General features: G+C 62.2%; 98 protein-coding genes, 1 tRNA gene and 1 pseudogene (1 of these 100 running past the window's edge). 55 read left to right on the top strand and 45 right to left on the bottom strand.

Going from position 1 to position 115,343, the window contains the following annotated elements; translation table 11 throughout:
* From ABR989_RS05265 to ABR989_RS05240, 6 genes are all read right to left on the bottom strand, one after another.
* Window positions 1-1,049, bottom strand: partial view of an ABC transporter substrate-binding protein gene (locus tag ABR989_RS05265; RefSeq protein ID WP_428126227.1) — the 5' portion only. The gene continues 679 nt to the left of window position 1, outside the view; only the first 1,049 of its 1,728 coding nucleotides appear in the window; the start codon lies at window positions 1,047-1,049; its stop codon lies beyond the left edge, outside the window.
* Window positions 1,039-1,857: a LolA family protein gene (locus ABR989_RS05260; RefSeq protein WP_428126224.1), complete on the bottom strand. Its 819-nt coding sequence runs from the start codon at window positions 1,855-1,857 to the stop codon at window positions 1,039-1,041. Before ABR989_RS05260 ends, ABR989_RS05265 begins: the two co-directional genes overlap by 11 nt.
* Before the next feature lie 46 nt (window positions 1,858-1,903).
* A complete protein-coding gene (locus tag ABR989_RS05255; RefSeq protein WP_428126223.1) occupies window positions 1,904-3,673 on the bottom strand; it encodes a tetratricopeptide repeat protein in 1,770 nt (589 codons plus the stop codon).
* 322 nt (window positions 3,674-3,995) lie between these two features.
* Window positions 3,996-4,418: a hypothetical protein gene (locus ABR989_RS05250; protein ID WP_428126220.1), complete on the bottom strand. Its 423-nt coding sequence runs from the start codon at window positions 4,416-4,418 to the stop codon at window positions 3,996-3,998.
* Window positions 4,419-4,889: 471 nt separating this feature from the next.
* Window positions 4,890-5,369 (bottom strand): hypothetical protein, encoded by a 480-nt coding sequence (locus tag ABR989_RS05245; protein ID WP_428126217.1) that lies wholly within the window; start codon window positions 5,367-5,369, stop codon window positions 4,890-4,892.
* Between the two features lie 6 nt (window positions 5,370-5,375).
* Window positions 5,376-5,711 (bottom strand): hypothetical protein, encoded by a 336-nt coding sequence (locus ABR989_RS05240; RefSeq protein WP_428126215.1) that lies wholly within the window; start codon window positions 5,709-5,711, stop codon window positions 5,376-5,378.
* Window positions 5,712-5,975: 264 nt separating this feature from the next.
* Here ABR989_RS05240 and ABR989_RS05235 point away from each other — a divergent pair, with 264 nt between their 5' ends.
* Both ABR989_RS05235 and ABR989_RS05230 read left to right on the top strand, forming a co-directional pair.
* A complete protein-coding gene (locus ABR989_RS05235; protein WP_428126213.1) occupies window positions 5,976-6,554 on the top strand; it encodes a hypothetical protein in 579 nt (192 codons plus the stop codon).
* Complete coding sequence (locus ABR989_RS05230) at window positions 6,532-6,726, top strand: hypothetical protein (protein ID WP_428126211.1); 195 nt, start codon at window positions 6,532-6,534, stop codon at window positions 6,724-6,726. The genes ABR989_RS05235 and ABR989_RS05230 overlap by 23 nt, the downstream gene beginning before the upstream one ends.
* Before the next feature lie 311 nt (window positions 6,727-7,037).
* On the opposite strand, the gene ABR989_RS05225 is transcribed toward ABR989_RS05230, so the two are convergent.
* On the bottom strand, window positions 7,038-7,577 hold the full coding sequence (locus ABR989_RS05225) for a hypothetical protein (RefSeq protein ID WP_428126209.1): 540 nt from the start codon (window positions 7,575-7,577) through the stop codon (window positions 7,038-7,040).
* Window positions 7,578-7,977: 400 nt separating this feature from the next.
* Here ABR989_RS05225 and ABR989_RS05220 point away from each other — a divergent pair, with 400 nt between their 5' ends.
* Window positions 7,978-9,381 carry an APC family permease gene (locus ABR989_RS05220; RefSeq protein WP_428126207.1) on the top strand — a complete coding sequence of 468 codons (1,404 nt, stop codon included), beginning with the start codon at window positions 7,978-7,980 and terminating at the stop codon, window positions 9,379-9,381.
* On the opposite strand, the gene ABR989_RS05215 is transcribed toward ABR989_RS05220, so the two are convergent.
* Window positions 9,371-11,176, bottom strand: a complete 1,806-nt coding sequence (locus ABR989_RS05215; protein ID WP_428126205.1) for a glycosyltransferase family 39 protein — start codon at window positions 11,174-11,176, stop codon at window positions 9,371-9,373. The genes ABR989_RS05220 and ABR989_RS05215 overlap by 11 nt on opposite strands.
* Between ABR989_RS05215 and ABR989_RS05210 the strand changes: the two genes are divergently transcribed.
* Both ABR989_RS05210 and ABR989_RS05205 read left to right on the top strand, forming a co-directional pair.
* Window positions 11,140-12,744: a hypothetical protein gene (locus ABR989_RS05210; protein WP_428126203.1), complete on the top strand. Its 1,605-nt coding sequence runs from the start codon at window positions 11,140-11,142 to the stop codon at window positions 12,742-12,744. The two genes, ABR989_RS05215 and ABR989_RS05210, sit on opposite strands and share 37 nt — an antisense overlap.
* A 480-nt stretch (window positions 12,745-13,224) precedes the next feature.
* Window positions 13,225-13,707 (top strand): YybH family protein, encoded by a 483-nt coding sequence (locus tag ABR989_RS05205; RefSeq protein WP_428126202.1) that lies wholly within the window; start codon window positions 13,225-13,227, stop codon window positions 13,705-13,707.
* 25 nt (window positions 13,708-13,732) lie between these two features.
* Here ABR989_RS05205 and ABR989_RS05200 read toward each other — a convergent pair whose 3' ends face one another.
* From ABR989_RS05200 to ABR989_RS05185, 4 genes are all read right to left on the bottom strand, one after another.
* Window positions 13,733-15,265: a YifB family Mg chelatase-like AAA ATPase gene (locus ABR989_RS05200; protein WP_428126201.1), complete on the bottom strand. Its 1,533-nt coding sequence runs from the start codon at window positions 15,263-15,265 to the stop codon at window positions 13,733-13,735.
* Between the two features lie 126 nt (window positions 15,266-15,391).
* Window positions 15,392-16,594, bottom strand: a complete 1,203-nt coding sequence (locus tag ABR989_RS05195; RefSeq protein ID WP_428126198.1) for a CaiB/BaiF CoA transferase family protein — start codon at window positions 16,592-16,594, stop codon at window positions 15,392-15,394.
* 2 nt (window positions 16,595-16,596) lie between these two features.
* The gene (locus ABR989_RS05190; protein ID WP_428126196.1) at window positions 16,597-17,808 is read right to left on the bottom strand and encodes a CaiB/BaiF CoA transferase family protein; all 1,212 of its coding nucleotides are present in this window, start codon (window positions 17,806-17,808) and stop codon (window positions 16,597-16,599) included.
* Entirely contained in the window at window positions 17,805-18,107 is a 303-nt protein-coding gene (locus tag ABR989_RS05185; protein ID WP_428126194.1) for a hypothetical protein, read from the bottom strand. Before ABR989_RS05185 ends, ABR989_RS05190 begins: the two co-directional genes overlap by 4 nt.
* A gap of 216 nt (window positions 18,108-18,323) precedes the next feature.
* Between ABR989_RS05185 and ileS the strand changes: the two genes are divergently transcribed.
* From ileS to ABR989_RS05170, 3 genes are read left to right on the top strand one after another with little or no spacing between them, the layout of a single operon-like run.
* Window positions 18,324-21,212 (top strand): isoleucine--tRNA ligase, encoded by a 2,889-nt coding sequence (gene ileS / locus ABR989_RS05180; protein ID WP_428126192.1) that lies wholly within the window; start codon window positions 18,324-18,326, stop codon window positions 21,210-21,212.
* Window positions 21,213-21,254: 42 nt separating this feature from the next.
* Window positions 21,255-21,803, top strand: a complete 549-nt coding sequence (gene lspA, locus ABR989_RS05175; RefSeq protein ID WP_428126190.1) for a signal peptidase II — start codon at window positions 21,255-21,257, stop codon at window positions 21,801-21,803.
* Window positions 21,804-21,971 carry a phosphotriesterase family protein gene (locus ABR989_RS05170; protein WP_428126411.1) on the top strand — a complete coding sequence of 56 codons (168 nt, stop codon included), beginning with the start codon at window positions 21,804-21,806 and terminating at the stop codon, window positions 21,969-21,971.
* 38 nt (window positions 21,972-22,009) lie between these two features.
* Here ABR989_RS05170 and ABR989_RS05165 read toward each other — a convergent pair whose 3' ends face one another.
* The 4 genes from ABR989_RS05165 to aroC form a co-directional block, all read right to left on the bottom strand.
* Window positions 22,010-22,240 (bottom strand): helix-turn-helix domain-containing protein, encoded by a 231-nt coding sequence (locus ABR989_RS05165; RefSeq protein WP_428126188.1) that lies wholly within the window; start codon window positions 22,238-22,240, stop codon window positions 22,010-22,012.
* A gap of 178 nt (window positions 22,241-22,418) precedes the next feature.
* Window positions 22,419-23,525 carry a 3-dehydroquinate synthase gene (gene aroB / locus ABR989_RS05160; protein WP_428126187.1) on the bottom strand — a complete coding sequence of 369 codons (1,107 nt, stop codon included), beginning with the start codon at window positions 23,523-23,525 and terminating at the stop codon, window positions 22,419-22,421.
* A gap of 2 nt (window positions 23,526-23,527) precedes the next feature.
* The gene (locus tag ABR989_RS05155; protein WP_428126185.1) at window positions 23,528-24,121 is read right to left on the bottom strand and encodes a shikimate kinase; all 594 of its coding nucleotides are present in this window, start codon (window positions 24,119-24,121) and stop codon (window positions 23,528-23,530) included.
* A 57-nt stretch (window positions 24,122-24,178) separates the two neighbouring features.
* The gene (gene aroC, locus ABR989_RS05150; RefSeq protein ID WP_428126183.1) at window positions 24,179-25,345 is read right to left on the bottom strand and encodes a chorismate synthase; all 1,167 of its coding nucleotides are present in this window, start codon (window positions 25,343-25,345) and stop codon (window positions 24,179-24,181) included.
* A gap of 199 nt (window positions 25,346-25,544) precedes the next feature.
* Between aroC and priA the strand changes: the two genes are divergently transcribed.
* From priA to ABR989_RS05105, 9 genes are all read left to right on the top strand, one after another.
* Window positions 25,545-28,025 (top strand): replication restart helicase PriA, encoded by a 2,481-nt coding sequence (gene priA, locus ABR989_RS05145; RefSeq protein WP_428126181.1) that lies wholly within the window; start codon window positions 25,545-25,547, stop codon window positions 28,023-28,025.
* 4 nt (window positions 28,026-28,029) lie between these two features.
* Window positions 28,030-28,974: an alpha/beta fold hydrolase gene (locus tag ABR989_RS05140; RefSeq protein WP_428126179.1), complete on the top strand. Its 945-nt coding sequence runs from the start codon at window positions 28,030-28,032 to the stop codon at window positions 28,972-28,974.
* A gap of 26 nt (window positions 28,975-29,000) precedes the next feature.
* Window positions 29,001-29,543, top strand: a complete 543-nt coding sequence (gene def / locus ABR989_RS05135) for a peptide deformylase (RefSeq protein ID WP_428126177.1) — start codon at window positions 29,001-29,003, stop codon at window positions 29,541-29,543.
* Window position 29,544: 1 nt separating this feature from the next.
* Window positions 29,545-30,498, top strand: coding sequence for a methionyl-tRNA formyltransferase (gene fmt / locus ABR989_RS05130; protein WP_428126409.1), 954 nt, complete (start codon window positions 29,545-29,547; stop codon window positions 30,496-30,498).
* Window positions 30,495-31,883: a 16S rRNA (cytosine(967)-C(5))-methyltransferase RsmB gene (gene rsmB / locus ABR989_RS05125; protein WP_428126176.1), complete on the top strand. Its 1,389-nt coding sequence runs from the start codon at window positions 30,495-30,497 to the stop codon at window positions 31,881-31,883. Before fmt ends, rsmB begins: the two co-directional genes overlap by 4 nt.
* A 78-nt stretch (window positions 31,884-31,961) precedes the next feature.
* On the top strand, window positions 31,962-32,642 hold the full coding sequence (gene rpe, locus ABR989_RS05120; RefSeq protein WP_428126174.1) for a ribulose-phosphate 3-epimerase: 681 nt from the start codon (window positions 31,962-31,964) through the stop codon (window positions 32,640-32,642).
* A 93-nt stretch (window positions 32,643-32,735) separates the two neighbouring features.
* A tRNA-Pro gene (locus tag ABR989_RS05115) sits at window positions 32,736-32,810 on the top strand.
* Window positions 32,811-32,954: 144 nt separating this feature from the next.
* Complete coding sequence (gene plsY / locus ABR989_RS05110) at window positions 32,955-33,563, top strand: glycerol-3-phosphate 1-O-acyltransferase PlsY (RefSeq protein WP_428126171.1); 609 nt, start codon at window positions 32,955-32,957, stop codon at window positions 33,561-33,563.
* Between the two features lie 316 nt (window positions 33,564-33,879).
* A complete protein-coding gene (locus ABR989_RS05105) occupies window positions 33,880-34,218 on the top strand; it encodes a P-II family nitrogen regulator (protein ID WP_324095547.1) in 339 nt (112 codons plus the stop codon).
* A gap of 13 nt (window positions 34,219-34,231) precedes the next feature.
* On the opposite strand, the gene ABR989_RS05100 is transcribed toward ABR989_RS05105, so the two are convergent.
* Window positions 34,232-34,564, bottom strand: a complete 333-nt coding sequence (locus tag ABR989_RS05100; RefSeq protein ID WP_428126168.1) for a hypothetical protein — start codon at window positions 34,562-34,564, stop codon at window positions 34,232-34,234.
* Between the two features lie 461 nt (window positions 34,565-35,025).
* On the opposite strand from ABR989_RS05100, the gene ABR989_RS05095 reads away from it, so the two are divergent.
* From ABR989_RS05095 to ABR989_RS05085, 3 genes are all read left to right on the top strand, one after another.
* Window positions 35,026-36,345: a glycine--tRNA ligase gene (locus tag ABR989_RS05095; RefSeq protein ID WP_428126407.1), complete on the top strand. Its 1,320-nt coding sequence runs from the start codon at window positions 35,026-35,028 to the stop codon at window positions 36,343-36,345.
* Between the two features lie 49 nt (window positions 36,346-36,394).
* Window positions 36,395-39,142 carry a pyruvate, phosphate dikinase gene (gene ppdK / locus ABR989_RS05090; RefSeq protein ID WP_428126167.1) on the top strand — a complete coding sequence of 916 codons (2,748 nt, stop codon included), beginning with the start codon at window positions 36,395-36,397 and terminating at the stop codon, window positions 39,140-39,142.
* A 105-nt stretch (window positions 39,143-39,247) separates the two neighbouring features.
* The gene (locus tag ABR989_RS05085) at window positions 39,248-40,453 is read left to right on the top strand and encodes an alpha/beta fold hydrolase (RefSeq protein ID WP_428126165.1); all 1,206 of its coding nucleotides are present in this window, start codon (window positions 39,248-39,250) and stop codon (window positions 40,451-40,453) included.
* 91 nt (window positions 40,454-40,544) lie between these two features.
* Here the strand turns inward: ABR989_RS05085 and ABR989_RS05080 are convergent, their stop codons facing one another.
* Both ABR989_RS05080 and ABR989_RS05075 read right to left on the bottom strand, forming a co-directional pair.
* The gene (locus tag ABR989_RS05080) at window positions 40,545-41,453 is read right to left on the bottom strand and encodes a S1C family serine protease (protein ID WP_428126163.1); all 909 of its coding nucleotides are present in this window, start codon (window positions 41,451-41,453) and stop codon (window positions 40,545-40,547) included.
* Window positions 41,454-41,580: 127 nt separating this feature from the next.
* Window positions 41,581-41,994, bottom strand: coding sequence for a hypothetical protein (locus tag ABR989_RS05075; RefSeq protein ID WP_428126161.1), 414 nt, complete (start codon window positions 41,992-41,994; stop codon window positions 41,581-41,583).
* Between the two features lie 327 nt (window positions 41,995-42,321).
* Here ABR989_RS05075 and ABR989_RS05070 point away from each other — a divergent pair, with 327 nt between their 5' ends.
* The 10 genes from ABR989_RS05070 to ABR989_RS05025 all read left to right on the top strand — a co-directional run bounded on the left by ABR989_RS05070 (window position 42,322) and on the right by ABR989_RS05025 (window position 53,820).
* A complete protein-coding gene (locus ABR989_RS05070; protein WP_428126158.1) occupies window positions 42,322-43,458 on the top strand; it encodes a LuxE/PaaK family acyltransferase in 1,137 nt (378 codons plus the stop codon).
* Window positions 43,455-44,786 carry an acyl-CoA reductase gene (locus ABR989_RS05065; RefSeq protein WP_428126156.1) on the top strand — a complete coding sequence of 444 codons (1,332 nt, stop codon included), beginning with the start codon at window positions 43,455-43,457 and terminating at the stop codon, window positions 44,784-44,786. The genes ABR989_RS05070 and ABR989_RS05065 overlap by 4 nt, the downstream gene beginning before the upstream one ends.
* Window positions 44,783-45,982 (top strand): aspartate aminotransferase family protein, encoded by a 1,200-nt coding sequence (locus tag ABR989_RS05060; protein ID WP_428126154.1) that lies wholly within the window; start codon window positions 44,783-44,785, stop codon window positions 45,980-45,982. Before ABR989_RS05065 ends, ABR989_RS05060 begins: the two co-directional genes overlap by 4 nt.
* Before the next feature lie 64 nt (window positions 45,983-46,046).
* The gene (locus ABR989_RS05055; RefSeq protein ID WP_428126153.1) at window positions 46,047-47,357 is read left to right on the top strand and encodes a sensor histidine kinase; all 1,311 of its coding nucleotides are present in this window, start codon (window positions 46,047-46,049) and stop codon (window positions 47,355-47,357) included.
* The gene (gene thiL / locus ABR989_RS05050; protein WP_428126151.1) at window positions 47,354-48,358 is read left to right on the top strand and encodes a thiamine-phosphate kinase; all 1,005 of its coding nucleotides are present in this window, start codon (window positions 47,354-47,356) and stop codon (window positions 48,356-48,358) included. The genes ABR989_RS05055 and thiL overlap by 4 nt, the downstream gene beginning before the upstream one ends.
* Before the next feature lie 12 nt (window positions 48,359-48,370).
* A complete protein-coding gene (locus tag ABR989_RS05045; protein ID WP_428126149.1) occupies window positions 48,371-49,582 on the top strand; it encodes a hemolysin family protein in 1,212 nt (403 codons plus the stop codon).
* Window positions 49,579-50,865 (top strand): hemolysin family protein, encoded by a 1,287-nt coding sequence (locus tag ABR989_RS05040; protein WP_428126147.1) that lies wholly within the window; start codon window positions 49,579-49,581, stop codon window positions 50,863-50,865. The genes ABR989_RS05045 and ABR989_RS05040 overlap by 4 nt, the downstream gene beginning before the upstream one ends.
* Window positions 50,862-51,632: a nickel pincer cofactor biosynthesis protein LarB gene (gene larB / locus ABR989_RS05035; RefSeq protein WP_428126146.1), complete on the top strand. Its 771-nt coding sequence runs from the start codon at window positions 50,862-50,864 to the stop codon at window positions 51,630-51,632. Before ABR989_RS05040 ends, larB begins: the two co-directional genes overlap by 4 nt.
* Window positions 51,632-52,954: an ABC1 kinase family protein gene (locus ABR989_RS05030; protein ID WP_428126144.1), complete on the top strand. Its 1,323-nt coding sequence runs from the start codon at window positions 51,632-51,634 to the stop codon at window positions 52,952-52,954. Before larB ends, ABR989_RS05030 begins: the two co-directional genes overlap by 1 nt.
* Window positions 52,951-53,820 (top strand): AlkZ-related protein, encoded by an 870-nt coding sequence (locus ABR989_RS05025; protein WP_428126143.1) that lies wholly within the window; start codon window positions 52,951-52,953, stop codon window positions 53,818-53,820. The genes ABR989_RS05030 and ABR989_RS05025 overlap by 4 nt, the downstream gene beginning before the upstream one ends.
* Window positions 53,821-53,874: 54 nt before the next feature.
* Here ABR989_RS05025 and ABR989_RS05020 read toward each other — a convergent pair whose 3' ends face one another.
* Window positions 53,875-54,621: a ferredoxin--NADP reductase gene (locus ABR989_RS05020; RefSeq protein ID WP_428126142.1), complete on the bottom strand. Its 747-nt coding sequence runs from the start codon at window positions 54,619-54,621 to the stop codon at window positions 53,875-53,877.
* Window positions 54,618-55,055, bottom strand: a complete 438-nt coding sequence (locus ABR989_RS05015; RefSeq protein WP_428126140.1) for a 2Fe-2S iron-sulfur cluster-binding protein — start codon at window positions 55,053-55,055, stop codon at window positions 54,618-54,620. The genes ABR989_RS05020 and ABR989_RS05015 overlap by 4 nt, the downstream gene beginning before the upstream one ends.
* A 77-nt stretch (window positions 55,056-55,132) precedes the next feature.
* Between ABR989_RS05015 and lexA the strand changes: the two genes are divergently transcribed.
* Window positions 55,133-55,741: a transcriptional repressor LexA gene (lexA, locus tag ABR989_RS05010; protein ID WP_428126139.1), complete on the top strand. Its 609-nt coding sequence runs from the start codon at window positions 55,133-55,135 to the stop codon at window positions 55,739-55,741.
* A gap of 146 nt (window positions 55,742-55,887) precedes the next feature.
* Here lexA and ABR989_RS05005 read toward each other — a convergent pair whose 3' ends face one another.
* Complete coding sequence (locus ABR989_RS05005) at window positions 55,888-56,721, bottom strand: sensor histidine kinase (RefSeq protein WP_428126137.1); 834 nt, start codon at window positions 56,719-56,721, stop codon at window positions 55,888-55,890.
* Window positions 56,722-57,015: 294 nt separating this feature from the next.
* Between ABR989_RS05005 and cysK (ABR989_RS05000) the strand changes: the two genes are divergently transcribed.
* The 3 genes from cysK (ABR989_RS05000) (at window position 57,016) to ABR989_RS04990 (ending at window position 60,439) form a co-directional block, all read left to right on the top strand.
* A complete protein-coding gene (cysK, locus tag ABR989_RS05000) occupies window positions 57,016-57,978 on the top strand; it encodes a cysteine synthase A (protein ID WP_428126135.1) in 963 nt (320 codons plus the stop codon).
* Window positions 57,979-57,989: 11 nt separating this feature from the next.
* Window positions 57,990-58,943: a serine O-acetyltransferase EpsC gene (gene epsC / locus ABR989_RS04995; RefSeq protein ID WP_428126134.1), complete on the top strand. Its 954-nt coding sequence runs from the start codon at window positions 57,990-57,992 to the stop codon at window positions 58,941-58,943.
* Window positions 58,944-59,068: 125 nt separating this feature from the next.
* Window positions 59,069-60,439, top strand: coding sequence for a M48 family metallopeptidase (locus ABR989_RS04990; protein WP_428126132.1), 1,371 nt, complete (start codon window positions 59,069-59,071; stop codon window positions 60,437-60,439).
* Window positions 60,440-60,494: 55 nt separating this feature from the next.
* On the opposite strand, the gene metX is transcribed toward ABR989_RS04990, so the two are convergent.
* The 3 genes from metX to cysK (ABR989_RS04975) form a co-directional block, all read right to left on the bottom strand.
* On the bottom strand, window positions 60,495-62,342 hold the full coding sequence (metX, locus tag ABR989_RS04985) for a homoserine O-acetyltransferase MetX (RefSeq protein ID WP_428126131.1): 1,848 nt from the start codon (window positions 62,340-62,342) through the stop codon (window positions 60,495-60,497).
* A gap of 8 nt (window positions 62,343-62,350) precedes the next feature.
* Window positions 62,351-63,658, bottom strand: a complete 1,308-nt coding sequence (locus tag ABR989_RS04980) for an O-acetylhomoserine aminocarboxypropyltransferase/cysteine synthase family protein (protein ID WP_428126130.1) — start codon at window positions 63,656-63,658, stop codon at window positions 62,351-62,353.
* A gap of 104 nt (window positions 63,659-63,762) precedes the next feature.
* Complete coding sequence (gene cysK / locus ABR989_RS04975; protein ID WP_428126129.1) at window positions 63,763-64,740, bottom strand: cysteine synthase A; 978 nt, start codon at window positions 64,738-64,740, stop codon at window positions 63,763-63,765.
* A gap of 265 nt (window positions 64,741-65,005) precedes the next feature.
* Here cysK (ABR989_RS04975) and ABR989_RS04970 point away from each other — a divergent pair, with 265 nt between their 5' ends.
* The 7 genes from ABR989_RS04970 (at window position 65,006) to ABR989_RS04940 (ending at window position 75,622) form a co-directional block, all read left to right on the top strand.
* A complete protein-coding gene (locus tag ABR989_RS04970) occupies window positions 65,006-66,298 on the top strand; it encodes a lipase family alpha/beta hydrolase (protein WP_428126128.1) in 1,293 nt (430 codons plus the stop codon).
* A 263-nt stretch (window positions 66,299-66,561) separates the two neighbouring features.
* The gene (locus ABR989_RS04965; protein WP_428126127.1) at window positions 66,562-68,799 is read left to right on the top strand and encodes an acetate--CoA ligase family protein; all 2,238 of its coding nucleotides are present in this window, start codon (window positions 66,562-66,564) and stop codon (window positions 68,797-68,799) included.
* A 16-nt stretch (window positions 68,800-68,815) separates the two neighbouring features.
* Window positions 68,816-69,757 (top strand): alpha/beta fold hydrolase, encoded by a 942-nt coding sequence (locus ABR989_RS04960; RefSeq protein ID WP_428126126.1) that lies wholly within the window; start codon window positions 68,816-68,818, stop codon window positions 69,755-69,757.
* Window positions 69,754-70,140, top strand: a complete 387-nt coding sequence (locus tag ABR989_RS04955; RefSeq protein WP_428126125.1) for a hypothetical protein — start codon at window positions 69,754-69,756, stop codon at window positions 70,138-70,140. The genes ABR989_RS04960 and ABR989_RS04955 overlap by 4 nt, the downstream gene beginning before the upstream one ends.
* Complete coding sequence (locus tag ABR989_RS04950) at window positions 70,125-70,577, top strand: hypothetical protein (protein WP_428126124.1); 453 nt, start codon at window positions 70,125-70,127, stop codon at window positions 70,575-70,577. The genes ABR989_RS04955 and ABR989_RS04950 overlap by 16 nt, the downstream gene beginning before the upstream one ends.
* A 264-nt stretch (window positions 70,578-70,841) precedes the next feature.
* Complete coding sequence (locus ABR989_RS04945) at window positions 70,842-71,969, top strand: efflux RND transporter periplasmic adaptor subunit (protein ID WP_428126123.1); 1,128 nt, start codon at window positions 70,842-70,844, stop codon at window positions 71,967-71,969.
* Window positions 71,969-75,622 carry an efflux RND transporter permease subunit gene (locus tag ABR989_RS04940; protein WP_428126122.1) on the top strand — a complete coding sequence of 1,218 codons (3,654 nt, stop codon included), beginning with the start codon at window positions 71,969-71,971 and terminating at the stop codon, window positions 75,620-75,622. Before ABR989_RS04945 ends, ABR989_RS04940 begins: the two co-directional genes overlap by 1 nt.
* 50 nt (window positions 75,623-75,672) lie before the next feature.
* Here ABR989_RS04940 and ABR989_RS04935 read toward each other — a convergent pair whose 3' ends face one another.
* Window positions 75,673-78,975 (bottom strand): AAA family ATPase, encoded by a 3,303-nt coding sequence (locus ABR989_RS04935; RefSeq protein WP_428126121.1) that lies wholly within the window; start codon window positions 78,973-78,975, stop codon window positions 75,673-75,675.
* A 432-nt stretch (window positions 78,976-79,407) separates the two neighbouring features.
* On the opposite strand from ABR989_RS04935, the gene ABR989_RS04930 reads away from it, so the two are divergent.
* On the top strand, window positions 79,408-81,393 hold the full coding sequence (locus ABR989_RS04930; RefSeq protein ID WP_428126120.1) for a patatin-like phospholipase family protein: 1,986 nt from the start codon (window positions 79,408-79,410) through the stop codon (window positions 81,391-81,393).
* A 78-nt stretch (window positions 81,394-81,471) separates the two neighbouring features.
* On the opposite strand, the gene ABR989_RS04925 is transcribed toward ABR989_RS04930, so the two are convergent.
* The 3 genes from ABR989_RS04925 to ABR989_RS04915 all read right to left on the bottom strand — a co-directional run bounded on the left by ABR989_RS04925 (window position 81,472) and on the right by ABR989_RS04915 (window position 84,464).
* Window positions 81,472-81,612 (bottom strand): hypothetical protein, encoded by a 141-nt coding sequence (locus ABR989_RS04925; protein ID WP_428126119.1) that lies wholly within the window; start codon window positions 81,610-81,612, stop codon window positions 81,472-81,474.
* 231 nt (window positions 81,613-81,843) lie between these two features.
* Complete coding sequence (locus ABR989_RS04920) at window positions 81,844-83,028, bottom strand: acetyl-CoA acetyltransferase (RefSeq protein ID WP_428126118.1); 1,185 nt, start codon at window positions 83,026-83,028, stop codon at window positions 81,844-81,846.
* Window positions 83,029-83,045: 17 nt separating this feature from the next.
* Window positions 83,046-84,464 carry a 3-oxoacyl-[acyl-carrier-protein] synthase III C-terminal domain-containing protein gene (locus ABR989_RS04915; protein WP_428126117.1) on the bottom strand — a complete coding sequence of 473 codons (1,419 nt, stop codon included), beginning with the start codon at window positions 84,462-84,464 and terminating at the stop codon, window positions 83,046-83,048.
* A gap of 402 nt (window positions 84,465-84,866) precedes the next feature.
* Between ABR989_RS04915 and ABR989_RS04910 the strand changes: the two genes are divergently transcribed.
* Window positions 84,867-85,040 (top strand): hypothetical protein, encoded by a 174-nt coding sequence (locus tag ABR989_RS04910; protein ID WP_428126116.1) that lies wholly within the window; start codon window positions 84,867-84,869, stop codon window positions 85,038-85,040.
* A 377-nt stretch (window positions 85,041-85,417) separates the two neighbouring features.
* On the opposite strand, the gene ABR989_RS04905 is transcribed toward ABR989_RS04910, so the two are convergent.
* Window positions 85,418-86,155 (bottom strand): PaaI family thioesterase, encoded by a 738-nt coding sequence (locus ABR989_RS04905; RefSeq protein ID WP_428126115.1) that lies wholly within the window; start codon window positions 86,153-86,155, stop codon window positions 85,418-85,420.
* Window positions 86,156-86,292: 137 nt separating this feature from the next.
* Here ABR989_RS04905 and ABR989_RS04900 point away from each other — a divergent pair, with 137 nt between their 5' ends.
* The 4 genes from ABR989_RS04900 to ABR989_RS04885 all read left to right on the top strand — a co-directional run bounded on the left by ABR989_RS04900 (window position 86,293) and on the right by ABR989_RS04885 (window position 90,807).
* Entirely contained in the window at window positions 86,293-87,054 is a 762-nt protein-coding gene (locus tag ABR989_RS04900; protein ID WP_428126114.1) for a hypothetical protein, read from the top strand.
* A 108-nt stretch (window positions 87,055-87,162) separates the two neighbouring features.
* Entirely contained in the window at window positions 87,163-88,107 is a 945-nt protein-coding gene (locus ABR989_RS04895) for an alpha/beta hydrolase (RefSeq protein ID WP_428126112.1), read from the top strand.
* 69 nt (window positions 88,108-88,176) lie between these two features.
* Window positions 88,177-88,950 (top strand): 1,4-dihydroxy-2-naphthoyl-CoA synthase, encoded by a 774-nt coding sequence (gene menB, locus ABR989_RS04890; protein WP_428126111.1) that lies wholly within the window; start codon window positions 88,177-88,179, stop codon window positions 88,948-88,950.
* 123 nt (window positions 88,951-89,073) lie between these two features.
* The gene (locus ABR989_RS04885; protein ID WP_428126110.1) at window positions 89,074-90,807 is read left to right on the top strand and encodes an acyl-CoA dehydrogenase family protein; all 1,734 of its coding nucleotides are present in this window, start codon (window positions 89,074-89,076) and stop codon (window positions 90,805-90,807) included.
* 25 nt (window positions 90,808-90,832) lie between these two features.
* Here ABR989_RS04885 and ABR989_RS04880 read toward each other — a convergent pair whose 3' ends face one another.
* Complete coding sequence (locus ABR989_RS04880) at window positions 90,833-91,948, bottom strand: TIGR04053 family radical SAM/SPASM domain-containing protein (RefSeq protein WP_428126108.1); 1,116 nt, start codon at window positions 91,946-91,948, stop codon at window positions 90,833-90,835.
* A gap of 419 nt (window positions 91,949-92,367) precedes the next feature.
* Here ABR989_RS04880 and ABR989_RS04875 point away from each other — a divergent pair, with 419 nt between their 5' ends.
* Both ABR989_RS04875 and ABR989_RS04870 read left to right on the top strand, forming a co-directional pair.
* Window positions 92,368-93,606 carry an MFS transporter gene (locus ABR989_RS04875; protein WP_428126106.1) on the top strand — a complete coding sequence of 413 codons (1,239 nt, stop codon included), beginning with the start codon at window positions 92,368-92,370 and terminating at the stop codon, window positions 93,604-93,606.
* A complete protein-coding gene (locus ABR989_RS04870; RefSeq protein ID WP_428126105.1) occupies window positions 93,561-94,871 on the top strand; it encodes an arsenic transporter in 1,311 nt (436 codons plus the stop codon). Before ABR989_RS04875 ends, ABR989_RS04870 begins: the two co-directional genes overlap by 46 nt.
* A 29-nt stretch (window positions 94,872-94,900) precedes the next feature.
* Here ABR989_RS04870 and ABR989_RS04865 read toward each other — a convergent pair.
* Window positions 94,901-94,996 (bottom strand): annotated as a pseudogene (locus ABR989_RS04865) (ATP-binding protein); the annotation flags it as partial.
* A 464-nt stretch (window positions 94,997-95,460) separates the two neighbouring features.
* Between ABR989_RS04865 and ABR989_RS04860 the strand changes: the two are divergent.
* The 6 genes from ABR989_RS04860 to nrfD (ABR989_RS04835) all read left to right on the top strand — a co-directional run bounded on the left by ABR989_RS04860 (window position 95,461) and on the right by nrfD (ABR989_RS04835) (window position 100,693).
* Window positions 95,461-96,954, top strand: a complete 1,494-nt coding sequence (locus ABR989_RS04860) for a sensor histidine kinase (RefSeq protein WP_428126103.1) — start codon at window positions 95,461-95,463, stop codon at window positions 96,952-96,954.
* Window positions 96,951-98,324, top strand: a complete 1,374-nt coding sequence (locus tag ABR989_RS04855) for a sigma-54-dependent transcriptional regulator (protein ID WP_428126102.1) — start codon at window positions 96,951-96,953, stop codon at window positions 98,322-98,324. Before ABR989_RS04860 ends, ABR989_RS04855 begins: the two co-directional genes overlap by 4 nt.
* 194 nt (window positions 98,325-98,518) lie before the next feature.
* The gene (locus tag ABR989_RS04850; RefSeq protein ID WP_428126100.1) at window positions 98,519-98,902 is read left to right on the top strand and encodes a hypothetical protein; all 384 of its coding nucleotides are present in this window, start codon (window positions 98,519-98,521) and stop codon (window positions 98,900-98,902) included.
* On the top strand, window positions 98,899-99,159 hold the full coding sequence (locus ABR989_RS04845) for a hypothetical protein (RefSeq protein ID WP_428126098.1): 261 nt from the start codon (window positions 98,899-98,901) through the stop codon (window positions 99,157-99,159). Before ABR989_RS04850 ends, ABR989_RS04845 begins: the two co-directional genes overlap by 4 nt.
* Entirely contained in the window at window positions 99,156-99,320 is a 165-nt protein-coding gene (locus ABR989_RS04840) for a hypothetical protein (protein ID WP_428126097.1), read from the top strand. The genes ABR989_RS04845 and ABR989_RS04840 overlap by 4 nt, the downstream gene beginning before the upstream one ends.
* A gap of 11 nt (window positions 99,321-99,331) precedes the next feature.
* Complete coding sequence (gene nrfD / locus ABR989_RS04835) at window positions 99,332-100,693, top strand: NrfD/PsrC family molybdoenzyme membrane anchor subunit (RefSeq protein WP_428126096.1); 1,362 nt, start codon at window positions 99,332-99,334, stop codon at window positions 100,691-100,693.
* A gap of 105 nt (window positions 100,694-100,798) precedes the next feature.
* Here the strand turns inward: nrfD (ABR989_RS04835) and ABR989_RS04830 are convergent, their stop codons facing one another.
* The 13 genes from ABR989_RS04830 to ABR989_RS04770 all read right to left on the bottom strand — a co-directional run.
* Complete coding sequence (locus ABR989_RS04830; protein ID WP_428126095.1) at window positions 100,799-101,200, bottom strand: c-type cytochrome; 402 nt, start codon at window positions 101,198-101,200, stop codon at window positions 100,799-100,801.
* Between the two features lie 86 nt (window positions 101,201-101,286).
* A complete protein-coding gene (gene nrfD / locus ABR989_RS04825) occupies window positions 101,287-102,642 on the bottom strand; it encodes an NrfD/PsrC family molybdoenzyme membrane anchor subunit (protein WP_428126094.1) in 1,356 nt (451 codons plus the stop codon).
* The gene (locus ABR989_RS04820; RefSeq protein WP_428126093.1) at window positions 102,642-103,340 is read right to left on the bottom strand and encodes a 4Fe-4S dicluster domain-containing protein; all 699 of its coding nucleotides are present in this window, start codon (window positions 103,338-103,340) and stop codon (window positions 102,642-102,644) included. Before ABR989_RS04820 ends, nrfD (ABR989_RS04825) begins: the two co-directional genes overlap by 1 nt.
* A gap of 8 nt (window positions 103,341-103,348) precedes the next feature.
* Window positions 103,349-105,670 (bottom strand): molybdopterin-containing oxidoreductase family protein, encoded by a 2,322-nt coding sequence (locus ABR989_RS04815; protein ID WP_428126405.1) that lies wholly within the window; start codon window positions 105,668-105,670, stop codon window positions 103,349-103,351.
* Window positions 105,667-106,212, bottom strand: a complete 546-nt coding sequence (locus ABR989_RS04810; RefSeq protein ID WP_428126092.1) for a cytochrome c3 family protein — start codon at window positions 106,210-106,212, stop codon at window positions 105,667-105,669. The genes ABR989_RS04815 and ABR989_RS04810 overlap by 4 nt, the downstream gene beginning before the upstream one ends.
* Window positions 106,213-106,401: 189 nt before the next feature.
* Window positions 106,402-106,803 carry a c-type cytochrome gene (locus ABR989_RS04805; protein WP_428126091.1) on the bottom strand — a complete coding sequence of 134 codons (402 nt, stop codon included), beginning with the start codon at window positions 106,801-106,803 and terminating at the stop codon, window positions 106,402-106,404.
* A 377-nt stretch (window positions 106,804-107,180) separates the two neighbouring features.
* Window positions 107,181-107,948 carry a slipin family protein gene (locus ABR989_RS04800; protein ID WP_428126090.1) on the bottom strand — a complete coding sequence of 256 codons (768 nt, stop codon included), beginning with the start codon at window positions 107,946-107,948 and terminating at the stop codon, window positions 107,181-107,183.
* A 153-nt stretch (window positions 107,949-108,101) separates the two neighbouring features.
* Complete coding sequence (locus ABR989_RS04795; RefSeq protein WP_428126089.1) at window positions 108,102-108,932, bottom strand: formate dehydrogenase subunit gamma; 831 nt, start codon at window positions 108,930-108,932, stop codon at window positions 108,102-108,104.
* Window positions 108,929-110,140: a cytochrome c3 family protein gene (locus ABR989_RS04790; protein ID WP_428126088.1), complete on the bottom strand. Its 1,212-nt coding sequence runs from the start codon at window positions 110,138-110,140 to the stop codon at window positions 108,929-108,931. Before ABR989_RS04790 ends, ABR989_RS04795 begins: the two co-directional genes overlap by 4 nt.
* A gap of 132 nt (window positions 110,141-110,272) precedes the next feature.
* Window positions 110,273-111,814: a NapC/NirT family cytochrome c gene (locus ABR989_RS04785; protein ID WP_428126086.1), complete on the bottom strand. Its 1,542-nt coding sequence runs from the start codon at window positions 111,812-111,814 to the stop codon at window positions 110,273-110,275.
* A gap of 288 nt (window positions 111,815-112,102) precedes the next feature.
* Window positions 112,103-112,516: a c-type cytochrome gene (locus ABR989_RS04780; protein WP_428126085.1), complete on the bottom strand. Its 414-nt coding sequence runs from the start codon at window positions 112,514-112,516 to the stop codon at window positions 112,103-112,105.
* Window positions 112,517-112,613: 97 nt separating this feature from the next.
* Window positions 112,614-113,027 (bottom strand): c-type cytochrome, encoded by a 414-nt coding sequence (locus ABR989_RS04775; protein WP_428126084.1) that lies wholly within the window; start codon window positions 113,025-113,027, stop codon window positions 112,614-112,616.
* A 118-nt stretch (window positions 113,028-113,145) separates the two neighbouring features.
* The coding region (locus tag ABR989_RS04770) for an MtrB/PioB family outer membrane beta-barrel protein (protein WP_428126083.1) at window positions 113,146-115,343 on the bottom strand (2,198 nt) is incomplete at its 5' end.

Here is a 115,343-nt window from a genome sequence, read left to right as displayed (position 1 = left end):
AGATCGATCATCGATTTCTTGTCCATCATGTGCGCCATCGCTTGCAGGAACTTCAGGTCCGTGAACCAATCGAGCTTCGGATTGGTGACGCCGTTTTTGACGTAATGGCGCGGATTGCGGTTGAAGGTGAAAAACAGCGAGCCCGTGTCGATTCCGATCTGCTGAACCGTGATGCCGAGTTCCTTGTTTTTGACTTTGTCCAAAAGTGGCGAGACCTCCTCGGTGCGCGGGCCGTAGACGTCGATTTGCCCCGACAGGTAGCGTAGATATTCGGCGTTCTGGTCCTGCACGATCGTCACCGTCTGCCCGTGCAGACGCGGCAACTGACCGCCGTGCTCATCTTTCATCCAATAATCGTTGTTGCGATCGTAGCGAACGAGCTGGCTCTGCGCGTAGTGCGTCATGTGATACGGGCCGTTGCCGACGAGCTTGTCCGGGGGCGTGTCGATGCCCCAGGTGTGGTTGAAATTTCCCGCCTTCCACACGGGCTCGAGGATGTGCGCCGGCATCACCGGAATCCCAATTGAATAAAGCAGCGGAGCAAACGGTTTCGGCAGACGCATGACGACCGTGTAGTCGTCGGGCGCCTCCGCGATGATGCGTTGGTGGTCGATAGTGATCGCGGGGCGGATGCTGTTGGGCACCTTGGGATCGTAGATGACGTCGAGCGTGAACAGAACGTCGCGAGCGTTGACCGGCCGGCCGTCAAACCATTTCACGCCGTGACGGAGATGAAACGTAATCGCCTTGCTGTCGGGCGCGATGTCCCATTTCTCGGCCAGGCCCGCCTCCGGCAGGGTAGTGACGGGGTTGAGGCGGGTGAGGCTCTCGAACAAATCGCCGGTGAGCGCACCCGAGGTCGAATCGGTGATCAGAATCGGATTGAAGGTGCGCGGATCGCTGGCCATGGCCGTGTAGAGGATTTGATTTTTCTCGTGATCGTTCACGGGCCGGTTAACCCGGCATCCGGGAAAAATCGCGAGCGACGATACGGCAATCGCGCACGTGATGGCCGGCAAGATTCGCTTGCGCCAGCTTTCAGCTTTCATTTGCAAGCGCGCGGGCATCGTCAAGGCTCAAATTCATAAAAGTGGCTCCTGGAGCCGGTGTCAACACGAACGTCGAATCGGGGATGTCTCCATTGACGATCGGCCGCAGGTAACGAAACGTCACGTGGCTGCCGGCCGCCGGAAAAGTCGCATCGACGACGTACGGAAACATCACTCCGCCGATATCATGATAGTCACTGTAACGCACCTCGTAATTGACGCGGCCGTTGCCCGCCGTCTCCCGCACCATCGCGAGATTGCCGGCCGAAAATCCAAGCTCGCGAGTCCCCGACGCGGCGTTGCGGTACGACGCGACCGTCATCGCGCCGTCGTTCGACACCGAGTCTGCGACCCGATTGAGCGCGAACTCGGGCGGCGCGAGTCCCATCAGCAGACCCACAGCGTCCGCGGGCGCCATCGGGATTCGCACGTACCTGTAGAGCGTGTCGGCGGTCGCATTGCCGCGCATGAAGCGATTCTGACCCGGCTCGAAGATTGCGAGCTCCGAGCCCTGTGCCGCGAGCAGCAATGCCACGCCGAACGGCGACATCGCCTCGACGCGCAAATTGCCGGGCCGCTTGACGACGATTTCCTCTTTGGCCTTCACGTGCTGATCGCCGGCAGTGTATTCCATGACGGCCGGGGTCTGCATAGAGTCGAGCGTTTTGTCACGCTCGGCCAGCGCCGCGATCAATTTCCGGACTTGATATTTGCCGGCGTCGAAGCCCGCTATCGGCTCGGGCGCTGGAATGGGCGGAGGACGAACGATGATGCAGGCGGAAGTTTCGAGCGTCGCCAGCAGCAGCATCGATGCGACCGCCGCGAGCGAAACTGTTTTTCGGCGCCGCGCGCGTTCAGTGGCCCGCGCTGGCGGCATTCTGCAGGACCTGAATTTTATCCTTGAGCCGTGCGACCTGGTCGGTTTCCTGCGCCTTCTTCAGCGCGTCCGAGTACTCGTTGCCCGCTTCCTTGACCTTGCCCAGCTTGCGATACGCGTCGCCAAGATGCTCGGTGATAGTGGGGTCGTTGCCGGTCAGGTTGACCGCGCGCTCCAACTCCTCGGCGGCGCGCTTGTAGTCGCCCTTCTGATAGTAAACCCATCCCAGGCTATCGACGTAAAAGCCGTCTTCGGGCTCGATATCGAGAGCGCGCTTGATTAGCTTTTCGGCCTCGACCAGGTTGGCGCCCTGTTCGGCGTAACTGTAGCCGAGGTAGTTCAGCGCCTGCGCATTGGAGGGATTCAGCTCGATCGCCTTCTTCATCTCGGCCATGGCTTCTGCGCGCTGTTTGTTCTCATCGAGCGCCGCGCCGAGCGTGAAGTGGAGCTTGTCATTTTTGGGATCGGCCGCGACCATCTTGCGCGCGAGATCGATGGCAGCCTGGTAATCCTTCTTTTCCTGATAGACGCCGACCATGAAGCCGGTGATTTCGGGGTCGTGGGGCTTCCTGGCGAGCGCGTCCTTCAGCGCGCCCATCGCGTCGTCGTACTTGTTCTGCTTGTCGTACAGGTAAGCGAGCTGCAGGCGCGACTCGACGTAATGCTCGTTGTCGGCGGGAATCTTGTTGAACTCGCGGATCGCCTTGTCGCTCTCGGAAAGCTCCGTGTACACCGTGCCGAGGTAATAGTGGACGCGGTAGTTGTCCGGCTCGGAGCCGAGCACCAGGTTGAACTCGGTCGCGGCGTCGTCAAAATTGCCCTGCTCGACGTAGAGCAGGCCGATCTTGGTGCGCGTGTCCGCGGGATTGGTTTCGACCTGCTCGGCGCGTTTGAGCTCCTCCAATGCCTGGTCGTATTTTTTCTGACCGACCAGGATTTCCGCCTTGCGCTTTCGAACCAGCTCGTTGTTCGGATTGACTTGCGTGATCTTGTTGTAATAGACGAGCGCGTCCTGCGGGCGCTCCTGGCGCTCGCGCAACAGCGCAAAATCAAGCAGCACCAGCTCCGACTGCGGATTGAGATCGAGCGCCTTTTGATAATATTTTTCGGCGGCCGGGTAGTTCTTCGAGGCCACCATCACCTTGCCGGCGTAGTAGTAGCCAAGGAATGAACTGGGATCGAGCGTGATCAGCTGCTCAAACGTTTTCTCGGCTTCCCCGTAATCGCCCCGCTTGGCGTAGAGGGCGCCGAGATAGAGATAGGCTTCCTGATTTTTCGAATTGAGACGCAATACCTCGCGGTAGTCCTTTTCCGCGGTCGCGTCGTCACCGAGCGCCGAGCTGATGCCTGCGCCGAGCAGACGGGCGTCGGCGGAATCCGGATTGATCGCGAGCGCCTGGTTTACCTGATCGAGCGCCTCCTTGAGGCGCCCGTCGCGGACGTAGAGCGTGGCGAGGCGAACCTTCAGCGCGGCGTTGGTGGGATCGTACCGGACGGCTTCCGCGTAATCCTTGAGCGCCTCTTCCCGGTCGCCTTCATTCATCGCGACCTCGGCCTTCAGGAACGCGCTCATCGCGCGCGCATCGGCGGGGATCTCGACCGCCGGCGCGCCGCCGAAGGGATTATCCCCACCCACGCTGACGGTGCGAACCGGCTCGAACTTCGCACCTGTGATTTGGGCGCAGCCGAGAAACGCAATCGACGCGGCGCCGAGTGCGATGATCGCGCGTGTACTGAAAAACATCATGATCGAAACAGATTTCCGGGAGAGCTTCTCAATTGGGGCTCGCACCACGCTGTATGGATCGTCAACGCGAGGTGTCCCGCGCCTTGACGACCGGCCGCGGACCTTTGCGCATCTTTTACATTAACAGCCCGGTCGCGAGCACGCGAGACCAGTAAAGATCAAACCGCGCGCGAAATCGGGATTTTTGTTGGAAGCGGGATCGATGCTGATCCCTCCTGTTCGGTCGTGATCGGCAGTCGTTTTGGTAGCGATCTTTGGACAAGCCGTAACGCCGCGGCGCGCAAGGGGCGTCGCGCTGCCGCTGTCCGCGTCCCCCAGTTTCTCAACGGCAACGCGCCTCGTACTGAGCGCACGCCTCGGGGTCGGGACCGTCAAAGTCTGGGTTGTAACAAGCGTCGTAAAAGTCGTAGCAATCCGGGCGCGTGGCCACGTTGAAGTCTTCGAGGGTGGGCTCGTGGACCTTGAGCTTCTTACCGCTCAGGACTTTTCGCTCGGCTTGCAGGCGTTCGCCGGATGGCACCCCTTGCTCGACCGATTCGCAGAGTATCCCGGGGCCAATATGAACGATGGTCACGGCGCCGCCGCTTGGTCCGACGAAGTTGGTCTCTACGGCCTTCTTGCCTTTAAGCTCCGGCGGCGGTTTCCAACCTTGACAATCAGGGTAGGTGGTCGCCAGCAGCGGACTCGCGCTGGCGATCGCAATGAGCGCGGCGAACGCTGGCTTCATCACGGTGTTGAGTTTCATATGGACCTTCCCCTGGAGGCCGCACAGGGTCTGTCTTGGCCTTGGCGGACTCAGGGACGTTGCTTGCCCGCTTCGTCGCACTCAATATCAGGCCCAGATCGCCACGCCGCTACGCCAAGGTGAGCGCTCTGATCCGCATGACACCACCAAGTCCCGTGACAGGCTGGACAGGAGCCGGTGAAGTGATAGATACCGGGGCGAACCCGCTGCATCGAGACGCGGAGCGTTCGCCTTCCACAACCGGGACACGTTGCACTGGTAGCCATCGCCAAGAGCCCTTCTAGCCCCGAAACCTAAAACTTGCCAGCTATACAAGCCAGGGCCGCCCGCCCGCGCGAGTCGCCGCACGCCGAGCCCAGTCCGGTTCCCCTGCCTATTACGCACCATCTAGTCGGAGTAAACACTAATTGGATGCGAACGGGCGTCGGCGGGGGATCGAAATCGGGATGCAAGAGGGCGCTGACATGCAATTTAGGCACAGTGCAGGCAATCCAGAATCAGGTCCCACCGGTTGAGATAGTTGGACTGTTCTTCTTCTGATTTTGGTACGATCCAGCTCGCCCATTCTCCCTTGGGCCCGCCCGGGTCGTAGTTTTCCAGCACTTTCGGAGCCGACACGATAAACGCCTCCAAAGGCTTCAAGGGTGGCCTGCCCTTGGGCGGGTCTGTCGAAAGGCGGACGAAGGCGTAGAAGAAGTTTTGCCGCGCGTCAGCTGGTGGAGCGTTTGCGAGGAAGAATCCCGGGCGAGCGTAACTGCTCTTAACCTGTACTACCGCAAAAAACTCGCGTCCATCTGAATTTAGGCAAACAAGGTCAAATCCCTTCGTGTTGCGCGTAGTCGGCAGAACCATTGCGCCACGGCGCGAAAGTTCGCAAGCCACAAAATGGGCTCCGGCCTCGCCGGTCAGGTTGGTTGCTATAGCCGGCTTTCTTCTTTTGGGCCTCTTCATTTAGCTTTAATCCTCAGCATTTTCCCCCTCGGCCTCCAAATCAGCCCAACATTGGTAGGTTTCGTCATCGTTTTCCTTCCAAGTGCCGGAAAGCCTGAATGGTTCAGCCATCAGCCTTATGCTAACTGTGCTCTTAGACAAAGACCCAAGTGCCGGACGCAATCGACCGACAAGAGCGCCCGACCCTCCCTCTTTTATCAGAGTACCGCTCCATATTTGCCCTTCATACTCGACATCGATGCCAGCTTGAGTGTCTCGATCTATGAACAGTACAGGGCCATAGCCATCTGAACGCCCTTCGGCGCGCCAATGCATCGTGCCAATTTTTCTTATTGGTTCCATTTTCTTGGTTTTCCCTAGTTTGATACCCAGCCCACAAGCGCGAGCGCGGCGGCGTGGCGGGGGTTCATTGCGAGAACGATTTAGCAGACAGACGCGCGACCGACAAATGGGCTGAACGGCTGCTGGCCGGACGCCATTATGATCTCCTGCCTGCTTTCCACCGCGCATCGCCTCGGATACGTGCTGCGTGGGTCTTGGCTGCTCCGTGGGCTTCGATCTGATAGACTGTTTCGGAAGAATGGTTTTAGGTTCGGCGCACAGGACATGGACGGCCTGACGAACACTTTTCGGGTAATCAACGGAATGGTCACGGACGGGATCATTCGGAGTTATGCTGTTGCGGGCGCGGTAGCGGCGCTGAATTACATCGAAGTCGCGTCTACCGAGGACTTGGATATACTGGTCTCAATTGACGATTTTCAAGAGGCGCCCAGCGGGGTCGCCACGCTAGAGCCGTTATTCTCTTATTTGCGCATTCGCGGATACGGGGAATTCAAAAAAGAAGGCGTTGTCGTTGAGGGTTGGCCGGTGCAATTTCTTCCGGTCGCGAGCGACCTTGACGCAGAGGGATTGAGCCAGGCGGTGCAGATCGAAGTTGAAGTTGGTGAGGGATCAGCACCGATCAAGATTAGCACGCTCACCCCTGAACACATCGTGGCAACCGCGTTGAGGATCGGGCGCCCAAAAGATCGCGAGAGGATTCTTCGGTTTATTGAAGCAAAAGCGGTAGATTTGAAAGTCTTGCGAGACGTGCTGAATCGTCATAATCTACGAGTAGAGTGGTCTAAGTTTTGTTATCGGATGGACCTGCCAGACTTCGATGAATCGGACGAACAAGAATAAATATCCCGATATTTCTGACATCCTTGCTCGAAAGGCCGAAGGGCGTGTTGAGCTTGCGGCGTTGTCCTTTACTCAAAAAGTTAAAGCACTCGATGAAATGAATGCGCGGCTTGAGCCCATCCGCAGAGCGCGCATCGCGCGCCAGCGCCGCGCGATTTCAGATCAGAACTAAAGCCAACAAGCGAGACTAGGAGAAAGGCGCGCTTGCGTCTTCAAATCAGTGCGCCCCGTTTGTGACACCAATCATAAATGGGGTTCTCGTCGATCAGTGATCTCAAGGCCGTGAGCCCTCTCGCGCTCGATGACGATTTCGCAGTGCAGCCGTTCGCGCACCTGACAGGGAACTGCGCCCGTCCCGTCCCGCGCTAGATAGGCCGCCGACATTTCGCACACGTCGCCCCACGTCGCGTTTTCAGTCGCGATGTCAGGTAGTCGGTTGCCCTGCGGGGGCAGCGCGCCGCGCAGGGAGCCGAGACGGTCCCCTCAGCCCTCGTCATCGATATGTCTGAGTAGCTCGCCGATACGCCCGTTCAAATTGTCGAACGCGCCAAACAACGTCCCCATCAGACGGGTGCTTTCTTGTTCGCTACGGCATATTACCAGCGAGCTGCCGTTTGCCTGTACGTCGCCAACGAAATCTCGAACCGTTTGGTCGCGTACTCGTACCCGCAGTATGGTGACACGCGCGTTAGCCAAGCGATGGGCTTCACTCAACTCGTCTCCAACCAACTGCATCCCCCACTTCCCTGTCTTACGAAAAGCCATCACGTCCTCGTGGTTGATCGCGGCGGTCGCTCTCATCAACTGCATCGTCGCTTCCTGTAGATCGAGTAGCGTCTGGCGTTGAAAGTCGGTGCGACGCTCAAAGAGATGATCCCGCCGACTCTCTTCCCGCACTATTTGTTCGCGCTTGCTAGCACGTCGGGAATCAATCCCATCAGTAACGGATTTTGCGATATAGCCGAGGAGGAGAGTTGCGATTGGTAGAAACCAATTGAGAAATGTCTGTGGTGCTTGCGGCATCAAATCCCCATGTGAGCCCTGTCGAACAGCACGTCGTCGAACCTCCCATATTTGGTTTTGAAAAGGCCTCGACGCTTGGCTGGCAGCGGTGCAGGCAATCCGACTTGCTCAGCGATCCTTTTGATTACCGCGTCGATTTTCATCCGCGCAGGCTATCAAGGCGAGCGCGACTTTCCAAACTCCGTGGCGGCGCGCCGGGCTTGATAACCGCCTGTCTGGGCTCCGCGTTGCGCGCCGGAACGCGTGAGTCAGTCAAAAATTAGACGGCGATCCTAACATCACGCTATCCTGATGATTGACGGAAACACTGGATGCGACTGTGCAAGCCTCATTATGATCTCCTGACTGCTTGCCACCGCGCATCGGCTCGGATAGGGAGGGGGCCGGAGCCGCTCCGCAATTGCCGCACGTCCCGACGGAAAACACGCGTTCCCGAGCGCCCTCGAGCGCCGCCCCGCTGGCGCATCGTTCGCCCCGCAAGCTCGGCCTCATCCCGCTGGTATGCGTGATGTACCTGGTCGTGAGCGGCGGCGCGTACGGTTTGGAGGATGCGGTCCGGTTGGCGGGGCCGCGCCTGACTCTCATGCTGTGTCTGATCGTGCCGCTGACGCTGAGTATCCCGACGGCGCTGATGGCGGCGGAGTTGACGGCGTTGATGCCGGTGGAAGGCGGCTTCTACTTCTGGGTCAAGGAAGCGCTCGGACCGTTCGCCGGCTTCGTCGAGGCATATTTGACAATTCTTTACACCGCCGCGGACATGGCGATTTATCCGGTGCTTTTCGCCGGCTATCTTTCGTTCATCCTCCCGCTCGGCCCGACGGCCCAAATTGCGACCGGCATCGCGCTGGTATGGCTGGCGGGTGGACTTAATTTTCTCGGCGTCAGGCCGGTTGGGATGGCGTCGGTCGTGCTCGCCGCAGTCCTCGTGGCCCCGTTCGCGGCGCTGGTGATGGTTGGCCTCCCGCGCCTGATGCATTTCACGATGCCGACGCCGCCGCTGTTCGGCGCAGATCCGTGGGGTGCGATGGCGGCCGGACTGACGGTGGTCATCTGGAATTTCAGCGGATGGGAGAACCTGAGCGTCGTGTCGGCGGAAATCGAACATCCGCGGCGTAACTATTTGCGCGCCATTCTGATCGCAATGCCGATAATCGTCGCCGGCTACGTGCTTCCGCTCGCGGTGTCCGTCTCGGGCGCCGTCACCGCCGCGGACTGGGGAACCGGCTCGTTCTCGCACGTCGGCTACACGATCGGCGGACCCGCGCTGGGCGGCGCGCTGGCGCTCGGCGGCGCGGTGATGTCGTTCGCGGTGTTCGAGGCCGCGATGCTGTGGGTGTCGCGGATGCCGTTCGTGCTCGCTCGCGAGCGCTACCTGTCGCCGCCGCTGGCCGAGCTCTGGTCCGCGACCGCAACGCCGGGCAAGTCGATTCTGCTCTGCTGCATCGTGTTCACGATCCTCGTGCCGATCGGATTCGTCGCGCTGGTCGTGCTCGACGTATTCTTCTACATGGCGGCGCTTGCGTTGGAACTGCTCGCCCTGGTCCGGCTGCGGAAACGGATGCCGGATCGCACCGGGATGTTCACGATTGGCGGCGGTCGCGTCGGTCTCGCGTTGGTCGCAATTCTTCCAATTCTGACCTGGGCCGCGACTTTCGGGCTGGCCGTCTCGGCGGGAGTAGGCAAGGCCGATTTCATCCTGGCGATCGTGCTCGGTGTATGCGTTTGGCCTGCGTATGCGATTTGCCGGCGGCGCTACGGCGGCCCGCCCGCTATAGATCCTCCGCCCACCAGCATTAATCCGTAGCGGGCCGGTTGCGCGCCGTCAGCCGGTACAGCGCGACTTGCCGGGTCCGCAGTTCAGGCTCGAAGGAGAATTTCGCCTGCAACTGATCGAGTTCAGTCTTGAGCACGTCAACGTAATCATCCGACTCGGGCGCGGCGATCAAAACGAAGACCGGTGTCCTCGCGCCGAGCGCCGACGCGAGCGAGTCCGCCTCGGCGGACATTTGAGAACCGTCGAAAACGACCGGCGGTACCGCGCCGTTCCATCCCGCCGCGCGTTTTTCATAGAGGCGATGCAGATGGTAGTCAGTGAATCGCTCGCCCGGGTCCAGTGAGTTGAGACCGACGAAGCGGCGATCGCCAGCCGCCAGATACAGTTCGAGAAACTGCAACGAGATGTTGCTGACTACGGTCGCATCGCGAGGCAGCGTCAAATCCAACGACGCCAACGCATCAACCATCGCGGAGCCCGCGGGCCGCTCGCTCAAGCGCACGACCGCTTCCGAAGCCAGCGACACGATCAACAGCAGGTCCAGCACGATCACCCCCGCCGCGGCTGCGAACCGACCGGCGCTTCGATTTCGGTTACGGAGCACCTCGCGCATCCATCGATTTGCCGAGGCTGCTCCCGAGCCCGCCGCGATAAACAGTATGAACGCGGCAGGCAGGATGAAGGCCACGTCGGTGAACAGGTAGAAACAGTAGAGCCCGGTCAGTGCGGCAAGGTATCCGCGCCCGAACCACATCAGGCGACGCGCCGTGGGTCTTCCGGGCGTGCGAAAAATCGCGATGAACCCGACAATCGCGAACACCGCCGCCGCGAACGGGTAGAGGAAGTAACGCGCATTGCCGCGATCGCCGAGCATCCCGTCGAGCCCGAGCAGTGTCGTGATGTACACGAGCACGTTGCCGTGCGGATTTCGCGGCATCGTGGGACCGAACAGGTACGCGGCGCTGAAGGTGCGGCCCATCGCGCCATAAACTTCGGGAACCCACCACGCGTAGCCGCTCGCGAATGCGCTCCCGAGATGAACCGCGTTCTGATGCAACTGCCACGCGACGGGAATCGCGAAACCGATTGCTATTGCGATCGCCGCTTTGAGGATGCTCGGGAGATCTCGATTCTCACCTTGACGTTCAAGCGGCACCATCACGACGCACAACGCGAGACCGGCAAGGATGACGGCGTTGGTGGGACGGATGATAGTCGAGAATCCGGCGAGGAATCCGAGCATCAGCCATGCCGACATCCGCATCCAGCTCGGCGATTGGGACGCGTAGTCCGAGGTGGCAACCACCAGCATCAGCGCGGCGCAAATCGTCACGCAGAGCGTGGGCACGTCGCTCATCACAAGCGATGCATACGTGATGAATACGGGCGAAAGCGCGAGCAACAGCGCCGCAATCGCGCCGGCCACGCGCCCGAACAGCACGCGCGTCACGATGAAAATGCCGACGACGGAGAGCATCCCGAGAATCCACGAGGCGACAGGGAGCAGCGAAACGTGTCCGCCAAATAAGCGGTAGAAGAATTCCAGGATCAGCGGGTAGCCGCCGGTATAGCGCGACGGGTAAGTATATCCACCGAAATGCAGCACCGCACCGCGACCATTCGCCAGGTTTGCCGCCGATGCGGCGTACTCGAGCCCATCCGGCCACGGCATCAGTTCGACTCCGCGTTGAAAGCCGGCGGATCTAACCATCACAATCACGAGCAGCTCGATCGCCGCGAGGATTCCCCATTCGAGGATGCTCGGCATCCGGGGAATGCCGGCAGCGGATGCGACGGGTCGTTTCGATGACTTCGCGGGGCTCATCGCGGCGCGTCTCCGCGACCGCCGACGACGCCGGCGCCGCGCGCATCGGCGCATGGCTCATCGTCGCGCTGCTCATCCCGCGCGTCGTGCGGATGCTCTACCCGGAGGTGTGGGTCGAGGACGATTTCTACCTCGAGAGCGCGTGGTTCGTGAGCGTTGGGATGCGCCCGTACCTGGATTTCATTCACCCGCATATGCCGCTGCTCGAATGGATTGCGGGATGCTATCTCAAGTTGTTCGGCGCAAGCCATCTGTCGATCGAAATCCTGAACGAGGCGGCGATTTTCGCCGCCAGCATCCTGACTTACCCGCTCGCCCGCCGCGCCGCGGGCCGCCCGGCGGCAATCCTCGCGTCGATTCTATACGCATACAGCTCGCTCGTCTTTCGCTACCACGTTTACGAGCGCGAGAGTTTCATCGCGCCGCTGATTATCCTGGGGGCGATCGTCACGCTCGACGATACGACGGCGGCGATTGGCCAAGCCGCGATTCTCGCGGCGATTTTCTTCGTCGCGTGCGCGATCAAGTTGACGGCGGTGATTCCGTTTGCCGTGATGCTGGTGTTCATCGCCGTCGCGTACCGCCGAATCGCGGGCGCAGTCGCGTCGGGCGTCATCTTCGCGCTCGCACTCGCCGCGTTCAGCGCCATCCTCTACCGGCTCTACGGCAACGAGTTCATATTCCAGACATTCGTGTTTCACTTTCTGAAGGGGCGCGACACCGCCGGCAGTATCGCGACCTACCCGCGGATGATCCTCGACGTGCTCGCGCCGCTGTTCGTGCTTGGATGCTGGCGAATCTTCGCCGATCGCATTTTCAGCCGCGGCGTGATTCTGGTGCTGGCGATCGTCGCCGCCGAGTACGCCTTTTACGGCGTGCTGAGCCCGACCGCGTGGGGGCACAACTATCTCGAGGCGATCCCGTTCATCGCGATCGTCGCAGGAATCGGCGCGACGGCGCTCGTACGGGCGATTGAGGATCTGATCGCGAGAGAGCAGGCGCAGCATCGATGGAAGCTGCTTGCGGGCGGTGCGGCGCTGATCGCGATTTTTCTGATCTGGATCACGCCGATTGTGAACGAGAACTGGCTGCATGGTGCCGTCTATGGCTTCGGCTTCGTGCCGCGCGCGGAAATCTCGCAGCTTGCCGACGCGTTGCGCGCCGCCAGCAAACCCGGCGACGACGTGATCGCGCCGTCGTTCGTATGCTTCGAGGCCGGACGCCGCGAATTGATCCGCTATCCTGAAACCTACGGCGTGTATCGCGAAGCGAAAGCCGAGTACGATCGCGACGGCTTCTTCGCCGCGCGCCGGCACCTTGGCGCAGCCGATTTTTTCCAGCTGATCTACGATACCCGGCACTTCTGGACCGAACAGATGCGCGACGCGATTGCCAATGGAAAAGTCCCGGCCGTCATCAGCGATTCGCCGGTTCAGTTGCTCCCGCTAGTGTTGGTTCCCGAAGACTTTCTGTCGCGCAACGGCTTCCGCGTGGTCCTGACGACGGCCCATTTCAAGCTCTGGTCGCGAACACCCGCGCCAGCGGCGGTTACCAGCTCGTCAGAATAGACAGGGGGGACGGGGGCGCGAAATCGTCGGCGCACAAGACCGCGCGGGCGGCTTCGATGAGCCGCGGGAAAGAAAATTACCGGAACAGGACTCGCCCGTCAGGTCGGATGCGACGGGCGGCGGTTCGGATTAACCGGCGACGGTGGACAGGTGGCTGGCTACGATCAACGCCAAGGCCGTCAATGCCGATCCCAAGACAACGAATACAGCCATACGCGCTACGCTGCTCATCGCTGACTCCCCTTGCGGAAAGCCGCTTGCAGGCCCGGCTCCCCGCGATTTCAGATATTAAAGATCCCCATGTGATAAATCAGTTAACGCGATGGTGACAAGTCGTCAAGAGGAACTGATGGCATGGCGCGAATTTGCATAAACGTGCGCGAATTTGCGTGCAGCGTGGCGAGCAGCGCGAAAACATAGGCCGGGCTGGACGCTGCGATTGCATGGCGTCTGGCGTTCGTGAGAAGGAGAAGCCGGGTTATGAGAATGAAGCGCGCTCGGGTTGGAGCAATCACAGCAGGTGTTCTCGCGCTGCTGATGTCCGCATCGCATGCATCGGCTGCGGATTCCACGAGCGCGGCGCAGAATCAGATTCGCGCCGAGCTGGAGAAGTGGACGCGAGACTTCGATAGCGGCAATGCATCGGGGGTTTGTTCGCTGTTTGCGCCGGATTTGATTTCAAATTTTCGGGGGGAGCCCGAAGACACCTATAATTCTCTGTGCGCCAACATGCAGATGGCGTTGGCGGACCCGGCCAAGACATATCACTATGACCTGGAAATCAAGGAGATCCTGGTGTCGGGCGATCTCGCCGTTGTAAGGCTCGTTTGGACTCTGAAGGTGAGCCCGAAAAACGGATCCGAGGAGATCAAACGGGAACCCGGCATGGATATATTCCGGCGCCAGCCGGATGGTAGCTGGAAGATAGCGCGTTACATGGCGTACGAGGCACCGTATCCCTAGCCGGCGGCCCGCCTGGTTTTTTGGGCTAGGGGGCGGTGCGGTCGAGCGAGCGGTACTGAATCGCCTCGCTGACATGGTGGGCGGCGATCGAGGCGGCGCCGTCGAGATCGGCGATGGTGCGTGAGACTTTGAGGATTCGCGTGTAGGCTCGCGCGCTCAGGCCGAGGCGGTTGATGGCAAGCTCGAGCAGACGCTCGCCGCCGGACTCGATTTGGCAGTGGAGGCGGAGATCGCTCGCGCGCATCTGCGCGTTGCAGAAAAACGGCATCCCCTTGAAACGAACGAGCTGCGCCTCGCGCGCGCGATTGACGCGCTCGCGAATCGCGATCGACGGCTCACGCGCGACGCGATCGGTCAGGTCCTTGTACTTCACGGCGGGCACTTCGATATGGATGTCGATGCGATCGAGCAGCGGGCCCGAGATGCGCGAGCGATAGCGCTGAATCGCGATCGGCGAGCAGGAGCATTCGTGCTGCGGATCGGTGTAAAAGCCGCACGGGCACGGGTTCATCGCAGCCACCAGCATCACGGAGGCGGGGAAAGTGAGCGTGCCCATCACGCGCGAGATGGTGATGCGCGCATCCTCGAGCGGCTGGCGCAGGACCTCGAGCACGTTCTTGCGGAACTCGGGCAATTCGTCGAGGAACAGGACGCCGTGATGGGCGAGGCTGACCTCGCCGGGGCGTGGAATCGAGCCGCCGCCGACGAGGCCGGCGTCGGAAATGGTGTGGTGGGGAGAGCGGAAGGGGCGCGTGGTGACGAGCGCGCGGCCGTCGAGCAGGCCCATCACGGAGTGCACCTTGGTGGTTTCGATGGCCTCCTCGAAGGTCATCGCGGGCAGAATCGAGGGCAGGCGCTTGGCGAGCATCGTCTTGCCCGAGCCGGGCGGCCCAATCATCAGGACGTTATGACCGCCGGCGGCGGCGACTTCGAGCGCGCGCTTGGCCTGCTCCTGGCCTTTGACCTCGCTGAAATCGACGTCGTAAATATTTGCCGCACCGAACGCGGCGCCGAGATCGACGGGCGCAGATTGGAGCGGACGCAGGCCCTCGAAGAATTCGAAAGCCTCGCGCAGGCTCTCGACGCCGAGCACGGCGGTGCCCTCGCCGACGACGGATGCCTCGGAGGCATTCTCGCGCGGGAGCATCACGCCCGCGAAGCTGGCAGAGCGCGCGAGCAGGGCAGTCGGCAGCGCGCCCCGGATGCCTTTGATGCGGCCGTCGAGCGCGAGTTCGCCCAGCACGAGATAGGCGCGCAGGCGCGCGCGATCTTTCAACACGTTTTGTGCGGCGAGGATTCCAAGCGCGAGTGGAAGATCGAACGCCGAGCCTTCCTTGCGCGTGTCGGCGGGCGCGAGGTTGATGGTCATCTTGCGAGTGGGGAAATCGAAGCCGGAATTTTTGAGCGCGGACTTGACGCGATCGAGCGCCTCCTTGACCGCGCCCTCGGCCAGGCCGACGAGACGATGCGGCGGCATCCCGGCGCCGATGTCGATTTCGACTTCGACCGGGAACGCGTCAACGCCAACCAACGCACTCGATATTACGCTTGCGTGCAAGAATTGCCCCCAACGGCTTCTTACTGTTAACCGCCAGTGTCGCTGACACTAGCGCAATGAGGGGCTGCGAGCGATGCGCGTTACTTGGGGTACATTGTTACCTGCGTAACACGGATTCGCCAGCGGTCAGGGCCAGACGGCGCCGGCGGCGACCAATTCATCGCGCTCGGCGCGGCCGAGGCCGAGCAACTCACCGAGCACGTAGTCGAAATTTTCGCCGACTTCGGGTGCGATCGAGCGAACCCTTCCCGACCCGCCGGAAAGCTTGAACGGGATGCCCGTGACGTTAGTCGTCGTGCCCTTGGCGGTCGAGACGGCGGGCCAGAAGCCGCGCTCTTTGAGTTGAGGATCGCGCGCGCAGAGATCGATGCCGTTTTCGACGACGCCGGCGGCGATGCCGGCGCGTTGGAGGATCGCCATCGCGTCTTCGGCGCTGTGCTCCGCGGCCCATCGTGAAACGTTGGCGTCGAGATCGCCGCTATTGCGCATCCGCAGGTAGAGCGTGCGGAACTTCGGGTCGCTCGCCCACGATGGAGAACCAATCGCGGTGACGAATCGGCGCCACTCGGGGCCCGTACTCACGGCGATCGCGACCCATCGGTCGTCGTCGCCGTCAAGCGGGCGGCATTTGTAAACGCCGTGCGGTGCGGCGGGGCCTTCCTGCGAATTGTAGCCGGGGGCGGGCTGCGTTCGGCCGTTGACGGAGATGTCGAGGAGCGCGGGACCGATCACGCTGGCGACGGCCTCGAACTGCGCGAGATCGACGAACTGGCCGCGGCCGGTGCGGTGGCGATTCCAAATGGCGATGAGCGCCGCGAGTGCGCCCGTGTAACCGCCGCATGTGTCGGCGTAGGAATAGCCGTAGCCGGCGGGCGTGCCGTCGGGTTCGGCCATCAGCATCGTGTAGCCGGTGAGGGCTTGCAGGGTCGGTCCGTAGCTGACGTAGCTGGAGCGCGGGCCGGTGTGTCCCAGGCCGGACATGCTGATGCAGATGATGTCGGGTTTCACGGCGGCGAGACTTTCGTAATCCATCCCCCAACTGCGCATCACGCGGGCGGAAAAATTGTCAATCACGACGTCGCTTTTGGCGGCGAGGCGGCGGGCGAGTTCGACGCCGCGCGGGTGCTGCATGTTGAGCGCGACCGAAAGTTTGCCGCGATTCAGGTCGCATTGGAGGCCGAGCTTGCGGTTGCCGAGCTGGGGCGGTTCCTTGCGCTCGACCTTGACGACCTCCGCGCCGTGGTCGGCGAGGATGCGTGTCGCGACCGGGCCGGCGACGACCCAGGTGAAATCGAGGACGCGGACGCCGTCCAGCGGCATCGCCGGCATGATCAGATCACTCCCTCGGCAAAGAGCGCGGCGAGCGCTTGGGGAGCCATCGAGAGTTCGTCGCGCAAAATTTCGCCGGTATGCTCTCCGATCAGCGGCGGACGGCGCGATACTCGCCACGGCGTGCCATTGAAAAGATACGGCGCACCCGGATAGCGGAACTTGCGGCCGAGCTCAGGATGCTCGACCTCGACGAAGTAGCCGCGCTCGGCGAGCTGGTCGTCGTCGAAGAGCGCCTCGGGCGGGCGGACGGTCGCGTAAGGCTGACGCAGAAGCTGCGCGCGCTCGAGCAGCTCGTCGCGCGGATAATCCTTGACCCAATCGTCGAGAACGTCGAAGAGATGCTCGGCCATGAGATAGCGATACATCACCTGCTGATAGTCGGGCGCGTCGAGATCGGCAGCCTTGCCGTCGGACTTGACCCATTCGATGAGCGAGGTCCAGTCGCCGAGCGTGCAATGCATGATGTAACCGTCGCGGCATTTGCCGACGCGAAAGAAACGGCTCCAATGCAGAGTGCCGCGGCGCGGCTCGGCCTCGCCGCGCTCGAAGAATGCACCGGCGACGTGCTCGACGGCGGCCGCGGTGGCCTCCTGCATGCTGAGGTCGATCCACTGACCTTCAGCGGTGCGATCGCGCGCGAGCAGCGCAAGCATCACGGCGATCGCGCCGTAATACGCCGACGAATGATACGCCTGCAGACCGAGTGGACGAACGGGAGCGTGATTGGGGAAGCCGTTGATGTAGAGCATCCCGCCCAATGCGGTCAGCACGGTGTCGTCGGCGATGAAGTCGCGCCAGGGGCCGGTCTGGCCGAACGGCGCAATCGAGCAGAGGACCAGCGCGGGATTCTCGCGATGGAGCGTATCCCAGCCAAGCCCGAGCCGGTCCAGCGTGCCCGGCGCGTAGCTCTCGACGATGACGTCGGCGGAGCGGGCGAGCTGGAGCAAGATGTCGGCGCCGCGGGAATGGTTGAGATCGAGCGTGAGGGAGCGCTTGTTGAGATTGTAGAACCAGAAGAACAGGCTGCGGTCGAGATGCGGGAGGTCGTCGAGGAAGGGGCCGATGCGGCGCGCGTCGTCGCCGGCGGGAGGTTCGACTTTGATGACGTCGGCGCCCATGTCGGCCAGCAGCCGCGCGCAAAATTGTGCGCGGTGGCCGGTCAGGTCGAGGACCCGCAGGCCCGCGAGCGCGCCGGGGCTGGGCTCGGTCATGATTTTTTCGCCGATTTTCCCGCTTCGGCAGACTTTTGGATTTGCGCGAGCTTTTGCTTGACCTTGGGCGGGGGCAAGTCCTCGATTGCGAATGCGCCGGTGTCGAGCGTCGCGGGAACTTCCATCAGGACTTCGTTCCTGGGGCCGGTGCGTTTGCCGCCGCGCACGCGAATGGTTTCGAAGGTGACGGGATTGACCCATCGCACGCCCATCACGGCGGGTTTCGCCTGGCCGTCCTCTTCGACGGGAACGAGGGTGGTGCCTTCCTTATCGAACAGAGTTACTTTTCTGAGTCCCATAATGTTTTCTATCGATATGTGATTCGATGCTCCACTGGTGCGCGAAAGATGATATGGAGGCTGGCGGCGGGATTCAAACAGGCGAAAGCATCACCGATGCGCGGCGGCGCTCGATACTCGCCAGCGAGCGCGGCGTAAGTTAATCTGATCGGACGCTCAATACTTGACAATTGCGAAGGAGATCGCGCGCGCACGGGCGCGCGGGCAACATGGCGCGTGGCTGAGACCTACTACAAATCGACGCTGAAACTTCCCAAGACCGACTTCCCGATGAAGGCGAATCTGCCCAAGCGGGAGCCGGAAATGCTCAAGCATTGGGACGAGACCGACCTTTACGGGCGCTTGATGGAGGCGCGCAAGGACGCGCAGTTGTGGGTGCTGCACGACGGACCGCCGTACGCCAACGGCCGGGTGCATCTGGGGACCGCGCTCAACAAAATTCTGAAAGACTTCGTGGTGCGATCGCGCTCGATGATGGGATATCGCACACCGTTCGTGCCGGGATGGGACTGTCACGGGATGCCTATAGAGCACAAGGTATCGCGCGAGCTCGGCGACAAGGCGCGGACGATTTCCAAGGTCGAACTGCGCAGGCTGTGCCGCGCCGAAGCGGAGAAATGGATCGACTTGCAGCGCTCGGACTTCCGGCGCCTGGGAGTGATCGGCGATTGGTTCAAGCCGTATCTCACGATGGCGCCGGAGTACGACGCGGCCGAAATCGGCGTGCTGCGCAAGATGGTCGAGCACGGCTACGTGTATCGGGGATTGCGCCCGGTGCACTGGTGCTTCGAATGCCGCACGGCGCTGGCGGAAGCCGAAGTCGAGTACCGCGATCACGTTTCGCCGTCGATCTACGTCGCGTTCGCGTTCAATTCGAATCTCAAGGATGCGGGCGCGCTGGCCGCAGATCGCAGCGACGGCGCCGAGCTTGACGCCGCGCACAAGGCCGGCAAACTGTCGGCCGTAATCTGGACGACGACGCCATGGACGCTGCCGGCGAATCTCGGAATCTCACTGAACGAGACTTTCGACTACGTCGCGTTGAAGGCCGGCGATCATTACTACGTGGCCGCGTCGCGATTGGCGGACAATGTCGAGAAGGAATGCGGACTGGCAGTTGAAAAACGCATCGCGCTCAGCCGCGCGGCGCTCAAGGCGCTGGACGGCCAGGACATCTTTCGACATCCGTTTATCCCGCGCGACGTGAAGCTGATGTACGCCGAGCACGTGACGGCGGACGCCGGCACCGGGTTGGTGCATACCGCGCCGGGACACGGCTACGAGGATTTCGTGGTCGGCAAGAAGTACGGGCTGACGCCGTTCACGCCGGTGGATGGGGGAGGAGTGTTCACGGCGGAGGGCGGACAATGGGCGGGGCAGAACGTCTTCAAGGCGAACAAGTCGATCGTCGAGAGACTGGCCGCGGCCGGCGCGCTGCTGCATGCGCAAAACCTCTCGCACAGCTACCCGCATTGCTGGCGATGCCACAATCCGCTGATCTTTCTGGCGACCGAGCAATGGTTCGTGAGCATCGATCACAACGAACTGCGCGCCAAAGTGATCGACGCGATCGACAAAGTGAAATGGTATCCGGAATGGTCGCGCGATCGGATCCGCAACATGACGGAGACGCGCCCCGACTGGTGCATCTCGCGCCAGCGCGCGTGGGGCGTGCCGATACCGGCGGTCAGATGCGCGAAATGCGATGAGGTCGCGCCACTGCTTGCGACGATGGATCGAGTCGAGGAGATTTTCGCGCGCGAAGGTTCCGACGCATGGTACAGCCGGCCGGCGGCGGACTTCGTCGCACCGGGCCTCAAATGCCAGAGGTGCGGAGGCGCGGATTTTATCAAGCAGGAAGACATCCTCGACGTGTGGTTCGATTCGGGATCCTCGCAAGCCGTGGTGCTGGGCGCGCGCCCGGAACTGACCTGGCCGGCGGACGCGTACCTGGAAGCGGTGGAACAAGCGCGCGGATGGTTCGGCTCGTCGCTGGTTTGCGCGGTGTCGGAGCGCGGCACGGCGCCGTTCAAGAGCGTAATCAGCCATGGACTGACAGTGGACGAGCGGGGCCGCAAGATGTCCAAGTCGCTCGGCAACGCGGAGGACGCCGTCGATGCGGCAGGACGGATGGGGGCTGACGTACTGCGGCTGGTGTACGCGTCGCTCGACTACACGGCTGAGATCACGCTCGGCCAGACGATCTTCGGCGCGGTGTCGGAGTCGTATCGAAAGATTCGCAACACCTGCCGGTTCGTGCTGGGCAATCTCGCGGACTTCGATCCCGCGCGCGACGCAGTTGCATTCCAGGATATGCTCGAGTTCGATCGCTTCATCCTGGCGCGCACGGAGAAGCTCAAGAGCGAAGTGCGCCAGGCTTACGAAGCATTCGAGTTCCAGACCGCGTATCAGGCGACGCTGAATTTCATAGTGATCGATCTGAGCTCGCTGTATATCGATGTCGCGCGCGACCGCCTCTATTGCTCGGCCGCGGCGTCGCGCGAGCGGCGCTCGGCGCAGACCGCGCTGTTCAATATCCTCGATGCGCTTATCAGGATGCTCGCGCCGCTGATTCCGTTCACGGCTGAGGAAGTTTACGCGTATCTTCCGGGGAATCGGCTCGAGAGTGTGCATCTGACGACGATGCATCGGGCGAATCCGTCGTGGCGCGATGAAGAATTGGAGGCGCGATGGGAACGGCTGCTCAGGATTCGTGACGAGGCGCTCAAGCTGCTCGAAGCGATGCGCAAGGCGGGGACGATCGGTGCGCCGCTCGATGCCGCAATCAGCCTGGGAGCTGACGGTGGCTCTGAGAGCGGGCTTGCCGAAACGATCAAGCAATATCGCGAAGAGCTGAAAGATTTGTTCATCGTCTCGGAGGTCGCGATTCTGGGCGACGCGGAAGCGGCCGAGATCAGGCGGCAAGCCGGCGGCCGCGAGGACTTCGCCGTCGATGGCAGCTTCGTGCGAGCCGCCGCGAATCCCGCAATCACGCTGGTTGGGCGTCACGCGTCCGGGGTGAAGTGCGCGCGATGCTGGAAATACTTCGATGACGGCGGCGATCACCAGTTGGACGCAAGATGCCGCGCGGTGGTGGGGGCGTAACCGTTGCAGGAGCGATCGAGCGTCAAGCCTCTTCCCAGCCCTTTGCCTGGGCAAGGAGCGGGGAAAGAATTAACCGGCCGGGCGCCGCGCAAGCCGTTCCTGCTTTTGATCGGCGCTATCACGATTCCGATCATCGTGCTCGATCAGGCAACCAAACTGTTCGTCAAGTCGCACATGGCGCTGTATGAAAGTATCGCGCTCGTCCCGAACTACCTGGACATCACGTACACGCTGAATCCCGGCGCGGCGTTCAGCATCCTGGCCGACGCGCCGCCGTGGGCCCGCCTGGCGTTTCTGCTGTCGATGTCGTGCGCGGCGATAATCGTGCTGGTCGTGTTGTTGGCGCGATCGGAGCGAGTGTCGATTAATTCTGTCGCCTTCGCGCTGATTCTGGCCGGCGCTACGGGAAACCTGATCGATCGTGCAACTCGCGGCGGCCGCGTGATCGACTTTGTGCGCGCGCATTACTACGACCTGAACTACCCGGTGTTCAACGTCGCGGACAGCGCGATCACGATCGGCGTCGCGCTGATCATCCTCGGGTCGTTGTTTGGCGGCGATGCCGCGCCCAAGCCAAATCGTTCCAGCTAAATAGCTAAATCCCGGCTCGACGCATTTGAGGGCGCCGCTCCGGCGGGTAACTGGACGCCGACCCACATGTTTAGAAATATCGTGCCGACGCTGAAGCGGGCGGGCGTAGGAAAGGCGAAGATTCGCGCGATGCTGGTAGTTAATCCGCGCCGGTATTTCCAGAACTAGCTGGCCGGCGCGTCGATTTTCGTAGCCGAGTTATCCGGCTACTTCGAACTCAATCGGCCGTCGCTTGCGGGAAGTGGGGCGCCAGACTCTACAGCTGCGCGCCATTTGTCGATTGCCTCGACGGTAAACCGCCAGTCGCTGCCGACGCGGAATGCAGGGAGCTGATTTTTCTTCAGCATCCTATAGATCGTGGACGAATGCACCCGGAGGTAGCCCGATACTTCCTGCACCGTCAGGACCCTGCTTTTCATTTCATCGAATCGATCCATGTGACCCCTCTTCGCTACGCGCGTTTACCCGGTCATCCAGGCCCTTAACTACTGTATGGGTTGAACCAGCCCGACTTACTCTGCTAAGCACATACTAAACACATCATAAAAGCGCCAAACATTCAAGCGGAATCTTCGTCGCAATTAGTTATCTAAGGAACGCTACTGGTCAGGAGTCTCAGGACCCTAGCTTACCGTGGGCGCCGATTTGTAGCAAAGGTGCGACGATCTCGTCAATCGAGAGGCTCTTGGTCAACGAATGGCCCAGGCGGTCGAGCAGCACGAATTCGACCGCGCCAGCGGCGCGTTTCTTGTCGAGACCAAGCGCGCGGATAAAGTCGTCGCCGTGCCATCCGGGAGGCATCGCAGTCGGCAAGCCGGCGCGCTCGATCAGGCGCTGGAGACGCGACGCTTCGTCGGCTGAGAAGCCGGCATATGAGCAGGACAGCCGGGCCGCCGCGACCATCCCGATCGCGACAGCCTCGCCGTGAAAGTAGCGGCCGTAACCAGCACTCGCTTCGATCGCGTGGCCGATGGTGTGGCCGAAATTCAGGGTTTTGCGCAGACCGCTTTCGCGCTCGTCGGCGCCGACGACGGCGGCCTTGTGCATCAACGATCGCGCGACGACTTGTTCGAGCAGATCGGGCCGGCGGGCAACGATCGAATCGAGGTCGCGTTCCAGGTCCGCGATCATCGGCGCGTCCATGATTGCGCCATACTTGACGACTTCCGCCAGGCCCTCGCGAAACTCGCGGTCCGGCAGCGTTGCAAGCGAATTCACGTCGGCGACAATCAGCCGCGGCTGGTAGAACGCGCCGATCAGGTTTTTGGCGTGGCGATGGTTGACCGCGGTCTTGCCGCCGAGCGCGGAGTCCACTTGCGCCACCACCGTGGTCGGCACTTGTACGAGCGCCACGCCGCGCAGAAAGGTCGCAGCCGCAAATCCAGCGAGATCGCCAACGACGCCGCCGCCGAGCGCGAACACAGCGCTGTTGCGGTCAAGCCCGATCTCGGTCATCCGATCGTAGAGAAGCTCGAGCGTCGCGAGAGATTTGGAGGCTTCGCCAGGCGGCACCGAAATTACGGCGGCTGCGAAACCGCTTTTGCCAAGCGTGTCCTCGACGCGCGCGGCGTAGAGTTTTTCGACCGTGGAGTCCGTGACGACGGCGCATGAACCGGGCTTTAGTCCGGCGTCGCATGCGAGGTCGCCAAGCCGGTCCAGGATTCCCGCGCCCACATGAGCGTTATGCGACGCGGGCCCGAGTTCTATGCGGATGGTGCGCATCTCTATGCGGATCGTACGCCATCCGCCGATGGCATGCATCGTCGCGCGGCATGTGCGGCGAAGGCCGAGATAACATGATCGGCGAGTTGATCAACTGTGAGATCGGAGGTGTCGATTTGGACATCGGCGCGAGCGTAGGCGTCAGCCCGCTCGTCCATCAGCTCTTTGATTCGAGCCAAAGTGGATTTTCTGCCCTCGGTCAGTTTCGGGCGCCTGGCTTTCGATCGCTCGACGCGCGCTGCGACGACTTCGGGCCGCGCCGTCAGACACACGATCACGCCGACGCGCTTGAGGACCGCGCAATTTGATTCGTCAAGCAGCACGCCGCCACCAGTCGAAATCACTTCGGGATACGGCCCGTGGCACTGGGGACATCGCCGGCGATCGCCGGTCAGATGCGCGACCACTTCGCGTTCGAGCCGTCGGAAATGGGTCTCGCCATGGTCGGCGAAGATTTGCGCGATTGGTTTTCCAGCCTGCGCGACGATTACGGAGTCGACGTCCACGAATTCCCATCCGAGCCGGCGCGCGACCAGCGGGCCGACCGAGCTTTTCCCGGTCGCCATGAATCCGGTGAGGATCAGTTTGGGCGTCATTTGCGTTGCAGCGCGGATTCAGGTGCGCGCGTCTTCGCAGTCCGGCGCGCCCGCCTTTCAGTAGTTGCGGACCTGTTCGAGGAAGCCTTTGAAGTTGCGCGTAACCTCGACAATTGAATCGCCGCCGAACTTTTCGAGGAAGGCCGCCGCTAGTTCAAACGCGACCACCGATTCCGCGATGACGGCGGCGGCGGGAATCGCGCATACGTCGGAGCGCTCGATCGCGCCGACTGCTTCCGCCTTGGTTTTGATATCGACCGAGCGCAACGGGCGCATCAGCGTCGATAGCGGCTTGAACGCGACCCGTACGCGGATCGGCTCTCCCGTGCTCATGCCGCCTTCGGTGCCGCCGGAATTGTTGGAATAGCGTGTGAAGCGACGATGCGCGGCGTCGTATCCGATTTCGTCGTGAAGTTCGGAGCCGCGCATCCGTCCCGCCTTGAAACCCAGGCCCAGCTCGACGCCTTTGGCGGCCTGCACGCTGAGCAGCGCGAACGCGAGGCGTCCGTCGAGTTTGCGGTCCCATTGGACGTGACTGCCGAGCCCGACCGGCAATCCGGTCGCAATCACCTCGACGATGCCGCCGAGCGTGTCGCCGGTCTTTTTGCACTCGTCGATTTCGGCAATTATTTTACCTTCGGCGCCGGGGTCCGCCACGCGCACTGGCGATGCTTCCGTGATGCGGCGCAGCTCTTCGATGCTCAGCGCGGCGGGAGTATTGGCCTCGGTCGCGCCGATGCTCGCGACGTAGCCGAGCACGTCGATCCCGAATGGCGAGAGAATTTGTTTTGCCAGGCCGCCGATCGCCACGCGCGCAGTGGTTTCGCGCGCGGAAGCTCGTTCGAGCACGTCGCGGATATCTTCGAGGTTGTATTTGAGCACGCCCGCAAGGTCGGCATGGCCGGGCCGCGCGCGCGTGACGACGTCCGCCGCGTCGCGATCTTTGGGCTCGGCGGACATCCGCTTGACCCAATTCTTGAAGTCGCGATTCTCGATGATGAACGTGATCGGACTGCCGAGCGATTTGCCGAAGCGGATGCCGGAAACCGGCCGCACTTCGTCCTTCTCGATCAGCATTCTGCCCCCGCGGCCGTAGCCCTTTTGGCGGCGTGCGAGGTCGGCGTTGATCGCGGCAACGTCGATGTCGAAGCCGGCGGGCACGCCTTCGACCGTCGCGACCAGCTCGGGGCCGTGCGATTCACCGGCAGTCAGAAATCGCAGCATCGGTTTTTGTCGCCTCCCGCGCGTATTCGTTCGGGCGGGCCTCCATCACCCGATTCAACCAGACTGGACGCGCCCGCGAAAGCGGTGGATCGATCGGGCAAAGCCGGGACTCGGCGGCCCGGCGGCTCGCCGCATCGCTCGCGCGGGGTGTAAGTTGCATGCGCGCGGCCGGTTTTGGCGCGGCGCACAGAGAGTCAGGATGCAGGCCAATGTTGTGATCGTCGGGGCGACGCGCGGATTCGAAACGCTGACGTATTCGATTCCGCCGGCGCTCGACGGGCGCATCCAGCCGGGGCATCGCGTGCTGGCGCCGCTGCGCTCGCGGATGGTGACGGGAGTGGTCACCGAGGTCGGCGAACGGCTTTCGACGGGACAACTGAAGCCCATCCTCGAAGTCCTCGAGCCGCGGCCGCTGTTCGATCGCGCGCATCTGCAACTGATGGAGTTCCTCGCGTCCTACTACATGGTTTCAATTGCGGACGCGTACCGCAGCGTGATTCCTTCGGTCGCGCGGGTCGAGTCGAGGACTGCGTATCGGCTCGCGACTCCCCCCGACGAGCTGGCGCGCGCCGCGTTCACGCGAGTCGAGCGCGCGATTATCGAGACGATCGCCAAGCGCGCGGCAACCACGCGCAGGCTTGAGAAAATCGGTCCGCCCGGCGAGGTGCGCGCCGCGATCGCCCGCTTCATCGCGGACGGCACCCTCGAGCGCCGCGACGCTGCCACCGGGAGGCATCGCGATACCGCGGATTTCATCGCGCGGCTTGCGGCAGGCGCAAGCATCGAGGGCGTTCGCGGCTCGAAGCAACGCGAAGTGCTCAGCGCGATCGCCAACGCCGGCGCCACGGGCGTGCGCGTCGCGGATCTGAAGGCTGAAATCGACGGCGCGAGCGCGGCGTTGAAGAGCCTCGCGCGTCGCGGGTTGATCGCGATCGAGGCAGCGCGCGACGCAACAGCCCACAGCGTCGCGGCGGCCCAGTTCGATCTCACCGATGAACAGCAAGTCGCGCTGGACGCGATCTCACCGGCCATCGAGCATCGGCGCTACGAAGCGTTTTTGCTCTGGGGTGTCACCGCCAGCGGCAAGACCGAAATTTACCTGAACCTTGCCGCGCGAGCGCTCGCCGCCGGACGAAACGTTTTGATCCTGGTGCCCGAGATCGCGCTCGCTGACGAGATCGTGCGGCCGTTTCGCGCGCGTTTCGGTTCGCTGGTCGCCGTCGCCCACAGCGCGCAGAGCGTGTCGGAGCGATGGGCGAGCTGGATGGCGGCGATTGGCGGGCAGGCGCGAGTGATGATCGGTCCGCGCTCGGTGATCTTCGCGCCGATTCACGACGCCGGCTTGATCGTCGTTGACGAGGAGCACGACGCTTCGTACAAAAATGAGGAAGGAATTTACTATCACGCACGCGATCTCGCGGTCGCGCTCGCCGGATTTTCGAAATGCCCCATCGTGCTCGGCTCGGCGACCCCGTCGAGCGAGTCGTATGCGAATTCGCGGCGCGGACGGTACCGGCTGATCCGGCTTTCGCGGCGCGTGAACGATCGCGCGATGGCATCGGTCGAAGTCGTCGATATGCGGCGCGAAGTCGCCGACGCGCGCAGGCTTGCGGCGGCCAAGCCTGCAAATGGAGCGGGACCGGCACAGCCGAAGCCTCAAGCAGTGGAAGTTCCGGATGCGGTGCCGCTCTCGACGGCGTTGGCCGCTGCGCTGCGCGAAAATCTCGCGTCGGGCGGCCAGAGCATGGTGTTCCTCAACCGCCGGGGGTTTCACAATTTTCTACAATGCCATATCTGCGGCAACGTGATCGCGTGTCCGAATTGCAGCGTCAGCATGACGTTTCATATGCGCGACCGCTCGCTCCGATGCCATTACTGCGGCAATCATACTGCGGCGCCCGACACGTGCCCCGAATGCCATGGCTACGGGCTCAAGGGGCAGGGCTTCGGCACCGAGAGACTCACGCAGGCGTTGGCGGAGATGATGCCGGCGGCGAGGATAGAAAGAATGGACTCCGACACGAGCAGTCTGCGCGGAGCGCGCGCGCGGATGCTGGCTGAGCTTCGCGCGGGCGAAATAGATATCCTGGTCGGCACGCAGATGATCACCAAGGGTTTCGATTTTCCCGGCGTCACGCTGGCCGCGGTGGTAAACGCCGACATGGCGCTGAACATGCCCGACTTCCGTTCCGCCGAGCGAACGTTTCAGTTGTTGACGCAGGTCGCGGGGCGCGCGGGACGTGGCGAGCGCCCGGGCCGCGTGATCATCCAGACTTACGCGCCGAACCACTACAGCATCCGCGCCGCCAGGGATCAGGACTACGCGCGCTTCATGCGGCGCGAGCTGCAACTGCGCCGTGACCTTATGTATCCGCCGTTTGCGCGCCTCGCGATGGTGCGAATCGAGGGCGCGGAGCCGCGCCTGGTCAAACGCGCGGCCGAGGCGGTCGCCAAATCGCTGGCTATGGGTTCGACGCCGGAGGGAATCCGCGTGCTGGGGCCGGCGCCTGCGCCGATCGAACGGATCAAGCAGCGCTACCGGTGGCAGGTGATGGTAAAATCGCGCGAATTGAAACCGATGCGCGCGGCAATCGCCGCAATGCGCGCCGAAGTTGGACCGTCGGCGCAGCGCGACGGCATTTATCTTGCGATCGACATCGATCCGGTAAGGATGCTGTGAGCGAATGAACGAGACGAACGAACCTCAACCGATGCATCATGTGCCGCGCGCGCGTCACGCGTTCGATGTGGAGATGAAGGACGGCGCGACAATCCATGTCCGCCAGCACGGTATCCCCGGTGCGCCGCGCATTGTGCTCAGTCACGGCAACGGGCTTGCGATCGACGGTTATTTTCCATTCTGGGGACCGTTGCGCGAGCGTTACGAAGTGATCGTCTTCGATTTCCGCAACCACGGGCACAACCCGTTGCACACCGCCGAAGGCCATACGTGGCAAAACTTCGTCGCCGATATGGAGGCGGTCTGGCATGCGATTAATCGCGAGCTTGGCCGAAAGCCTGCCGCCGGGCTGTTTCATTCGCTGTCGGGCGTCACGGCTGCGATGCATGCACTCAAGTATGGACGGCGATTCGACGCGCTGGTGCTGTTCGATCCGCCGGTTTATCCGCGCGAAGGGCATCCCGTGCAGGGCCTCCAGCAATCCGACAAAGAATCGCTCGCCTCGCGCGCGGCGCGGCGTCCCGAGCGCTACAAGGATCCGATGGAACTGGCGAGGCAGTTCGGCAGGCGCTTCAAAAGATGGGTGCCGGAAGCTTACGAACTGATGGCGCGGGCGACGCTGCGGCACGATCGCACCAGCGGCGATTGGATTCTTGCCTGCCCGCGCGAATACGAGGCGCAGGTTTTTTCCAGTGCTGCGAATCCGGATCTGTGGCCGCAGATGGCGCATTGCCCGGTGCCCGTAAAACTCGTGTGCGGAGATCCGACGCTGGAAGAAGTGACGGCGCCGGCGCTGATCGGACGCGCGATGGCCGAGGAGCTGGGGCTGCCCTACGAAGCGATCGCGGGGACCTCGCATTTTCTTCAAATCGAGCGTCCCGCCGAGTGCATCCGCGCCGTGGAATCGTTTCTTGCGCCGCTCGGACTCGCCGCGCCGGTTACCCTTTGATAGATTTGTAAAACGCGGTATCCGAGATGGCGCTGCTGAAAATTCGCAAATTTCCCGACGACTCGCTCAAGCAGCCTGCCGCCCCGGTCAAGAATATCAACGGCAACGTCGAAGGGCTGATCGACAGCATGGTGCAGACGATGTACGCCGCGCCGGGCGTGGGTCTTGCCGCGCCGCAGGTCGGAGAATCGAAGCGGATAATCGTGCTCGACACCGACCATGCACAGCCCGGCAGGCATCTGCTGAAACTCATCAACCCCAGGGTCGTCGAAGCCGAGGGCAAGATCGTTTGGGAGGAGGGATGCCTTTCGGTGATCGATTACACTGCCGACGTGGAACGCGCGGCGCGCGTGCTGGTGCGTGCGTGGACGCCCGACGAGAAGGAGATCGAGATCGAAGCCGATGAGTTGCTCGCGGTGGCGTTGCAGCACGAGATCGATCATCTCGACGGCAAACTCTTCATCGACCGCATCAGCCGAATCAAGCGCGAACTCTACAAGCGCAAACTGAAGAAGTTAATCAAGGAGGGCAAGGCCGAAAGCGTGCGCCCCTCCACGGTGCGGATCTAAAATCGCCGAGTCACTAAAGATCGTTTTCATGGGCACGCCGGCCTTGGCGGCCCGCATCCTGGAACGGCTCGTGACGGTTCCCAGAGCCAACTTCCGCGTGGTTGGAGTTGTCACGCGTCCCGACCAGCCGCGCGGGCGCGGGCTCGGCACAGAGCCGAGCGCGGTCGGCGCGCTCGCGGCGCGCCGTGGAATTCCGGCGCTAAAGCCCGTCAAAATTCGGACGCCGGAATTTTTAAGCGAGCTGAAAGCATTCGCGCCCGATCTCCTGGTGGTGGCGGCTTACGGACGGTTTTTGCCATCTTCGATTCTCGACGTTCCGCGGATCGCGCCGATGAACGTGCACGCATCGCTCCTGCCGCGTCATCGCGGCGCCGCCCCGGTCGAAGGCGCGATCCTGGCGGGCGACGCCGAAACGGGAGTAACGATTATGCGGATCGTCGAGCGGATGGACGCCGGCCCGGTCTATTTGCAGCGCAGGATTTCGATCGAATCAAGCGACACGCAAGGGACGTTGAAGGAAAAGCTCGCGGAGCTTGGCGCGGACGCAATGCTCGAGGCGATCGATCTGGCTGCGCGCGGCGCACTGGTCGAAACACCGCAGGACGAAGCGATCGCTACTTACACGGCACAGGTCGAAAAGAAGGATGCGGTGATAGATTGGACTGCGAGTGCCGTGCAGATCGAGCGGATGACGCGCGCGTACGATCCGTGGCCGGTGGCGCGGACGCGTCTGGGCGGCGACGAAGTCCTCATCTGGACTGCCGCGCTCGAGGATTCGGGCTCAAGCGATGAACCTCCCGGCACGATCGTGAGTGTGAAGCCGAATCCCGTGGTCCAGTGCGGAACCGGACGACTCAGGCTGATCGAGCTGCAAGCGGCAGGGCGAAAGAGAATTTCCGCGGCTGATTTCCTTCGCGGCAAACGCGTGGAAGCCGGCGCGCGATTCGGCGCATGAGCGAAGAACAGGCCAAAGTGAAGCCGGCCGCACGATCGGGCTCGCGGACGGACGAAGGGCTCGCGTCGCGATTGGCGGCGGCTGAGATTCTGTACCGCGTCGATCAGGAGTCCGGTTATGCCGACGTTCTGCTGGGCGGGCGGCTGCCCGATTTTGCGCCGGCCGATCGCCGGCTGATCACGCGGCTGGTGCTCGGGACGCTTGCGTGGAGGGGACGCCTCGATTACGAGCTGGCGCATCTGACGGGACGCAAGCTCGAAGGGATTCAGCCCGCGGCGCTGGCGATCATGCGGATGGGGCTTTTTCAGCTTCGATTTCTTGACCGGATTCCGGCTCATGCGGTGGTGGATACTGCGGTCAGCATTGCCAAACGAATTCCCGAGGCGCGCAAGGCGTCGGGCTTCGTCAATGCGGTAATGCGCCGCGCGACGCGTGAGACGGCGCCGATGCCGTCGCGGGAGCAAAACGAAAAAAGTTATCTTGCCGTCGAGTATTCGCATCCACGCTGGATGGTCGAGCGATTCGTCGATTGGTTCGGTGTCGGGAATGCCGAGCGCCTGATGACGGCGAACAACGACGCCGCGCCCAACGTGATCAGGCTCAATCTCGCGCGCGGATCCCGCGCGGAGATAATCGAGAAACTGAGCGCGGACAGCTTCGGGATCGGCGCACCCGGCCGCGCGCCCGAGACGATCGTGCTGAACAGCGCGCCGCACTTCGAGTCGCGCTGGTATCGCGAGGGGTTGTTCCACGCGCAATCCGAGGCGTCGCAGATGGTCGCGCGAATGCTGGCGCCGCGTGCGGGCGCGACGGTCGTGGATTGTGCGGCGGCGCCGGGCGGCAAGGCGACCCATCTGGCGGAGATGGTGGGCGAACGCGGCCGAGTGATTGCGGTGGACCTCAATCTGGGCGGACTCAAGAACGCGCGCGGCCTGGCGCGCCGACTGCGGCATCGTAATGTCGAGTTTGTTTGCGCTGACCTGACCGCTGCGGTACCGCTTGCGCCCTCGAGCTTCGAATCGGTGCTCCTCGATGCGCCGTGCACGGGAATCGGGACCTTGCGGGAGCATCCGGAGATCAAGTGGCGGCTCAAGCCGGGCGATCCGGCGCGAATGGCTGCAATACAATCGCGAATGCTCGAGAATGCGGCGGCGCTCGTGCGTCGCGGCGGCGCGATCGTGTATTCGGTTTGCAGCATCGCGCCCGAAGAGGGCGAAGGCGTGGTCGATGGATTTCTCTCGCGCCACGGCGATTTCGAAATCGATCGCGGCGTAGCGGCTGGTGGCATGCTGAAAGACGTGATCGATGCGCGAGGATTCATGAAAACGCGGCCGGACGTCGGCGGGCTGGACGGTTTTTTCGCCGCGCGGCTGGTTCGCAAATAGTTCGTACAGGGCGAAAATCGAGTAGGCGCTATCCAGCTCGACGACGATGCGGTAGTAAACTGAGGCGAGTCTTCACACATGGATCCCGCCGACAAAATAGCGCCGTCGATTCTGTCCGCTGACTTTGCGCGGCTCGGCGAAGAGATTCATGCGGTCGAAAAGGCGGGCGCCGACATGATTCATTTCGACGTGATGGACGGGCACTTCGTGCCCAACATCTCGATTGGAATTCCGGTGCTGGAGTCGGTGCGCAGGATGACGAAACTGCCGCTCGATGCGCATCTGATGATTTCAGAGCCGGCGCGATACGTCGAAGCGTTCGTTAAGGCGGGCGCCAATTTAATTTCGGTGCATTGCGAGGTTTGCCCCGACATCCCGGCGATGGCGCAGCGAATCCGCGGCCTCGGCGCGCGCGCGTCGATCGCAATCAATCCCGAGACCGACGCCGGCCGGGTGATGCCCTTCGCCGACCATCTCGACATGATCCTAGTGATGAGCGTGCATCCGGGATTCGGCGGGCAGGAGTTGATCCCGGCCGCGCTGGACAAGTTGCGCTACATCCGGCGCGAGTTGAAGCGGCGCGGACTCAGCATCGACGTAGAGATCGATGGCGGAGTGAAGCTCGATAACATCGCGGACGTGAAGGCGGCGGGCGCCAACGTGTTCGTGTCGGGATCGGGAATATTCGGCAAGCCCGACTATCGCAAGATTATGGGCGAGATGCGCGATCTGATTGGGCGCACGCGCCCGACGATCTGAGCCGGTACCCCGCGATTTCGGCGGACTCGCGCGGTATCGCCTCGGATGCTATAAAACTCGTCTGTATTCTCCCGATTAACGCTCAACCGGAGACGGGGTGTAGCTCAGCCTGGCCAGAGCACTGCGTTCGGGACGCAGGAGTCGCTGGTTCAAATCCAGTCACCCCGATTCTTTTAAGTGATGTTGCTCCACTAGTCGGCGCTGTCCAAGCACAATGCTTCCGCCCTTCCTCCACAAGTTTTCTGCGTTCGCAGTAGGGCAAGGCAACATCCATTGGGGCGCTACATTGTGGAGGAAATTCACTGAAAAAAAATGATTGAAGCACTCCTGATAGTTGGTGCGTATATCGTGGGCTCGATTCCGACCGGCGTGATCGTGGGCCGGATGCGCGGCTTCGATCCGCGCGCGGTCGGCTCGGGCAATATCGGGACGGCGAACGTGGCGCGGGCAGGCGGTGCGAGCGCAGCTGCGATAACGTTCGCCGGCGACGTGCTGAAAGGAGCGATTCCGGTGATAGTGGCGCAGGCGGCGGGGTTTCCAATCGCGATTGTCGCGTGGACAGGTCTGGCGGCGTATATCGGCTCGATTTGCTCGGTGTTTCTCCGCTTTCGCGGCGGCAAGGGCGGCGCGGCGGCGCTGGGAATCTGGCTCGCGATCTCGCCGATGGTGATTCTGGTCGCACTTGCGGTGTTCGGCGTGGTGTTTGCGGTAAGCCGAATCATGTCGCTGGCGACTATGGGCGCGGCGATCGCGGCGCCGCCGACGGTCGCAGCCCTGGGCTTGCCGCATCACTACCTGCTGCTCGCGATCCTCATGACGGCGCTGATCCTGTTTCGCCATCGCGAGAATATCCAGCGCTTATCGCGCGGCGAGGAACCCAGGTTCCAGCCCAAGCGCAGCGACAGCGCCGCTTCCAGCTAGTGCCTGTGGATTAATCGGACGCCTGCCAGCTAAGCATTGTGGAGGTTCCAGGAAGGCCACACCGAGCGGTATCTATGATGCGGTAACGCGCATCAGCGGAAAATGCCGGTTGGCATCGCGCTTGCGTTGACGATTGCGCTGGATGTTGCCGCAATCCCGCCGGATGGACTAGGTATTTGGCTGAGCCGTCCCGACGCGCACGCGAAACGGGGGGTCTTGAACCCTCGGCATCCTTGGAGAATGGTTAATAGAGGATGCGGTGTCGGCCGGCATATGTCCCGCGCGGCCAGTCTGAGAAGAGACCGAGAGGAGACTTATGAAGAAGGTTGAGGCGATCATCAAACCGTTCAAGCTCGACGAGGTCAAAGAGGCGTTGTCGAGTATCGGTGTGCAGGGTCTCACGGTCAGCGAGGTCAAGGGATTCGGCCGTCAGAAGGGGCATACCGAGCTGTACCGTGGTGCGGAGTACGTCGTGGACTTTCTGCCCAAGGTAAAGCTCGAGATAATTGTTTCGGACGAGCTGGCGGCGCAGGTCGTCGAGACCATCGAGCGCGCGGCGCGAACCGGCAGAATCGGCGACGGGAAAATCTTCGTGATGCCGATGGAAGAGGTGGTGCGCATCCGCACCGGCGAGCGCGGTGTAAACGCACTGTAGCGCTGCTGGCGCGTCAGTGCACGTTGTCGCTTGGAACGAAGCCCCGCGTGCCTTTGAACGCGCCGTCGAGCACTTCGATCTGCGAGCCTTTGTCGTCGCTGTTGATGATCCGCACCGGAGTGTTGTTGTCAACCTGCTTGGCGGCGAGTCCTTCGCCGACACCTCCGATCACGCCGCCGACCGGGCCTTGTCTCTTCAAGTCGTTCAGTTTCGTGAACGTGTCCTCGTCGGGGTAGACGGCGACGGTGCTTTCGCCGTTGTGCGCGACCAGCTTATGACCGCATCCCGCAATCGCAATCGAAGCTGCAATCGCAAATGCGCAGATGACGAGCCTCGAAATTCGCATCGAAAAAGTCCTCCTCGACCGCAAAGTGCGACCGCGCCGGCCGCCTCATCCCATGGTCAGGACTTGTAGCACGAGCTTCGGGAAAGCGGCCATATGCCGCACGCGCGAGGTTGCAAAAACGCCGCTGACGCCTTTGGCGGCGGGCGCAAATCGCCGTAATATCCCGCAAATCATAAAAATTGCGGGGGATTCGGGGCCATGATAGGCTTCACGATTCGCTCGGCGGGCAAGCGCGCCCGGAGCAAATCGTAATGCGAATCGGCCTGATCTCCGACACTCATATCCCCGAAGCCTGCGAGCATCTCCGACAGAGGGTTTCGAGGTCTTCGCGGGGGTCGGCCTCGTAATGCATGCGGGCGACGTGTACGTGAACCGCGTGCTCGAGATGGTCGGAGCGATTTAGGAGGAATTTTTTGTTGTCCGCGGAAAACGCAGTGCCCGCCGCCAAACGCGCGGTCACGATGGAAAAACTGGTCAACCTGTGCAAGCGCCGTGGAATTGTTTTTCCAACGAGCGACATCTACGGGGGACTCGGATCCACCTTTGACTACGGCCCGCTGGGCGTCGAGCTCAAGCGCAACGTCAAGGAGGCGTGGTGGCGCGAGATGGTGCAGTACCGCAGCGACGTGCTCGGGCTGGACTCGGCGATTTTTCAGCATCCGCGCACCTGGGAGGCGTCGGGTCATCTCAAGAATTTCACCGACCCGCTGGTCGATTGCAAAAACTGCAAGCAGCGTTTCCGCGCCGATCGCATCAAGGGCGGCGTCTGCCCCGAATGCGGCGGCGAACTGACGCCGGCGCGCAACTTCAACCTGATGTTCAAGACGTTCATGGGTCCGGTCGAAGACACCGCGGCGGTTGTCTATCTGCGCCCGGAAACCGCGCAGGGAATTTTCTCGAACTTCGAGAACGTCGTCGATACGCAGCGCGTGAAGCTGCCGTTCGGCGTCGCGCAGCAGGGCAAGTCGTTCCGCAACGAAATCACCACCGAGAATTTCATTTTCCGCACCCGCGAGTTCGAGCAGATGGAGATGGAGTTTTTCGTTCGTCCCGATCGCGCGGAAGAAGAGAAGTGGTATCGCTACTGGGTCGATTTCAGATTCAACTGGCACGTCAAATTCGGAATCAAGCGCGAGCATCTGCGCGCCCGCGAACACGCGACCGATGAATTGTCGCATTATTCGAGCGGCACTACCGACATCGAGTTCCTGTATCCGTTCGGATGGGGCGAGTTGGAGGGCGTGGCCAAGCGCGGCAGCTACGACCTCGATCAGCACGCGAAGTTCAGCGGCAAGGAGCTGACTTATTTCGACGAGGACACCAAGACGCGCTTTCGGCCGTGGGTGATCGAGCCCGCGCTGGGGGTCGATCGCGCGATGCTCGCGTTCATGCTCGACGCATACGACGAGGACGTGGTCGATAACGAGGAGCGAATCGTGCTGCGGCTCGATCCCCGCCTCGCGCCAATCAAGGTTGCCGTCTATCCGCTGCTGCGCAAGGCGGGACAGCCCGAGAAAGCGATCGCGATCCGCGACGCGCTGAAGCGTCATTTCACAGTTGCTTACGATCAAGCGGGTTCGATCGGCCGGCGCTATCGGCGCCAGGACGAAGTCGGCACGCCCTACGGCGTGACGATCGATCATCAGACGATGGAAGACGACACGGTGACAGTTCGCGATCGCGACTCGATGACGCAGGATCGGGTGCCGATAGCGAGGCTGGTCGAAGAGATCGGCGATCGAATAGGCTGGACGCGCCCGGCGGCTGCGGAGCCGGCATAACTTTACAAAATTTTTCCGCATGATGCGGAGACGGGAGAGACAATTTCACATGGGTCGGATTCATCCTGAGATCTACTTTTTCGGTGCGGGCGTGTCGGAAGGACGCTCCGCGATGCGCAATCTGCTGGGCGGCAAGGGCGCGAACCTGGCCGAGATGGCGCGGCTCAAGCTGCCGGTGCCGCCCGGCTTCACGATCTCGACGCAGGTCTGCAACTATTTTTACGATCACGGCCACAAGTATCCCAAGGGGCTCACCGAAGGCGTGGCGAAAGGCGTGGCGCGAATCGAGAAGGCGCTCGGGCGCACGTTCGGCGACGCGAAGAATCCGTTGCTGGTGTCGGTGCGGTCGGGCGCGCGCGTTTCGATGCCGGGCATGATGGACACGGTGCTGAATCTCGGTCTTACCGACGAGACGATGAAGGGGCTGGCGGAAATCAGCGGCAACCCGCGCTTCGCGTGGGACTCGTACCGGCGCTTTTGCCAGATGTTCGGCGACGTGGTGCTCAAGCTGAAGCCGGAGAACAAGAACGATCCCGATCCGTTCGAGGAAATTATCGATCGCAAAAAGGCGGCGCGCGGCGTCAAGAGCGACACCGACCTGAAGGTCGATGACTTGCAGGAACTGGTCGGCGAGTTCCGGGCGCTGATTCGTTCGCGGGTTGGCCGCGACATCCCGCAGGATCCGCGCGAACAACTGTGGATGGCGGTGGGCGCGGTGTTCGGCTCGTGGAACAACGATCGCGCGATCACGTACCGGCGAATCAACAATATCCCGGGCGATTGGGGCACAGCGGTCACGGTGCAGTCGATGGTGTTCGGCAACCTGGGCGACGATTGCGCCACCGGGGTCGCATTCACGCGCGATCCCGGCACCGGTGAGAAAGGAATCTACGGCGAGTATCTGCCCAACGCGCAGGGCGAGGACGTCGTCGCCGGCATCCGCACCCCAAAGCAGATAAGCCTGAAGGCGGGGCGCCAATGGGCCGCGCGCGCGGGAATCAGCGAGGCCGAGCGTGCGGCGCAATATTCGACGCTCGAGGAAAGCTTTGCGGACGTTTACAAGCAATTCCTCAAGATCTCGGCGCAGCTCGAAAAGCATTTTCGCGATACGCAGGACATGGAATTCACGATCGAGCGCAATCGGCTGTTCATGCTCCAGACCCGTACCGGCAAGCGAACGGCGCAAGCCGCAGTGCGAATCGCGGTGGATATGGCCGACGAGAAGCTGATCGATCGCATGACGGCGTTGAAGCGCGTCGAGCCCGAACAGCTCGAGCAGTTTCTGCATCCGCGGCTGGACCCGTCGAGCAAAAAACACGTGATCGCGCGCGGACTGCCGGCGTCGCCGGGTGCGGTCAACGGCGAAGTGGTGTTCTCGGCCGATGAAGCAGTCGCCGTGGCGGCGTCGGGCCGCAAAGTAATCCTGGTGCGGCTGGAGACCTCGCCCGAAGACATCCACGGGATGCAGGTCGCCGAAGGAATTCTCACCGCACGCGGCGGGATGACCAGTCACGCGGCCGTGGTCGCACGCGGGATGGGCAAGTCGTGCGTGGCGGGAGTCTCGGCGCTGGAAATCGACTACGGCGCCGGCACGCTATCGGCCAACGGCACGGTAGTCCGCCGCGGCGAGTACATCACGCTCGATGGATCGACGGGCGAAGTGATCGAGGGCCGCGTGCCGACGGTGGATCCCGAGATGCCGTCGTTCTTCAAGAAATTTCTGTCGTGGGCGGACGCGGAACGCAAATTGGGAGTGCGCGCCAACGCCGACACTCCCAACGACGCCAGGATCGCGCGCGAATTCGGCGCCGAAGGAATCGGGCTGTGCCGCACCGAACACATGTTTTTCAATCCCGAGCGAATCTCGGCCGTGCGCGAAATGATCATGGCGGAGAACGCGGAGCAGCGCGGGCGCGCGCTTGAAAAGATCCTGCCGATGCAGCGCGCGGACTTCATCGGAATCCTGAGAGCGATGGCGGGTTTGCCGGTTACGATCCGTTTGCTGGATCCGCCGCTGCATGAATTTCTCCCGCATGAGGACAGCGAGATGCGCGACCTGGCCGCCAAAATCGGCACCACGCTGGAGCATCTGAAGCAGGTGCGCGACAGGCTGTTCGAGGTCAATCCGATGCTGGGGCTTCGCGGCTCGCGGCTGGGAATCTGCTTTCCCGAGATTTACCACGCACAGGCGCGCGCGATAATCGAGGCGGCGTGCGAGCTGCGCAAGCAAGGGGTCAAGGCGATGCCCGAAATCATGCTGCCGCTGATCGGCGAGCGCAGGGAATTCGACATCCTGGCGGCGCAGATTCGCGAAGTGGCGGCCGCGGTGTTCAAGGAACGCGGCATCAAGGTGCCATTCACGATCGGCACGATGATCGAGGTGCCGCGCGCGTGCGTGGTTGCGGATCAGATCGGCGCGGTGGCGGAATTCTTTTCATTCGGGACCAACGATCTGACGCAGATGACGTATGGAATCTCGCGCGATGACTCGGGAGTATTCCTCCCCGACTACATTCGCGCCGGAGTTTACAAGAAGGACCCGTTCGCGGAGCTCGATCCGGCCGGAGTCGGCGAGTTGATGCGAATCGCGATCGAGCGCGGGCGCAAGGCGAACCGGAAATTGAAGATCGGGATTTGCGGCGAGCATGGCGGCGATCCCGCCAGCGTCAAGCTCTGCCATCGCCTCGGGCTGGATTACGTGTCGTGCTCGCCGTATCGGATTCCGGTCGCGCGGCTGGCGGCGGCGCAGGCGGCGATAGAGGCCTCGCAGAAGAAGGCTGCCTTCAAGGACGTGTAGTGCGTCCAGCCGGCGGTTGAAAAAGCCACCACGGGCAGCGGGCGAAGCCTGAATCGCCGCGGTTGAATCCGAAAAAGCCCGGCGGATGGAGTGTCATAGGGCTACATGAAGCGATTGCTCGCCGCATGTTTCGGGCTGCTCATGCTTGCGAGGTGCGGATCCGAACCGGGCCGGTTGCCGGTCTATCACGATGAGCCGCGAGTCCGGGGATCGGTTTGCCGCGTTGAACATGTGGCTGCCTATCCAGCCGTCGCGCTTCGGCTTTTTCTCTGGTTCGCTGGAGTGCGCGAAGCCGTGCCGGTCTCGCATGGGATAGATCTCTATCGCATTAGTTACTGGTCGATGGTCGATGGCAGGTCGATGCTTTTGTCCGGCCTGATGGTCCTGCCCGAAAGCGGTCCCTTGCGCGGGACGGTTCTCTACATGCACGGCACCAATGTGGATCGCCGGAGGTCGGTGTCGAATCCGAGCTTTGAAGAGGGCGTGCTCGTGTCTGGCGTGTTTGCCGGCGGCGGATACCTGCATCTCGCACCGGACCTGCTGGGTCTGGGGATCTCGAAGGGGGTGCAGCCCTACTTTTACAATCCAGGGACAATCGATCAGACGCTTGATTTCCTGCGTGCGGCACAGACCGTGTCCAAAGATCTGGGCCGACGGTGGAATGCTGACATCTATATCACCGGCTTTTCGCAGGGAGGGCACGCGAGCGCAGTTATTCAGCATGCGCTGGAGGGATTGGGCAACCCATCCTGGCATGTGATAGCGGGAGCGGGCATCGCCGGTCCCTATGATGTCGCTGACATCGCATTACCGCTGGCCATGACAGGGGCTGCCAGCGGGGACTCACTCTATCTGACCAATCTCGCGTTGTGCTACTCGACATACTATCGCCAGCCGCTCGAAAGCGTGTTGAAGCCGGAGCGCGCAGCGAAAGCGGGGATCCTGCTCGACGGCGATCACGCCGACGACCTTGCCAAGAGCCTGCCGACAAATCCGCGCGAGCTGTTCACGCCGGAATTTCTCACCGCCTTCGACCGCAAGCAGCCGCACTGGTTCCTGAATGCAGCCCGGGAGAACGAGGCCTATGCCTGGGCCCCGAAGGCGCCGTTTCGCGCCTATTACGGCGACAAGGATGTGGATGTTGCGCCAGAGAATGCAAAGTTCTTTGTGCGAGAGGCGCTGAGCCGCGGCGGCCATGTCGAAGCCGTATCTGTGGGCCCGGAAGATCACAATGGGACGGCTTATCACTCCATACCGAGGATCCGCCGCTGGTTTGACGATCTGAGCGCACCGTCAAACGCGTCGCACTGAACCGGTCGGGTTCCTGCGAAATGCCGTGACGCCATCGACCCTTGTCCTCCGGCCGGCGTATTACTTTTCGAGCGCCTGATAGTCCGGGAAGCTAGGCGAAGTAATCTTCGGCGCGGATGGCGGGGATATCGAGCTGGTAAACGCGATTGTTGCGCAGGACCTTGAGATTGATGTTCTCGCCGGGCCGATGGTTGCGGAGCGCCTCGTAGAGAACCCGCCTGCTGTCCACGTCGGCGTCATCGATCGAAATAACCAGGTCGCCCTGTTGCAGGCCGGCTTTCTGACCCGGACCGCCGGGCATCACGCCCGCGATCACAACGTGGTCGCGCAGCGTGTATGAGAGCACGCCGAGCCAGGCGCGCGGTGCGGCGGTGATGCGCCCGCCATGCTTGATCAACTCATCGCGGACGGCGAGGAAACTTTCGCCCGGCACGCCAAGAATCGCGCGGCTCAGGTCGGCGAAGTTCAAATATGAAACGGCAATCACTTGCGCCTGAAGATTGCAGATCGGTCCGCCGCTCATCCCGATGTTCAGCGACGAGGCGGTGACGCAGACGCACTTGTCGAGCATGAATTCCCAGACCGCGTCGAAGGGACCGAGATACGTGATGATGCCGCAGTCAGCGCATCGCTTCTCGCCGCCGAGACTCGCGACGGTGAACGCCTCCTGCCCGACGACGCATTTTTCCGACGACACGACTTCCACGCAGGGGATTTTGCCGCAATCGATCTTCAGCAGGCCGATTCCGGTGCTGTAATCCTTGCCTACGATCTTTGCCTCGAGTTGCTCGCCCCCGGGCATCGTGACGATCACGTTTTGCGCGCCGAGCAACAGGTAGTGAACCGTGAGGATCAGTCCGTCGGGGCTGACGACGGTGCCGGTGCCGCGGCGATCGGTGCCCAGGCCAATCGCGGTCGAGACATGCGTCGATGGAATATGCGAGTGAACGCCAACGGTGGCGCGGAGAACTTTTTCGAGCAGAAATACAGGCGCGTTCACGTGGATGTCCCGCGAATTAGGCTAGGACCGCGGACCTGCCGTTTCAAGCGCGATCGTTGAGGGTGTGTGCCGAAAAAAAAGAGGCGGCCCGTGACGAGACCGCCTCAGATGAGAAAGTCGAATGGTTTTACTTCGCGCTCTTCACCGGCGCATCGGGCATCGCGGTCTCATTGGCGCGAATCGAAAGCGTCTGCAGCGCCTCGCCGAGATCGAGCTCGCTGTACTTCTGATTCGAATACAAGTCGTCGAGCCGCTTGACCGCCTGATTCGCAGTCACCTGGCCCATCGAGAGCTGTCCCGAGAGCTGATGGATAATGCGGCGGGCGCCCTTCCAATGAAACAGATCGGCGGCGGAATTGAGGACGTCGAGTTTGCCGACGCTCACCCGCATCGCATCGGAATAGCCATTGACGTAACCGTCCTTGGCGGCGCCATTGAGGCGGTTCCAGAAATTGCCATTGTGGCTCACGTTGGACGAAGCGAAAGCAACAGCCCAGCTGGCAACAAAGCCTAGCATCACGCCGGCGGCGAATTTCTTCATTTCGCGATGGTTCTCCTAGAATCCGATGGCAAAGCGTTTAGCAAAAGTACGTCGCAATGGCAAAGTTGGTTACATCCCAAATTGGGGTAACGTTGGAGGGCATTGTTAAATAAAGCGCGTAACCTGCCGAGGCCCCGCTTATCCGGCCCTTTGACCGCCACCGAGGCATCCCCGCCACCCACAACCAGCCGGAGTGTAGAACATTTTGAGAGCCGCGTAAATACGGGTATTTTTCAGTCCAAAGGGGGCAGCGCCAAGATAGCAGGATTGAATGGGCGCGCGCGGTGGCGCCATTATCATGCGCCGTCGGCCCGTGGCGCGAATCCGATGTCCATCTACGAGCAGGTTCTCACGTTTATCCACAGGCCCGAGCCTGAATCGTTCCAGCGGCTTGCGCTGGACGTTTTTCGCCATCAATTCAAGGCGGTTGGCGCATATCGGCGCTACTGCGAGGGGCGCGGCGTCGATCCTGACGCGGTGCGGATCGTGGACGACGTCCCGGCGGTCAGCAATCTCGCATTCAAGTACGCCGACCTTGCGATCGACGGAGCCGCGCGATCGGCAGAAGCAGCCATTTATCTCACCAGCGGGACCACGCAGGGGCGGGAACGCCGCGGACGCCATATCGTTGCGCGGCCCGAAATTTATCGCGCGTCGGCGATCGCTCATCTGCGCACGATGCTGTTCCCCGACGCTCGGCGAGTCGCGATTCTCGCGATGCATCCGACCGCGGACGCGACGGCGGAATCGTCGCTGGCGGCGATGATCAGCTGGTGTATCGAAGAATTCGGGACGCGCACGCATCTGGCGGTCGCATCGCGCGACCGTATCGATGTTGAAGCGGCGACCGGGTTTCTTGCCGACGCCGAGGCGCGGCGCGAACCGGTCTGCATCCTGGGCACCACGGCGGCATTCGCGGCGCTGTTTTCCGAGCTTCGCAGCAGCGGCGTGAAGCTTCGGCTCGCTCCGGGTTCGCGAATGATGGACACCGGCGGGGCGAAAGGGCAGGCCGTACCGATGCAGGCCCCGGAGGTGATCGGGCGGGCCGGCGAATTGCTCGCGATCGCGCCCGCGATGGTTGTCAACGAGTATGGGATGACGGAATTGTGCTCGCAGCTTTACGACGCGACGGCATTCAATTGCCCCGGCGTGTCGAATACGCAAGAGCGGTTCAAAATTCCGCCACCATGGCTGCGCGTGACGGCGCGGGATCCGGTCACGTTGAGGCCGATGCCGGACGGGGAGATCGGACTGCTGACGTTCTTCGATCTGGCCAACGTCGGCTCGGTGTCCGCCGTCATGACGGAAGACCTGGGGTGGGTCGAGCGTGGCCGGGTTCGCGTGCTTGGCAGAGCGAACGGGGGAGAAGCTCGCGGCTGCGCGCTGGCGATTGGGCAATTCTCCGCGACTGAAGCGGCGCGCAGGACGGGAGTGACCCCAGAGCGCGTGGAGGCTCCGCGATGAGCGTGAGTACGGCGTCGAGCGAAGCGCAAGTGCGCATGCGAGATGGCGGCACGGCCGGACTCGATTCATCACGGCTAGTCGAATCGGATATAGCATCGGCAGCCGCGCGCGTGCGCGGAGCAGAAGACATCAACCCCGGCGCGGATCGAATGGCCAAGGCACTGGCGCGCGCGTTCGAACTCTGGCGCGATCGGGATTACGCGCGCCGACGCGAAACGATCGCCGCAATCGCGCGCTCGGCGGGGTATTCCGTCGCGATCCTCGAAAACTCGATCGACGCGCTGCTGAAACCATTCACAAGCGACGCGTTGAAGTCGATCGCCGCGCGGGTTTCGTCGAGCGGCGGGATCGACAGGCCAAAGACGGCCGGATTCATCGCCGCAGGCAACGTTGCCGGCGCCGGGATGCATGAGATCGCGATCGCGCTGGTGGCAGGCGCAGGGGTGGTGATCAAAACCGCCTCGGCCGAGCCGATATTTTTCGCGGAGTTTGCGCGTACGCTGGCCGAGATCGATCGTGACGCCGGCGCGCGCATCGAGGTCCTCCACTGGAGCCGCGCGCGCGCCGATCTGACCGCGGCGTTGATTGCGAATTGCGAGCGGGTGGTGGCGTACGGCGACGACCTGACGATCGAGTCGCTTCACAACCGACCCAATGTGATCGGATTCGGCAGCCGGGTCAGCGCCGCGGTAGTCGCGCCGAGTGCTACCGATCCGTCGCGCATCGACAGGGTCGCGGAGCTGCTCGCGCGCGATGTCGCATTGTTCGAGCAGCTGGGCTGCCTGTCGCTCCATCACGTGTTCGTGGTGAGTCCTGCCGGCGGCGTAGCGCGAGACCTGGCGATCCGAATGTCAGCGGCGCTCGAACGTATCGGGGAATCGATGCCGCCGGCAAAAATCCCATTGCGCGACGCCGCCGAAATACGCGGAGTGCGGGAGCGCGCGCGCTGGCGGCGGATTGCGGGCGAGCCGGTCGAGCTGTTTGAGGGTCGCGGACTTGAATGGACGGTGGTTTTCGAGCCGAGGCCAAGCTTGTTCGCGCCGAGGGCGGTCCTGGAGGATTCATTCAAAATTTCGCCGGGGTTCAGGACGGTGCACGTGACCGGAGTGCGAGATCTCGGGGAATTTCGCGATTGCATCGCGGATGTATCGGGACGGATCGAAGCGATGGCGGTCGCTGGCGATGAATCGGAAGCCGCCGACATAGGTGCAACCGTCGCAGCGATCGGGATACCGTACGTGTGCGCACCCGGTGAGATGCAATCGCCGCCGCTTGATTGGCGCCACGGTGGAGGCGGGTTCATCGATATGATGGTTGGAGCGCGATGAGTGAGCTCGGCGATTTCTTCCGCCAGAATCTGGCGCAGACTTCCGACGCACCGATCGGGCTGGAGATATCGCGCGCCGAGGGTTCGTGGCTGGTCGCGTCGGACGGGCGGCGCTATCTCGATTTCATCGCGGGGATCGGCGTCTGTGCCCTCGGGCATGGACATCCCGAGGTGCTCGCCGCGATCGGGGAGCAGGCGCGGCGCCATCTGCACGTCATGGTGTACGGCGAGTACGTAATCGAGAGCCAGGTTATGCTGGCGCGAAGGCTCACCGAGCTTCTCCCGCGACCGCTCGAGCGCGTGTATTTCACCAACAGCGGGGCAGAAGCGATCGAATGTGCGCTGAAGGTGGCGCGCAAGTTCACCGGCCGGGCGGGATTCGTGGCGTTCGACGGGGCGTATCACGGTGACACGATGGGCGCGCTTGCGCTGGCGGGAAATCGCGCGATGCGCGAGTCGTTCGGCGCGCTACCCGGGCCGGTGCGGCATCTGCCGTTCGGCGACGAGGGGGCGCTTGCGAAAATCGATTCGACGATCGCGGCGGTGGTCATCGAGCCGGTGCAGGCTGAGGGCGGCGTGCGCATACCGGAGGCCGGATTCATTCGCGCGCTGCGTGAACGATGCGATCGCGCGGGTGCGATGCTCATCTTCGACGAGGTGCTGACGGGCTTTGGCCGCACCGGCAAGCTGTTCGCGCTCGAGCATTTTGGCGTCGTGCCCGACATGGTCGTAATGGCCAAGGCGCTCGGCGGCGGTCTGCCGCTGGGCGCATTGTGCGGCCGCGACGAGCTTCTTGGCACGCTTTCGCACGATCCGCCGCTGGGACATATCACGACCTTCGGCGGCCATCCGCTTTCGTGCGCGGCCGGACTGGCTGCCCTGAACGTGATCGTGCGCGAGCGTCTGTTCGAGCGCGCCGCGACGATTGGCAAGGAGATCGTGCGGCGGCTGCTGGGGATGCGCGCGCCGGAAATCGCGGCAGTGCGCGGGCTCGGGATGCTGGTGGGTATCGAGTTTCGCGATGCGGCGCTGGCGCGGCGCTTTGTGGCGGCGACTTTAGCGCGCGGGGTGGTTTTGAACTGGACGCTCAACGCGGACAACGTTGTCCGGCTTGCGCCGGTGCTGACGATCATGCAGGACGAGGTCGATTATGCGTTGAGCGCGATAAAAAAGGCGCTTGATGCAACCCGGCGCTGAAGTCAGGCTATTGGTAATCATGAAAGCAGTTACACGCTGCGGAAAAAATGCCGGGGGAGCCTGATTGGCGGAGGACGGCAAAAACAACGGCTCATTCGGGCTGACATATTCCGAGCCCGGCCGCGCCGCTTCGGAATTCAACTGGACCGAGGATGACGAGGAATCGCTGCGAGTGCTGAAACTCGGCGGCGCGCTCGGAATCTTCATGCTGCTGGCGTACCTTGCGTACGATCAGCATGAGTGGGGAAGGAATGCGCCGGGGATTGGCTTGCACTGGCTGACCCTGGGCGCGACCTGCCTGTTCTTCGGGCTGACGTGGACGCGCTCATTCAAGCGCCGTTGGAAATCCTTGACCCTGCTGTTTATCCTGTTTCTGATCGGGATGTTCATCCTGATCAGCCGAGCGACGGGAGACCCCGAGTCGCGCTTTGTCGCGATCATGTTATGTCCACTGGCGACCGCGGCGTTCGTGAGCTGGGGCACGCGCTGGCAGTTGGCGATGGCTGTCACATCGCTACTGGCCTACGCGGCGGGCGAGTACCTGGCGCCGATCGAAACGCCATTTGGGACGTACCGATGGATGGGTCTGATCGCAGCGGTGATCTTCGCTCAATACACGGCGATTTTCATCGGCCGATTCCGCCGCCGCCTCAAAAAACAGGTGCAGCATCTGGAGGAAGCCGCGCGGTTTCGGCAGACGCAAATCGCGACGATGGCGCATGACATTCGCAGTCCGGTCGCGGCGCTGAGCGGCTACGTCAGTCTGCTCGAGGAGGCGAACATCAGTCCAAGGGAGCGGACGGACCTGCTCGAACGAATCGCCGCGACCGCGTGGAACATGGACCTGGTGGTGAGCAACGTGCTGGACTACTACGAGGTGCAGGAAGACGACGTCATCCCGGCGCCGGCCGAACTGGATCCGAACCAGGTGCTCAGCGAAGTCGCGGAGGATTGCGCCCTGCAGGCGCGGCGGCGGCGCCTGAAGCTACGCATCGAGATCGCGCGGCTGCCGGCGTGCAAACTCGACCGGCGTCATTTCGAGCGGATCGTTAGAAACATGCTCGCGTATGCGATCGCAAGGACGGCGAGCGGCGAAGTCGTGTTGCGCGCGCGGATGCGAAACGAATCGATCGCGGTCGAGGTCACCGACAGCGGCCCGTCCCTTTCACAGGCGGAACTGGAATCGCTGTTCGAGCGCCACAGCAAAAACGAGGATCGCGGCGCGGCGCCCAGACTCGGACTGTATATAGCGCGCGCGATGGCGGAAGCGGCCGGCGGCCGGGTCGAGGCCCGCTTCGCGGACGGCCGGCGCGGCCTGACGCTGGTCGCGGAATTGCCGCTCGAAGCGCAACCGCCGAAAGCGCGCACGCCGTGAGCAAACTGCCCGACGCATCCGGCAAACTGTCCAGCGAATTCGAACTGATCGCGCGACTGAGCGCGGGAATCCGTCTCAGCCGCCGCACGATCCTCGGCGCCGGCGACGATTGCGCAATTGTTTCGCGGCCGCGGGGGCGGACGCTGTTTACGATCGACAGCCTGGTCGAGAATGTTCACTTCGATCTGCGATGGGGCACTGCGCAAGCGCTTGGTGCGCGCGCGCTCGCGGTTAACTTGAGCGACATCGCGGCGATGGGCGGGCGTCCGACTGCTTGCGTCGTGAACCTGGCCGTGCGCGAGGGAATTGCAGCGCGGACGCTCGAACGGATTTACGCGGGGCTGCGCAATGCGGCGCGCCAAGCCTCCACAGATATCGTGGGCGGCAATATTACGCGCGCGCGCGAGCTGTCGATCACGATCGCGATGCTCGGCGAGGTTGGGAGCGCTGCGATGCGACGAGATACGGCGCGTCCCGGCGACGAGATCTTCGTGACCGGCACGCTCGGCGATGCGGCGCTCGGCTGGCGCATCCTGGCGGGCAAGCTGAAGGCGCGCGGCAACGCGAAAAAAGACCGCGCCTCAAGAAAATATCTCGTCGAGCGATTTCTGCGTCCGCAAGCGCGGCTGTATCCCGGGCAACGCCTGGCGGCGCTCAGGCCCGCGCCGGCTGCGATCGACGTCAGCGACGGATTCATGCAGGACCTGGGTCACATCCTCGAACGAAGCGGCGTCGGCGCCGAGATCGACGCGTCGCGAATCCCGGTCTCGCCGGCGTACCGTGCGCTGATGGGCGGCAATCTCGTGCACGCGCTCACGGGCGGCGAGGATTACGAACTGATCTTCTGCGCGAGGCCCGGCCATAGCGAATCCGAACTGTCGCGCCGCCTGCGCGTCGGGGTGCGGCGAATCGGCGCGATCGTTCGGGGCAAGCGCGTGAAGGTGATTGGTGCTAGCGCGCCGACTATCGCAGGATGGGATCAGCTGCGATCGCGCGGCTAGATAGAAGCGATGATGTTCATGCTGCCTCTCGCGGTCCTGGCGCTTATCGTGCTGAGCGCCACGCTGGCCGCGTCCGAGACCGCGCTGTTCTCGATGGCGCGGTTGGAGCACACGCGCGAGCAGATGAGCCTTTCCGTGCAGCACGCGCTCGACCGTCTGATGCGCCGGCCGCTCGAGTCGTTGATGGTCATCATCGGGCTGAACGAAGCGTGCAACATCTTCGCCGACTGCCTGGCGACGATCATTCTGCTGGCGTGGCTCGGCGATAAATGGGGGCCGATCGTCGCGGCGCCGGCGATGCTCGTGATCGTACTTTTGTTCTGCGACATTACGCCGAAGACATTCGCACTTGGATTTCCGGCCGCGCTGACGTGGATCACAGCGCGGCCGCTGGCGGTGCTCGCCGATTTTGTTCATCCGTTCGCGCGGCATTTCACGCCACTGGAGCAAGCGCCGCGCCCGGGCCCGGTCTCCGAGGCGGAGTTCAAGACGCTGCTCAGGCTCGGCGAGAACCAGGGACAGGTTGAACCCGCCGAGCGTGCGATGATTCATCGCGTGTTCGACTTCGGCGCGCGGCGCGCGTCTGAGGTGATGACGCCGCGGGAGCGAATCTTTTCGCTCGACATCGAGATGCCGGTGGCGCAGCTGGTGGCGGAAATCGCGCACGCAAATTTCTCGCGCGTGCCGGTCTATCGCCACAGCCAGGATAACATCGTCGGAATTCTGCACGCCAAGGATTTCGCGGCGCGCCGCTTGGAGCCATCGCCGCCGCGCGTGGAGCGCCTGGTGCGGCCGGCGTATTTTGTCCCGCCGGGCAAGCTGCTCGCCGATTTATTTGACGAGATGCGCCGCGGGCGCTTCCAGATCGCGCTGGTGGTCAACGAGTACGGCCGCTTGCTGGGGTTGGTGACGCTCGAAGACCTGCTCGAGGAATTGTTCGGCGAGATTCGCGACGAGTTCGAAAGCGAAATTCCCGAGCTCACGAAAATATCCGACCACGAATGGTCGGCGTCGGGCGCAATCGCGCTGGGCAAGCTGGCGGACGCGCTCGCTCCGGCCCGCGTTATCGAAGCCTATGGCGGCGGCAAGACGCTGAGCAGCCTGATCCTGCGCAAGCTCGGGCGCGTGCCGCGCGCGGGAGAGAAGATGAGGCTCGGAGAATTCGAAGCCACCATCGAGCGCGTGCGCGGCGCGGCCGTCGAGCTGGTGAGGCTGCATCGATGACGACGGTCGGGCTGATCGTCGCGCTGGCCGGGTGCCTCGTGGTGCAGGCGTTTTTCGCCGCCTCAGAGATCGCATTGGTTTCGGCGGACGATTTGAAAGTTCGCGCCGGAAGCGAAGGCGGGCACGAGCGATCGCGAATGCTCGGCGAATTGCTGGGCAATCGCGATCGTTTGCTGGCGCTGACGCTGACCGGTACCAATCTCGCCACTATTGTCGCGGCGGTCCTGCTCACCAGCTTCCTGCATCAAATCCGGCCGCACCTGGTTTATCTCGCGCCATTTATTCTGACGCCGATTACTCTGGTGCTGGGGGAATGGATACCGAAGCTGCTGACGCTTGGAAATCCGCACGCGTTTGCGCTGTTCGCCGCGCGGCCGTTGCGTTTCCTTGCGGCCGTGCTCGCGCCGCTGCTCGGCGCAGAGACTGTTCTGAGCCGATTGCTTCGCCGTTTTGCGGGTGTGCCGCCCGATGCCGGGAGCGTGTTCCTGAGCCGCGAGGATTTAGCGCGCTTGATGCGGCGACGGCCGAGCGACGCATCCGAGCAGCCGCACGACGCCATCCTGCCCGCCGAGCAACTGATGATCAGCCGAATCTTTCGCTTCTCGCAAGCCGATGCGCGCAAGGCGATGGTGCCGCTGGTCGGTGTCGATGCGGTCCCGGAGGAAACCTCGCTTGCGGCGGCGATCGAAACTGTCCGCCGCGAGGGATTCAGCCGCATCCCGGTCTTCCGGCGTCGAATCACGGACATCGTTGGCGTCGTTCATGTTTTTGATCTTTTGCAAGCGCCCGATCTCAGCCGCCCGGTGAGCGACGTGATGCGGCCGGTCAGTTATTTTCCGGAATCGATGCCGCTCGACGAGGTGATGGTGGCGATGCAACGCACCGGGGAAAATCTGGCCGTGATCGTCGATGAGTATGGCGGCTCGGCAGGAATTCTGACGCTGGAGGATCTGATCGAGGAGATCGTCGGCAATATCGAGGACGAACACGACCTTGGCGAGGAGTTGGCCAAAATAGTCAGTCCGCGCGTGCTGTCCGTGATCGGGAGCGCGCCGATCGCGGAACTGAACGACCGCTTCGGCCTCAAGCTTTCGGAGGCGGATGAGTATGCTACGATCGGTGGGCTGGTGGTCGAACGACTCGGGCATATTCCCAAGCCCGGCGAAAAATTAATCGAGGGCGAGTTGACGATCACTGTCACGCGCAGCGACGCACGGGCGGTGCGCGAACTGATTTTGACGCTGGCGCATCCGATCCGCCCCGAACTTCTCAAGCGGCGATGACCGAAAAACGAATCCGCCAAATCCTCGACGGTGTTGCCGCGGGCAGCATGACTCCCGGCGCGGCGTTCAAACTCATCCGCGAGTTGCCGTTCGAGGATCTTGGATTTGCCAAGCTCGACAGCCACAGGAGCATCCGGCGCGGCATTCCCGAAGCAGTTTTCGGCGAGGGCAAGACGGCGGATCAGCTCGCGGCGATCGGACGGCGCGTGCTCGCGTCAGGAACGAATCTCATAATCACGCGGCTGGCCGCGGACAAGGCGCGCATCGTCAAACGCAAGATTCGCGCACTGGTGTACCATCGCGACGCGCGGATTGGCGCGGTGGTGAAGGGGCGCCGCGAGCCGTCGGGACGCGGCATCGTGATGGTGCTGAGCGCGGGCACTTCCGATATTCCGGTCGCCGAGGAAGCCGCGCTGTGCGCCGAGCTGTTCGGAAATCGGGTCGCGCGGGTTTACGACGTCGGCGTCGCGGGAATTCATCGCTTGACTGCGAACCTCGAAGTAATTCGCGAGGCGAGCGTGCTTGTTGTCGTCGCCGGCATGGAAGGCGCCCTGCCGTCGGTCGTCGCGGGCCTGGTGGATAAACCTGTGATCGCTGTGCCGACCAGCGTGGGCTACGGCGCATCGATGGGCGGGCTGGCCGCGCTGCTGGGAATGCTGAATTCGTGCGCGAGCGGCGTAACTGTCGTCAACATCGACAATGGGTTTGGCGCGGCGCTGGCGGCGACGCTGATCAACCGGGTCGGAATCGAGCGCGACGGCCACTGATGGCGAAACGCACGTCAATCACCAGCGGGCGCGCGCGCCGCGCGATCAAGATGGGCGAGCTCGCGTCGCAAGTCGGCTCCAGCTACCTGTGGAATCAACTGCGGCGGCCGTTTCTGAGCGCGCCCGCGCGCGATCGCGAGCTGCTGGAAACTCACATCCGCAACGCGCAGCGAATTGTCGAGAGCTCCAAGCAGCTTCGCGGCGCGTTCATGAAAATGATCCAGATGCTCTCGATTCGCAAGGACCTGCTGCCGGGCGAGGCGCTCGACGTGCTGCGGGCGACGCAATCGAACGTGCCGCCGATGAGCTACGCGACTATCTCGGAACAGATTCGGAGTGAGATTGGCAAGCGGCCCGAAGCGCTCTTCAGGAGTTTCGACCAGACCGCGTTTGCCGCCGCGTCGCTCGGACAGGTGCATCGCGCGGTCACGCGCGACGGTATCGACGTCGCGGTGAAGGTTCAGTATCCGGGCGTCGAGGATACGGTCGAGCAGGATCTGCAGAATCTCAAACTGCTGCTGCGCACGTTGCAGGCGCTCGGCCATGACGTGATGCGCCAGCAGATCGACACCGGCGCCGTGTACAAGGAACTCGATCAGCGCCTGCGCGAAGAGCTCGACTACGTGAACGAAGCGCGCAACATGGTGGAGTTCGGCCGGCGTCTAGGCGCGGACCGCGAAATCATGATTCCGCACTTCATCAAGGAGCTGAGTTCGCGGCGCGTGCTGACGATGACGTACATCGACGGCTATCCGCTGGCAGACGTGATGGGGCCGGAGGTCGATTTTGAATTGCGCGAATGGGTCGCGATCAAGATTCACGAGTTCGCGTGGCGGCAGATTCTGGAATTCGGGATGCTGCACACGGATTTTCATCCGGGCAACTACCTGGTGAGCCATCATCCGCGGTTGGGCGTGCTCGACTTCGGCTCGATTCGGCGTTTCCCGGAACCGGTGCGCAAGGCGAACCTGCAAGTCGCGCGCGCGATTCTGAGCGGCGACGACAAATCGCTGGCGGCGGCGATGGTCAAGCTGGGTTACCTCGATCGCAATCAGGATGCGGCGCCGATGGTCAGAATCATCCACATTTTGTTCGAGCCGATGAGGGTGGATCGCGCCGTCGATCCGCTCGAATACGATACGGTCGGCAAGGCGGCCAAGGTCGGCGAGCTTGCGCTCGAGAATCGGCTCTACAAATCGCCGGCGCACAGCGTATTTCTGATCCGCGCGCTGGTCGGGCTGGAGGGAATCACGCGCGGACTTGCGGTGAAGACCAACTACCGGCGGATCTTCGCGGATTGCGTCGAGCGAATTCTGGGATGATCGCGGCCGTCGGGGTTGACAATCCGGGGATTCTCGACGCGCTCGAGCGCCATCGCGACGTTCACTTCAGGCGTGTCGCGAGCCGGCGCGTGACCAGCGAGAAGAGCGCGCTCAAATTCATCGACGAGGTCGGATTTTGCACCGGATTCACGGCCGGGATGGGCGTGCCGTGCCTGCGCGAGGCGATCGCAGGAACGCGCGAACCCATAATGCCGGAGCACATCCAGCACGACTACGCGATCGGGATGACGTGGCGGATAAAGGACGCGTTGCCGCAGCGCCGCGCGGTTTATTACGGCAAAGCGATCGCGCGACGCCCGAGCTTCATCGCGCGCGGGATGCTGGGCGCGTTTCTTAAGGTTCGCATCGAGCCGGGCGGCTATCGGAAGCTTTACGAACGCGGGGGACTGTCGCATTGCGGCAAACTGGTGATGGACGCTCTCTCCAAGCGCGGCGCGGCCGAGACGCGAGTGCTGAAGCTGTCGAGCGGCTATGCGCAACCGTCGCGGCGGGCGGTGTTCGACCGTGCGATGGCGGAGCTGCAGGAAAAATTTCTCGCGCTCAAAGTGGACGAGCGCGCCGACCCGTTCAGCTACGTGTGGGACACGATGGAGCATCGATGGCCCGACGCGATTGCCGAGGCCCGGACGCTCACGCGGATGCAGGCGGCGTATGTAATTGTCGCCAAATATTTCGAGACAGCGGCATTCGGGATTGAGCGCGCGATCGCACGAATCCTGGGAATCGATCCGGCGCTGGTCGAAGGTGCGGCGCGCCGACTCGAGCGCGAGGGGACGATTGCGCGCGGCGTGAGAATCGACGGGCACCCGGGTGCGATTAGTCTGCTTTCCGGGTTCGCTCCTTAGTATCCGGCGCTTGTTGCCGGAGAGCTTTCAGCATTCGCGAAGCAGCGCCGAGCATCACCACTGCTCGTAGTGCACGGCGCGGCGCTCGTAGCCTGCCCCACGGAGCAGGTCGCGCAATCGAATCACACCCTTGCCGACGCCGCAGATATAGAACTGGCGCGTACGATCGGCGTCGCCGATGACCCACCGAGCCTGCGCCAACTCGAACAGGCGATCGTAGATTTTTTCGGGAGGCGCGATCACGGTCTCGTACGAAAAATTCGGCGCGGTCCGCGCGAGCTCGTCGAGTTCGGCGGCGTACAGGATATGCTCGCGATCCGGCGCCGCGTAAATCAAGTGGATCTTCGGCGGCGCACCTTCGCGCGACGATGAAGCGAGCGCCCGCTTCAGCATCGGGCGAATCGGCGCGATCGCCGTGCCCTCCGCGATAAAGCCGGCTTGCGCCTCTGGCGCGCGATCGATCGTGAAGGCGCCGAACGGCCCGCTGAAATCGATGGTGTCGCCGACGCGCCGCTCGAACATCCACCCGGCGCCGCGCCCGCCCGCGACGCGATTGAAGCAAATCTCCAATGGGCCGCGGTCTTCGGGGTCCGACGCGATCGAGTACGGGCGCGAGCGGGTTTCGTCGCCGAGCGGAATCGTTATCGAGATGAACTGGCCGGGGATAAATCGCAGATGCTTGCCGCTGGTGAGCGAGAGAAAAAGCGAGCGGGTGTCCGACGCGTGATCGAAAATCTTCTCGACCCGGGCATTCGGCGCCGCGCGCTTGCCTGCACCGGCGGGAAGCGGATCGGCCGTCATTCCTCGGCAGCCTCACTGACCTGGTTAATCGTGTAGCGCGGGATTGTGACGACGATTTCCGCGTCGGGATCCTCGATGACGGCCTGGCATCCCAGCCGTGAAGTAGGAGTGAGCCCCGGCGCCTTGTCGAGCAGATCTTCTTCCTGCTCGCTGGACTCGCCGAGCTTGTCGAATCCCTGCCGCACGATCACATGGCAGGTCGTGCACGCGCAATTGCCGCCGCATGCGTGCTCGAGATGGACACCGTGACCCAGCATCACGTCGAGTATTGAGCCCGGCTTGCCGTCGTGATGAAACGGCGCCTTGGCAGGGTCGAACTCGACTAGTTTTTCGGGGTCGCCATTTTCGAATTGGATTCGCAGTTTCGCCATCGGATTCAGGTCGTAGTTGAGATTATGCGCTGCGTCGAGACGGCGAAACCGTCCCTGCATCATTGAGGCTTGCGCGCTTGCATCTTCGCCTGATTTTCGCCATCATCTCACATCGCAGAATGGCAGGGGGAGAAGACCCAATGGCAACGCTGACCAAGCGGCAGAAGCAGCTAATCGACTACTTGAACGATTATATCAGGGAACACGGCTACGCACCCACGCTGGCTGAAGTCGGCCAATACTTCGGGCTGTCGTCGCTCGCCACCGTGCACAAGCATCTGCACAACCTCGAGCAGAAGGGGTTCATCAAGCGCCAGCACAATCACAGCCGGGCGCTCGAAGTCGCGGCGTCGGAGAAGCATGGAGCGGCCAAGGCGATCCGATTGCTCGGCACCGTTGCGGCGGGCGCGCCGATCGAGGCGGTCGAGAACAACGAAACCATCAGCGTGCCCGACGAGTTCATCCGGCGCGACGATACATTTTGTCTGCGGGTGAAGGGCGACTCGATGATCGAAGACGGCATCCGCGACGGCGATTACATAATCGTCGAAGGCCGCGACAGCGCCGACAACGGCGAGACGGTGGTCGCATTGATCGGCAACGAGGCGACGGTCAAGAAGTTCTACCGTGAATCGGGCGGACAGATCCGGTTGCAGCCGGCCAACTCCGCGATGCAACCGATCATGGTCGGCGAGGGCGACCTGGCGATTCGCGGGGTCGTGGTCGGCCTGATGCGTCACTACCGCTAAACGCCTCGCTCGCGCGGCACTACTTCAGCCGCCGTAATAACGTCATCGACAATGGAATGGCTTGCACCAAAACGCGGCAGGCGGCGGCATCGGATCGACCCGCACCCGCTTGTGCCCTTGGCCTTCCCCCCCTTCGGCCAGGTCGCTTAGGCGCGGATCTGATAGGGCGCTTTGGCGATTGGGTCCGCGATCGGGATTATGACGATAAACACGGAGCCCCGCGGAAGCGCGGTCTTGACGATAATCGTTGCGCCGAGCGCTTCCGCATTGCGCTGAACAACGGCGAGGCCCAGGCCCATTCCGCGGTGACTGCGGATGCTCGAGTGCGAAAGCTGAGCGCAGCGTTTGAATGCCTGCGCGAGCATCTCGGCCTCGATGCCGGGTCCCGTGTCGCGGACCTCCAGTTCAACTGCGGAGCCGCGTTGGGATGTTACAGCCCGGCGAATCGCGATAGTGACGCTGCCTCGATCGGTAAACTTGATCGCGTTGACCGCGAGGTTGAGCAATATCGACTTGATTGGCCGGCGCCGCGAGCGAAAAACAGTGGGCGCGGCTTCGAGATCGAATCCGATTTCAAGGCCTTTTGAATCGTTGGCAGCTTCGAGCGCCGGAGCAAGCTCTCCAATCAGATCGTGCGGGCGGATTTCCTCTTCGTATGCCGCCTCAGCCATCGCGTCCGCGACCGAAAAGTCCATCACGTTTTCGACAGTTTGGGCGAGGTCGTGCGCGTTGGCATTCATGCGCTCGATAATGTGCTTGTGGCGGTCGTCAATTGCTTCGCTCAACTCGTGGCGCAGGATGTCGAGATAGCCGAGGATCGCCTGCAACGGCGAGCGAAGCTCGTGCGCAAGATTGGCTAGTGCCTCCATGTGCAGTCCCTGCTCCCATTGAACCGCCGGCATTCTCGAGCGGATTCCTTCGCTCGCAGCCGACTCGACGGTTGCAACCGGTGCGTGACCATTATTTGACAGATTCGACAATTGCCTCTTTCCGATCCCTGGCTGGCTTCGCTACGCAGCGAATTTTCTGTGCGAGCGATGCGCGCCAATTGCTATCTACGTTGAAGCAAAGGAGCAGGGAGGTGAATCGGAAAATCACCCGGATCGCAGGGGAAAAGTACCTAGTAGGAGGGGAAAGATTACCTAGTTTTCTGGCCCGCTTGAGTCAGCTCCGCCAGCCGTATAACTATTAGTTTTCGTGTCAAAATTGTTTAAGTATAGATTTATTGTATGGCGCCGCACGCCGAGCGGGCCCCAGACTGTAAGGAGGACCTCATGCCGGGTTGGTACGAGGACAATTCACAATCCATCGGGCGCACACCGCTGATACGGCTCAACCGTACCATCGATGGGGCTGCGGCTACGGTGCTGGCGAAGGTTGAAGGGCGCAGCCCCGCCTATTCCGTCAAAGACCGAATCGGCGCCGCGATGGTTTGGGATGCCGAACGTCGTGGCCTGCTGGGCCCCGGCAAGGAACTCGTCGAGCCGACCAGTGGGAACACGGGGATTGCGCTCGCCTTCGTCGCCGCGGCCCGTAATCTCCCGCTGACCTTGACGATGCCCGATACGATGAGTATCGAGCGCCGCAAACTGCTGATCGCGTACGGCGCAAAGTTGGTATTGACCGAGGGCGCGCGGGGCATGAACGGAGCGATCGCGAAGGCCGAGGAAATCAGGGCGTCGGCGCCTGATCGCTACGTCCTTCTACAGCAGTTTAAGAACCCCGCGAATCCCGCGATTCACGAGAAGACGACCGGGCCGGAAATATGGAACGACACCGAAGGCGCCGTTGATATTTTTGTATCAGGCGTGGGCACCGGCGGCACTATCACCGGAGTCTCGCGCTACATCAAGCGCACCAAAGGAAAGCCGATTATTTCGGTCGCCGTCGAGCCGAGTGCGAGTCCCGTCATCACGCAGCAACGGGCCGGCCAACCGTTGAAGCCGGGCGCGCACAAAATCCAGGGCATCGGTGCGGGGTTCGTGCCTGAAAATCTGGACCTCTCGATCGTCGATGAAGTGGAGCAGGTCACCAACGAGGAGTCGATCGATTACGCGCTGCGCCTTGCACGCGAGGAGGGGATAATCTCGGGTATTTCGAGCGGGGCCGCCGTGGCGGTGGCCGCGCGGATGGCCAAACGTCCGCAGAACGCGGGCAAGACGATCGTCGTCATACTGCCCGACTCCGGCGAGCGGTACCTGAGTACCGCCCTGTTTGAGGGTCTCTTTGATAACTAATGGAGCGGGCAATGAACTCGCGAGATGAGCAAGACGATAAAGGCGGGATTGCAGGGTCGGATTGGAACCTTGACCGGATCGTCGCCGAGCTGCGCGCCTCCCGCGCTGGATCGCCAGAGGGAGGCAAACGCGAGGAGGCCGCCCCGCTGCCATCGAGGAAGGCGGTGGCGCGCATCATCGACGGCCTGTTCGCGGCGCTTTTTCCTACGCACTTCGTTCTGCCGGATCTTACCGACGAGGGCATCGATTACTTTGTCGGGCAGACGCTCGATGCGGCGCTGCGTTCGCTGGCCAAGCAGGTGCGCCTGGAACTGCAATTTGCATCCCGGCAACCGCACGAGGACAGTCGCGATCGAGCGCGGCAGGCGATCCGGATAACACATGAGTTTACCGCATGTCTGCCGAAGGTGCGTGCATTGCTCGAGAACGATATTTTGGCTGCCTACCAGGGCGACCCCGCGGCCAAGAGCGTCGAAGAGGTACGGGTCTGCTATCCGGGCATTTGGGCCATCACCCACCATCGCCTCGCTCACGAACTCTACCTCCTGGGTGTCCCTCTGCTCGCCCGCATCATCTCGGAGCTTGCGCACTCGGCAACCGGTATCGATATCCACCCGGGGGCGAAGATCGGCGCGAGTTTTTTCATCGACCACGGTACTGGCGTGGTCATCGGAGAGACGGCGATCATCGGCCAGCGCGTGCGGTTGTATCAAGCCGTCACACTGGGGGCGAAGAGCTTTCCGGTTGGCCATGACGGCACGCTGATCAAAGGCATCCCCAGACATCCCATCGTGGAAGACGACGTCGTGATCTATGCCGGCGCGACGATCCTCGGTCGAGTCACCATCGGCCGCGGCTCGACCATCGGCGGCAACGTCTGGCTCACGCGCAGCGTGCCGCCCGGAAGCAACATCACGCAGGCGCAGGTGCGCACCGAGGAGTTCGATGACGGCGCCGGGATATGAACGGGCGGCATCGGAGGCTGAATCAGGATTCAAGATGGAAATTCTGGCTGCAACTGGTTCACCGAGGGCTTCGACACTGCCGACCTGAAAAACGCCAAGACGTTGCTCGCTGACCCAGGCCGAAGATGAAAAGACTCACAGTCGTTCTTGCGGCCTGTGCGTTTGCGCTCTCCGCGAATCCCTCGCGCGCTGCCGGGCCGCCATCTCAGGCGCTCTCTTTCGTTGCGGAGCAGGGCTCGCCGATTTCAACCGCAGCGCCGACTTCCACACCCGGCGTCGCGTCCCAGCAGGCGCCCCAGAAGATCACCGCCTACACGCTTGCGCCGGACCGCTACCAAAAGGCGCGCGAACTGAGCCGGATTCATTTCCGGTTCAGAATCATCAGCTTTATGTACGGGCTGGTCGTACTCTGGCTGATCCTGCGGTGGAAACTTGCGCCGAAGTATCGCGATTGGGCCGAGCGTTCGTCCTTGAGGCGCGCTCTCCAAGCCATGGTGTTTTCGCCGCTCCTGATTCTGACGATGGGCGTCCTCGAACTGCCCACGGGCATTTACCAAAATTGGGTCTCGCAAAAGTACGGAATCTCGGTGCAAGGATGGAGGTCGTGGAGCTTGGACTGGGGAAAGCAGGAACTCGTCTCAGTGATCGTCGGGACGATCTTCATCATGATTCTCTACGCAGTCATTCGGAGCAGTCCGCGTCGCTGGTGGTTCTACTTCTGGCTCGTTTCGCTTCCGATCGCACTGTTCATGTTTTTCCTTCAGCCGCTGGTTGTTGATCCCCTCTTCCACAAGTTCGCGCCGCTCGTGGAGAAGGATCCGGCGCTCACGGCCGCGCTCGAACAGATGGTGCACCGGGCCGGCGAGAACATACCGAGCGAGCGGATGTTTTGGATGGGCGCGGCGGAAAAATCGACTGCGCTGAACGCGTACGTGACAGGCATTGACGGCTCGAAGCGCATCGTGGTGTGGGACACGACGATCGCCAAAATGACGACCCCACAGATCGTTTTCATCGCCGGCCACGAGACCGGTCACTATGTACTCTATCACATCCCTAAGCTGCTCGCATTTGGCGCCGCGGCCTTGTTCGTGGTCTTCTATCTGGGCTATCGGTGCGTGGGCTGGATGCTGATCCGATGGGGTGGCGGGTGGGGGATCCGCGGCCTGGATGATTGGGCATCCCTTCCCGCTTTGTTACTCCTCCTGACGATCTTTGTCTTCGTTCTGAATCCCGTCACGAACGCCGTCAGCCGTCATTTCGAACATCAAGCGGACCAATACGGACTTGAGGTGACGCATGGTCTGACGCCGGATTCAGGCCAAGTGGCGGCGCAAGCGTTCCAAGTTCTGGGCGACGTGGATCTTGCGGATCCCGAGCCGAGTCGCCTGGAGGTCTTCATGTTCTATGACCACCCATCGATCCCCGATCGGATTCGCTTCTGCCTCTCATACGATCCGTGGTCGAAGGGCGGGCAGGGTGAGTTCGTGCACTAGTGAAAGCCGGGCGTTTGATTCGTCGAACATGGCCTGCATCGCATAGCGGAACCCATCAGGCGCTGATGAAGAACATTGCGATGTCGGCGTTCAGGTTCGGGTCGTCGTGGACTTCCTGACCTGATTCGCTGTTCAGGCAGATCTCGCGCAGCACCCGGATGCCGATTGTGCGGCAGAGCTCCCGAACATCGACGATCGAAGCGAACCGACGATTCGGGGTGTCGTACCATTCGTAGCCGTAAAGCCCCGGCAGCTTGGGTGAGCGGCCCAGTTCGTAATACATCTCCCGCAGCTTGCGATAGGCGAAATTCGGAAAGCTGACGATGCCAAGCCCACCGACGCGGGTGATCTCGCGCAGGACGCCTTTGGTGTCGGCGATGCACTGCAAGGCCTGCGAGAGTACTACCACGGCGAACTGCCCATCGCGAAAGCCGGTCAATCCGCGGTTGAGGTCAGCATGGATGACGTTCAGTCCGCGGCATACGCACGCGAGCACGGCCTTCTCGTCCACCTCGACGCCCACGACGCGGGACTGGCCCCTGGCGACGAGTTCGGACATCAGTTGGCCGCTGCCGCATCCCAGGTCGAGGACGCTGCTGTCGAGCGGAATCTGGTCCACCAGGATTCGGAGGTCCACGCGGTCGCCCTGGAAAAATGTGCCGGATGATGGCGGTGGCGCCGGCTTCTGATTACGTTCGACGACCTTCGGCGTTTCGGAAAGATTGGCAAAGAAGCCGCGGACCAGCCCCCCGTAAGTCTCGACACTGTCGGCGAGCAGGAACGCGTCGTGGCCGCTCGAGCTGGTAACCTCGCAATACGAAACGGGCTTGTCCAGCGCCAGCACGGCGTCGGCGATCTCGCGGCCCTGTTCCGGCGGGAAAAGCCAATCGCTGCTGAAGCTCACCACCAGCCAGTGGCACTGCGATGGCGCGAGTGCCGTCTGCAGCGCCTCAGGCGTGTCACCCAGGTCAAACATATCCATCATCATCGACAGCGTGACGTAGCTGTTCGCGTCAAACCGCTCGACAAATCTGTCGCCCTGGTAGCCGAGGTAAGCGCCGACCGAAAACTTTTTTTCGAACGCAGTGGCGACCTGCCGCGGACGCAGGCGGCTCGGGCCGAATTTCGCGGTCATCGATTCGCGCGACAGGTACGTGATGTGCCCAAGCATCCGCGCCAGCGCCAGGCCCACCGCCGGCCCCTGCTCTCCGTAGTATCGTCCGCCGTGATAGCGCGGGTCGTGCATGATCGCATTGCGCGCGACCACGTCGAACGCCAGCGCCTGGCTGGTCAGCCGGGGCGAGGTCGCCATCGCCACGCATCCACGGACCCGTTCGGGATAGCGGGTTGCCCAGGCGATCGCCTGATGACCACCCATCGAGCCGCCGATCACCGCCAGCAGCCGGCCGACGCCGAGATGATCCATCAGCCGCCGCTGCACTTCGACGGTGTCGGCAATGGTTACGGTGGGAAAGTCCGCCGCATACTGATGGCCGGTGAGCGGGTCGATGCTGTTGGGTCCGGTAGTGCCGCGACATCCGCCGAGGATGTTGGCGCAGACGACGAAATAGCGGTCGGTATCGATGAAGCGGCCCGGTCCCACGACGATATCCCACCATCCGGGAAAATCCGCGTCGTCGTGCCGGGCGACGTGCGAGTCGCCGCTGATGGCGTGGCAAATCAGGACGGCGTTGCCGGCCGCCTCGTCCAGATTCCCGTAGGTCTCGTAAGTTACGGTGACCGAGGGCAGTTCGCCGCCGAGTTCCAGCTTGAGCGGAGTGTCGAAGGTGACCTGCCTGGCATGCAGCAGCGGCGCTGCGGAACGGACCGCGTCGCTGCTATCGAAATCGCCCTGCCCCACCTTCGCCTGATGGGCGAGCGGCTGCGTGGCACGTCTTTCCACCGGCTCGTTTACCGTTGCGAAGCTTTCAGCGCCTGATCGAGGTCCGCGATGATGTCGCGGACGTCCTCGATACCTATCGACAGACGCACGTACTCGGGCGTCACGCCGGTCTGGACCTGCTCTTCAGCCGTGAGTTGCGAGTGCGTGGTCGTTGCCGGGTGGATGATCAACGATTTCGCATCGCCGATATTCGCCAGATGGCTGAATAGCTTGACCCCGTTGATCAGCTTGACGCCGGCTTGTTTGCCGCCCTTGATGCCGAAGCCGACGATAGCACCCTGGCCGTCGGGCAGGTACTTCTTCACGTTGGCGTAATCGGGATGGCTGGGCAGACCCGGATAATTCACCCACTCCACGGCAGGATGCGTTTCCAGAAACTTCGCCACCGCCAGCGCGTTTTCGGAGTGCCGCTGCATCCGCAGGTGCAGCGTCTCCAGTCCCAGCAGCGTCAGGAAGGATCCAAACGGGCTCTGGCAGGCGCCAGTGTCGCGCAGCCAGTGGGTGCGGATGTGGAGGATGTAGGCGATATTGCCGATGGGCCGCAGCGCCTCCTCGAACACCATCCCGTGGTACGACGGGCTGGGCGCGCAGAATTCCGGCCACTTGGCCGGCTCTTTGGCCCACGGAAACTTGGCGCTATCGACAATCGCGCCGCCGATGTGGACGCCATGGCCCGCGATGAACTTCGTCGTCGAATACACGACGATGTCGAAGCCGTGTTCGATCGGACGGAACAGGGCCGCAGTGAGCGCCGTGTTGTCGATGATCGTGGGCAGGCCGTGGTGGTGCGCGAGGTCGGTGATCTTGCGATAGTCCGGCACGTCGTTCTTCGGGTTGCCGGGCGTCTCGATGTACACCGCACGGGTGTTTTTGTCCACCAGCTTGCTGATTTCGTCGGGCCGCTTGGGATCGAAGAACCGGACCTCAATGCCGAGCTGCTTGAACGTCTGCGTGAACAGCGTCCACGTCCCGCCGTATAGACTGTTGGCGGAAATGAAGTTCTGCCCCGAATGCACGATCGTCAGCAGGGACGCAGTGATTGCCGCCTGGCCGCTGGCAAACGCCAGCCCCGCGGCGCCACCGTCGAGCGCAGCCAGCCGCTTCTCCAACACGTCGTTGGTCGGGTTCATCAACCGCGTGTAAATGTTGCCGAACTCTTTGAGCGCGAACAGGTTCGCCGCGTGCTCGGTATCATTGAACACGTAGCTGGTCGTCGCATAGATCGGCACGGCCCGTGCGTTGGTGGTGGGATCCGTCTGTTGTCCGGCGTGAAGCGCAAGAGTGCCCAGCCGATAGTTGGAATTGCTGTCTGCCATTACCTTCCCCAATGGATCGATTCGATCACTTACCCGACTTTATAAGATAAGCAATGTTTTTTGATAGTCTCGCGTCAAGAACGGCCTGCGTTGGGCTGAGATCCTCACGCGGCAGTCCCTCTGGTTTGAGAAATGCCTTCGAATAGAGCGGTACTCAGGTATCGCTCGCCGGAATCGGGCAGTATGACCACGATGGTCTTGCCCTTGCTACCGGGGCGCTTGGCTATGCGCGCGGCCACCGCGACGGCGGCCCCGCACGAAATGCCCGACAGGATTCCTTCTTCGCGTGTCAGCCGCCGCGCGTATTCAATCGCCTCTTCGTTGGTGACCTGCTCGACTTCATCGACGAGCGAGAGGTCCAGGTTTTCAGGCACGAACCCCGCACCGATGCCCTGGATTTTGTGCGCACCCGGCTTCAGCGGTTGGCCGGCCCGTTGCTGCGTGATGACGGGACTGGCACTTGGCTCGACGGCGACCGAGATGATCGGCTTGCCCTCGGTTCGTTTGATGTAGCGCGAGACTCCCGTGATGGTACCGCCGGTGCCGACCCCCGACACGAAAATATCGACCGCGCCGTCCGTGTCGGCCCAAATTTCCGGCCCGGTGGTCGCTTCGTGGATGGCGGGATTGGCGGGATTCTTGAACTGCTGAAGCAAAACGTAGCGATCGGGCGCCGACGCCTTGATTTCCTCGGCCTTCGCGATCGCGCCGTTCATGCCCCGCGCGCCATCGGTCAATACGAGGTTTGCGCCGTAAGCAATCAGCAATTTGCGGCGCTCGATACTCATCGTATCCGGCATCGTCAAAGTCAGCGGTATATTGCGGGCGGACGCGACGAACGCGAGCGCGATACCGGTGTTGCCGCTGGTTGGTTCCACCAGCTCCTTGCCGGGACCCAGCAGGCCGCGCTTTTCCGCATCCCAGACCATCGCGGCGCCGATTCGGCATTTGACGGAATAGGCAGGATTGCGTCCTTCGATCTTGCCGAGAACTATCGCCAGCGCGCCGTCGGTGACGCGATTGAGCCGCACCAGCGGCGTATGCCCGATCGATCGTGAATTATCTTCGTACCAATGCGGCATCGGAGGCCTCCTGCTTCTGAAAGGCTCGTGATTTTTCCGTTCCTAGATGCACTCGATCATCGCTCGGTTATGCTTTCTTCTCCGGAAACCAATAGCCAAGTAAGATGATAGACTTATATTCTTTTATGATTTGGCGCAAGGCTCTGAGGCAGTAATTAGAGTCAATGACCCGGAACGGACGCAACGTGTGGATTATTTTCGAGTTTTCTGCGCTCGGCGCCTTGCGTGCGAGATGCCGCCGGCTCTATGGTTGCCCGGAGGACATATGCGAAATATCGACGGAGTTCGCGGGCTCAAGGACCTCTTCGTAAGCGCGGTCAACGGCGGCACAACGACCGTTGAGGAGATTCATGCCGCGATCGCCCGGCGTCCTTTCGAGGCGCTCGAACTCGACCCGGTGACCCGTGTCCCGGCGGCTGCGGTTCGGATGCTTCACGACGGAATCGCGGGCGGTGTCTACTGGGGCCTTCGCAGCCTGATGGAGTTGGCCGGGGTTGCCGCCGACTTAGCGCTAACGCCGCTCGAACAGACACAGCCCGCCGAAGAAGAGCCGTTGCCCGCCCCCCTGGATATCGCCATCAGCGCGCTGAACGGGTTCATGGGCGACCATCTGGAACGGAATAGAAACGGTTTGCGGACCCGCATGGAGTTTCGTCATGAGGGTCGAACCGTCGCCCTGGACGCCGAGACTCTGCGCCGTACATACCCGGGCGCCACCCGAAAGCTCGCCGTGTTCGTTCATGGTCTCTCGTGCAACGAGCAGATGTGGCGGTTTTACTCGGAAGAACAATACGGCGACCGCGAGACGACCTACGGATCGCTTCTTGAGCAAGACCTCGGCTACACGCCGCTCTATCTCCGCTACAATTCCGGTCTCCACGTTTCGGAAAACGGCGCGCTACTGGCCGAGAAAATGGAAGAGCTGATCAACGCATGGCCCGTCGTTGTGGAGGAGATCGTTCTCGTCGGCCACAGTATGGGCGGGCTGGTCGCGCGAAGTGGGTGCCATCAGGGCAAGCAACGTCGAAACGGCTGGATCGGTTCCGTTCGCCATATCTTCTGCCTCGGCGCCCCGCATCTTGGAGCGCCGCTCGAGAAGCTCGGGAACGTGATGGGATGGATCTTGAACCTGTCCGACCTGACGCGGCCGATCGCGAACATCGTCAACGGCCGCAGCGACGGGATCAAAGACCTGCGCTTTGGCTATCTGGTCGAGGAGGATTGGCAGGGACGAGATGCTGACGCTCTGCTGGAGGACAATCGCCATGACATCCCGTTTCTCGACTCTGCGGCGCACTACTTCGTTGCCGCAACCGTGACGGAAAGCCCGAGCGATCCGCTCGGCTTCATTCTCGGAGACATGCTGGTGAGATTTCCAAGCGCCTTGGGTCGCGCCGTGCAGCCCACGAGACGCGTTTCGTTTCGAGCCGCGAACAAGAGCCACTTGGGGATGACGACCCACCTGCGGCTTCTCAACCATTCTGCGGTCTACGATCAGATCCGATTCTGGCTTGAGCCGGCGACCGCCGCGATGACGACGCTCGGCGAAGCTGAATGAGTTGGCGCTCGGCCTTCAATCACTGCTGACAGAGAGGAGTGTTCCGTTATTCACGCTGCGTGGTTGACGGGGTTCGCTCGCGCCACTTCTATGCTCTGCCGCACAACCTTCGCCGCACCGGCTCACCGCGCAAACGTCGTCATCCAGTTCGACACGATCGCGCTTGCAAATGCGACCCGGACTAACTTATCAACTGGTACAAAAGATCGGCTGGGCTGGCTGGATTTTTATCAACCCAAACTCTCGATTATAAGGCGGAAGTTGTGAACGGGAACATCGTCGACGAAATCATCGCGCATGCTGCGGCCGAGCGCCGCAGCGCGCTTTCGGAAATCGAATCCAAGCGGATCCTCGAAGCGATCGGCATCGCAACCCAGATGCCCGAGCCGGCCCGCAGCGCCGACGAAGCGGCGGCAGCGGCCGAGCGGCACGGCTTCCCCGTCGTGCTCAAGGTGCTTTCGCCGGATGTCACGCACAAGAGCGACATCGGCGGCGTCGCGCTGGGCCTCGCTTCGAAGGTCGAAGTGCGCGAGGCCTTCGAGCGCATTCGCGCAAATCTCTCGCAAAAGGCTCCCGACGCGCGATTCGAAGGCGTCGCGGTGCAGGCCATGGCGGCGGCGGGACTGGAACTGCTCGCAGGCATCGCGCGCGATCCCCAGTTCGGTCCGATGGTGATGGTTGGTCTCGGCGGAGTGTTCGTTGAAGTGCTCAAGGACACCGCGGTCCGGATCGCGCCGATCGACAAGCGCGAGGCGTGCGCGATGCTCGCGGAGCTGCGCGGCGCTGCGCTGCTTGACGGTGTGCGCGGCGGGGCGGCGGTTGACCGCGACGCGATCGCGGAATTGCTGGTCCGGATATCCGAGTTCGCCGCGCGTCGCGCGGAAATCAGGGAAATGGACCTGAACCCGATCGCCGCCTATGCGTCGGGGCTGAGCGTGCTCGACGCCCGCATTCTGCTCGAGCGCGAGGTCAAAGACGCCGCGCACGGGCAATTGCCGGCCGCAGAAGCGGCAGCGCTTCAAGCTCGCCGCCAGGAAAAACTTCGGCGCGCCCTCAAGCCGCGCACTGCCGTTGTGATCGGCGATCGCGCCTCGCGCGATTTCATGTGGCTCCGTGCGCTCGATAACTTCAAAGGCAAGCGCTTTTCGGTGCAGCCCGACGCAAAGGAAGGCGCCGCGATCGAGGCGCTCGGCATCAGGAACTTCCGCGCCGTGTCCGAGATCGGCGAACCGATCGACTACGCGATCGCGTCCGTTCCGCGAAAGGTCGCGCCGCAGACGCTTGCCGAATGCGCCGCGGCCGCGGTCGCAGGCGTAGGATTCTTCACCGCCGGTTTTTCCGAAACCGGCGATCCGATCGGAGTGGAACTCGAAGCGGAACTGAAAAAGGTCGCTTCGCGCTCGGACATCGCGCTGGTCGGCCCCAACTGCATGGGCCTGTGCAACCCGGGACTGGGGCTGCTCAATTCCGCGAACCTGCGCGCGGGCGAACCGGGCGACGTGTGCTTCATCTCGCAGAGCGGAACGCACGCAATCAGTTTCTGCATGCAGGCTCCGGGACGCGCAATCAAGGTCGGCATGTCGGCGTCGATCGGTAATGCGCTGGTGCTGGAGGCCGCCGACTACCTCGACGTGATGGCCTCCGACACCGCGACGCGCGCGGTCGGAATCTACCTGGAGGGAGTGCGCGACGGACGGCGCTTTTTCGAGAGCCTGAAGCGCGCAACGGCGCGCGTCCCGGTGCTGGTCTGGAAGGGCGGCGTGACGGACTCGGGCGCCCGCGCGACATTTTCGCACACCGGATCGCTCGCGACCCCGGCGGCCGGATGGCGTGCGGCGATGCGTCAGAGCGGTGCGGTCGAAGTGGCGGGGCTCGAACCGATGCTGGACGCGATGGAATTGTTGACCCGCGCCCGGCCCGTGAGGGGCCGCGCGATGGCGCTGGTCGCGATGACCGGCGGACAGTCGGTGGTGATCAGCGACACGTTTGCGAGTTATGGGCTCGAAGTTCCGGCCTTGTCGGAAGCTTCGTACGCCGAGTTCAAGAGCTTCTTCCAGGTGATCGGCGGCAGCTACCGCAATCCGCTTGACGCCGCGTGGACGCTCGGACCCCGCGCGGCCGGCGGCCAGGATAATGTCGATCGCGTACTCGACATTCTCGACCGCGATCCGGCGGTCGACGCGATCGTGATGGAGTTCAGGCCGGGACTGGCATTTGGCGGCTTGAGACGCCCGATCGACGTCAAGGACAACATCCCCCTGCTGGATCGGCTCGCCCGCTTCGCACAGCGCGCGCACAAGCCGTTCGCGCTCGCGACCGAATCGCAGCACGTGCCGCCCGACGTGCGCGCTGGAATCGCGGCCAGCGCAAGCGCGCTTGCACGCGAGCGCGGACTGGCGACCTTCGACACGTTCGAGCGCACGGCGGCTGCGTTTCGCGCCGCGGCTGAGTATTTCGAGCGCGCGGGAACCTCGGCAAAGGGACTGACCGCTATGAGTTGATGATATCGGAGACCCAATGGAAATTCCGGTTCCATCCGTCATGAAGCAAAAGCCCGCATGGCTTCGAGAGCTCTTCCCATGGGAGCAGAAAACGCTGCGCGTCAACGGCCGCAACATGGCCTACCTCGACGAGGGGAGCCGTGGCGCGCGGCCCGTGCTGCTCCTGCACGGAAATCCCACGTGGGGATTCCTCTACCGCGACTTCCTCGACCCGCTGGTCAAAGCGGGCTACCGCGCCGTTGTTCCCGATTGGATCGGGTCGGGCTACTCCGACCATCCGCGCGTCGACGCCGCGCTTACGCTGGCCCATCATATCGCCGACCTGGTCTCGCTAATCGACCAGCTCGATCTGCGCGGCTTCGTGATCGTCGGACAGGACTGGGGCGGCCCGCAGGGCGTGGGAGCGGCTCTGCAAAGACTCGATCGACTCGCCGCACTGGTCCTCATGAACACCTGGCTTTACACCGATTACGTCGGCAAGTTCCATCAGTCGCCGCTCCCGTGGACTACCTGGCATGCGCCGCTAATCGGTCAACTCCTGATGAAGCGCTTCAAGGTGCTCTCCCATGCGGGACCTTCGGCGATAACCAGGCGCGGGATGACGGACGCGCAGAAGCGGGGCTATCACCACGTGTTCGACGAACCCGATTCCGATCACGTCGTGCTTACCTGGCCGAGGACGATCCCGCTTCGCGAGGGCGACCGCGGATGGGCCGACATGACGATGATCCAGCGCCGACTGCCCGAGCTGGCCCGCACGCCGACCCTGCTGCTGTGGGCGCCGGAGGACGCCGTCTTCCCGATCGAGTACGCGAATCGGTTGAAGGAGCTGATGCCGCACGCCGAGGGGCCGATCCTGTTCGAGCGGGCCTCGCATTTTCTCCAGGACGACCGCGGACCCGACCTGGTCGCCGCAATCATCCCGTTTCTCAATTCCGCGGCGGGGAATCGCGTATGAACTTTGTGACGCCGAGCGCGGACGAACTCGCCGGCTTGCGCGCCGACCCTCTCCTCTGGGAGCAGGAGCTGGACACGCGGCCTGAAGTGGCCGAATCGCTCGAACGTGCGGCGGGCAAGCGCGCGGGGATGGTCTACTGGCGATCGAAGAACGGCCATCTGTACGCGCTCGAACTCGCGGACCTGGGGCGCGGCCGCCCGTCGATGGCGATGGTCTACGGCTTCTGGAACCGCTACGAGCCGCGTCCGCCCGAAGATCGGATCGACCAGGATCTGATCGATTTCTGCCTGTGGGTTGCGCAGATCTGCGACGGCCTCAACCCCGAGCATCTCTCGCGCGTCCTGACCTTCGCCGGCCACCCCGTCGCATGGCCGCGACCGTGAAACCCCGCCACGCCGCCGCGCTCGCGCTTGTGGGCTGGTATCTGATCCTTCCTCCTCAGGCCAGTCACCTTGATCCGCAGTGTTCTAAATCTTCGTTAACAACGATCCAGCAGAAAAAGTGCGATTCTGAAGCGGTTCAAATAGTGCTCGACGCCCCGTTGGCCAAATGGCAGGCCTTTACCTATTGGCAAAACTTGAGTGATTGCGAAGCCGATAAAAAGTCTTCAGACACCCCCGAAGAAACCTCACTGATGAAACGAGCATGGGGAGATTTATCGAAGCAAACGGGAATCAGCCCGGATGCCTATGCCGCTGCCCGCCACCGTATGCAGAATGCGGGCAAGTGCATTGCGACAGATAAAGCTCGTGCTTTAGGAATCGAGGGTCCGGCACCGAGGATGGCCCCAACCGACGGCTCCCGCCTCAAGGGAAATTAAGACACTCGCCATCTGAAACTCAGACACTCAGCCCCGAATTAAGACAGCGCCCTGCACCGACAAGCTTGCCGACTTCGCATCGATATGGTTACTGTGTCGCAGCTTTTTTGCCGGCCGCAAGAGCGCTGCATCTGTGAGAAAGGAAGTCTCACCGACTTTCGCTGTCCGATGTGGAGTGCGAATTCTCTGGCACACTCTGCGCGTCATACATAGCCGTTCTGGACTCGGTGCGACGAGAAACCCGTGATGGGAGGGCGTACGAGCGTGAGACTTGGAACGTCGCTGGCATTGCTAATCGGCGGTGCGATGGTCGGCGCGGTCGGATGCGGCAACCATAGTAACCCGGAGCAGCCTCGGATAGCTGTTACCGTCCTAACGGTTCGTGCGGCGCAAGAATCCAATTCCGGGGCGTACACCGCGAGCTTCCAGCCCGATCGGCAGGTGCCGGTCAAGTTTCAGGTCAGCGGCTATATAGATTCCATCGCGCAGCTGTCGGGAGCCGACGGCCGCGCGCGCGACCTTCAGGGAGGTGACACGGTAAAAGAGCACGAGCTGCTCGCGACCGTAAAGCCGGAAATCTATCAGGCTCAGGTAAATCAAGCTGCCTCCGCTCTGACAGGAGCGCAGGCGGCCAATGATAAGGCCAAGCGTGACTTCGATCGTGATACGCAATTGCTCGATGAGCACATCCTCGCGCCAGCAACGTACGACGCGGCGCGGCAGCAGTACCAGTCGGCGCAATCGGAGGTCGCACAGTCGCAAGCGGCGTTGAAGCAAGCGCAAATCAATCTCGGGTACTGCAAACTCTACTCGCCGATGGACGGCGTGATACTCGGGCGCAGCATAGAAGTCGGCTCCCTCGCGGAACCGGACACGGTGGCCTTCCAGGTCGCCGATACCAGTGAAATGAAAGCGGTCTTCGGCGTCTCCGACATTCAAGTGGCCAAGCTCAAAGAGGGCCAGTCGCAAACACTTGCCGCCGAAGCGATCCCCGGAGTTCAGTTGAATGGCAAGATAACCCGCATCGCGCCGAATGCCGATCCGACCACGCGGGTTTTCGATGTAGAAATCACCGTCCCCAACCAAGATGCCAGGATACGTACGGGCAGTGTGGCTTCGCTCAGCATCATCGGTGCGTCTGCGCCGGTCGTCACCGACGCAAGACTGCCTCTCAATGCGATCGTCCGTCCACCTGACGATCGCCATGATTTCGCTGTCTATGTCGTCGAGGAGCAGGGCGCCAGGACGCTGGCGCATCTGCGCAAGGTTCATCTCGGCGAAATCGTGGGCAACGATATCACGGTCTCCTCGGGCGTACAGATTGGAGACCGGGTAATCATTCGTGGCGCGACGATGGTAACTGACGGCGCCGAAGTCAGGATCATTCCCTGATGGCACATCGCAGCGACTCCGAAATAATCGCCACCACGCACAACACGGCGCGCTTCTTCGTCGAGAACCGCGCCATCTCATGGGTTTTGCTGATTGGCGTGATGGCGTGGGGCATCCTTGGCTATTCGCGGATGCCCAAGCGCAAAGACCCCGACATCCCGATTCGCGAGGCGGTCGCCATTTGCCCGTGGCCCGGAGTCCGGGCGGAGACCATAGAGGAGTTGGTGACGCGGAAAATCGAGAAGAAGATCGCCGAGAATTCGTACATCCATCCTGCCGGCGCCAGCACCAATTACGGCATTCGGTCCGTCACACTCGACGGCGTAGCGTTCATTTATGTTCAGCTAAGCGAGAAAGTCACCGACTCCGAGAAGCAATTCAGCGATATAAATCTGAAGCTCAACAGCATCAACGATCTCCCGAGCGGAGCAGGGCCCATCCAGTTTCAGAGCGGTTTTGGCGACACCGCCGCGCTGATGCTCACGGTCGCAAGCCCCAAGATCGGTGATGTGGAACTCGCGTTGCGTGCGCGCGCAATTCGGTCGGCAATCGAGAAAGCCCGTGAGTCGGCTCGCGCGGACGCAAAAACATCGCGCGTTTCGCTTGTGACATTGTTCCCGGAGGCGATGGGTGCCGACAATGTTGTGCGTGCGCGCGACGTACTCGAGCTATATCTCGGAACTCAAAACTTCGCCCGCGACATTCGTTCCCTGGACGGCAATGGATTCGCCGGACTGGACGCCGAGGTCGTTCCGAGCGTCGATCTTCTGCAGATCACGCGCAAATTCATCTCCGATCACGTCGGCACCTCAGTGTTCCCGGCGATTCATCCCGATGCCTGGCCGCCCGTACTGATCCGCAATCCCGCGGATACGGAGTCGGTGTTGGATGCGGCGGCGGGAGACAAATACTCATATCGTCAGCTCGAGCATTACACGGATCTCATACAGCGCGCCCTCCAGGCCCTGCCCGACGTGGGGAAGGTTTCGCGCTCGGGCGTCCTGCCCGAATGGGTGCAACTGGCTTACTCGCAACGCCGATTTGCGTCGTATGGCATTCAACCCTCCAGGCTCGGGGTGATACTCGCGGAGCGAAACATCACCCGGGCTGGCGGGATGATCGATGCGGGAGGCACCGATGTGACCGTGCATCCGAGCGGTGAGTTCAAGAACGAATCCGAAATTGGCGACGTTATCGTCCAGATGTCCCGGTCCGGCACGCCACTCTACCTGCGCGATCTGGCTGAAGTCTTGCGCGGCTATCAGAACCCGCCGCAGCTGCTCAACTTTTATACCTCGCGCACTGCAAACGGGCGATGGAATCGCAACCGCGCAATTACGCTGGCGATTTTTATGCGCTCGGGCGAACAAATCGGCGGGTTCGGCAACGCCGTCGATCAGGCGCTCGATGGACTGAGAAACCGGCTCCCCGAAGACCTGATTATCGCCCGAACCTCCGATCAGCCGCGTCAGGTGCGTGAGAACCTCGACCTGCTCATGGACGCACTGTACGAAGCGATAGTGCTGGTCGTCATGGTCGCGTGGATCGGCTTTTGGGAGTGGCGATCGGCGCTGCTGATCGCGCTTGCGATTCCGATCACGCTCGCGATGACGTTTGGCGCGATGGACATACTCGGGATCGACCTGCAACAAGTGTCGATCGCAACGCTCATCATTGCGCTGGGTTTGCTCGTCGATGATCCGGTCGTCGCGGGCGACGCGATCAAACATGAACTCGGTATGGGACGGCCGGCCGCGATTGCCGCGTGGCTCGGTCCGACCAAGCTGGAACGTGCGATCCTGTTTGCGACAATTACCAACATAGTCGCCTATCTGCCGTTTCTAATGCTGACCGGCGACACGGGAAGGTTCCTTTATAGCCTGCCGGTTGTTATGACCTGCGCGCTGGTGGCGTCGCGAATCGTGTCGATGACTTTCATACCTCAACTCGGCTACTACCTCATGCGCCCTGGTGAACCGCTTCCGCCAATTGAGTATCGCCGCACGCACGGAATCACGGGTCTCTATTATAAGCTTGGCCACTATGCGCTCGAACATCGCAAGGTATTCGTCGCGTGTTCTTTGCTGTTTCTCGCCTGCGGTGTCTTGATGGGCGCACAACTGCGCAGTGCCTTCTTCCCCGAGGACGTACAGTATCTCTCCTATATAGATGTATGGCTCCCGAATGGAGCTGCCATTTCAGATAGCAACATGGCGGCGATGGAGGCCGAGCGGGTCGTGCGTCGCGTGGCCGCTGATTACGGCCGCGAGCATCCGGGCCGCGACGGCAAACCGCGCGATATCCTGAAATCGATTACCAGCTTCGTAGGCGGCGGCGGTCCGCGCTTCTGGTTCTCGGCGGCTTCCGAAACTCAGCAGAGCAACTACGCGCAACTGATTCTCGAAGTCCATGACAAAAACGATATGCCTAAACTCGCCGGTCCGCTGCAGACCGCGCTGTCGGATTCAGTGCCGGGCGCCTATCTCGACGTGCGGCAGTTACAGACCAACCCGGTACTCTATCCAATCGAGGTTCACGTCTTCGGCCAAGCCGACGCTGATCCCGCGCAGGAAGAGTCGGATATCAGTACGCTGCGCAGCACCGCCGGCCGGATCGAGGAAGTACTCCGCTCAACTCCCGGAGCTCAACGCATTCGCACTGACTGGATGGAGCAGAGCCCCATCGTGCAACTGCCGATCAACGCCGACCGTGCCAATCTTGCCGGTGTCACCAACTCAGATATAGCCCGCTCCGCCGCGGGCGGGCTCAGCGGATGGGAGGTGGGAACTCTTCTTGACGGCGATTCGCACATACCCATCGTCGCTCGCCTCCGGCAGGAAGAGCGCGCGCAGCTGGCGGATGTAGCCAACCTCTACGTCTATTCCACGATCGGAACCGGCCGCGTGCCGCTCAATTCACTGGCGCCGATGACTTTCCAGATGAGCCAGGAACGAATCGTCCGCCGCGACCATTTCCGAACGATGACCGTAACTGCCTTTCCAGCGCCGGGCCTGCTGGCGTCGGAAGTCATGAAGCAGGCCATACCGAGAATCGAAGCGCTTCGCGCCGCGCTTCCTCCGGGCTATCGCATCGTCATCGGCGGCGAACAATCCAAGCAGGAAGAAGGCTTCGGCGAATTGGCGGTTGTGCTGGGAGTATCGGTGGTGATGATCTTCATCGCGCTGGTCTTGCAGTTCAACAATCTGGTCAAACCATGGCTGGTGTTCACCGCCGTACCGTATGGCGCCGTCGGCGCGGTCGCCGCGCTGTGGCTGACGGGGACGCCATTCGACTTCATGGCGTTCCTGGGCATTGCAAGCCTGGTCGGCGTGATCGTGAGTCACGTAATCGTCTTGTTCGAGTTCATCGAAGAACGGCAGGAACTCGGCGAGGAACTCATTCAGGGACTGCTCGATGCTGGGATTGAGCGGCTGCGCCCCGTGATGGTGACGGTGGGCGCAACCGTGCTGGCGTTGCTGCCGCTGGCTCTTCACGGCGGACCGTTGTGGCGGCCGCTGTGCTTCGCACAAATCGGCGGACTGAGTCTCGCAACTGTAATCGAGTTGGTGTTGGTGAAATCTTTCTACGCCATCTTCGTTGCCGATCTGGGTATCTTAAGTTGGGGCCCATCGACGGCGGCGAAACACGAATAGCCGATAAATCCCCCGAGCAACTTCGCGACGCTACCATTTATGTGGCGAGCTCAGTTCAGGCGTTGACGCAGGCGGTTGAGGACGACGATTTCGCGAGCCATGCCGAGTTGCTCAGCTTCGGGCATCGCGGCGGCGATCAGCTCGGCGGCGCGGGCGCAATCGCCGGGCCGATTGCGATCGAGGAGCATGCTCGCATAACCGCGCCGGGTGCGGACGTGATACGGCCGCGCGCCGATCTTCGCGTTCATCGCGAGCGCCTGCTCGAAGTAATCCTCGGCCTCCTCCCAGAGCTCCAGGCAGGTGGCAAGGAGACCGCAGGGGTACGAGAACGATCCTAAACAAAGGACGTTGCTAGCGACTACTCCGACCTGACCTGCAACCGGTTTCAGGAGCGGGTACAAAAGCGCCGCGGCATTCCGATCGTGAACATTCGCGGATGCAGACGCGAGGAATAGCATCGTGGCAGCCGAGGTCCAGTCCAGTTGGATCGTGAAGCCGGTCGCGGCGAGGGGCTCCAATACCTTGCGCGCCTCATCGAGTTGGTCGGTCTCGCAGTAAGATTGCGCCAAGACCGCCCTAAAGCCCGGAATATGCGGATTCGCCTCGACGGTAGCACGAAGCGCATCAGTGAGTTCTCTGCATCGGCCCTGATCAAAGCGAATCTGGGCGAGTTCTACGCCGAACGTCAGGCTTGCGTCGGGCTGCCCGGCCGCGGTGCCAACCTCGAACGACGCGAACGCCTGCTGCTCGGCATCGGGTGCCCCGCGCATGATTGACAGCATGGCTCGGTCGTAGCTCGCCCCATACGCGAACCACGGTAGGTGCGACTGTGTGGCAAGTTCGCCAATCCGGGCGATCATTCGCTCTCCAGCTTCCAAATCACCCGATTCGAGCAACGCCCCGGCCCGATGGTACGCGGCAACCCAGCGCTCCTCGACTTTTCCGAAACCGCTCGCGAGGGTTTCCAGTTCAGCCGTCAGCATGAGTCGCTCGCTTAGCGTCAGTGGGTCATTGATGGCGAGTGTGCGCGCCGCGAGAGCATGGGAAAGCACCGCCTTGTCGCCGAGTCGCCTAGCCATCTCGACCGCTTCGCGCGAAAGCCGCTGCCGCCGGTCCCGCAACGGCATGAAAAGCAACTCCACCGCCAGGCCTGCCAGCAGGCGCGCTCGCAGCTCGCTGTCATCGCGGCCAAGCGCCTCGATCGCCTCTTCGTAAAGCGCGATCAGCGCGTTGTCGACCGCGCTGGCACTGGCTGTAACTTCCCCAAGCCGGGCGTTGCCGAGCGCCGCGAGCGCGAGCCGCGTTGCGTCGCCCAGCTCGCGCGCGGACTTGGCTGCCTTGGCCAGCGGCTCGCGATAACTGCCACTCCCCGCGCGGCGTTGCGCGTCGCTGAGTGCGATCAAAAGATCGCATCGCAGCAGTTCGCCGTCGCGGTCGCGCGGCTCCAGCACCGAAAGCGCCTGCTCGTAGTACTTCGCTGCCTCCTCGAAGGCGAGACCGGCCAGCGCCTTTTCCGCCGCCCGCCGCGCATAGCCGATAGCCTTGGCCAGGTCACTGACCCTGGTCGCGGACAGCCAGTGATACGCCAGCTCATCGATGCGCTCATCGGGTCCGGCGCCTGCCAACGCTTCGAGCGCTTCGCCGATCCGGCGATGCAGTCGTGCGCGGCGCGAGGCGCTCAACTCATCGTACAGCGTGGTGCGGATCAGCGCATGCGTGAATGCGTAGTGGTCCGTCTCTCCCGACGTTTCCGTCACCAGCACGGCGGCCTTGGCTTCGTCGATCGCATCCAGGATGGCGTCCTCGCTCAGTTCTGCGATCTTCGCCAGCAGCGCCAGGTCGAAACCGCGCCCGATCACCGACGCCAGGCTCAGCACCTTGTTGGTCTGCTCCGACAGTCGCGACAGCCGCCTCCCAATCGCTTCCTTCACGCCCTGTGGAATCCCCAGGCTCGCCAGATGGCCCCGATAGGTCCAGCGCTCGCCCTCGCGGAACATCGCGCCCGACTCGATGAGGTTGCGCAGGATCTCCCCGACGAAGAACGGGCTGCCCTCGGTCTCGCGATGAATCGCATGCGCCAGCGCGATTCCCGCCGTGTCGAGCTCGTGGCCGGCGGCCGCGCTGATCAACGCCACCACCCCCTCGTCATCCAGCCCCCGCAGCGCGATCCGCTCGATACCCGTCTCGCGCCGCAGGTCGGCCAGCAGCGTGGTCAGTGGATGGGTCCGCGACAGCTCGGCATCGCGATAAGTGGCGACGATCAGCACGCGCATCGGAATCGTTGAGCGCACGATATGCTTGAGCAGCAGCAAGTCCGGCGCGCCCGCCCATTGCACATCGTCCAGGATGAGAAGGACCGGGTTCGGCTGCGAGGCCGCCGCCAGCATCCCGGTTGCCGCCTCGAACATCAGGTAGCGCTCGGTCTCGGCCTCGGCGCTCTGGGGCTCGGGAAGATCGGCAACGCGATGAGCCAGCTCGGGCACTAGGCGAGTCAACTCGCCGTGATGCTCCTTCGCGTGCGCAGCCAGCACTTCGTCAGGTGCGTACGCCACGTAATGGCGCAACGCTTCGACGAACGGGCGGTAGGGAATCGTGATGTCCTCGTCGCACGCGCCGAACATCACCGCCGCGCCTTCGGCATGCGCCGCCCGCGCGGCTTCGATCGCCAGCCGGGTCTTGCCGATACCCGGCTCGCCGCCAAACAGGAGCAACTGACGTTGCCCCTGTTTGGCCGCCTCCCAGCATCGCGCGATTATCGCCTGCTCCGATGCGCGCCCGAACAGTCCCAGCGCGGGCGCGGTCGCAACCTTGGGCGGCAACGGAATCGCACCCGAAGCGTCCAGCGGCTCCCACGCAACCTCGCAGGTGGGCAGCGGCTCCGAGAGCCCTTTGAGTTCGAGTTCGCCGATCGGCGTGAACTTGTGCCCACGCCCTCGCGCGAGTATGCGGACCACCTCGGAGGCTAGAATCTGTCCGCCCAGCGCCTTGGCGCACAAGCGCGCAGCTTCCACGACCACCTGGCCGAACAGGTCGTTTTCCTCGCGCGTTGCTTCGCCGAGCGACATGCCCACGCGAATTTTGGGTTGTGCGTGTTCGCGGCGGGCGCGTGCGTCGGTGGCCTGCTGCATTGCGACCGCGCCTGCAACCGCATCGGCGGCGCTTGCGAAATAGACCATCAGGCCGTCGCCAGTAGTTTTGATTACGACGCCGTTGTGTTTTGCAACGGCGGCGCGCAACGCCTCGAAATGTGAGTGCCGAAGCGCTTCGTAGGCGTCGGGCCCGATCCGTGCCGCCAGATCGGTCGAGCCTACCAGATCGGTGAATACGACGGTGACGGTTTCGGTCTGCGCCATGTCACGCGGACTCTCCCCAGCCCTCGCGCGAAAGTCAACCTCGGCCGGTTCGGTCTGGCCGAGTTTGAGCCGCCGTTCCCCGCGACACGTCAGAATATTGGGCCGGACAACGAGTTCCTCGGGGTTCGCGCTGATGGGGCGAAACCCGCTACTCAGTCAACCGACAACGAACCGAGGTAAGCCGCCTGATCATGTCCAGCCGATCCGCAACATTTGACAATTACTCTGACCGAGCGTTACGGTCGGTTGTATGAGGCGCTGACCGCACAGGCCGCCCCGCAAGCTTTTATGGCCGGTTTTGGACAAATGGCGCTTCTGTGCGCCTGTGCGTTGCTGACGGTCTTCTTGACGAAGCCTGACGACCCGAGTTGAGGCATCGTGCTGGGATGACCGCTTTCTGAACACGGGGGGGGCGACCACTGATCGAATCTCATGAGCTCGCAACTCAACGACACACAGCAGTTGGGAGCGGCCACAGGCTCTCTGCGCGAGAGGATAGCCGCGCTTGAACTGTTCGAGGATCTCGACGAGCACGAGATCGATGCGCTCGCGGCGGAAATGCTCTGGATCGGCCTCCCGGCAGGCTCGGTTCTTTTTGTCGAGGGCGAGTTGGGCGACGCTCTGTACATCGTCCTGTCGGGACGGCTGAGCGTGCTGGCTACCGACGCGCACGGCGATGTGATGACGGTAGCGCAGATTACTCCCGGCGAGACGGTAGGTGAAATGGCGCTGCTTTCAGGCGACCCTCGCGCCGCTACTGTCGCGGCCTTGCGCGACGCGGAACTGGTCGGCCTGAAAAGGGACGCCTTCGAACGCCTCGTCGACCGTCATCCGCGTATCCTCAGCTTCGTGACTCGGCTGCTGGTCAAGCGTTTGCGCGAGACCTCGCATGGCCGGCGATCGCTGCCCCTCGCGCGCACGCTTGCTCTCGTTCCGCTCGGGCCCGGTCCTCTGGCGGGCGACTTCACGCGCCAGTTGGCAGCCGCGTTCAAGGGCCTGGGAGTTCGAGCGTTCGTGGCCGACGGCAGTTCGTCGGATCGCGGCAGCGAGTGGTTTACTTCCGTCGAGGAAGCGCACGATCTGCTCCTGTATCAAGCCGACCCGGCGGCTTCACAATGGACGAGTTTATGCATGCGTCAAGCTGACCGCGTCATCCTGGTCGCCGATGCGGTTTGCAGTCCGCCTACCGAGTTGCAAATCGCCGGGCTGGTGCCCCGCCGAATCAGCCCCGAAATGGTTGATCTGGTAGTCGTGCACGCTTCACAAGGGCGGGCCGTGTTCCAGGTTGAACAGATGCTCCAGTGCTTGAGAGCGGGGTTCCCTATCCACGTGCGCGAAGGCAACGCGGATGACTTCGCGCGGCTGGCTCGCCTGGTTTCCGGCCGCTCGATGGGGATCGTATTTTCCGGCGGCGGCGCGCGCGGCTTCGCCCATATTGGGGTGCTACGCGCGTTTCGCGCTGCCGGCATTCCGCTCGATCTTTTTGGTGGCACCAGTATGGGCGCAATCATCGCAGCCGCGGCGGCGCTGGAATGGGACGAGCCTCAGATGATCGCTCATCTGCGCCGCGCTTTGGTCGACACCAATCCGCTCAACGATTATACGCTTCCGCTGTTCGCCTTGATCCGGGGACGCAAGCTCTCACGCAGCCTGCGCGAGCTATTCGGCGATGCTCTGATCGAGGAGTGCTGGCACTCGTTCTACTGTACCTCGACGAACCTGACCACCGGGCTCGAGGTGACTCATCGTTTCGGACCACTATGGCGGGCGCTGCGCGCAAGCGCGTCCTTGCCGGGTGTCCTAACACCGGTGGTCACCGCGGATGGTCATTTCCTGGCCGACGGAGCAGTGCTCAACAACCTGCCGGTGGACGTGATGAGCACGATGCATCGCGGGCTGGTGGTCGGTGTCGATGTGGGACAGGATCACCCGCTCAAATCGCACTTCGACGATCTCGAAGAGCAGACGCTCTGGCGCTTACTGCGCGCACAGCGCGGCGGCGCACCCAATATCATTAGTTTGCTAATGCGGGCCGGCACTGTAAGCAGCGACGCGCTGCTCAGACATCAGCGCACCCACGCGGACCTGATCATCAACCCGCGCCTGCCGGAAGTCGGCATGCTCGAATGGAAGGTTTACTCGCGTATTATCGAGGAAGGATACCGCCAGACCATGGAGGCCTTGGAACGCTCGCTTACCGGCGTGCGTAAAGCCTCGATCACCGCCTCAATCACTGCCTTCGCGGACTTCAAAAAGCCCCTGCAGGTAATCTGCCCCGCCGACGGGGAAGCCGCTCAGGTCACGGTGGACGCGGCGCACGCCGCGATGAGCGTGGCGGTCGGGGCGAACCGGCTTCGGGTGAACGGATGTTCCCGATGGCCCGGACGCGATGCCTGTGATCGAATCTGCTTAAGCTAAATGGCGCACTAACCTGGGCGCCTCCGAGTTAAGGATGAGGCCGGTTTGATTGGCAGGGGAGTTGCCTGGGGCGCGGCGTCAGAGATTTATCTGCTGGTTTCTATGCCGTTTGACGTACCAGCACGGACTGTAACCCAGGTGCGGAAATATCGTGTTGACACAGGTCTGCGTCTCCGGCTCGCCCGGTTCGAACTCGGTCTTGCCGTTCTTCTGAGGCACCGCGTAATACTTATTGATCTGCACGGTTCCGAAAGGCTCTCGACTCGCGGGAATTCTATACTTAACTGAAATAAATTCGCCGGCGTATAGAACACATATTAAAATGACTACGCCGGTGGCTATTCGTTTGAGTAATGGAGCGGCGTTCTGCATCGTAGTCGCGCAAAGAAAACGGCCGGCATTCGACGATGCCGGCCGTTTTTATCGATCAAGGAAAGAGACGCGCTCCGACTATCCGACCTGGCTGCCGACCACCGACACGAAGCTGACGCATCGGCCCGGCGCGCCGCCTAAATTGTGCGTCAGTCCAAGTTTCGGATTCTTGATCTGACGCGGTCCCGCCTCACCGCGTATCTGCAGCCACATCTCGTACATCATGCGCAGGCCCGACGCGCCAATCGGATGGCCGAACGACTTGAGACCGCCGTCCGGATTGACCGGCAGCTTGCCTTCGAGATCGAAAAACCCGTCCATCACGTCCTGCCATGCGGTCCCGCGCGGGCTGAAGCCAAAATCCTCGTAAAGCACGAGTTCGGTGGGCGTGAAGCAATCGTGGACCTCGGCCATGCTGATTTGTTCGCGAGGATTGGTGATGCCGGCCTGGGCGTACGCGTCTTTGGCGCTGGCGACGACCTCGCTGAAGGTCGTGAAATCGTAGTCCTGCGACAGCGGTCCTTCCGCCGGCCCCGCGATGAACGACAACGCCTTTATGTAGATGGGATTCTTGCAGTACTTGTGCGCGTCCTCGGCGCGGACGACGATCGCCGCCGCGGAGCCGTCGGACACGCCCGAGCAATCCATGATTCCGAGCGGGTCGGCAATCTTGGGCGAGTTCTTGATTGTCTCGAGCGACACTTCCTTCTGGAACTGCGCCTTGGGATTTTTCGCGCCGTTCTTGTGATTCTTCCATGCGATCCGCGTCAGCACGTCCTTGCCCTTGTCGGGGTCGAGTCCGTACTTCTTGAAGTACGCCGGCGCCAGCAGCGAGAACGACGCGGGCGCTGTCATGCTGCCCTCGGTGCCGTCGTTGGGCGGATTGTTGATCACCAATCCCGAGTAGCCCGAGTCCTTGAGCTTCTCGACGCCGATCGCCATCGCGACGTCGAACGCGCCCGACGCGACCGCGTAGCACGCCTGCCGAAGCGCCTCCGATCCCGTCGCGCACATATTTTCGACGCGAGTGACCGGCTTGTACTGAATCTTGAGCGGCTCGGAGAGCGTCAGGCCCGAGATTCCCGACGCCATGGTGCCGAGCCAGTACGCGTCAACGTCGTTGGGCTCGATGCCCGCCGATTCAAAGGCCTGGTACGCGGCATCCACAAGGAGGTCGTCCGTCCCCTTGTCCCAAAGCTCACCGAACTTGGTGCATCCCATCCCGACGATCGCGACGCGGTCCTTGATTCCTTTGCTTGCCATTGATGTTCTCCTCGGCCTTAACGCCTGGGGCGCGCTTTCCAGAAATAGTTATTGACGCCGGCGGCAGTAAAGAGCCGGCGAAACGTCATTTCGATTTCGTCGCCGATCGCGACCTTGTCGGGTTCGCAGTCGGTCATCTCGCACACGAAGCGGCCGCCGCCGGCGAAGTCGATCACGACGTTGACAGTCGGCGGATTGAGAGAATAGGCGAGGCGATCGATTGCGTAGGTGGCGATTTTTGCGGTGCGGTCGGCGAATCCATAGGGTTCCATCTTGCCGCGCTGATGGCATTTCACGCAGACCAGCTGCGGCGGAAGCTGTGGAGTCCCGCAGTTGGTGCATCGCGAACCGACAAAACCGAACTTCCATTTCTCCGAGCGCATCATCGGCGGTCCCGCGGGCCGGTCGGGATCCGGACGTCGCGGCGGTTCGGTGGGCAGAATCTCGCGCCACTTGAGATAGCTGGCGTAAGACACGTCGCCCTTGGACTCGATCATGCGGCCGACAGAACGCACCGGTTTGAAGCCGGCGTTGGCCGGCGTGACGCGGAGCAAAATCGCATCGGCGCCGTCGGCCACCGTCGCGACGAGTATCCTGTCTCCCGGCTTGGCGGACGGCAGCGCGGCCGCGAGCATCAGGCCCGCGTGCGCGGCGCCGGTTTGTCCGACCGTCAAGGCAAATGAATCTGATAATTTGGCGGGATCGATCTTGAGCGCACGCGCGATTTCGTCGGCCGCGCGGGCGTTGGGCGCGTCGAGGATTACCTTCGACAGATCGCCCGGCGCGACTTTCGCCTTCTCCAGCACGTTCTTGATCACCGTACCGAGCAGCGGAGAATGCGCCTGCGTCAGCGTGAAGCGCTCTTCCCATGAATGCGAAAAACGCTCGCCCTGCGCGCGCCAGCTGTCCAGGAACTCGCGCGTCAGCGAGGCGCTCGCCTCGATTTCGGCGATCACGCCCTCCGAACCGAGCACGAAAGCGACCGCGCCGTCGCCGCTCGTCTGCTCGGCCTTGCCCTCGGGCGCTGCCAGTCGGCAATCACCGATCGCGACGAGCGCGCGCTTGGCGCCGCCGCCAATCGCATCGGCGCCTTGCAGCAGAGCAGACAATCCGGCGCGGACCGAGCCGGTCATATCCGATGCGCGAATTTCCGCCGGGAGCATCGCGGCTGCGCCGATCACCGCGGCGCTGAGTTTTTCCGCGTAGGGCGGCGTCGTGGTTGCGAAGATGAGCGCCTGCACGTCGCCGGGCGGCGCGGCTTTGAGGGCGTCGCGAACCGCCTCGACCGCCATCGATACGCTGTCTTCGTCGAAGCTCGCTATTGCGCGCTCGCCCTTGCCGGCGGGCGTGCCGAGGACGGCGCCGATCGCGGAGCGCTTGAGGCGTCGGTACGGAACGTACGAACCGTAAGAAACAATTCCAACCATGACGGGCATTAAAGGCCGAGTCCGGCCACGCGGTCAACCCAAACTGGCGCTCGCGCGTCGGACGGCTAATGACCCACACCTACACGTTGCTCGACTTCGGGCCGTCGTGTACGCCGTGGGAGCCATCGCGATGCCGCCGCGTCCGTAACGCGTTCGTAACAATAGCTGCAATCTTGACGACGTGATCGCGCTGCATGCAGTCGCTCGGCTGCTTCGCATCGATGAGCCGACTTGAGCGACGGCCTCTATGCAAATGGCGGAGGTTTCGCGACTCGCGGCAAATATTTTGCGAATCGCAAATAATCAAGACTGTATCTGTCGGAAATAATCCAATGAAATAAACGCTTCGGTCCTTGGCATCGGCCTTGCTCTACCCATGCTGACGACGAATTTTTACAGGAGGCAAGGAAAATGGCTGCTACCACGATTAGTCAGAGATTCGCAGGTTTTCAGCAGATAAGGGAGCAGACCGAGACTGTCGCCGCCAATCGTATCGCGCAAAACAGTCTGCTCAGCGAATTGCCCGGTGCGGCGTTCGCATTCCTGACGCTGGCGTACATCGTTCTCTCGTTCGTGGGCCTCTAAATCGATGCATCGCGTACCACGCACGAGAAGGTGAATTAGGAGCAAAATGATGGGAGTATCATTGCTGGAAGCAATATCATTGGTGGCGGGAGTGGCTATTGCGATTGCGATAATCGCGGGTCCCGCCAAGCCCTACTACAAGAGGCCAAAGGCCGAGCGGTAATCTCGGTCGGCCATGCATCCGACGGCGACGCCGCAAGCGGCCTTCCCCATCTGCGGGGAAGGCCGCCGTGTAGTCATAAGCGTGAACTGCAAATAGCCAGTCGCCAATTGATTCGCGATCTTATTACTCTCTCGATAGTATATCGCGATACACGCGCTAATGCTGCGCATGCTCAATTGAGTAGTCCTTACTATAGGTTCCCTCCGGCTACTGCCTAATCCTTAATTCTCGGGCGCGGTCTTTCCCGCGGATTTTTTTCATCCTCCAAATTTGCGCGGTCGGTGACCAGCGCCGCCATCGCGGCGAAGCGCTCCTGCCCGACTGCGATGAACAGTCCCTCGGCTTCTGCCGTCAGCAGACCGTTCGCTGACAATGTTCCATGGGTGAATATCTTGCGCCCCTCGACGCGATCGACGTACGCCTCGAAGGTAAGCTCGGTCAGCAACGGCGTCGGCCGCCGGTAACGAATCGTAAGCGTCCCCGTCATGCCGGGATTACCCGTCAGCGACTGCGCCATTCCGAGCACCTCGTCGAACGCGGCGGCGAGAAATCCTCCGTGCACGTGTCCCGGCGGACCTTCATATGCGACGCCGAACGTCCCGCGGCCCTCGACCTTGTCGCCGAGCACGGCCAGCCGAATCGGCGGCGCGAGCGGATTTGCGATTCCAATCAGCGGGCTGTGATCGAAGAACGCGCGCGGGTCGCCGGCGTTGGCGCTCTCGGCAAACCCCTCGTAGCTGCGCGAGATCGGATATTTCGACAAACGCCGGGCGTAGCGCTCCAACGCGTCGGCGGCGGCTGACAAGTCTTCCTCAGGCGCGGCGACCTGCACCAAGTGGTCGATCACCCGCCGCATCGCATTGGCCAATCGATGCGCCTGGGCGCGGCGTCCGGTCGCCGGCGCCTGGCTGATCGCCCACGCTGCTTCGAAATTCACATTCTGATCGCTCATCTTCCTCGGCCGGCATTGATGGGAAACTGTTGCGAACTTTTCCCGATGGTAGCTGTCGCTTCGCGGTCAATCTACGGCGCAGTCGCCAGAATCCGCGGCACTCGATATGCATTCAAGTATAATAGAATAGTTGCTCGATGCGGACCCGCACTCTTATATTATGTGCGCTCGCCTGCGGACTGGCTTCGATTGGGATTCGGTCCGCTCGCGCGCAGTCAACGCTCGAGGTCCCCGGACCCGCGCAGCAGAATCAGCCGAATATTCCAACGCGTCCGGCGCCGCCGCCGACCTCGTGGGCGCCCTCCGGCGGGGATAATGGCGACACGATTCAATTGCTGCCGCAGGAATTGTGGAGGCCTGCGCCCGCGCAGCTCCAACCCGTCCCATCTCCCCCGCCTGCTCCCGTGAACGTCGCGCCGATGACGGCGCAAGCGCTTCCTGCTCTGCCTGCCGTGTTCCGCGGATGCTGGGATGGACAGGTGAATCAACTCGATTGGATCAGGCGCGAACCGGGCGCGCACAAAATCGGTTTCTGGACCCCGAAGACCTACCGGCTGTGCTACAAACGCGTCCGCGATCAGCCGTTCACGCTCACGTTTACCGAGACCGGCGTCGCGCCGAGCGAGAAGATTGTCAATCCGCATGGCAACGTGGTGCCGATTACGACCGACGGCCGCGCCTACGCGGCGATGCGCTCGCGGCTATATTTCGACGAATATAAAACCCACAGCGATGGCTTGTCACGATCGGCAACGTTTGCGGTTGACGAAGCCACCAACCTCGACTGCCGGATCGGCGGCGATGACATGATGGTCAACGCCGACGTGTACGGCACGCGCGACGGCGAGCCCTGGTTCCGCGCGCATTGGCGCGCCCGCTTTCACCGTTTCGCGAACTAGCGGCGCGCGCCGGCGCTTGCCTATCAGGCCCGCCTAACTTAAGTATCTCGCTGAGTTCTGGATCGTCGCCGGGCACTGTCGATCACGAGCGGTCCAAGGAGAGTTTGCATGGCAAGCACCCTCGACCCCCAGATGAAAATCATACTCGACGCGTTCAACGCGGCGGGCCCGATGTTCCTGCGCGCAGAAACTGCCGAGCAGGCGCGGGCCAAGATGCGCGCGCTGATCGAGGCGAATCCGACTCCGGCGCCTGCCATCTATCGCGTCGAGGATCGCCACATTCAGGGCGCCAACGGTCAAATCGCAGTGCGGGTTTACACCCCCGAGGCCAGTCCGCCGATGGGCGTGATGGTCTATTTCCACGGCGGCGGATGGGTGCTCGGAGATTTGGAGAGTCACGACCACGTCTGCCGCGCGCTCGCCAACGGTGCGGGATGCGTGGTCGTGTCGATCGATTACCGGCTCGCGCCCGAGCACGTTTTTCCGGCCGGCGCCGAGGATTGCTACGCGGCCACGAAGTGGGTAGCCGAAAACGCGGCCGCTCTTGGCGCGGATGCGTCGCGGATGGCGGTCGGCGGCGACAGCGCGGGCGCAAATCTGGCCGCGGTGGTCTCGATGATGGCGCGCGATCGCGGCGGTCCCGCGATCAAGTTCCAGTTGCTCCTTTATCCTGTCACCGATTGCGCGCTCGACACGCCGTCGCAGAAGGAATTCGCCGCCGACGGCTACGTGCTGTCGCGCGCCGACATGGAATGGTTCTGGAAAAATTACCTCGACCCCGGCGTCGAAAAAAATAATCCCTACGCCTGCCCGCTGCGCGCGAAAAACTTGAAGGGCCTGCCGCCAGCACTCGTTCTGACTGCCAGCCACGATCCACTGCGCGACGAAGGCGAGCGATTCGCCGAGCGCCTCATCGCCGCCGGCGTCAACGTCACCTGTACGCGCTACGAAGGCGTGACCCACGCCTTCGTCAGCTTCGCCGACGCGCTCGACAAAGGCAAAGAGGGCCTGCGGCAAGCCGCCGACGCCTTGAAGGCGGCCTTCGCCCGCTAGCTGTGGAATTGCAATAGCATAGACGTCGTGGCGCAAAGGTCGCGTGCGCCGCGGCTGAAGGAGACGCAGATGGCATTTGAGGACATCATCTACGAGAAGCAAGACGGGATCGCCACCATCGCAATCAACCGTCCGGAGGTCCGTAACGCGTTTCGCGGTGAGACCGTGGACGAGATGGTGGAGGCCTTTAGGGACGCCTGGCGAGACCGCTCGATCGGGGTGGTGATTCTGACCGGCGCCGGCGACCGCGCCTTCAGCTCGGGCGGTGATCAAGCCGTGCGCAGCGGTGGAGGCTATCGCGGCGGGATGGACGTCGAAGCGCTGCACGAAGTCATCCGCGACATTCCGAAGCCTGTTATCGCCGCGGTCAACGGCTACGCAATCGGCGGCGGACACGTCCTCCACATAATCTGCGACCTTTCTATCGCGGCCGATACCGCCCGCTTCGGCCAGGTCGGCCCGCGGGTTGGCAGCGTCGATCCCGGATTCGGCACCGCCTACCTGACACGTCTGGTCGGCGAGAAAAAAGCGCGCGAGATTTGGTTCCTGTGCCGCCAGTATTCGGCGCAGGAAGCTCTGGAGATGGGCCTGGTCAACAAGGTGGTGCCCGCCGCGCAGTTGATGGACGAGGCACGCGCTTGGGGACGCGAGATTCTGGCCTTGAGCCCTACCGCGATCAGGATCGCCAAGGCCTCGTTCAACGCCGAAACCGACCACATCAAAGGAATCGGAGCGATGGGCGGAATCTCGCTGGGACTCTACTACCGCACCGAAGAATCCATGGAGGGACGCAACGCGTTCATGGAGCGGCGCACGCCGGATTTTCGCAAGTTCCAAAAGTAGCCGCGGTGCGGAGAATCCGGCGCTCCGATGGACAGCTTGCACGCGCGCGAGTAACTTTTGAATCGAGAGCGGCGCCGCCATGCCTCCAATCTGTGGCGCCTTGCAGCAGCGGGAGACCCGGCCATGATCGACTACGCGGAATTCCAGAGCGCAATCGGACTTAACTGGTACGACATCGATCCCAACCTGCAATTTCTGATGCGCCGGTTGCTCGACCCCGCCGATCTCGACTGGCTCGAGCCGGAGCTGCGCAAGTTCGGGGCGCTGTGCGGCGGTCCGGTCGCCGCGCGCGCTGAGGTCACCGACAAGCATCCACCCGAACTTGTCAAGTTCGACCGCTGGGGCGATCCGCTCGACGAAGTGCGCCACCATCCCGGCGCGCTCGCCACCAAGCGCGACCTCTGGGAAGCCGGCCTAAGCGGCCCACGTCTGTACAATGAAGCGCGCCGCCGCGGCCGCCACCTGCCCGAGGTGATCCGGATCGCGTTCAACTACATGCTGTCGCAGGCCGAGATTGGGATGCTCTGTTCGGTCGGCATGACCAGCGGGGTGATCGGCCTGGTGCGCCGCTTCGCGGCGCCGGAGGTGCAGCGCGAGTTCATGCCGCGTCTCACCGCTGAGCACTTCGACGACGCATGGGACGGCGCGATGTTCATGACCGAGAAAACCGGCGGCTCCGACCTCGCCACGCTCACCACCACCGCGCGCCGCGACGGCGATCGCTGGATCCTGAACGGCTCCAAGTGGTTCTGCTCAAATGTCGATGCCAGCGCGATCGCGACGCTCGCCCGCCCCGACGGCGGCGCCGACGGGCTGCGCGGCGTCGCGCTGTTTCTGGTGCCGCGCTTGCGCCACGATGGCTCCCGCAACGGCATCTCCATTCGCCGCCTCAAGGACAAGCTCGGCACCCGCGCGGTGCCCACCGCCGAAGTTGACTTCATCGACGCCGAAGCGTCCCTGCTCGCCGGCAGCGGCGGCACGGCGCGCGACGGCCAAGGGATCAACCGCATGATGGAGATGGTCAATGACTCGCGGCTCGGCGTCGCCGTGATGGGCCTTGGCATCATGCGCCGCTCGTTCCTCGAGTCTGCGATCTTCTCCTGGCAGCGCAGCGCGTTCGGCCACGCGCTGCGCGATCTCCCGATGATGCGCGAGATGCTGGTGGGCATGACGGTCGAGATGGAGGCCGCGGCGGCGCTGGTCTTCGCCTCCGCCGCGGGCGATAACGCGCTCGGGCGCCTGCTCGTGCCGGTCGCGAAGTTGCGCGCCAGCCGGCGCGGGGTCGAGTTCGCCTCGCAGGCCGTCGAAGTTCATGGCGGCAACGGTTATGTCGAAAACTGGCCGCTCGCGCGCCAGTTGCGCGACGCGCAGAGCAACACGATCTGGGAAGGCACCGAGAACATCATCTGCCTCGACATCCTGCGCGCGCTGCGCAGCGAGCAGGTGATGCAAGGCGCCTTCGCCGCGCTCGGCGAACGCGTCGAGGCCGGCGGCGCCCTGCTTGCCGCCACGCGTGAGACGGTGGCTCGCGCGCTCGGTGAAGTGCGTGAGGCGCTCGCGCATCTCTCACGTCTCGACCGCGAGGTCGCGCAATTGCGCGCGCGCGTCTTCGGCAACTATCTAGCTGACGCCGCCTCCGCCGCCTTGCTGCTCGAGGAGGCCGCCTTCGAGCTCAGCACTTCCGGCAGCGCGCGCAAGGCGGTGATCGCGCATCTGTTCGCTGAAGCGCATCTCGGGCGCCATCCGATGCGCGGCCTGCTGTCCGACGATCGCACCATACTCGGCCTGTTCGATCCGATTGTCTGCTACGGCGCGATCGAGCCGGCCCGCGCCGCGGTTGCGCTTCGCAAGGGGTAGAGGTTTTGCCAGCCGCAGGGCTTGGCTAAGCGGCGGACCGGGCAGGTTGATAGTTGCACCACGGGTCAGTCGCGAGAAAGTCGCCCGTCAGCGCATAGGCGCGCGAGCGCGAGCCGCCGCAGAAGCTGCGATACTCGCACCGCCCGCACCTGCCGCGCAGCGCGGCGGGGTCACGCAGCGTGCGGAAGAGCGCGGAGTCACGATAAATCTCGGCCAAGCTTTGCGATCGCACGTTTCCGGCAGAAACCGGCAGGAATCCGCTCGGATAGACCTCCCCGGTGTGGGACACGAAGACAAAGCCCTTGCCGGCGTTGACGCCGTGAGGCGCAAGCCCAACGGTGTGTCCCGGCCCTTCCGACCGCCGAAGCATGTCGGGCATCGCCACCGAGCCGGGGTGACCCTGGTGCTGCTTGCCGCTGCTTTCCGCCTCGTGTTGCGCGACATAGCGCCGATAGTGGGGTGCCTCGGTCACCTTCACGATGAAGTGCGACTTTTTCTGGACCGCGTATAAGATCGCGAAGAGTTCCTCACACTGGTTTGCCGCGACTCCATCCAGGACTTCGCCGCGACCCATCGGGACCAGGAAGAACACCTCCCAGAAGACCGCTCGAAGACGTTCGACCAACTCAGCCATGTCGGACAGAAACGGCGCCGAACCAGCCCACAGCGTCGTGTTGATCTGTAGCGGCAGATCGCATTGGTGTGCCCATTCGACTGCCGCCATCGTCTTGTTGAAGGCGCCGGGTACTCCGCGGAAACCGTCGTGAAGGTCAGCGCGCGGATAATCGAGGCTCAGCGCCATCTGGTCCAGGCCCGCCTCCTTCAACTGGCGCACCACGGTCGGAGTAAGTGCTGGAGTTGCCGCGGGAATGGTTCCCATGCGCAGGCCGAGCCGCTTGCCCTCGCGCACGAGGTCCAACAGGTCGGGACGTTTGAGCGGGTCGCCACCGCTTAGGATAAACACCGGAGTGCCCATCGCAGCGGCCTCGGCAAGGAGAGCGAAGCCTTGCGCGGTGGTCAGTTCGTCGCAATGGCGCAACGGTTGAGCCGAGGCGCGGCAATGGCTGCAGGCGAGGTCGCACGCCTGAGTCGTTTCCCAGATAACCAGAAAGGGCGCTTTCGCGAAGTCGATCGAGGGCATCATGGACACTTCACCCCTTGCCCTGCTGCGGAACCAGATTTTTCCATATCAGTCTGACTATACGCATTCCCGCTCGCATGGAACAGGTTTTGACAAGGCACAGGGACCTTCCCCCTCGCCGCTCTGTTGAATGGTTCGCGGCCGGTACGATAGCGGTTTATCGATTAATGTTGTGTCGGGGATTGCCTCCGTGCCTTAACGAGTCATCGCCGCACCATCCATTCTCGCCGGTCGCATTCTATCCGTTGCATTCAGGCGGAGTACAATTCCCCAATGCCATGCTCACCTGTGCCGAGACGAGTTCCGGCGACGCGCAACTCCGGCGAACCTGAAGAGCTTCTCGAATGATGCGACGACCGCCGAGCGGCCGAGCGTCCCAGCCAGACGATAGGCCGACTATCGTTACTCGCGACTCGGACGTGGACAGGCAGCCTTCCGCCCGGAGCTTGCGCGGACTCGACTGGCTCAACTTTCTGCTCGCCGACGTGCAAAGCGGCGTGGGGCCGTTCCTCGCGATCTACCTTGCCGGCTATGGCTGGAACGAGCAGCGCGTGGGCCTTGCGCTCACGATTGGCGCAGTCGCCGGCATCGCATCGCAAACGCCGGCGGGCGCATTGGTGGACTGGCTCAAGTCCAAAAGAGCGCTGATTGCGGCGGGAGTGGCCGCCTTGGCCATCGGAGCTCTCTTCATTGCGTTCTTTCCTTCGTTCTGGCCGGTCGTGACAGCGCAAATGTTCATCGGCGCAATGTCCAGTTTCTTCATGCCTGCCATCGCCGCCATCTCTCTTGGGATTGTCGGGCATAGACTCTTCAATCTCCGCCAGGGACGAAACCAGGCATTCAACTCTGCCGGCAACGTGGTCGCCGCCCTAATGATGGGGTTGATCGGATATTTCATTTCGAACCGCGGCGTCTTTTTCTTTGTCGCGGTTCTGGCAGTCCCGACGATCCTGTCGCTGTTCCTCATCCGACCCGACGAGATCGACTACGAACTGGCCAGGGGAGCCAGGGACGGCGAGGATCGCGGAAATCCGGCAAGTGTCCTGGAACTGATCGAGGATCGCCCGCTGATGATCTTCCTGTGCTGCGCGGTCATGTTTCATTTCGCCAATGCAGCGATGCTTCCGCTACTCGGCGAGATGCTGGCGAAGGGCAAGGGTCGCACTTCCATGATGTTCATGTCCGCCTGTGTCGTGACAACGCAGTTTACGATCACACTTCTCGCGGCATGGGCGGGCCGGAGTGCGGGCTCATGGGGCAGAAAGCCCCTGCTGCTCATAGGGTTCGGGGTGCTGCCGATCCGCGGCGTCCTTTACACCCTCACCCACAACCTCTACCTGCTCGTCGGCATACAGCTGCTCGACGGCATCGGCGTCGGCATTTTCGGCGTCGTTTCCGTATTGGTGATCGCCGATCTGACGCGCGGCACCGGGCGGTTTAATCTTACGCTGGGTGCGATCGCGACGGCCGTGGGAATCGGCGCGGCTCTCAGTCAAACGATCGCCGGATCCATCGTTCACCACTTCAGTGACCGAGCCGGGTTTCTGTTCCTGGCCTCCGTGGCGGCGGCGGCCTTTGCGATCCTGTGGCTCTTCATGCCCGAAACCCTCGAATGGAAGGGCGATGCGCACGCGCCGGCGTCGATGGCGAAGCGTTGACGATTGCCAATGACACTATCTGGGCAATCGTCGCGCTGAGCACTCTTGGCGTGATCGTCCGCCCTTGGAACCTGCCTGAGGCGACCTGGGCCGTGACTGGTGCGGTCATGCTGATCGTGTTTGGTCTGCTGCCATGGAGCGACGCGCTGAAAGCGGTCGCTAAGGGCACTGATGTGTACCTGTTTCTGAGCGGCATGATGCTGCTCGCGGAGTTGGCGCGAAAAGAGGGTTTGTTTGACTTTCTGGCCGGGCGAGCCGCTCGCTTGGCGGGCGGCTCCGCGATGAAGCTGTTCGCGCTGATTTATGGCGTCGGCACAGTGGTTACAATTTTTATGTCGAACGACGCTACTGCGGTCGTTCTCACGCCGGCCGTGTTCGCCGCGACCAAGGCCGCCAAGGTGAAGGACCCGCTCCCCTACCTGTTGATCTGCGCGTTTATAGCAAACGCGGCAAGCTTCGTCCTACCGATCTCAAATCCGGCCAACCTGATCATATTCCGTGACCACATGCCGCCGCTGCTGCAATGGCTCGGGCGGTTCGCGTTGCCATCGATCCTGTCGATCGCGGTTACCTACGCAGTCCTTCGGTTCACGCAGCGGCATTCGTTGAGGCAGGAGGTAATGGACGCTGAGGTCGATGCACCTGGTCTGTCCAGCGGCGGCCGCATGACCGCTTGTGGCATCGTGGGCACGGGAATCCTGCTGCTGCTTGTCTCCGGCTTCGGCGTTGACCTTGGACTGCCGACATTTGTCGCCGCGGTCGCGACTGCTGCGGTAGTGCTGCTTCTAAAGCGCGAGTCACCGTGGAGTGTCATGAAGAACGCTCCCTGGGAAATCTTGCCACTGGTGGCCGGTCTGTTCGTGATGGTAGAGGCGCTTGATCGTAGCGGCGTGCTCAAGGTGCTGATTCATGTTCTGCAGATGGAGGCAGATCGCTCCGCGATTGCAACGACTTGGGCGGCGGGCGTGACTCTGGCCCTGATTTGCAACCTGGTCAACAACCTGCCGGCCGGTCTGCTGGCAGGCTCCGTTGTGTCTGCTTCGCATGTACCGCGGCAGGTCGCCAGCGCGGTGCTCATCGGCGTGGACCTCGGACCGAATCTGTCCGTTACCGGATCGCTGGCAACCATCCTGTGGCTGTCCGCCCTGCGCCGCGAAAATCAGAATGTGAGCGCCTGGAGCTTTCTGAAACTCGGGACATTGGTGATGCCGCCGGCCTTGATGCTCGCGATTGCGGGACTGCTGATCACCGGCTCCGTTCGTTGAGCTTACAATGACCGCGGCCAGAGCCTTCACACGCCCGATGGCCCGAGGAACACCACGTTCTCGGCGCGCTCGACGAAGGCGAGGCTGGCCAGTTCCATGATCTGCTTGCGCGGCGCGAGCGTCGCCAATACCTGAGCCGCTTGATCGACGTGCGGCCGCCCGCTTGAATTTTTACTGCGCATCGCCTAGCATCTAGGGCGTCATGTGCTTGGCCGCCCAAAGGGCGGCCAAGCATTTTCTTTCTTAACCCGGATTCCCGTTTTCAAATTGCTCTACCAATTTGATAAGATTCTGATACATGCGGATTTGGATGCGCCTGTGGCGGTGTGGAGGAGGGCAGCCGGTGGGTGAGGCGCGAAAATGGCCTTTGCAGCTCCCCATCAACAGCTCTCTGCGAGTCGAGTTCTAGGGCGCGCGAGTGACTTCCAACGCGTCACCAGTCGTCGCTTCTGGCGCAGGGCCAATCAATGCCGGCGACGGCGGCAATTCCAGGCCGCAGAGCGAACCTTCAAATAGGCCCCGCAGGGGGAATCTCACCCGCCGTTTCATACTAGGCTTCCTAATCGCCACCATCCCGGGGACGATCGTATTGGGACTTTTCACCATCTATTCGGTCCGTTCGCTGGTCGCCGTCAACCGCCAACTCGACGAAATCAGCTTGTCGCTGGAGGCCACCGACCATATCCAACTGGCGCTCTTCAAGGCGGACGCCGTCGCGCGAGCTTTCCTGCTTCACCGGCACGACGGCGGCCCGCAGGAGTTCGAGGGCGCGGTGCATTCGGCGCAGGAGCAACTGACGTCGTGCGCCTCGGCCTCCTGTCACGGGAACTCGCGGTTGACGACCAATGAGATGGCGGCTTCGCTCAGCCCCAAGTTCGAGCGGCTGCGGGTCCAAGGCCTTAAGGTCTTCGAAGTGGCGAGCCCGGGCGCACAATCATACCGTCCCGGCGACGCGGACGAGGTTGACCAACTGGTTTCCGGGATAACCCACCGGCTCCAGACGATGGCGGACACCCTGGTCAAACGGGTCGCGGCCTTGCGCGAACAGTCGCAGGCGCTCAGCCAGCGCGCTTTGACCCTGATGATCCTGGTGAGCTTTGCGGTTGTGGTGATGGGCTCGTGCATCGCGGCCTTCTTGGCGAACCGGGTTTCGCGCCCCATCCAGGGTCTGCTCCAGGGCACTCGCCGCGTGAGGGCGGGAGACTGGGGATACCGAGTGATGGTCACTTCGGGCGAGATCGGTGAACTGGCCCTGTCGTTCAACGCGATGGTGGAGGAGGTGGAGCGTTATCGCAATCAGCTGAACCGGTACAGCCGCAACCTCGAGGAGCGGGTCATGCGGCGGACCGAGGAACTGAAGCGAAAGGACGAGGCGCTGCGCCAGTCGGAGAAGCTCGCCTCGCTCGGGCTGCTCGCAAGCGGCGTCGCCCATGAGCTCAACAACCCGCTGACCGGCATCCTGATGAACGCTAACCTGCTGATCGAAGAGGTCGGGCACGACTCCCCGCTTTACGGTGAGCTTAAGAGAATCGACGAAGATGCCGGCCGTTGCAGGCGCATCATCGATGATCTGCGCACATTTTCCCGCCGCCACGACCTGCGCAAGGCCCGATGCAGGCCCGAGGAGGTCATCGATCAGGCGTTGAGGCTGGTCGAGCATGAACTCGATCTCCGCGGCATCAGGCTTGAGCGCCGAATCGAAGCCGGCCTTCCCGAGGTATTCTGGGATTCCGAGCGAATGGTGCAGGTTTTTACCAACCTGTTCGTTAACGCGGCGCAGGCGATGGAGGGCGGAGGCTGCCTATCGGTCAGCGCGCAGCTCACCGGCAATTGCCTGACGATCGAGGTCAAGGACACAGGCGTTGGAATTCCGGAGGAGAACCGTTCGCGGGTTTTCGAGCCGTTTTTCACCACCAAACGCGAGGGCACCGGGCTCGGACTTTCGATCAGTTACGGCATAATCGAGGAGCACATGGGCCGGCTTGAGATGGAAAGCCGCGCCCGTGAAGCAGCCGGTCCGGACGGCCAGGGTGGGACCAGCGTAAAAATCATTCTTCCACTTTCGACGGAGCTGAGCGCGTGAGCGAGACGCCGCTTGGACGGATCTTGGCGGTCGACGACGAGCGCAATGTCGTCGAATCGATCAAGACGGCGCTCGAGCGGGTGGGCTACTCGGTTGAGGTTGCGGCCAGCGCCGAGGCCGCCCAGGCCAGGCTTGAGCGCGGCCCGGTGGACCTGGTGCTATGCGACATCAAGCTGCCGGGAATGGACGGCATGGCGCTGCTCGAACACATCAAGCAAACCTGTCCCGGTACGATCGTGGTCATGATCACCGGCTACGCAACCATCGAGTCTGCGGTGACCGCGATCAAGCTGGGCGCGACGGACTATCTGCCCAAGCCTTTCACTCCCGACCAGCTCAGACATGTGATCGGCAGGGCCATGGAGCAGAAGCGGCTGCTTGACGAAAACGTCTATTTGAGGCTCGAGCTGCAAAATCTGTTCGGCGACGGTGTGGTGATCGGCCAGAGCGAGGTGATGCAGCGTCTGTTCGGGCTGGCGAAAACCGTGGCGGCCACCGATAGCAGCGTGCTGGTGGTGGGCGAGAGCGGCTCCGGCAAGGAGGTCGTCGCGCGTTTCATCCATGCCGAAAGCCCGCGCAAGGGCCATCCGTTCGTCACGGTCAACTGCGCCGCCATCCCGCCCAACCTGCTTGAATCGGAACTTTTCGGCCATCGCCGCGGCGCGTTCACGGGCGCGGTTTACAGCCGCCGCGGCAGCTGGGAGGTGGCCAATGGCGGAACCCTGTTCCTCGACGAGATCGGAGAAATGCCGGTCGACATGCAAGCCAAGATTCTGCGCGCCCTCGAGGAGCACCAGATCAAGCGGGTGGGTTCCGACGAACCGATGGAGGTTGACGTCCGGATCATAGCGGCGACCAACAAAAGCCTCGAACAGGAAATCAAGGCCGGCAGGTTCCGCGAAGACCTCTACTGGCGCCTAAACGTCGTCCAGTTGGAGGTGCCGCCATTGCGCAAGCGTCCCGAAGACATCATACCGCTGGCTCGCCACTTCTTGGCCTTCTACGCCCATGAACTGAAAAAGGGTCCGCTCGATTTCTCCGCCGAGGTGCTCGCGGCCCTGGTCGGCCACGATTGGCCGGGCAACGTCCGCGAGCTGCGTAATGTCATTGAGCGGGCCGTGATTTTCGCCACGCCGGGAGAGCCGATCCGTCAGGCCCAACTGCCCCCGAGCCTGCACCCGGAGCATCCGCACAGTGAGCTGGCGCCCGAGAACCCGCTGCGCAGCTTGCGCGAGCTTGAAGCCGAGCACATTCGCAAAGTACTCGATGCGTGCGGTGGCAATCGCACCCGCGCGGCAGAAATTCTTGGCGTATCGTCAGTAACGCTGTGGCGCAAGCTGGGAAAGGAAAATGGCGAAGAAAAAGGATAATTTCGTCGCTTTCATTTTGAAACAGTGATTTCTCCCCCCTCTTTCATTTTGTAACAGTTGTGCCGACTCACTCGCACAGCCGCTCTTAAATCTCCAGCAATCTCCAGCCTTTTTTGAAAATCCCCCGGTTCGATCCGGTGGCACCCGGCTTGCGTTAGTAGGTCTGTAGTGCCTCGGTACGAGGAGATTGGCAGATGGACCTTAATGGAGCAATTGAGCATACGGCGCCTGTGATCCGAAGTGGGACGGCGCTGCGTTCGGTTCAGCGCTTGGATGCCAAGATCAGTGTCCTCTATCAGCGTGAGAACTTGGAGGTGCTGGCAATCGAGATCGGTGGTGGTGCAACCCTCGCCGAGCCCTCGCTGTGGGCCGGGTGCTCCTGGCATCTGGTGGTCGAAGGCCAGCCAATCATCCAGCGAGGCTATGAGAGTTGGGAATTGCTTCCCGGCCATTGGCTGTGCTTCGACCAGCCGGGCGCTTACAGGATTGTGAATCCCGCTCCAACGCGGGCAAAACTCGTCAGCTTATTCTTCCCGCGCGAGGGAACAGACATTCAGAAAGGAGATGAAAGACCATGAACGCCAAAAGGCATGCCATTGAGATCGCTGTTGCGATCTTCATCTGGATCAACGTTCTGACCGTGCTGCTCAGCACATACCAGTATGGATACGTGGACTGGGCAGTCGTGGGCCGGATGGGATTGCTCGCCTTTCCCCCGCTCGCTGTTGCCGCGGTTTTCGCGCTGCGGGCCGCGCACCAGATGGCGAAAGGCGCCAATCGAGGGGCGGCTTCGGAACTCGGAAATGCTCATAGGACAGCGGCGGCAGGACGATGAGCACCGCCACCCATATGAACGCCGCCACCCATGTTAGCGACGCCACCCATGCTAAGGAGGGCCGGACTTTCTTCATCGTCATTAACATCCTGATAGGAGTGGGCGTGTTAATGACGGCGGCGGCGATGGGCGTGCTGGTACTGGCAGCAGTTAGCGGGTGAGGAGACAGGGAATGAACTACAGTGAACAAATGAACGGGACGATGGAGGTCCCCAGCGGAAGCCGGACGCCCTATTGGGCCGCGGCAGCGGTTTTTGGGGTGCTGGTCTGCTGGGCGATTTACATGTACTCCCGGCAGTTCGTTGAGGGGCTGGGAGTGACCGGGCTTAACAGACCCGTGTTCTGGGGGCTGTACATCGCCAATTTCATTTTCTGCGTCGGCTTGAGCGCCGGCGGGATCGCAGTTTCCGCGCTGGTCCATCTGCTCGACAAGAAAGAGATGAAGCCGGTTGCGATAATGTCCGAAATTCTGGCGGCGAGCTTCCTCGTCCTGGCCGCTTGCTTCATCGTCATGGATCTCGGGCGGCCGATGTACATGTACAACCTGTTTCTACACCCGAACATTGAATCGCCGCTGTTATGGGACGTCTCCGTGATCTCCTGCTACATGATCCTGTGTCTTGCACTGTTGTACTTCAGCGCGCGCCAGCAGTTGGTGCGCCGCCTCAAGGATCATCCGTCGCTGCGTCCCCTGGTGGCGTTGGCAACCCTGGGCCACACCAGCCTATCTCCCGCCTCCATAGATTTGGACCATCGCTGCTTGAGCGTGCTTGCGATCATTTCGGTTCCGGCCGCGGTGGCGCTCCATTCCGTGACCGCGTGGATCCTGGGACTGGTAAAAGGGCAGCCCGGCTGGAACACCTCGATCCTGGCGCCCCTGTTCATTGCCTCTGCGCTGGTCTCGGGGTTTGCCCTGGTCATGCTGGCGGTGATCGTTGGGCGCCGGTTGTTTAATTTTCCGGTCGCTGAAGGTGTCGTGCGGATGCTGGCGCGGTACTTGATTGTCGCGATCCTGGTGCTGATGTATCTGATCTTCAGCGAATTTCTGACCGTCGGTTACTCGGGAACCGTGCCCCACCTTGCGGTGTTCAACGAACTGCTCTTCGGCCGCTTCTCCAGGATCTTCTGGTTCGACGCGATCGTAGGCCTGCTGATCCCGCTGTTGTTGCTGGGGCTACCGAAGAGCAAGCGGGCGACCGCCACAATCGGAGTGGCCTCGCTGCTGGTGGTCGTGGGGGTGTTTGCCGAGCGCACCTACCTGCTGCTGCCCTCGTTGATGCGGCCCGCCGCTTTCACGGGTTCCATCTCGTCCTACGCGCCAACGATGCTGGAATGGTCGCTGATGGCCGGGGTGTACTCGTTTGGTTGCCTGCTGTTTCTGGCGGGGATGGGCCTGGTCTTCGGCATCCCGCCGCGCAAGGCGCAAGTCGAAGTCGAGCACGCGCGGGAACGCGTAGGCTTCGAGTTCGCCGGCGCCGCCACGCCGCAGCACCAGTTTTACCTGGGTGCGGAGAGCGTTCGCCCGCCCGTCTGACGCAGTTTTGTAACGGGTCCAGAAACCGATTTCCCAAAGGCCGCGGGCGAAAATCCCGCGGCCCTTTTTATTTTTCGAGTACTATTTCCGGCGTTGATTGCGGCGCTATTTGCTGGGCGACGGGCGGTGGTCTGCGACGACGGGATTGGGGTGGTCGCAGAAGCTGCGGATGTAGCTGACCAGACCCTTGATGTCGTCGTCGCTCAATCCTTCGCTGAACCCTTGCATCGCTTGGTCGAGTCCGGCCACCGGGCCGCCCTCTTTGATGATCTCGAAGAGCATGTCGTCGGTAACTCCATGCATCTTCGTGCAATCTGTCAGGTCTCCCGGTTTGGTCACCAGCGTCACGGCCGCAGGGCCGTCGCCCTTTGCGGACGCTCCGTGGCATTTGACGCACAGGGAATTGAATTTGTCCTTTGCCGCCGCCAAGTCCTCCGCCATGCACGGTGCGCTGGCGAGCAATAGTAGAGCGCCCGCGATCGTCAGGCTTGCCGCTGTAATTGCCAACCGCTTCACGTTATCTCCCGTTGCGGGAAGCGCCCGGCGCGCGCAGGCGGCGCGGGCAGGCCTTCCGTGTCCAAGACCCCATCCGGTCAGGATCCGGCTTTAGCAGGCTGGTCAATCCCGCCGTCGCCGGGCAGGTAGCCGCGTAACCGCTCGGTGACTTCCGCGACGCCTTGTTCGCGTCCCTCGCGCACTTCCCAAATGGAAATGATCGGGAACAGTTTGATGAAAATCGCATAGAGCAGGATAAACCCCGCAATGAAAGCGGCAAACAACGAAATCTCCACCCAGGACGGGGCATACGAACCCCGCGCCCAAGGCAGGCGCGGATTGACCAGGGTGGGCACGACGATCGTGAAACGCTCCAGCCACATGCCGATGCATACCGATATCGAGGCCACCGCGATTCCGGGAATCTTGCGGGTCTTGCGGTTGCACAGGATCGCCAGGGGAATGACGAAGTCCGTCGCCACCATCGTCCAGAAGTACGGCGCATAGTGTCCGGTCACCTTCGCCCAGAAGATGCGCATCTCGATCGGCTCGTGCCCGTAGAACGCCGTCAGGTACTCGGCAAACGTGAAGTAGAACCATAAAAGACACATGGCCAGCAGCAATTCGCCCAGATACTCGAAGTGGATTTCCTTCAGGTAGTCTTCCAGATGGTAAATCTTGCGGAGCAGAATCATCGTCAGCATCAGCGCCGCGATGCCCGAGTAGATCGCCCCCACCACGAAATAGGGGCCAAAAATACTCGAGTGCCACATCGGCTGGATCGTCATCGCAAATACCCACGACACCACCGTATGGACGGAAACCGCAATCGGAATGACGGCAATCGCCAGGATCGCAATCGCGGTCTGCAGCCGCTCCTCCTGCTCGTGGCTTCCGCTCCATCCCAGCGCGAGCACCCGATAGAGGGGCTGGCGCCAATCCGTGATCCGGTCGCGCAAGAGGGCGAGGTCGGGAATCATCGCGACGTACAAATAGGTGGTGCTGCCAATGAGATAGATCGTGATGCTGATACAGTCCCACATGAGGGGCGAAGTGAGATGACCGTAAATGAACATGTAAAGCAGCCGGTCCGGCCGCCCGAGGTCGAGCAGGATGTTGCCGGCGCCGAAAAACAGGACCAGCACCGTAATCGCCTCAGCCATCCGGGTTATCGGCCGGCGCCATTCGGCCTGGCATAGCCGCAAAATCGCCGAAATCAGCGTCCCGGCATGACTGATGCCGACGAAAAAGACGAAATTGGTGATGTAGAAGCCCCAGTAAACGGGCCGGTTGAGCCCCGTCACCCCCAGCCCCAAGCGGAACTGGGTCACGTATGCATACCCTCCCCACAAGACCGTACAGACCAGCACAAAGATCAAGAGCCAATATCCGGGTCCGGTCTTCAGTAGCGGCTCGAACAGAATCGCATCCTGATCTGAATCGCGGTTTTCCACTATGTGCTCTCTTTTAAGTAGATGATGTTTGGCTCGGTCCCCAACTCGTCCATCACGCGGAAAGCTCGCGTGTCGCGCACCAGGTGGGCGACTTCAGTCGAGTGATCGTCAAGGTCGCCGAAATACATCGCCTTGGCCGGGCAGCTCTCCACGCACGCCGGAACGTACTCGCCCTCGCTGCGCACCTTGCGCCCTTCGAAGGCGGCTTGATCGCGGGCGCGCTGAAGGCGCTGAACGCAAAACGTGCACTTCTCGATCACTCCCTTGGGCCGCACGGATACGCTGGGATTCAGCGATTGCTCAAATTCCCGCGGCCAACTGGGCGGGGACCAGTTGAAGTACTTGACTTGGTACGGGCAGGCGGAGGCGCAGTAACGGCAGCCGATGCACCGCGGGTAGATCTGGCCGACGATCCCCTGCGAACTCTTCTGGGTCGCCCCGACCGGACAGACCCGCACGCACGGCGGGTTTTCGCACTGCTGGCACAGCATCGGAAGCAGCCGCAGCTTGGCGTCAGGGTAGTCGCCGTCCACCACGGTGATCACGTTCATCCACGAGATCATGCGGCTGGACTGAGCTTGCTCCTGGGTCGAGGGGGCGATGTTGTTCTCCTGCTTGCAGGCCACCACGCACCCGCGGCATCCGGAGCACCTGTCGAGGTCGATCACCATTCCCCATCGCGGCATGGCCTGTCCCATAGTTATTCCTATCTCTTTACGATGCGTACCGTCACTGGCCCGCCGCCCACGGGCAGCAGCTTGAGCGGGTTGACGCCGCGCCCGCTAGCCCAGTGGCCCAGGGCAGTATGCCCCTGGCCGAGCGGAATATTTACCACGTTCGGCATCGCCCCCGCATACACGTGAGCTTGCAGTTCGACCTGCGCGGTGGGCGATTGGGCGATCACCCAATCGCCGTCCTCGATTCCGAGCGCGGCGGCGGTGGCGGGGTTGATCTCGATATAAGAATCCCATGGCCAGTCCTCGGGAGCGCCCGCCACCTCCTGCAGGTACGGCAGATTTGCGCCCATCGTGCTCATCAAGGCCAGCGGCTGGAAAAAATTGAGGTCCAGCGGATAACCGGGCCGCGCGGCAATGAGCGGCGGTGCGGAGCCCAGCAACTCCGGCATCTCGAACTTGCCCGACTTGGTCTTCAAAACCGACGCGTAGTCTCCGAACGAATAGCGCGGGTCCACCCAGCCGCCGCGTGCGACGGCCAGCTCGACGAATTCGTCGCGCTTCAGCGAAGTGTCCGCCGGCCAGCCCCACGCCCTCATTTCCGGGCGCGTGTATTCGCGGCGGAAGCGCTCGGAGAAAATCTCGCCGTGCGCAGCGTCATGCAGCCCCACGAGCATTTCCTTCAACGCCTGGCCCGGATCGCTCCACGCCAGCGCGCCGGCCACATCGCCTCCCATCGCCTTTGCCAGGTCCAGGATCACCTGTGCGGCCGGGGACGAACCGTAGCGGGGGGCGATCGCCGGACTGCCGACTCCCACCGAGGTCAGAGCGTATCCCGGGACCGCCGTGCGGATTTCCCATCGCTCCAGCGAAGTGCAGTCGGGGAGCACCAGGTCGGCGTGGGCTGCGGTCTCGTCGAGCAGCGTTGTGAAGCTGACTTTGAATGGAATCCGCTCAAGGACCTCCGGCCGGATCGGCGAGGAACCGAACAGCGGGTTGGTCCCGAGTATGAACACCGCGCTTGGCAGGTACGGATGTCCCCCCTCGGCGGCGGCGGCAAGCTCGCTTGCGCTGCGCAGGGGCGGCTGCTTGGCCTCATCCGGTTGCGGTTTGATTGGCGCCCAAGCGGCCAGCGGCGGTTCGCGGCTTACCAACACTCCCCCCGGCTTGTCGATTACGCCGGACAGCGCGTTCAGCGTCTGCACGGCCGCCTCTAAAAAGCCATTGTCCTGCCGTCCGGGCCGCGCTCCCGGCGGCACCGCCAGCGCGGGCCGCATCTGGGCGAACTCATGCGCCAGCCGGACGATCACTTCGCTGGAGACGCCGGTGATGGCCGCAACTTTGGCGGGGTCATAGTCTTGGAGAACCACCTCGCGCAGGCCGCGCGCCGATTTCTGCTCCGGCCCGTACTCAAAGCCGGCCACATGCTCTTTTACGAAACCGGCGTCGTACAACTGGTACCTGACCAGCACGCCGGCGATCCCGAGCGCCAGCACACCCTCGGTGCCGGGGTTCACCCGTATCCACTCGTCGGCCTTGGCCGCGGTAGTCGACAGGCGGCTCTCGATCTGCACCAGCTTGCCGCGCTCGCCGAGCCATCCCGCGCGAAAATCCGCGATGTCGCGCATCTGGCGGACCGGCGACATCCAGCTTTCCAGCAGTGGCGCCGCGAAGCTCAGGATGTAGCGGCTGTTCTCGAAATCGTAGGCCACCCGGCCGCTGATGGACTGGGTCAAATTCTGCCCGTGCGAAGGCTGTGCGGACTCGTCGGCGATGAAATTCGCCGAGCCGAAGGCGCGCAGGAATCGCGCCATCATCAGTCCCGCCAACTCCGACGTGCCGCCGCCGATCGCCGCCACGGTATGCGCTCCGGGGCCGGAGCGGATCGCCTCGAGCCGGCTTTTGATCAGCGCGATCGCCTCCGCCCAGCTTATCTCGCGCCATCGCGGAGCATTTGCATCGCCCTCCCGCAGCATCGGAGTGCGCACGCGGTCGGGGTTATAGACCAGTTGCAGGATGGCTAGGCCCACCGGGCATAGTCCGCCGCGATTGGCGGGATCGAGCGGATTGCCCTTGACCGAGACCGCCCGTTCCCCGATCTCGCGCACCATCATCGAGCACCGCTGCGGGCACATGCCGCACAGCGACACCACGGTGGATTCAGGTCCCCCCTTCGGGAATACGTCCTCGCGGACCTCCAGTGCGCCGGAAACCGCGTGCGCCACGGCGGTCGAGGCGACCGCCGCCGCAACCGTGCCGGCGCCGGCAAGCTTGAGGAAATCGCGCCGGGCAATTCCCCGCTGGTCGCCGTCGCGGCCCGGCAATGCGCTTTGGTTTTCCGTCGGGTGCTTCATTTGTGGCACGCGATGCAATCCACCGAGGCGCGCTTTTGTTGATGGCAATTCATGCACCAATTCATCGACTGATTGACCACCGGGCGCAAAACCGGTTCGGTCATATTGCGCACGTCGCCGTGGCACTCCGCGCAAGCGAGTTTCGCGACCGCGATGTGGCGGCGATGGGGAAAAAAGACATAGTCAGGCTCGGCATACACTTGCTCCCACGGGATGTAGCCGGCGGCCACGAACTGCCTGAGCTTGGCGAGCCCCGGTTTCTTCGCCAGCTTCACCGGCGTCATCCGCATCACCATCTTGTGGCAATCCATGCAGGTGTCCACTTGGGGAAGCCCGGCAAACGTTCCCGTGGTGGCGGAGCTATAGCTATGACAGGTTTCGCATTTGATGCCGTCGGCACCGGCGGCATGCTTGCGATGGTTGAAAGCAATGGGCTGTTCCAGCGGCGGCGTCGCCCAGAACGACGGGACCGTCCAGCCGCCAAGCACCATCCGGGCGCCGAGCACCACTGCGGCGCAGCATAGCACCAGCAGAATTGCCATCCTCCAAGGCATCGCCTTCATATGATGGATGACCTCAAATGGATGACCTCAGTTTCAAAAGCAGGGCAATGCGCGTGCCACAAGGGTCCACACAGGCAATTTAATATCCTTGCGATCTCTGCCACCTGGATTGCCCGCATTGATCGCCGTGGTGATTCCAACCGATGCAGCCGCTTGGAAGTCGCGCCGTCACTTTCCGCAAAAGCTGCGGATATAGGCGACCAGACCTTTGATATCGTTGTCCTCATAGGCATCGCCGAACCCGGTCATCGCCTTGTTGAGGTTGGCCGCCGGGCCGCCCTCTTTGATGACCTTGGCGAGGACGTCGTCACTGACCTTGCCCATCTTCGCGCAATCGGTCAGGTCTCCCACTTTCACCGATAGCTTCGCGGCCTTGGGTCCATCGCCTTTGCCCGTCTTGCCATGGCAGTTCGCGCACGACTCCGTGTAATTGCTGGCCGCGGCCTTCAGATCGTCGGCGCGGACGGTGGTTGAGATCAACGCGGGCGCTAAAATCATCGCTAGCGCAGCCGCCGAGGGCATCCAGCTCCAGCCTTTCGATCGAATCTTAACCGGTGAATTTTCTGACATGACCATTCTGCTCCTTGTTTGCGCTAATTTTTCGCTTCGTTACCAAACATCATGACAAAAGGCTACAAGTGTATTCGGTCGATACACAGCAGCATGCTTCCCGTTGCGATTTTCCCACACATTAGGCTCCCTTCATCCGCTTACACTTTAGACATGAGCAACATTTATTCCAAAGTGATTTGTCAACCGTAATCAGCCTTCCCCGACCCCGCGACCTCCTCCCGTCGCCCTTCACGCCCCCCCGGCCACCTGCTAAGACCTCCACGCGAGCCGGCATTTGCCGGCTGCCGCGCTGCTGCGTGCAGCGGTCCAAATCAGCGTCAGCGCTGCAAGCCACTGCCCGCCGCACCCGCCCGCGGCGCCACGATGACCTCCCCTTACTTCGGCTTGTCGGGGTCGCCACCGCCGGTTGTCAGCTTGCGAAAGGGCTCGAGCAGATCGATTGGGAGGGGAAACACAGTGGTCGAATTATGCTCGGTTGCAATCTCAGCAAGCGTCTGCAGGTAGCGAAGCTGGAGTGTGATCGGGCTTTTGCCCATGATTTCCGCCGCCTCGGCCAGGCGCTTCGCCGCCTGAAATTCGCCTTCGGCCGCGATCACCTTGGCCCGCCGTTCGCGCTCGGCCTCGGCCTGCGCGGCGATCGCACGCTGCATGTCCTGTGGCAGGTCAATGTTCTTCAGCTCGACGAGCATGACCTTGATTCCCCACGGCTCTGTTTGGGCATCGATGATCGCCTGGATGCGCGCGTTGACTTTGTCGCGCTGGCTTAAGAGTTCGTCGAGTTCGGTCTGTCCGCCTACGGAGCGCAGCGTGGTCTGCGCGAGCTGCATGGTGGCGAACAGGTAATTTGCCACCTCGGTGACCGCGCGCGACGGATCGACCACGCGGAAGTAGAGCACCGCGCTCACCTTGACGGTCACGTTGTCCTTGGTGATTACGTCCTGCGGCGGGATGTCGAGCACGACCGTGCGCAGATCGATCCGGACCATCCGTTCCACCACGGGGATCACGTAAATTATGCCTGGGCCGCGGTACGGCGTGAGCCGACCGAGGCGGAAGATTACGCCGCGCTGGTATTCGTTAAGGATTTTAACCCCGCTCAGAATGAAGATTGCGCCGATGAAAACGACTACACCGAATGCCATCGCGATTCTCCTCGTGTGATAGCGGCGTTCATGTTCCGGTGCTCCGGTTCAACTTGGATGCTGGAATTTGATCCGCGCCAACATACGGCGCGCAGGCCGAAAAAACAAGCCTGCGCGAGCTATGCCGGGGAAATATAGCGTCCGCCACGGGGCCTACTCGGTCCAAAAGGCGATCAGAGTAAGCACCAACAGGGAAAATCCGATGCCGACCGAAATAACCGTGATCAACCAGGAGAAATTCTGGAGCCAACGGGGAGGCGGGTCGGTGCGCAACATTTCGAGGGCGCCGGACTTGTCAAGGCGCGAATAATCCAAGGGGCGCTCGTGCTGGTATTCCCCACCGGTCAGCCGGCCGGTAAATATCACCGGGTCGAGCGGAAATTTCTCGGGGCGCAGGTGGGAATTAAAAAAGTGGATGATGAAGATGAACCAGACGGCCAGCAGAGCTTCCTCACTGTGAATCAGGAGCGCGATATTGAGGACGTAGCCGGGTACCAAGCGCGCAAAGAAAGGTCCGAACCACATCATGTAGCCGCTGATGCCGATAATCGCCATTCCCCAGAACACCGCCCAATAGTCGAACTTCTCCCAGTAGGCAAAGTGGTCGAATTCGGGCTGCGGCCCCATCCAAAGAAACCAGCGCACCATCATATAAAGGTCCACGGCGTCCTTGGGCTGCGGAGTCATCGAGTTTGGCCCCCAAAAAAGACTCCGGTCCTTCTTTATTATCGCCCTGTAGAGGATATCGCCAATATGGTAGACGAAGCCCGCTGATATGAGCACCGCACAGAGCTTGTGCAGAGATAGCACCGCGCCGAATCCGCCGGTCATTTCCGCCAGCCATTTTGCCCAACCCCGCTCGCTGAACCTGAGCGTCATTCCGGTAGCGGCAAGACCCAAAAAGGTTATGATCACCAAGCCGTGCAGGTAGCGCTGCCCCAGCGAGAAGCGAAAATAATAGCGGCCTGAATCGTTATTCTTCACCGCTTCACTCCATCGTCCTTCTTGGCAGAGGTGGCAGGCGGGCGGCGTGCGCCCTGCCCCTTGTCCATCAACGACCGCGCAAGCCACATCGCCGTGTGCAGGCCGAAGAAGAGGAAAACCCCCAAAAGCAGCAGGTTCATGAAGAGCGCCGCGTAATATAAGGCTGGATTCTGCCGCCGATCGTGCGGATTAGGATGTGGTTCGTAGCTGACAAAGCTCGCGGTTGCGCCATGGTGGCACTTGCCGCAGGTGGCCGGGAGGTTGGCCGGCGCCACCTTCGAATTGAGATTGGAGGCCCGAAGAATTAAGTGAGAGCCATGGCAACTCCAGCATCGTGCCGTGGCGACGAAACCGAGTTCAGTCACTTGGCCGTGGAAAGTATCGCGGTAGGTGTACAGCCTCTTCTTGTGACAGTTACCGCAGGTGGCGACGGTTTTGAGTTGCCAGTTCACGACGTTCACCTGGGTAATCTGATGCGCGGTATGGCAATTCGTGCATACCGGAGCATTCGGGCGCCCGGCCATCATCGCCGTGCCGTGCGCTCCGGCAAGGTAATCGACTTGGACGCCGGCATGGCACCCGCCGCAGGTCGCCGGCACATTGTTACGGAAGGTCCGGCTCTTCGGGTCCTTTCTGCTCAGGATATCGTGCGCCCCATGGCAACTGGCGCAGGTGGCCGCCACCAGCAGCCCGTCGCTGGTCAGCGCGAAGCCGTGAATCGAATCCATGTAAAGCGCGTACACGTCCGGAAAGCCATATTTCTTGGCAATCTCGGGGTTTCCGTGGCAGGTGCCACAGGTGCGCGGCAGGTTGAGCGGATAGACTCGCGACTTCGGGTCAGTCTTAGCGCGCATGCCGTGAGGGTTTCCGTGACAATTGAGGCAGGCCGGAAAGCGGCTCTTCTTCTCCCGCTCGGCGATTGCGTGAACGCTGCCCGCGAAGGCCGCAGTTTGGCTCGAGTGGCAGCCGGCGCATGAAACGGGTCGGACCGGATCGGGATGGGGAAAGGCATGGATGTCAGAATGGCAGGAGTTACAACCCAGCTTCGCGTGGATCGAGGGCTGGAATGTCTCCGCATTGACGTACACGCTAACCGGCCTGGCCTGCAACTTGGCGCTGGCCTTCAGATTATGGCAGGACAGGCAATCGCTATCGCTGAGCACCTTCGTCGAAGCCGCCTGCACCTTCGTCGCAGCCGCCTGCGCCATCGCAACCGCGGACAGCAGCATTACGGCAATAGCGCACGCGATGCGCCCGAAGCCGCTAACCATCCGCCCTGAGCTAGCCATCCGCCTTGATCCGTGCGCCATTGTCCGCTCCGCCTGAGCCGTGCCGATGCACTATAGCACCCCCCCGGTGTGACAGGTGCTGCAGGTCGCGCCGCCTACATCTTTCAGATCGATTGGATGCTTGAACTCGGCGACACTGGTGGGAGTTGCAAGGACCGTGTGACAGGTTTCGCATTCCTGGGGTATCACCCGGCCATCGGTGCTGACGTGCTGCCCGTCGTGACAGCGGAAGCATCCCGGGTAATATAGGTGGCCGATGTTGTCGGGATGCGTGCGCCAGTCAACCCGCATATACGGAAAGATGTTCTTTTTGTAGATCTGCTGCACGGCGGCGATGGCAGCCTGGATTTGCGGCCACTTCCCGGCATAAATCGGGGCGTAGCGATTGCGGTAAAAGGTATCGAGTGCCGTTGCGATTCCCTCGGCCGCGTGTTCCGGCGTGTCGTAGTGCTTGAGCAGCGCCTTGACCGCCTGCCTCTTCAAGAAGGGAAGCGTAGGGTCGAGCTGGCCCCCCTCGAACGCCTCATCGACCGCCTGATCGGGCGGACGAAACTTATGGGACGGGCGGGCGTGGCAGGTTACGCAGTCCATCGCCTGGACGGGAATCTCCGCGATCTGCTTTGCGGTCAGCGAACTGTCCTTGGCGAGATATTCCGTGGTCCTTCCGTCAGGGGTCCTTACTTTTACCCAGGGAATCGCCTGGGACTGCTTGTCAGTAGCCGCGTACCAAACTTCGTTGGCGATGTTCATGTGCCAGTGGATTCCGGTGGCGCGGCCGAACTCGGCAGATCCTCCTCCGGTCTTAATCAGCATCTGGATACGCATGGCGGTGTTCTTCTCGTCGTAGCCATAATGCGGGAAGACCTTGAGTTGTGCACCGTAGAATTTCTGCGGCCAATGGCATTGCTCGCAGGCTGCCCGAATCGGCCGCAACTCCTTGATCGGGGTTTCGATAGGTCTGGGGTACTTGTTGAACATTACCGAATAGACCTGATAGGCGCCCGACAGCTTGGAGCGAACAAACCAGGTGGCGCCGGGTCCGACGTGGCAGCCCGCGCATGCGACCCGCGCGTGCGGCGAATCCTCGTAGGCGTCGAATTCCGGCTTCATCGGGACGTGACAGGTCTGGCCGCAGAACATCGCCGAGTCCGTGAACTGGTAGCCTTGGTAGCTTGCCACCAGGCTCAGAACCACGAAAAACATCGAAAAGCCTACCGCGCCGAGAAAGCCGCGCCGAACCGAAGCCTCGTTGAGATCGAGCTTGGGGAAGGGCGGCAGCTCACCCGGCAAAAACCTCCGGCGTCGCCGCCGTTCCAGCAGCATCCCGGCCGGAATGAGCAACAGGCCCAGTATCATGACGGCCGGACCGATCAGGTAGGCAAAAATGCCGACGTAGGGGTTCAACTGCACCCCCAACAGCGTCATGCCAGCCAGGGAAAGCATGTCCGCCAGGACGATGATGGCGATGATCAGGCCCGAGATGCTCAGCCGGTTGCGAGCCAGGCTTGGCAATTCGCGTTCGGCCTCGGCGCCATTTTGCCGTTCCTCGCGCACCGATCCCGGTGCGCCCGGCTCATCTCCGCTCGTTGGCATATTCCACCTGCGTCGCTTCTCTCTGGAATCTGGGGAAGCGACGCCCGGTTTCCGAGCGGCAAGCGGTCCGATCCCTCGGATCGGACCCGCTTGTCTCGGGTCGCTCTCTGGTGAGGTTCAGCCGGCTACCGGTGCCAGGCCTTTCACTTGGCAGCTTTGGGTGGTCAGGGCGAGCGCGAGCACAACTGCTAGGCGATGCCGCCGGCGAACTGCAAGCCGGCCGCTTTCCGAGTCTGCACGCTTTCAACCCCGCGCGCCGCGGCTCATTCTGGACCCTGGCGCGCGCCGCTACTTCTTGCACAAGGTTCTGACGTACGCAACCAGAGCCTTGATCTCGTCGTCCTCCATCGCATCGCCATAGGGGGTCATGTACTTGCTCTTGCCCACCGCCTGGCCGCCCTCCTTCAGTTCCTTGAACATGTCGTCGTCCGTAATCTTGGCCATCTGGGCGCAATCGGACAAATCGCCGCAGCTGATCGGCTTGCCTTCCTTGCTCTTCAGTTCGGCCGCTTTGGGGCCATCGCCCTTGCCGGTCTTGCCGTGACACTTCGCGCATGTTTCCGAATAACTGCTGGCCGCGGCCGCGGCATCGGCTGCGTGGGCGGCCGTTGAGATCAACGCCAGCGCTGCAACTGCCGGTATGGCCGACACGGTCCAAATCCACAGTCTCGATCGAATCTTCGTTTTCAAACTCTTTGACATGGCTCCTCCGTCTTGCCGTTTCCATTCGGGGTGCCTGCCGATGGCAAAAACGCGCATTCAGCGGCTTATCCCCGGCTGGAGCTCGGCGCTCACGCCGTTACTTCTTGCACAAGGTTCTGACGTACGTGACCAGCGCCTTGATTTCGTCGTCCTCCATCGCATCGCCATAGGGGGTCATGAACTTGCTCTTGCCCACTGCCGCGCCACCCTCCTTCAGCTCCTTGAACATGTCGTCATCGGTTATCTTGCTCATCTTGGCGCAATCGGACAAATCTCCGATGGCAACCGGCTTGCCTTCCTTGGTCTTCAGTTCGGCCGCTTTGGGGCCGTCGCCCTTGCCGGCCGGGCCGTGACACTTCGCGCATGTATCCGAGTAACTGCTGGCCGCGGCCGCGGCATCGGCTGCGTGGGCGCCGGTTGAGATCAACGCCAGCGCTGCAACTGCCGGTATGGCCGCCGCGGTCCAAATCCACAGTCTCGATCGATTCTTGGTCGTAACACTCTTTGACATGTATCCTCTCCTTCCTTCCGTTCCTTTTCCGGTGTTTGGTTTATGGGCTGGGCCGCGGCGAAAAGACGGTCATTCGTTGTTTGTCCCGACCTCTCGCTTTGCGTATACCAGCGTTGGCTTAAAATTTATATTTCAGGGTTATGAATGCGACATTGACGTTGTATGAATGCAGGTCGCTGTTGCCGAGAAATGTCGAATTTGCGCTTGCATTCGGCATGTAGTTCGCCATCTGGTCCACCATGAAATTGTTTTCGCCGGAGTGGGTGAAGTAGTAGCCGACGTTGATCGCCAGGTTGTCAAGCAAATCGTACTGGTACTGAATCATCAACTCTTGGAACTGGCTGCCGACATTGGGATAGTCGATCGCTTGTGACGCCACTGGCTCCGCGGTAGCCCCCGTTTGGTGGGTCTGGTTGCTGCCAACCGTGTAGGTGTACTGGAGTTTCAGGTGCGACGGTCGCATCAGGATGCGATTCTGCGGTATCGCGATGTCCATGCCGAAATCGATATTGTTGCCCTGGTTGCGGCCCGTGGCCTCCCAAGCGTACGTTTTTCCAAACGGAGGCTTCGGCGGCGTGAGCGAACCCCCACTGTTGTCTTGTGACCACAGGTTCCAATCGTACGCCTGCCACGAGTAGTCGCTAAAAAGGTGCGTGCCTGGAATCGGTTCCCAACTGGCCCCCGCCGACGGCGAATAGTCTGAAGTGTGCTCCAGGCCGAAGTCGCTGTTGGGGTAGCGATAGTCGTCGTAATTGAAGGCGGCGAACAGCGTGAGGGTTTCGATCGGCTGCGCGGAGGCATAGAGCGAGGTCTGGTTCACATCGAGCGTGGCCTCGTCGAACCGCCAGAGGTCCTGAAGCTCGTTCGAGCCAAGCACCGAGACCAGGTCAGCGCGATTGTTGTTGTATCCCGGCGAGTCGCGATGCGCGTGTTGGTAATCCGCCCGGAAAGTCAGCCACGGGTATGGGTTCCAATCGAGCGCCGGTCCGTAGCTGGTTTGATCCTGCTGCAGCACCTCCAGCCCGTCGTTGTGGTTGGTCTGCCACTTGAACATAAAGTGTGCGGCCAGCGTATCAGTCACACGGTAGGTTGGCTCAAGGCTGACGTCCTGCTCCGAGAATGCAAAGGGATAAGCGGCGAAAGGCGTCTGCGCGTCCGCTACGTCATTCAGCGACTTAACACCTTTGAAGGTGATCGTCGGCGTTAGGTTGTCGTAATCGAAGTACGAATACGTCGCCTTGATATTCAGCGGTTCGATCGGATTGCTGTCGATCGTGAGGTTGCCGAAGAACGGTTGTATGTCGCCGCCGAGGCTATTGGGCGCTCCGACCGAACTTAATGACTGCTTATAGAGACTGTTGGTCGTAAGCGGGATGAAAGGAGCGTTCTGCAGCCAGAATCCGTACTCGAGGCTACCCATCACGTGCGTGTTGAATGGAAGCTGACCTGCTCCGTTCACGATGAAATTGTGAGCTTGGTTGCTCGGGTACATGGTTGCCCGCCCCTGGCAGGGGCCGCCGGTATAATCGGTTCCGGAACTAAAAGTTGCCGAATCATGGCATGCGGTGGCACCTGAGCCATTGGCCCCTATTCCGCTAACATTGAGGGGGTTGTCCCAAGTCAGGGTGCTGTAGTCATCGACGAAGAAAGACCCCTGGTACTGGAAACCGAGCAGCCATCCGTCTTTCGCCCATTCCACGCCTGTGCCGAAGTTATAGATGTAGTACTGGATTGGCACAAAGAGTTCATTAACTGTGAAAGTACCCGGGTTGGGGCCAAACAGAAAGCTCCCGCCGAAAGGCTGTTGGCCGGTGGGGTTCTGGTAATCCATGTTCGCACTGAAGGTCAGCGACGGCGTCGGCGTATAGCGCACGTTGATGTCCGCGACACCTTCGAGGATGCTCATGTCGAACGGTTTGTCGTTCGCTTCCAGCCAGGAATGGAGGGTTGCGGGGGGCGTGGGCTTCGAGGATAGAGTGAAATTTCCGCCGTTTTCGTCGTACGGCGTGCTCGCGACGCCGTTGCTGAAGTCGTGTGGAATCTCGAAGAATTTTGCCTGAACATCGAGCAGACCGTACTCGCCGAAGCGCAGCGAATACATCTGGTTCTTTTGTGCAACGTTCACGGCGTCGAACTGGACGTAGTAGTTCTCCGCCTTGTCGCCCAGTAGCAACTGCAGTTTCGGGACGATGAACTGCTGCGCCAGATCGCGGTACTGCTGATACTCCGCGATGTTGTTATAGGGGACCGGCTGGGGAATGGCGCCCGCCTCGACCGAACCCTGCGCCGTGAATGCCGCGAAATCGACCTGTGCCA

It is taken from the genome of Binatus soli (SeqCode) (genome assembly GCF_050015535.1).
GTDB lineage: Bacteria > Desulfobacterota > Binatia > Binatales > Binataceae > Binatus > Binatus soli.
Note: the sequence above shows the minus strand (reverse complement) of the source record. Positions and strands in the feature narration are given on the sequence as shown.

What these genes read in the sequence shown, in the direction of transcription:
- ABR989_RS05255 (WP_428126223.1), bottom strand. Translation starts at nt 3,673, where the DNA reads ATGATGTTTTTCAGTACACGCGCGATCATCGCACTCGGCGCCGCGTCG.
- ABR989_RS05185 (WP_428126194.1), bottom strand. Translation starts at nt 18,107, where the DNA reads ATGGGACTCAGAAAAGTAACTCTGTTCGATAAGGAAGGCACCACCCTC.
- rpe (WP_428126174.1), top strand. Translation starts at nt 31,962, where the DNA reads ATGGATCCCGCCGACAAAATAGCGCCGTCGATTCTGTCCGCTGACTTT.
- ABR989_RS05225 (WP_428126209.1), bottom strand. Translation starts at nt 7,577, where the DNA reads ATGCCGCAAGCACCACAGACATTTCTCAATTGGTTTCTACCAATCGCA.
- ABR989_RS04815 (WP_428126405.1), bottom strand. Translation starts at nt 105,670, where the DNA reads ATGAAGCACCCGACGGAAAACCAAAGCGCATTGCCGGGCCGCGACGGC.
- ABR989_RS04785 (WP_428126086.1), bottom strand. Translation starts at nt 111,814, where the DNA reads ATGCCAACGAGCGGAGATGAGCCGGGCGCACCGGGATCGGTGCGCGAG.
- ABR989_RS04930 (WP_428126120.1), top strand. Translation starts at nt 79,408, where the DNA reads ATGAGCTCGCAACTCAACGACACACAGCAGTTGGGAGCGGCCACAGGC.
- ABR989_RS05250 (WP_428126220.1), bottom strand. Translation starts at nt 4,418, where the DNA reads ATGAAACTCAACACCGTGATGAAGCCAGCGTTCGCCGCGCTCATTGCG.
- ABR989_RS05205 (WP_428126202.1), top strand. Translation starts at nt 13,225, where the DNA reads ATGAGAATGAAGCGCGCTCGGGTTGGAGCAATCACAGCAGGTGTTCTC.
- ABR989_RS04955 (WP_428126125.1), top strand. Translation starts at nt 69,754, where the DNA reads ATGAACTTTGTGACGCCGAGCGCGGACGAACTCGCCGGCTTGCGCGCC.
- ABR989_RS04935 (WP_428126121.1), bottom strand. Translation starts at nt 78,975, where the DNA reads ATGGCGCAGACCGAAACCGTCACCGTCGTATTCACCGATCTGGTAGGC.
- ABR989_RS04820 (WP_428126093.1), bottom strand. Translation starts at nt 103,340, where the DNA reads ATGGGACAGGCCATGCCGCGATGGGGAATGGTGATCGACCTCGACAGG.
- ABR989_RS05060 (WP_428126154.1), top strand. Translation starts at nt 44,783, where the DNA reads ATGAGTGAGCTCGGCGATTTCTTCCGCCAGAATCTGGCGCAGACTTCC.
- ABR989_RS04780 (WP_428126085.1), bottom strand. Translation starts at nt 112,516, where the DNA reads ATGTCAAAGAGTTTGAAAACGAAGATTCGATCGAGACTGTGGATTTGG.
- ABR989_RS04960 (WP_428126126.1), top strand. Translation starts at nt 68,816, where the DNA reads ATGGAAATTCCGGTTCCATCCGTCATGAAGCAAAAGCCCGCATGGCTT.
- aroC (WP_428126183.1), bottom strand. Translation starts at nt 25,345, where the DNA reads ATGCTGCGATTTCTGACTGCCGGTGAATCGCACGGCCCCGAGCTGGTC.
- ABR989_RS04900 (WP_428126114.1), top strand. Translation starts at nt 86,293, where the DNA reads ATGCGGACCCGCACTCTTATATTATGTGCGCTCGCCTGCGGACTGGCT.
- larB (WP_428126146.1), top strand. Translation starts at nt 50,862, where the DNA reads ATGACCGAAAAACGAATCCGCCAAATCCTCGACGGTGTTGCCGCGGGC.
- ABR989_RS05025 (WP_428126143.1), top strand. Translation starts at nt 52,951, where the DNA reads ATGATCGCGGCCGTCGGGGTTGACAATCCGGGGATTCTCGACGCGCTC.
- ABR989_RS04870 (WP_428126105.1), top strand. Translation starts at nt 93,561, where the DNA reads ATGGAAGGGCGATGCGCACGCGCCGGCGTCGATGGCGAAGCGTTGACG.
- ABR989_RS04840 (WP_428126097.1), top strand. Translation starts at nt 99,156, where the DNA reads ATGAGCACCGCCACCCATATGAACGCCGCCACCCATGTTAGCGACGCC.
- ABR989_RS05165 (WP_428126188.1), bottom strand. Translation starts at nt 22,240, where the DNA reads ATGGATCGATTCGATGAAATGAAAAGCAGGGTCCTGACGGTGCAGGAA.
- epsC (WP_428126134.1), top strand. Translation starts at nt 57,990, where the DNA reads ATGAACTCGCGAGATGAGCAAGACGATAAAGGCGGGATTGCAGGGTCG.
- rsmB (WP_428126176.1), top strand. Translation starts at nt 30,495, where the DNA reads ATGAGCGAAGAACAGGCCAAAGTGAAGCCGGCCGCACGATCGGGCTCG.
- ABR989_RS04810 (WP_428126092.1), bottom strand. Translation starts at nt 106,212, where the DNA reads ATGGCAATTCTGCTGGTGCTATGCTGCGCCGCAGTGGTGCTCGGCGCC.
- ABR989_RS05260 (WP_428126224.1), bottom strand. Translation starts at nt 1,857, where the DNA reads ATGCTGCTGCTGGCGACGCTCGAAACTTCCGCCTGCATCATCGTTCGT.
- ppdK (WP_428126167.1), top strand. Translation starts at nt 36,395, where the DNA reads ATGGGTCGGATTCATCCTGAGATCTACTTTTTCGGTGCGGGCGTGTCG.
- priA (WP_428126181.1), top strand. Translation starts at nt 25,545, where the DNA reads ATGCAGGCCAATGTTGTGATCGTCGGGGCGACGCGCGGATTCGAAACG.
- ABR989_RS04905 (WP_428126115.1), bottom strand. Translation starts at nt 86,155, where the DNA reads ATGAGCGATCAGAATGTGAATTTCGAAGCAGCGTGGGCGATCAGCCAG.
- ABR989_RS04915 (WP_428126117.1), bottom strand. Translation starts at nt 84,464, where the DNA reads ATGCCCGTCATGGTTGGAATTGTTTCTTACGGTTCGTACGTTCCGTAC.
- ABR989_RS04950 (WP_428126124.1), top strand. Translation starts at nt 70,125, where the DNA reads ATGGCCGCGACCGTGAAACCCCGCCACGCCGCCGCGCTCGCGCTTGTG.
- ABR989_RS05095 (WP_428126407.1), top strand. Translation starts at nt 35,026, where the DNA reads ATGGAAAAACTGGTCAACCTGTGCAAGCGCCGTGGAATTGTTTTTCCA.
- ABR989_RS04980 (WP_428126130.1), bottom strand. Translation starts at nt 63,658, where the DNA reads ATGGCAGACAGCAATTCCAACTATCGGCTGGGCACTCTTGCGCTTCAC.
- ABR989_RS05235 (WP_428126213.1), top strand. Translation starts at nt 5,976, where the DNA reads ATGGACGGCCTGACGAACACTTTTCGGGTAATCAACGGAATGGTCACG.
- cysK (WP_428126135.1), top strand. Translation starts at nt 57,016, where the DNA reads ATGCCGGGTTGGTACGAGGACAATTCACAATCCATCGGGCGCACACCG.
- ABR989_RS05245 (WP_428126217.1), bottom strand. Translation starts at nt 5,369, where the DNA reads ATGAAGAGGCCCAAAAGAAGAAAGCCGGCTATAGCAACCAACCTGACC.
- ABR989_RS05085 (WP_428126165.1), top strand. Translation starts at nt 39,248, where the DNA reads ATGAAGCGATTGCTCGCCGCATGTTTCGGGCTGCTCATGCTTGCGAGG.
- ABR989_RS05020 (WP_428126142.1), bottom strand. Translation starts at nt 54,621, where the DNA reads ATGACGGCCGATCCGCTTCCCGCCGGTGCAGGCAAGCGCGCGGCGCCG.
- lexA (WP_428126139.1), top strand. Translation starts at nt 55,133, where the DNA reads ATGGCAACGCTGACCAAGCGGCAGAAGCAGCTAATCGACTACTTGAAC.
- ABR989_RS04885 (WP_428126110.1), top strand. Translation starts at nt 89,074, where the DNA reads ATGATCGACTACGCGGAATTCCAGAGCGCAATCGGACTTAACTGGTAC.
- ABR989_RS04805 (WP_428126091.1), bottom strand. Translation starts at nt 106,803, where the DNA reads ATGTCAGAAAATTCACCGGTTAAGATTCGATCGAAAGGCTGGAGCTGG.
- menB (WP_428126111.1), top strand. Translation starts at nt 88,177, where the DNA reads ATGGCATTTGAGGACATCATCTACGAGAAGCAAGACGGGATCGCCACC.
- plsY (WP_428126171.1), top strand. Translation starts at nt 32,955, where the DNA reads ATGATTGAAGCACTCCTGATAGTTGGTGCGTATATCGTGGGCTCGATT.
- ABR989_RS04845 (WP_428126098.1), top strand. Translation starts at nt 98,899, where the DNA reads ATGAACGCCAAAAGGCATGCCATTGAGATCGCTGTTGCGATCTTCATC.
- ABR989_RS05240 (WP_428126215.1), bottom strand. Translation starts at nt 5,711, where the DNA reads ATGGAACCAATAAGAAAAATTGGCACGATGCATTGGCGCGCCGAAGGG.
- ABR989_RS05140 (WP_428126179.1), top strand. Translation starts at nt 28,030, where the DNA reads ATGAACGAGACGAACGAACCTCAACCGATGCATCATGTGCCGCGCGCG.
- cysK (WP_428126129.1), bottom strand. Translation starts at nt 64,740, where the DNA reads ATGCCGCATTGGTACGAAGATAATTCACGATCGATCGGGCATACGCCG.
- ABR989_RS04940 (WP_428126122.1), top strand. Translation starts at nt 71,969, where the DNA reads ATGGCACATCGCAGCGACTCCGAAATAATCGCCACCACGCACAACACG.
- ABR989_RS05015 (WP_428126140.1), bottom strand. Translation starts at nt 55,055, where the DNA reads ATGATGCAGGGACGGTTTCGCCGTCTCGACGCAGCGCATAATCTCAAC.
- aroB (WP_428126187.1), bottom strand. Translation starts at nt 23,525, where the DNA reads ATGCGCACCATCCGCATAGAACTCGGGCCCGCGTCGCATAACGCTCAT.
- ABR989_RS05030 (WP_428126144.1), top strand. Translation starts at nt 51,632, where the DNA reads ATGGCGAAACGCACGTCAATCACCAGCGGGCGCGCGCGCCGCGCGATC.
- ABR989_RS04880 (WP_428126108.1), bottom strand. Translation starts at nt 91,948, where the DNA reads ATGCCCTCGATCGACTTCGCGAAAGCGCCCTTTCTGGTTATCTGGGAA.
- ABR989_RS05100 (WP_428126168.1), bottom strand. Translation starts at nt 34,564, where the DNA reads ATGCGAATTTCGAGGCTCGTCATCTGCGCATTTGCGATTGCAGCTTCG.
- ABR989_RS05040 (WP_428126147.1), top strand. Translation starts at nt 49,579, where the DNA reads ATGACGACGGTCGGGCTGATCGTCGCGCTGGCCGGGTGCCTCGTGGTG.
- ABR989_RS05065 (WP_428126156.1), top strand. Translation starts at nt 43,455, where the DNA reads ATGAGCGTGAGTACGGCGTCGAGCGAAGCGCAAGTGCGCATGCGAGAT.
- ABR989_RS05230 (WP_428126211.1), top strand. Translation starts at nt 6,532, where the DNA reads ATGAATCGGACGAACAAGAATAAATATCCCGATATTTCTGACATCCTT.
- def (WP_428126177.1), top strand. Translation starts at nt 29,001, where the DNA reads ATGGCGCTGCTGAAAATTCGCAAATTTCCCGACGACTCGCTCAAGCAG.
- ABR989_RS05045 (WP_428126149.1), top strand. Translation starts at nt 48,371, where the DNA reads ATGTTCATGCTGCCTCTCGCGGTCCTGGCGCTTATCGTGCTGAGCGCC.
- ABR989_RS05075 (WP_428126161.1), bottom strand. Translation starts at nt 41,994, where the DNA reads ATGAAGAAATTCGCCGCCGGCGTGATGCTAGGCTTTGTTGCCAGCTGG.
- ABR989_RS04990 (WP_428126132.1), top strand. Translation starts at nt 59,069, where the DNA reads ATGAAAAGACTCACAGTCGTTCTTGCGGCCTGTGCGTTTGCGCTCTCC.
- ABR989_RS05215 (WP_428126205.1), bottom strand. Translation starts at nt 11,176, where the DNA reads ATGAGCCCCGCGAAGTCATCGAAACGACCCGTCGCATCCGCTGCCGGC.
- ABR989_RS05190 (WP_428126196.1), bottom strand. Translation starts at nt 17,808, where the DNA reads ATGACCGAGCCCAGCCCCGGCGCGCTCGCGGGCCTGCGGGTCCTCGAC.
- ABR989_RS04850 (WP_428126100.1), top strand. Translation starts at nt 98,519, where the DNA reads ATGGACCTTAATGGAGCAATTGAGCATACGGCGCCTGTGATCCGAAGT.
- ABR989_RS05105 (WP_324095547.1), top strand. Translation starts at nt 33,880, where the DNA reads ATGAAGAAGGTTGAGGCGATCATCAAACCGTTCAAGCTCGACGAGGTC.
- ABR989_RS04790 (WP_428126088.1), bottom strand. Translation starts at nt 110,140, where the DNA reads ATGGCGCAGGCGGCTGCGACGAAGGTGCAGGCGGCTTCGACGAAGGTG.
- ABR989_RS04800 (WP_428126090.1), bottom strand. Translation starts at nt 107,948, where the DNA reads ATGGCATTCGGTGTAGTCGTTTTCATCGGCGCAATCTTCATTCTGAGC.
- ABR989_RS04920 (WP_428126118.1), bottom strand. Translation starts at nt 83,028, where the DNA reads ATGGCAAGCAAAGGAATCAAGGACCGCGTCGCGATCGTCGGGATGGGA.
- ABR989_RS04970 (WP_428126128.1), top strand. Translation starts at nt 65,006, where the DNA reads ATGCGAAATATCGACGGAGTTCGCGGGCTCAAGGACCTCTTCGTAAGC.
- ABR989_RS05155 (WP_428126185.1), bottom strand. Translation starts at nt 24,121, where the DNA reads ATGACGCCCAAACTGATCCTCACCGGATTCATGGCGACCGGGAAAAGC.
- ABR989_RS04895 (WP_428126112.1), top strand. Translation starts at nt 87,163, where the DNA reads ATGGCAAGCACCCTCGACCCCCAGATGAAAATCATACTCGACGCGTTC.
- ABR989_RS04775 (WP_428126084.1), bottom strand. Translation starts at nt 113,027, where the DNA reads ATGTCAAAGAGTGTTACGACCAAGAATCGATCGAGACTGTGGATTTGG.
- ABR989_RS04910 (WP_428126116.1), top strand. Translation starts at nt 84,867, where the DNA reads ATGGCTGCTACCACGATTAGTCAGAGATTCGCAGGTTTTCAGCAGATA.
- ABR989_RS05195 (WP_428126198.1), bottom strand. Translation starts at nt 16,594, where the DNA reads ATGCCGGCGATGCCGCTGGACGGCGTCCGCGTCCTCGATTTCACCTGG.
- ABR989_RS05210 (WP_428126203.1), top strand. Translation starts at nt 11,140, where the DNA reads ATGCGACGGGTCGTTTCGATGACTTCGCGGGGCTCATCGCGGCGCGTC.
- ABR989_RS05070 (WP_428126158.1), top strand. Translation starts at nt 42,322, where the DNA reads ATGTCCATCTACGAGCAGGTTCTCACGTTTATCCACAGGCCCGAGCCT.
- nrfD (WP_428126096.1), top strand. Translation starts at nt 99,332, where the DNA reads ATGAACTACAGTGAACAAATGAACGGGACGATGGAGGTCCCCAGCGGA.